General features: G+C 62.3%; 112 protein-coding genes and 1 pseudogene (1 of these 113 only partly in view). 57 read left to right on the top strand and 56 right to left on the bottom strand.

What is annotated here, in order from left to right; all coding sequences use genetic code 11:
* The 3 genes in view from purM to NKJ06_RS00555 are tightly spaced (at most 15 nt apart) and all read left to right on the top strand, a layout consistent with a single transcriptional unit that may run on beyond the window.
* On the top strand, positions 1 to 1,006 hold the 3' portion of the coding sequence (purM, locus tag NKJ06_RS00565; protein ID WP_352627126.1) for a phosphoribosylformylglycinamidine cyclo-ligase. 119 nt of this gene lie to the left of the window's left edge; the window shows 1,006 of its 1,125 coding nt (coding positions 120-1,125); its start codon lies beyond the left edge, outside the window; it ends in the stop codon at positions 1,004 to 1,006.
* Entirely contained in the window at positions 1,003 to 1,716 is a 714-nt protein-coding gene (purN, locus tag NKJ06_RS00560) for a phosphoribosylglycinamide formyltransferase (protein WP_352627124.1), read from the top strand. The genes purM and purN overlap by 4 nt, the downstream gene beginning before the upstream one ends.
* Positions 1,717 to 1,731: 15 nt before the next feature.
* On the top strand, positions 1,732 to 2,241 hold the full coding sequence (locus NKJ06_RS00555; RefSeq protein ID WP_352627122.1) for a SixA phosphatase family protein: 510 nt from the start codon (positions 1,732 to 1,734) through the stop codon (positions 2,239 to 2,241).
* 47 nt (positions 2,242 to 2,288) lie between these two features.
* On the opposite strand, the gene NKJ06_RS00550 is transcribed toward NKJ06_RS00555, so the two are convergent.
* From NKJ06_RS00550 to NKJ06_RS00515, 8 genes are all read right to left on the bottom strand, one after another.
* Positions 2,289 to 2,513, bottom strand: coding sequence for a DUF680 domain-containing protein (locus NKJ06_RS00550; RefSeq protein ID WP_352627120.1), 225 nt, complete (start codon positions 2,511 to 2,513; stop codon positions 2,289 to 2,291).
* A gap of 237 nt (positions 2,514 to 2,750) precedes the next feature.
* The gene (locus NKJ06_RS00545) at positions 2,751 to 3,008 is read right to left on the bottom strand and encodes a DUF680 domain-containing protein (RefSeq protein WP_352627119.1); all 258 of its coding nucleotides are present in this window, start codon (positions 3,006 to 3,008) and stop codon (positions 2,751 to 2,753) included.
* Between the two features lie 394 nt (positions 3,009 to 3,402).
* Positions 3,403 to 4,227 (bottom strand): 4-hydroxy-tetrahydrodipicolinate reductase, encoded by an 825-nt coding sequence (gene dapB, locus NKJ06_RS00540; protein WP_352627118.1) that lies wholly within the window; start codon positions 4,225 to 4,227, stop codon positions 3,403 to 3,405.
* 11 nt (positions 4,228 to 4,238) lie between these two features.
* The gene (locus NKJ06_RS00535; RefSeq protein ID WP_352627117.1) at positions 4,239 to 6,332 is read right to left on the bottom strand and encodes an ATP-dependent helicase; all 2,094 of its coding nucleotides are present in this window, start codon (positions 6,330 to 6,332) and stop codon (positions 4,239 to 4,241) included.
* A gap of 83 nt (positions 6,333 to 6,415) precedes the next feature.
* Entirely contained in the window at positions 6,416 to 6,589 is a 174-nt protein-coding gene (locus NKJ06_RS00530) for a hypothetical protein (protein ID WP_352627115.1), read from the bottom strand.
* A 434-nt stretch (positions 6,590 to 7,023) separates the two neighbouring features.
* The gene (locus NKJ06_RS00525; protein WP_352627113.1) at positions 7,024 to 8,196 is read right to left on the bottom strand and encodes a M20 aminoacylase family protein; all 1,173 of its coding nucleotides are present in this window, start codon (positions 8,194 to 8,196) and stop codon (positions 7,024 to 7,026) included.
* A gap of 18 nt (positions 8,197 to 8,214) precedes the next feature.
* The gene (locus tag NKJ06_RS00520) at positions 8,215 to 9,429 is read right to left on the bottom strand and encodes a Zn-dependent hydrolase (protein WP_352808514.1); all 1,215 of its coding nucleotides are present in this window, start codon (positions 9,427 to 9,429) and stop codon (positions 8,215 to 8,217) included.
* Positions 9,426 to 10,634: a diaminopropionate ammonia-lyase gene (locus tag NKJ06_RS00515; protein ID WP_352627110.1), complete on the bottom strand. Its 1,209-nt coding sequence runs from the start codon at positions 10,632 to 10,634 to the stop codon at positions 9,426 to 9,428. Before NKJ06_RS00515 ends, NKJ06_RS00520 begins: the two co-directional genes overlap by 4 nt.
* A 104-nt stretch (positions 10,635 to 10,738) precedes the next feature.
* On the opposite strand from NKJ06_RS00515, the gene NKJ06_RS00510 reads away from it, so the two are divergent.
* Both NKJ06_RS00510 and NKJ06_RS00505 read left to right on the top strand, forming a co-directional pair.
* Positions 10,739 to 11,218: an Lrp/AsnC family transcriptional regulator gene (locus NKJ06_RS00510; protein ID WP_352627109.1), complete on the top strand. Its 480-nt coding sequence runs from the start codon at positions 10,739 to 10,741 to the stop codon at positions 11,216 to 11,218.
* 76 nt (positions 11,219 to 11,294) lie between these two features.
* The gene (locus NKJ06_RS00505; protein ID WP_352627107.1) at positions 11,295 to 12,437 is read left to right on the top strand and encodes a flavin-containing monooxygenase; all 1,143 of its coding nucleotides are present in this window, start codon (positions 11,295 to 11,297) and stop codon (positions 12,435 to 12,437) included.
* A gap of 24 nt (positions 12,438 to 12,461) precedes the next feature.
* Here NKJ06_RS00505 and NKJ06_RS00500 read toward each other — a convergent pair whose 3' ends face one another.
* The 6 genes from NKJ06_RS00500 to NKJ06_RS00475 all read right to left on the bottom strand — a co-directional run bounded on the left by NKJ06_RS00500 (position 12,462) and on the right by NKJ06_RS00475 (position 19,278).
* A complete protein-coding gene (locus tag NKJ06_RS00500; protein WP_352627106.1) occupies positions 12,462 to 14,570 on the bottom strand; it encodes a molybdopterin-containing oxidoreductase family protein in 2,109 nt (702 codons plus the stop codon).
* Positions 14,571 to 14,653: 83 nt separating this feature from the next.
* A complete protein-coding gene (locus NKJ06_RS00495; RefSeq protein WP_352627104.1) occupies positions 14,654 to 16,531 on the bottom strand; it encodes an ABC-F family ATP-binding cassette domain-containing protein in 1,878 nt (625 codons plus the stop codon).
* A 136-nt stretch (positions 16,532 to 16,667) separates the two neighbouring features.
* Positions 16,668 to 17,114, bottom strand: coding sequence for a Ros/MucR family transcriptional regulator (locus NKJ06_RS00490; protein WP_352627102.1), 447 nt, complete (start codon positions 17,112 to 17,114; stop codon positions 16,668 to 16,670).
* A 162-nt stretch (positions 17,115 to 17,276) separates the two neighbouring features.
* On the bottom strand, positions 17,277 to 17,480 hold the full coding sequence (locus tag NKJ06_RS00485) for a hypothetical protein (RefSeq protein WP_352627101.1): 204 nt from the start codon (positions 17,478 to 17,480) through the stop codon (positions 17,277 to 17,279).
* A complete protein-coding gene (locus NKJ06_RS00480; protein ID WP_352627099.1) occupies positions 17,473 to 18,399 on the bottom strand; it encodes a DMT family transporter in 927 nt (308 codons plus the stop codon). Before NKJ06_RS00480 ends, NKJ06_RS00485 begins: the two co-directional genes overlap by 8 nt.
* A gap of 45 nt (positions 18,400 to 18,444) precedes the next feature.
* Positions 18,445 to 19,278: a hypothetical protein gene (locus NKJ06_RS00475; RefSeq protein WP_352627098.1), complete on the bottom strand. Its 834-nt coding sequence runs from the start codon at positions 19,276 to 19,278 to the stop codon at positions 18,445 to 18,447.
* A gap of 110 nt (positions 19,279 to 19,388) precedes the next feature.
* Here NKJ06_RS00475 and NKJ06_RS00470 point away from each other — a divergent pair, with 110 nt between their 5' ends.
* Together NKJ06_RS00470 and NKJ06_RS00465 are read left to right on the top strand one after the other, a co-directional pair.
* Positions 19,389 to 20,348, top strand: coding sequence for a LysR substrate-binding domain-containing protein (locus NKJ06_RS00470; protein ID WP_352627096.1), 960 nt, complete (start codon positions 19,389 to 19,391; stop codon positions 20,346 to 20,348).
* Between the two features lie 181 nt (positions 20,349 to 20,529).
* Positions 20,530 to 21,018, top strand: a complete 489-nt coding sequence (locus NKJ06_RS00465; RefSeq protein WP_352808508.1) for a GNAT family N-acetyltransferase — start codon at positions 20,530 to 20,532, stop codon at positions 21,016 to 21,018.
* Positions 21,019 to 21,068: 50 nt separating this feature from the next.
* On the opposite strand, the gene NKJ06_RS00460 is transcribed toward NKJ06_RS00465, so the two are convergent.
* Positions 21,069 to 21,581, bottom strand: coding sequence for a DinB family protein (locus tag NKJ06_RS00460; RefSeq protein ID WP_352627093.1), 513 nt, complete (start codon positions 21,579 to 21,581; stop codon positions 21,069 to 21,071).
* Between the two features lie 60 nt (positions 21,582 to 21,641).
* Here NKJ06_RS00460 and NKJ06_RS00455 point away from each other — a divergent pair, with 60 nt between their 5' ends.
* Positions 21,642 to 22,334, top strand: coding sequence for a glutathione S-transferase family protein (locus NKJ06_RS00455; protein ID WP_352627091.1), 693 nt, complete (start codon positions 21,642 to 21,644; stop codon positions 22,332 to 22,334).
* 87 nt (positions 22,335 to 22,421) lie between these two features.
* Here the strand turns inward: NKJ06_RS00455 and NKJ06_RS00450 are convergent, their stop codons facing one another.
* Positions 22,422 to 22,676, bottom strand: coding sequence for a DUF2934 domain-containing protein (locus NKJ06_RS00450; RefSeq protein WP_352627089.1), 255 nt, complete (start codon positions 22,674 to 22,676; stop codon positions 22,422 to 22,424).
* Between the two features lie 398 nt (positions 22,677 to 23,074).
* Here NKJ06_RS00450 and ndk point away from each other — a divergent pair, with 398 nt between their 5' ends.
* Positions 23,075 to 23,497: a nucleoside-diphosphate kinase gene (gene ndk, locus NKJ06_RS00445; RefSeq protein WP_352627087.1), complete on the top strand. Its 423-nt coding sequence runs from the start codon at positions 23,075 to 23,077 to the stop codon at positions 23,495 to 23,497.
* A gap of 147 nt (positions 23,498 to 23,644) precedes the next feature.
* Complete coding sequence (locus NKJ06_RS00440) at positions 23,645 to 24,241, top strand: class I SAM-dependent methyltransferase (protein WP_352808504.1); 597 nt, start codon at positions 23,645 to 23,647, stop codon at positions 24,239 to 24,241.
* A 44-nt stretch (positions 24,242 to 24,285) separates the two neighbouring features.
* Here the strand turns inward: NKJ06_RS00440 and NKJ06_RS00435 are convergent, their stop codons facing one another.
* The 7 genes from NKJ06_RS00435 to NKJ06_RS00405 form a co-directional block, all read right to left on the bottom strand.
* Entirely contained in the window at positions 24,286 to 24,555 is a 270-nt protein-coding gene (locus NKJ06_RS00435; RefSeq protein ID WP_352627083.1) for a hypothetical protein, read from the bottom strand.
* Positions 24,556 to 24,843: 288 nt separating this feature from the next.
* Positions 24,844 to 25,608: a YbaY family lipoprotein gene (locus NKJ06_RS00430; protein ID WP_352627082.1), complete on the bottom strand. Its 765-nt coding sequence runs from the start codon at positions 25,606 to 25,608 to the stop codon at positions 24,844 to 24,846.
* Positions 25,609 to 25,704: 96 nt separating this feature from the next.
* The gene (locus NKJ06_RS00425; RefSeq protein WP_352627080.1) at positions 25,705 to 26,181 is read right to left on the bottom strand and encodes a molybdenum cofactor biosynthesis protein MoaE; all 477 of its coding nucleotides are present in this window, start codon (positions 26,179 to 26,181) and stop codon (positions 25,705 to 25,707) included.
* A gap of 1 nt (position 26,182) precedes the next feature.
* The gene (gene moaD / locus NKJ06_RS00420) at positions 26,183 to 26,440 is read right to left on the bottom strand and encodes a molybdopterin converting factor subunit 1 (protein WP_013532479.1); all 258 of its coding nucleotides are present in this window, start codon (positions 26,438 to 26,440) and stop codon (positions 26,183 to 26,185) included.
* A gap of 1 nt (position 26,441) precedes the next feature.
* Complete coding sequence (gene pgsA, locus NKJ06_RS00415) at positions 26,442 to 27,038, bottom strand: CDP-diacylglycerol--glycerol-3-phosphate 3-phosphatidyltransferase (RefSeq protein ID WP_352627078.1); 597 nt, start codon at positions 27,036 to 27,038, stop codon at positions 26,442 to 26,444.
* A gap of 101 nt (positions 27,039 to 27,139) precedes the next feature.
* Entirely contained in the window at positions 27,140 to 29,224 is a 2,085-nt protein-coding gene (gene uvrC, locus NKJ06_RS00410; protein ID WP_352627077.1) for an excinuclease ABC subunit UvrC, read from the bottom strand.
* Positions 29,221 to 29,985, bottom strand: a complete 765-nt coding sequence (locus NKJ06_RS00405) for an SDR family oxidoreductase (protein ID WP_352627075.1) — start codon at positions 29,983 to 29,985, stop codon at positions 29,221 to 29,223. The genes uvrC and NKJ06_RS00405 overlap by 4 nt, the downstream gene beginning before the upstream one ends.
* A 412-nt stretch (positions 29,986 to 30,397) precedes the next feature.
* Between NKJ06_RS00405 and NKJ06_RS00400 the strand changes: the two genes are divergently transcribed.
* Positions 30,398 to 31,054 carry an outer membrane protein gene (locus tag NKJ06_RS00400; RefSeq protein ID WP_352808501.1) on the top strand — a complete coding sequence of 219 codons (657 nt, stop codon included), beginning with the start codon at positions 30,398 to 30,400 and terminating at the stop codon, positions 31,052 to 31,054.
* Between the two features lie 105 nt (positions 31,055 to 31,159).
* On the opposite strand, the gene NKJ06_RS00395 is transcribed toward NKJ06_RS00400, so the two are convergent.
* From NKJ06_RS00395 to NKJ06_RS00385, 3 genes are all read right to left on the bottom strand, one after another.
* Positions 31,160 to 31,756 (bottom strand): glutathione S-transferase family protein, encoded by a 597-nt coding sequence (locus NKJ06_RS00395; protein WP_352627072.1) that lies wholly within the window; start codon positions 31,754 to 31,756, stop codon positions 31,160 to 31,162.
* Positions 31,757 to 32,000: 244 nt separating this feature from the next.
* Positions 32,001 to 32,606 (bottom strand): GNAT family N-acetyltransferase, encoded by a 606-nt coding sequence (locus NKJ06_RS00390; RefSeq protein WP_352627070.1) that lies wholly within the window; start codon positions 32,604 to 32,606, stop codon positions 32,001 to 32,003.
* 163 nt (positions 32,607 to 32,769) lie between these two features.
* The gene (locus tag NKJ06_RS00385; RefSeq protein WP_352627068.1) at positions 32,770 to 33,237 is read right to left on the bottom strand and encodes a hypothetical protein; all 468 of its coding nucleotides are present in this window, start codon (positions 33,235 to 33,237) and stop codon (positions 32,770 to 32,772) included.
* Positions 33,238 to 33,359: 122 nt separating this feature from the next.
* On the opposite strand from NKJ06_RS00385, the gene NKJ06_RS00380 reads away from it, so the two are divergent.
* Positions 33,360 to 33,587, top strand: a complete 228-nt coding sequence (locus NKJ06_RS00380) for a hypothetical protein (protein WP_352627066.1) — start codon at positions 33,360 to 33,362, stop codon at positions 33,585 to 33,587.
* Between the two features lie 222 nt (positions 33,588 to 33,809).
* A complete protein-coding gene (locus NKJ06_RS00375) occupies positions 33,810 to 34,121 on the top strand; it encodes a transcriptional regulator (protein WP_352627065.1) in 312 nt (103 codons plus the stop codon).
* A 97-nt stretch (positions 34,122 to 34,218) separates the two neighbouring features.
* Here NKJ06_RS00375 and NKJ06_RS00370 read toward each other — a convergent pair.
* From NKJ06_RS00370 to NKJ06_RS00345, 6 genes and pseudogenes are all read right to left on the bottom strand, one after another.
* Positions 34,219 to 34,894, bottom strand: a pseudogene (locus NKJ06_RS00370) (LysE family translocator).
* Positions 34,895 to 34,928: 34 nt separating this feature from the next.
* Entirely contained in the window at positions 34,929 to 35,765 is an 837-nt protein-coding gene (locus NKJ06_RS00365) for an EamA family transporter (RefSeq protein WP_352627063.1), read from the bottom strand.
* The gene (locus NKJ06_RS00360) at positions 35,762 to 36,343 is read right to left on the bottom strand and encodes a TetR/AcrR family transcriptional regulator (protein ID WP_352627061.1); all 582 of its coding nucleotides are present in this window, start codon (positions 36,341 to 36,343) and stop codon (positions 35,762 to 35,764) included. The genes NKJ06_RS00365 and NKJ06_RS00360 overlap by 4 nt, the downstream gene beginning before the upstream one ends.
* Before the next feature lie 136 nt (positions 36,344 to 36,479).
* The gene (locus tag NKJ06_RS00355; protein WP_352627060.1) at positions 36,480 to 36,932 is read right to left on the bottom strand and encodes a hypothetical protein; all 453 of its coding nucleotides are present in this window, start codon (positions 36,930 to 36,932) and stop codon (positions 36,480 to 36,482) included.
* A 215-nt stretch (positions 36,933 to 37,147) separates the two neighbouring features.
* Complete coding sequence (locus NKJ06_RS00350; protein ID WP_352627058.1) at positions 37,148 to 38,002, bottom strand: 23S rRNA (adenine(2030)-N(6))-methyltransferase RlmJ; 855 nt, start codon at positions 38,000 to 38,002, stop codon at positions 37,148 to 37,150.
* Positions 38,003 to 38,064: 62 nt separating this feature from the next.
* On the bottom strand, positions 38,065 to 38,670 hold the full coding sequence (locus NKJ06_RS00345; RefSeq protein WP_352627057.1) for a hypothetical protein: 606 nt from the start codon (positions 38,668 to 38,670) through the stop codon (positions 38,065 to 38,067).
* A 1,120-nt stretch (positions 38,671 to 39,790) separates the two neighbouring features.
* On the opposite strand from NKJ06_RS00345, the gene NKJ06_RS00340 reads away from it, so the two are divergent.
* Together NKJ06_RS00340 and galE are read left to right on the top strand one after the other, a co-directional pair.
* Positions 39,791 to 40,828: a UDP-glucuronic acid decarboxylase family protein gene (locus NKJ06_RS00340; protein ID WP_352627318.1), complete on the top strand. Its 1,038-nt coding sequence runs from the start codon at positions 39,791 to 39,793 to the stop codon at positions 40,826 to 40,828.
* A complete protein-coding gene (gene galE / locus NKJ06_RS00335; RefSeq protein WP_352627056.1) occupies positions 40,825 to 41,856 on the top strand; it encodes a UDP-glucose 4-epimerase GalE in 1,032 nt (343 codons plus the stop codon). The genes NKJ06_RS00340 and galE overlap by 4 nt, the downstream gene beginning before the upstream one ends.
* A 1-nt stretch (position 41,857) precedes the next feature.
* On the opposite strand, the gene NKJ06_RS00330 is transcribed toward galE, so the two are convergent.
* Positions 41,858 to 42,283 (bottom strand): hypothetical protein, encoded by a 426-nt coding sequence (locus NKJ06_RS00330; protein WP_352627054.1) that lies wholly within the window; start codon positions 42,281 to 42,283, stop codon positions 41,858 to 41,860.
* A gap of 348 nt (positions 42,284 to 42,631) precedes the next feature.
* Positions 42,632 to 43,360 carry a DUF995 domain-containing protein gene (locus tag NKJ06_RS00325; protein ID WP_352627052.1) on the bottom strand — a complete coding sequence of 243 codons (729 nt, stop codon included), beginning with the start codon at positions 43,358 to 43,360 and terminating at the stop codon, positions 42,632 to 42,634.
* Positions 43,361 to 43,464: 104 nt separating this feature from the next.
* Between NKJ06_RS00325 and NKJ06_RS00320 the strand changes: the two genes are divergently transcribed.
* From NKJ06_RS00320 to NKJ06_RS00310, 3 genes are all read left to right on the top strand, one after another.
* Complete coding sequence (locus NKJ06_RS00320; RefSeq protein ID WP_352808497.1) at positions 43,465 to 45,090, top strand: ArnT family glycosyltransferase; 1,626 nt, start codon at positions 43,465 to 43,467, stop codon at positions 45,088 to 45,090.
* Positions 45,091 to 45,281: 191 nt separating this feature from the next.
* Entirely contained in the window at positions 45,282 to 46,208 is a 927-nt protein-coding gene (locus NKJ06_RS00315; RefSeq protein WP_352627049.1) for a lysylphosphatidylglycerol synthase transmembrane domain-containing protein, read from the top strand.
* 44 nt (positions 46,209 to 46,252) lie between these two features.
* Complete coding sequence (locus NKJ06_RS00310; protein ID WP_352627316.1) at positions 46,253 to 47,257, top strand: glycosyltransferase family 2 protein; 1,005 nt, start codon at positions 46,253 to 46,255, stop codon at positions 47,255 to 47,257.
* A 206-nt stretch (positions 47,258 to 47,463) separates the two neighbouring features.
* On the opposite strand, the gene NKJ06_RS00305 is transcribed toward NKJ06_RS00310, so the two are convergent.
* Positions 47,464 to 47,871 (bottom strand): hypothetical protein, encoded by a 408-nt coding sequence (locus NKJ06_RS00305; protein WP_352627048.1) that lies wholly within the window; start codon positions 47,869 to 47,871, stop codon positions 47,464 to 47,466.
* Between the two features lie 291 nt (positions 47,872 to 48,162).
* On the bottom strand, positions 48,163 to 50,043 hold the full coding sequence (locus NKJ06_RS00300) for a glycosyltransferase family 2 protein (protein WP_352627046.1): 1,881 nt from the start codon (positions 50,041 to 50,043) through the stop codon (positions 48,163 to 48,165).
* Positions 50,044 to 50,651: 608 nt separating this feature from the next.
* On the opposite strand from NKJ06_RS00300, the gene NKJ06_RS00295 reads away from it, so the two are divergent.
* Both NKJ06_RS00295 and NKJ06_RS00290 read left to right on the top strand, forming a co-directional pair.
* Positions 50,652 to 51,575, top strand: coding sequence for a glycoside hydrolase family 26 protein (locus NKJ06_RS00295; protein ID WP_352627044.1), 924 nt, complete (start codon positions 50,652 to 50,654; stop codon positions 51,573 to 51,575).
* Between the two features lie 131 nt (positions 51,576 to 51,706).
* Positions 51,707 to 52,225, top strand: a complete 519-nt coding sequence (locus NKJ06_RS00290) for a DUF995 domain-containing protein (RefSeq protein ID WP_352627042.1) — start codon at positions 51,707 to 51,709, stop codon at positions 52,223 to 52,225.
* Between the two features lie 128 nt (positions 52,226 to 52,353).
* Here the strand turns inward: NKJ06_RS00290 and NKJ06_RS00285 are convergent, their stop codons facing one another.
* Both NKJ06_RS00285 and NKJ06_RS00280 read right to left on the bottom strand, forming a co-directional pair.
* The gene (locus tag NKJ06_RS00285) at positions 52,354 to 52,803 is read right to left on the bottom strand and encodes a DNA polymerase III subunit chi (protein WP_352627040.1); all 450 of its coding nucleotides are present in this window, start codon (positions 52,801 to 52,803) and stop codon (positions 52,354 to 52,356) included.
* A gap of 28 nt (positions 52,804 to 52,831) precedes the next feature.
* Entirely contained in the window at positions 52,832 to 54,343 is a 1,512-nt protein-coding gene (locus NKJ06_RS00280) for a leucyl aminopeptidase (RefSeq protein WP_352627314.1), read from the bottom strand.
* Positions 54,344 to 54,697: 354 nt separating this feature from the next.
* Here NKJ06_RS00280 and lptF point away from each other — a divergent pair, with 354 nt between their 5' ends.
* From lptF to NKJ06_RS00245, 7 genes are all read left to right on the top strand, one after another.
* Positions 54,698 to 55,900 (top strand): LPS export ABC transporter permease LptF, encoded by a 1,203-nt coding sequence (lptF, locus tag NKJ06_RS00275; RefSeq protein ID WP_352627038.1) that lies wholly within the window; start codon positions 54,698 to 54,700, stop codon positions 55,898 to 55,900.
* Entirely contained in the window at positions 55,897 to 56,982 is a 1,086-nt protein-coding gene (lptG, locus tag NKJ06_RS00270; RefSeq protein ID WP_352627312.1) for an LPS export ABC transporter permease LptG, read from the top strand. The genes lptF and lptG overlap by 4 nt, the downstream gene beginning before the upstream one ends.
* Positions 56,982 to 59,426: an LPS-assembly protein LptD gene (locus NKJ06_RS00265; protein ID WP_352627036.1), complete on the top strand. Its 2,445-nt coding sequence runs from the start codon at positions 56,982 to 56,984 to the stop codon at positions 59,424 to 59,426. The genes lptG and NKJ06_RS00265 overlap by 1 nt, the downstream gene beginning before the upstream one ends.
* A gap of 99 nt (positions 59,427 to 59,525) precedes the next feature.
* Entirely contained in the window at positions 59,526 to 60,452 is a 927-nt protein-coding gene (locus NKJ06_RS00260; protein ID WP_352627034.1) for a SurA N-terminal domain-containing protein, read from the top strand.
* 13 nt (positions 60,453 to 60,465) lie between these two features.
* On the top strand, positions 60,466 to 61,482 hold the full coding sequence (gene pdxA, locus NKJ06_RS00255; protein ID WP_352627032.1) for a 4-hydroxythreonine-4-phosphate dehydrogenase PdxA: 1,017 nt from the start codon (positions 60,466 to 60,468) through the stop codon (positions 61,480 to 61,482).
* Positions 61,483 to 61,492: 10 nt separating this feature from the next.
* A complete protein-coding gene (gene rsmA / locus NKJ06_RS00250; RefSeq protein WP_352627031.1) occupies positions 61,493 to 62,332 on the top strand; it encodes a 16S rRNA (adenine(1518)-N(6)/adenine(1519)-N(6))-dimethyltransferase RsmA in 840 nt (279 codons plus the stop codon).
* A gap of 8 nt (positions 62,333 to 62,340) precedes the next feature.
* Positions 62,341 to 62,691, top strand: a complete 351-nt coding sequence (locus NKJ06_RS00245) for an ASCH domain-containing protein (RefSeq protein ID WP_352627029.1) — start codon at positions 62,341 to 62,343, stop codon at positions 62,689 to 62,691.
* 5 nt (positions 62,692 to 62,696) lie between these two features.
* On the opposite strand, the gene gmk is transcribed toward NKJ06_RS00245, so the two are convergent.
* The 5 genes from gmk to NKJ06_RS00220 form a co-directional block, all read right to left on the bottom strand.
* The gene (gene gmk, locus NKJ06_RS00240; protein WP_352627028.1) at positions 62,697 to 63,353 is read right to left on the bottom strand and encodes a guanylate kinase; all 657 of its coding nucleotides are present in this window, start codon (positions 63,351 to 63,353) and stop codon (positions 62,697 to 62,699) included.
* Positions 63,354 to 63,356: 3 nt separating this feature from the next.
* The gene (locus NKJ06_RS00235; protein ID WP_352627027.1) at positions 63,357 to 64,247 is read right to left on the bottom strand and encodes a YicC/YloC family endoribonuclease; all 891 of its coding nucleotides are present in this window, start codon (positions 64,245 to 64,247) and stop codon (positions 63,357 to 63,359) included.
* A 158-nt stretch (positions 64,248 to 64,405) separates the two neighbouring features.
* Positions 64,406 to 65,665, bottom strand: coding sequence for an endolytic transglycosylase MltG (gene mltG / locus NKJ06_RS00230; RefSeq protein ID WP_352627026.1), 1,260 nt, complete (start codon positions 65,663 to 65,665; stop codon positions 64,406 to 64,408).
* A 102-nt stretch (positions 65,666 to 65,767) separates the two neighbouring features.
* On the bottom strand, positions 65,768 to 67,030 hold the full coding sequence (gene fabF, locus NKJ06_RS00225) for a beta-ketoacyl-ACP synthase II (RefSeq protein ID WP_352627025.1): 1,263 nt from the start codon (positions 67,028 to 67,030) through the stop codon (positions 65,768 to 65,770).
* Between the two features lie 35 nt (positions 67,031 to 67,065).
* Positions 67,066 to 67,302 (bottom strand): acyl carrier protein, encoded by a 237-nt coding sequence (locus tag NKJ06_RS00220; RefSeq protein ID WP_006203723.1) that lies wholly within the window; start codon positions 67,300 to 67,302, stop codon positions 67,066 to 67,068.
* Between the two features lie 498 nt (positions 67,303 to 67,800).
* On the opposite strand from NKJ06_RS00220, the gene NKJ06_RS00215 reads away from it, so the two are divergent.
* Positions 67,801 to 68,331: a putative pterin-binding protein gene (locus NKJ06_RS00215; protein ID WP_352627023.1), complete on the top strand. Its 531-nt coding sequence runs from the start codon at positions 67,801 to 67,803 to the stop codon at positions 68,329 to 68,331.
* Between the two features lie 132 nt (positions 68,332 to 68,463).
* On the top strand, positions 68,464 to 70,344 hold the full coding sequence (locus NKJ06_RS00210; RefSeq protein WP_352627311.1) for a putative bifunctional diguanylate cyclase/phosphodiesterase: 1,881 nt from the start codon (positions 68,464 to 68,466) through the stop codon (positions 70,342 to 70,344).
* 79 nt (positions 70,345 to 70,423) lie between these two features.
* Here NKJ06_RS00210 and fabG read toward each other — a convergent pair whose 3' ends face one another.
* The 3 genes from fabG to fabD form a co-directional block, all read right to left on the bottom strand.
* Entirely contained in the window at positions 70,424 to 71,161 is a 738-nt protein-coding gene (gene fabG / locus NKJ06_RS00205) for a 3-oxoacyl-[acyl-carrier-protein] reductase (RefSeq protein ID WP_352627021.1), read from the bottom strand.
* 30 nt (positions 71,162 to 71,191) lie between these two features.
* Positions 71,192 to 71,416, bottom strand: coding sequence for a type II toxin-antitoxin system RelB family antitoxin (gene relB / locus NKJ06_RS00200; protein WP_352627019.1), 225 nt, complete (start codon positions 71,414 to 71,416; stop codon positions 71,192 to 71,194).
* A 65-nt stretch (positions 71,417 to 71,481) separates the two neighbouring features.
* Positions 71,482 to 72,435 (bottom strand): ACP S-malonyltransferase, encoded by a 954-nt coding sequence (gene fabD, locus NKJ06_RS00195; protein ID WP_352627018.1) that lies wholly within the window; start codon positions 72,433 to 72,435, stop codon positions 71,482 to 71,484.
* A gap of 253 nt (positions 72,436 to 72,688) precedes the next feature.
* Here fabD and NKJ06_RS00190 point away from each other — a divergent pair, with 253 nt between their 5' ends.
* On the top strand, positions 72,689 to 74,641 hold the full coding sequence (locus NKJ06_RS00190) for an LTA synthase family protein (RefSeq protein WP_502905576.1): 1,953 nt from the start codon (positions 72,689 to 72,691) through the stop codon (positions 74,639 to 74,641).
* 47 nt (positions 74,642 to 74,688) lie between these two features.
* On the opposite strand, the gene NKJ06_RS00185 is transcribed toward NKJ06_RS00190, so the two are convergent.
* Positions 74,689 to 76,344, bottom strand: coding sequence for a pilus assembly protein TadG-related protein (locus NKJ06_RS00185; RefSeq protein WP_352627015.1), 1,656 nt, complete (start codon positions 76,342 to 76,344; stop codon positions 74,689 to 74,691).
* Positions 76,345 to 76,806: 462 nt separating this feature from the next.
* Between NKJ06_RS00185 and rpsF the strand changes: the two genes are divergently transcribed.
* From rpsF to NKJ06_RS00105, 16 genes are all read left to right on the top strand, one after another.
* Positions 76,807 to 77,307 carry a 30S ribosomal protein S6 gene (gene rpsF / locus NKJ06_RS00180; protein ID WP_352627013.1) on the top strand — a complete coding sequence of 167 codons (501 nt, stop codon included), beginning with the start codon at positions 76,807 to 76,809 and terminating at the stop codon, positions 77,305 to 77,307.
* Complete coding sequence (gene rpsR / locus NKJ06_RS00175) at positions 77,307 to 77,555, top strand: 30S ribosomal protein S18 (protein WP_006203718.1); 249 nt, start codon at positions 77,307 to 77,309, stop codon at positions 77,553 to 77,555. Before rpsF ends, rpsR begins: the two co-directional genes overlap by 1 nt.
* A 237-nt stretch (positions 77,556 to 77,792) precedes the next feature.
* Complete coding sequence (gene rplI, locus NKJ06_RS00170) at positions 77,793 to 78,377, top strand: 50S ribosomal protein L9 (protein WP_352627012.1); 585 nt, start codon at positions 77,793 to 77,795, stop codon at positions 78,375 to 78,377.
* A 300-nt stretch (positions 78,378 to 78,677) separates the two neighbouring features.
* Positions 78,678 to 79,982 (top strand): cyclopropane fatty acid synthase, encoded by a 1,305-nt coding sequence (locus tag NKJ06_RS00165; protein ID WP_352627010.1) that lies wholly within the window; start codon positions 78,678 to 78,680, stop codon positions 79,980 to 79,982.
* 67 nt (positions 79,983 to 80,049) lie between these two features.
* The gene (locus tag NKJ06_RS00160; RefSeq protein ID WP_352627008.1) at positions 80,050 to 80,373 is read left to right on the top strand and encodes a YnfA family protein; all 324 of its coding nucleotides are present in this window, start codon (positions 80,050 to 80,052) and stop codon (positions 80,371 to 80,373) included.
* A 1-nt stretch (position 80,374) separates the two neighbouring features.
* Positions 80,375 to 81,346: a small ribosomal subunit Rsm22 family protein gene (locus NKJ06_RS00155; RefSeq protein WP_352627007.1), complete on the top strand. Its 972-nt coding sequence runs from the start codon at positions 80,375 to 80,377 to the stop codon at positions 81,344 to 81,346.
* 142 nt (positions 81,347 to 81,488) lie between these two features.
* Positions 81,489 to 82,202: a DUF1428 domain-containing protein gene (locus NKJ06_RS00150; protein ID WP_352627006.1), complete on the top strand. Its 714-nt coding sequence runs from the start codon at positions 81,489 to 81,491 to the stop codon at positions 82,200 to 82,202.
* 48 nt (positions 82,203 to 82,250) lie between these two features.
* Entirely contained in the window at positions 82,251 to 82,616 is a 366-nt protein-coding gene (locus NKJ06_RS00145) for a YciI family protein (protein WP_352808491.1), read from the top strand.
* Complete coding sequence (locus tag NKJ06_RS00140; RefSeq protein WP_352627003.1) at positions 82,613 to 83,842, top strand: RNA polymerase sigma factor; 1,230 nt, start codon at positions 82,613 to 82,615, stop codon at positions 83,840 to 83,842. The genes NKJ06_RS00145 and NKJ06_RS00140 overlap by 4 nt, the downstream gene beginning before the upstream one ends.
* Before the next feature lie 229 nt (positions 83,843 to 84,071).
* Positions 84,072 to 85,562, top strand: a complete 1,491-nt coding sequence (locus tag NKJ06_RS00135; RefSeq protein ID WP_126068580.1) for a replicative DNA helicase — start codon at positions 84,072 to 84,074, stop codon at positions 85,560 to 85,562.
* 222 nt (positions 85,563 to 85,784) lie between these two features.
* On the top strand, positions 85,785 to 87,188 hold the full coding sequence (radA, locus tag NKJ06_RS00130; protein ID WP_352627002.1) for a DNA repair protein RadA: 1,404 nt from the start codon (positions 85,785 to 85,787) through the stop codon (positions 87,186 to 87,188).
* A gap of 65 nt (positions 87,189 to 87,253) precedes the next feature.
* Positions 87,254 to 87,922, top strand: a complete 669-nt coding sequence (locus NKJ06_RS00125; RefSeq protein WP_352627000.1) for a CvpA family protein — start codon at positions 87,254 to 87,256, stop codon at positions 87,920 to 87,922.
* Positions 87,923 to 88,027: 105 nt separating this feature from the next.
* A complete protein-coding gene (purF, locus tag NKJ06_RS00120) occupies positions 88,028 to 89,497 on the top strand; it encodes an amidophosphoribosyltransferase (protein WP_352626998.1) in 1,470 nt (489 codons plus the stop codon).
* Between the two features lie 350 nt (positions 89,498 to 89,847).
* On the top strand, positions 89,848 to 90,594 hold the full coding sequence (locus NKJ06_RS00115; RefSeq protein ID WP_352808488.1) for an SDR family NAD(P)-dependent oxidoreductase: 747 nt from the start codon (positions 89,848 to 89,850) through the stop codon (positions 90,592 to 90,594).
* 76 nt (positions 90,595 to 90,670) lie between these two features.
* Positions 90,671 to 91,300, top strand: a complete 630-nt coding sequence (locus NKJ06_RS00110) for a hypothetical protein (RefSeq protein ID WP_352626994.1) — start codon at positions 90,671 to 90,673, stop codon at positions 91,298 to 91,300.
* 164 nt (positions 91,301 to 91,464) lie between these two features.
* On the top strand, positions 91,465 to 91,686 hold the full coding sequence (locus NKJ06_RS00105) for a hypothetical protein (RefSeq protein ID WP_013532531.1): 222 nt from the start codon (positions 91,465 to 91,467) through the stop codon (positions 91,684 to 91,686).
* A gap of 3 nt (positions 91,687 to 91,689) precedes the next feature.
* Here NKJ06_RS00105 and NKJ06_RS00100 read toward each other — a convergent pair whose 3' ends face one another.
* Positions 91,690 to 92,196, bottom strand: coding sequence for an OsmC family protein (locus tag NKJ06_RS00100; RefSeq protein WP_352626992.1), 507 nt, complete (start codon positions 92,194 to 92,196; stop codon positions 91,690 to 91,692).
* Between the two features lie 211 nt (positions 92,197 to 92,407).
* Here NKJ06_RS00100 and aguA point away from each other — a divergent pair, with 211 nt between their 5' ends.
* Both aguA and NKJ06_RS00090 read left to right on the top strand, forming a co-directional pair.
* Positions 92,408 to 93,514 (top strand): agmatine deiminase, encoded by a 1,107-nt coding sequence (aguA, locus tag NKJ06_RS00095; protein WP_352626991.1) that lies wholly within the window; start codon positions 92,408 to 92,410, stop codon positions 93,512 to 93,514.
* A gap of 43 nt (positions 93,515 to 93,557) precedes the next feature.
* The gene (locus NKJ06_RS00090) at positions 93,558 to 94,664 is read left to right on the top strand and encodes a polyamine ABC transporter substrate-binding protein (protein WP_352626990.1); all 1,107 of its coding nucleotides are present in this window, start codon (positions 93,558 to 93,560) and stop codon (positions 94,662 to 94,664) included.
* Between the two features lie 77 nt (positions 94,665 to 94,741).
* Here the strand turns inward: NKJ06_RS00090 and NKJ06_RS00085 are convergent, their stop codons facing one another.
* Positions 94,742 to 95,449, bottom strand: coding sequence for a response regulator transcription factor (locus NKJ06_RS00085; protein WP_352626988.1), 708 nt, complete (start codon positions 95,447 to 95,449; stop codon positions 94,742 to 94,744).
* Positions 95,450 to 95,602: 153 nt separating this feature from the next.
* Between NKJ06_RS00085 and NKJ06_RS00080 the strand changes: the two genes are divergently transcribed.
* From NKJ06_RS00080 to NKJ06_RS00070, 3 genes are all read left to right on the top strand, one after another.
* On the top strand, positions 95,603 to 97,120 hold the full coding sequence (locus NKJ06_RS00080; protein ID WP_352626987.1) for a S10 family peptidase: 1,518 nt from the start codon (positions 95,603 to 95,605) through the stop codon (positions 97,118 to 97,120).
* 178 nt (positions 97,121 to 97,298) lie between these two features.
* Entirely contained in the window at positions 97,299 to 98,186 is an 888-nt protein-coding gene (locus tag NKJ06_RS00075; RefSeq protein WP_352626985.1) for a DMT family transporter, read from the top strand.
* 60 nt (positions 98,187 to 98,246) lie between these two features.
* Positions 98,247 to 99,155, top strand: a complete 909-nt coding sequence (locus NKJ06_RS00070; RefSeq protein ID WP_352626984.1) for a DMT family transporter — start codon at positions 98,247 to 98,249, stop codon at positions 99,153 to 99,155.
* Positions 99,156 to 99,288: 133 nt separating this feature from the next.
* Here NKJ06_RS00070 and NKJ06_RS00065 read toward each other — a convergent pair whose 3' ends face one another.
* A complete protein-coding gene (locus tag NKJ06_RS00065; protein ID WP_352626983.1) occupies positions 99,289 to 100,146 on the bottom strand; it encodes a LysR substrate-binding domain-containing protein in 858 nt (285 codons plus the stop codon).
* A gap of 114 nt (positions 100,147 to 100,260) precedes the next feature.
* Here NKJ06_RS00065 and NKJ06_RS00060 point away from each other — a divergent pair, with 114 nt between their 5' ends.
* The 3 genes from NKJ06_RS00060 (at position 100,261) to NKJ06_RS00050 (ending at position 103,971) form a co-directional block, all read left to right on the top strand.
* Positions 100,261 to 100,668 carry a tautomerase family protein gene (locus NKJ06_RS00060; protein WP_352626981.1) on the top strand — a complete coding sequence of 136 codons (408 nt, stop codon included), beginning with the start codon at positions 100,261 to 100,263 and terminating at the stop codon, positions 100,666 to 100,668.
* A gap of 132 nt (positions 100,669 to 100,800) precedes the next feature.
* The gene (locus tag NKJ06_RS00055; RefSeq protein WP_352626979.1) at positions 100,801 to 103,023 is read left to right on the top strand and encodes an AMP-binding protein; all 2,223 of its coding nucleotides are present in this window, start codon (positions 100,801 to 100,803) and stop codon (positions 103,021 to 103,023) included.
* A 132-nt stretch (positions 103,024 to 103,155) separates the two neighbouring features.
* Positions 103,156 to 103,971, top strand: a complete 816-nt coding sequence (locus NKJ06_RS00050; protein ID WP_352626977.1) for an SDR family oxidoreductase — start codon at positions 103,156 to 103,158, stop codon at positions 103,969 to 103,971.
* Positions 103,972 to 104,114: 143 nt separating this feature from the next.
* Here NKJ06_RS00050 and NKJ06_RS00045 read toward each other — a convergent pair whose 3' ends face one another.
* Positions 104,115 to 104,933, bottom strand: a complete 819-nt coding sequence (locus tag NKJ06_RS00045) for a CDP-alcohol phosphatidyltransferase family protein (RefSeq protein ID WP_502905575.1) — start codon at positions 104,931 to 104,933, stop codon at positions 104,115 to 104,117.
* Between the two features lie 3 nt (positions 104,934 to 104,936).
* Positions 104,937 to 105,635: a phosphatidylserine decarboxylase gene (locus NKJ06_RS00040; protein WP_352626976.1), complete on the bottom strand. Its 699-nt coding sequence runs from the start codon at positions 105,633 to 105,635 to the stop codon at positions 104,937 to 104,939.
* A 272-nt stretch (positions 105,636 to 105,907) separates the two neighbouring features.
* On the opposite strand from NKJ06_RS00040, the gene NKJ06_RS00035 reads away from it, so the two are divergent.
* The gene (locus tag NKJ06_RS00035) at positions 105,908 to 106,780 is read left to right on the top strand and encodes an SMP-30/gluconolactonase/LRE family protein (RefSeq protein ID WP_352626974.1); all 873 of its coding nucleotides are present in this window, start codon (positions 105,908 to 105,910) and stop codon (positions 106,778 to 106,780) included.
* On the opposite strand, the gene NKJ06_RS00030 is transcribed toward NKJ06_RS00035, so the two are convergent.
* From NKJ06_RS00030 to NKJ06_RS00015, 4 genes are all read right to left on the bottom strand, one after another.
* Positions 106,777 to 107,124, bottom strand: a complete 348-nt coding sequence (locus tag NKJ06_RS00030; RefSeq protein ID WP_352626972.1) for an antibiotic biosynthesis monooxygenase — start codon at positions 107,122 to 107,124, stop codon at positions 106,777 to 106,779. The genes NKJ06_RS00035 and NKJ06_RS00030 overlap by 4 nt on opposite strands.
* Positions 107,125 to 107,222: 98 nt before the next feature.
* The gene (locus tag NKJ06_RS00025; RefSeq protein WP_352626971.1) at positions 107,223 to 109,103 is read right to left on the bottom strand and encodes an ABCB family ABC transporter ATP-binding protein/permease; all 1,881 of its coding nucleotides are present in this window, start codon (positions 109,101 to 109,103) and stop codon (positions 107,223 to 107,225) included.
* Positions 109,104 to 109,179: 76 nt separating this feature from the next.
* On the bottom strand, positions 109,180 to 109,521 hold the full coding sequence (locus NKJ06_RS00020; RefSeq protein WP_352808482.1) for an ArsR/SmtB family transcription factor: 342 nt from the start codon (positions 109,519 to 109,521) through the stop codon (positions 109,180 to 109,182).
* Between the two features lie 67 nt (positions 109,522 to 109,588).
* Positions 109,589 to 110,521 (bottom strand): LysR family transcriptional regulator, encoded by a 933-nt coding sequence (locus NKJ06_RS00015; RefSeq protein WP_352626967.1) that lies wholly within the window; start codon positions 110,519 to 110,521, stop codon positions 109,589 to 109,591.
* A 95-nt stretch (positions 110,522 to 110,616) separates the two neighbouring features.
* Between NKJ06_RS00015 and NKJ06_RS00010 the strand changes: the two genes are divergently transcribed.
* Complete coding sequence (locus NKJ06_RS00010) at positions 110,617 to 111,543, top strand: NAD(P)H-dependent oxidoreductase (RefSeq protein ID WP_352808480.1); 927 nt, start codon at positions 110,617 to 110,619, stop codon at positions 111,541 to 111,543.
* Positions 111,476 to 111,819, top strand: a 344-nt coding sequence (locus NKJ06_RS00005) for a leucine zipper domain-containing protein (RefSeq protein ID WP_352808478.1), incomplete at its 3' end; no start/stop codon positions are given. The genes NKJ06_RS00010 and NKJ06_RS00005, both read left to right, overlap by 68 nt.

The raw sequence follows: 111,819 nt of genomic DNA, 5'->3' as shown, positions 1-111,819 counted from the left end.
CAATCTCATGGTCGAGAAGATCAAGCCGTTGGTGCGCGCGACGCGCCGGCCGGGCGCCGATGGCGAGATCGGCGGTTTCGGCGGCCTGTTCGACCTCAAGGCCGCCGGCTTCACCGATCCGGTGCTGGTGGCGGCCAATGACGGCGTCGGCACCAAGCTCAAGATCGCCATCGATGCCGGCAAGCACGACACGATCGGTATCGACCTCGTCGCCATGTGCGTCAACGACATCGTCGTGCAAGGTGCCGAACCCCTATTCTTCCTCGACTATTTCGCCACCGGCAAGCTCGATCCCGATCAGGGCGCCGCGATCGTCGGCGGCATTGCCGAGGGCTGCCGCCAGGCCGGCTGCGCGCTGATCGGCGGCGAGACAGCCGAGATGCCCGGCATGTACCATGGCAACGACTACGACCTTGCCGGCTTTGCGGTGGGCGCGGCAGAACGCGGCCAGCTTTTGCCGACCGACGACATCGTCGAAGGCGACGTGCTGTTGGGCCTGGCCTCCTCGGGCCTGCATTCGAACGGATATTCTCTGGTGCGCCGCATCGTCGCCGTCAGCGGCCTGGCGTGGGGCGACCCGGCGCCATTCAACGATGAGGCCACGCTTGCAGAGGCGCTGCTTGAGCCGACCCGCATCTACGTCAAGTCGATCCTCAAGGCTATCCGCAACACGCATGGCATCAAGGCGCTGGCCCACATCACCGGCGGCGGCTTCCCCGAGAACATTCCGCGCGTGCTGCCCAAGGATTTTTCGGCCGAACTCGATCTCGAGGCGATCGACGTCCCTCCAGTGTTCTCGTGGCTGGCCAAGACCGGCGGTGTGGCGCCGGAAGAGATGATGCGCACCTTCAATTGCGGCATCGGCATGATTTTGGCGGTCGCGTCCGGCCAGGCGGCGCAGGTCGCCGCCGTGCTGCAGGAGGCCGGCGAGACGGTGACGCCGATCGGCCGCATCGTGCCGCGCCGAGATGCCGGCGTCATCTATCGGGGCTCGATCGGCCTATGAGCGCGCAGAGGAAACGCACCGTTGTCCTGATCTCGGGGCGCGGCTCCAACATGACCGCGCTGATCGCGGCGGCCAGCGACCCGGCCTTCCCGGCCGAGATCGTCGGCGTCATTTCCGACAAGGCCGACGCCGCCGGCCTCGGCATCGCCAAGGCGCGCGGTATCGCCACGCAAGTCATCTCGCGTGCCGACCATGGCAGCAAGCAGGCGCATGACGCCGCCATCGACGCAGCGCTCACGGCATTCAATGCCGATATCGTGGCGCTGGCCGGCTACATGCGCATCCTCACCCCCGGCTTCGTCCAGAAATGGCAGGGCCGCATGATCAACATCCACCCTGCCCTGCTGCCTGCTTTCAAGGGGCTCGACACCCATGCGCGCGCACTCGCCGCCGGCATGCGCATCCATGGCTGCACGGTGCATTTCGTTACCTCCGAGATGGATGACGGCCCGATCATCGCCCAGGCGGCCGTGCCGGTGATGGTCGGCGACAATGCGGATACATTGGCTGCCCGCGTGCTGAAGACCGAGCACCGGCTCTATCCGCTGGCGCTGGGGCTGGTCGCCGAGGGCAAGGCACGCATGGAGGCCGGCCGTACCGTGCTAGCCCACTTTGCCGACGATGCCGACAACAGCACTTCGGTGGTGATGGCGCCCGACCCGCTGCGCGAGGAAGCCGACCTCGAGCATCTGGCGCGCATCACGCCGTGAGTCGAGGGCGTGGTGATGAAACAGCTTCTCCTGCTTCGCCACGCCAAATCGAGTGGGGACGATCCGGCACTCGATGATTTCGACCGTCCGCTCGCCGACCGTGGATTGAAGGCGGCACAATCGATGGGGCGCGAGCTTGTAGCGCGCGACTGGCTGCCGGACCTGGCGCTGGTGTCGCCGGCACTGCGCACCCGCGACACGTGGCGGCTGGTGGCGGCGGAACTGCCTGCGCATCCCAAGGTCGCATTCGCCAAGGCGCTCTACGATGCTTCGGCGGCGGATATTCTAAGCCAGATTCGTCAGGTCGATCCGTCGGACGGCAGCGTGCTTGTGGTGGGGCACAATCCGGGTCTGGAAGATCTGGCCAACCAGCTTGCCGGGCCAAGGTCGGAGGCCAAGGCGCGCAAGAAGCTCGCTGAAAAATTCCCGACAGCAGCCCTCGTGCGCTTCGTTTTCGAGGGCGACTGGTCGGCCCTGTCCAGCGCCCGGCTGACACATTTTCTGCGGCCGAAGGATCTGGGCTAGAGTGCAAGACAGGTAGCGGGCAGCCTGCCGCGCACCCGCTCGAGCCATCAGTTGCCCCAGATGCCCTGACCGGATTCGGGCCAGTTGGTCCTCATCTTGGCATCGGTCGCCTTGTGCTTGGCCATATCCATGGTCCTGACCGAGCCGGTGACGGCATGATCGACGCTGACAGCAGGCTGGTTGGCAGTGCCGGATCCGTAGTGATCGCTGCCGGCAAAGGCGCTGCCCGTGGCAACGAGGATGACGGCGGCAATGAAAGCAATTCTGTTCATTTCAAGTCTCCTGGTTCTTGCGTTAGGCGGCGCCTTGGGAGGACGGTCCCGCTAAGAACAAGACCCTGGGCAGTCCGGTTTTATTCCCGGATGTGGAATGTTTTGGGACGCGGAATGTTTTTGCCGACTGCGAAGATCGCTGCTCAAGCCGGCGCCGCGGGCTGCGAGTCCCCGAAGCACAAAAAACAAGAGCGGCGGGCCAAGCCCACCGCTCTTTGTAGTCAAGACTTGCCTGGATTAACGGCCCCAGATGCCCCGGCCAGATTCAGCCGGCACCTTGGCGTTGGCGTCGCCCTGTGCTTTCGAGAGCTTCAGGATCGAGCCGGTGTGCGAGGTGTCGATGTTGAAAGTCGACTGGCCCGAAATCGACTGGCTCGAAGTCGACTGATTGGGAACCGGCTGGTTGGCATTGTAGGAGCCGTAATTGTCGCTGCCGGCGAAAGCGGTGCCCGTGGCAACGAGAATGGCGGCGGCGGTGAGTGCGATCTTGGTCATTTTATTTACTCCAACGGTTCTCTGTTCTGTCCGTCTAGTGCGTGCCCTTGGGAGGAATTTCGCGTCGCTCGGACCACCCCGAGATGGGTTTGCCCTGCCGCGGATTCCAATCACGAAGATGTTCCACGGATTGTGAGATTTCGGCCCTTGAAATTCGACAAATAGCCTTGGCAGTCATAATTTTACGCTCAAAATCAAGTTGTTAACATACGTCATCACCGTGGGCGCGACCGTGCACCGAGCCGGTCGTTCACTCTACGCTGCACGGTCCGTCAACAGAAAACGAACCGATCGGTTCGATTTGAACCTATTTGGCCGCTCCGGAGTTCTTTTTTGCGATGCCGACGCGGGCGAGGTACGGATCCGAACAACCAACCGGGACGACAAACCGGCCCTATCGGCGGTCATGCGGTGATACGCCACCCTGTCGTGGCACACCCAACGGGTCGCTCAGTCCCAGCACGTCGCGCATGTCATATTCGCCGGGCGGGCGTCCCGCCACCCAGAGTGCGGCGGCGATGGCGCCGCGGGCGAACATGATGCGGTCGCCGGCCGAATGCGACAGGGTCACGGTCTCGCCCTCGGCGCAGAAGATGGCGCTATGTTCGCCGATGATGCTGCCGCCACGCATCACCGCAAAGCCGATCTCGCCGGCTGGACGCGGGCCGGTGACGCCGTCGCGGACCCGCCTTGCGACCGTCTCCAGGTCGATGCCGCGCCCGCCGGCTGCGGCTTGCCCCAGCATCAGCGCCGTCCCCGATGGCGCATCGATCTTGTGGCGATGATGCGCCTCGACAATCTCGACATCCCAGTCGTCGGGATCGAGCGCCTTCGCCGCCCGCTCGACCAATCCGACCAGCATGTTGAGCCCGAGCGAAAAGCTGCCGGAGCGCACGATTGCAATGGTTTTCGCGGCAGCGACGATGGTCGCCAACTCAGCGGTGCTGAATCCTGTCGAGCCAATGACCAGGGCCGGCCCGCCGCGCTCGGCGCAAATCCTGGCCAGCTCGGCCGACGCAGCCGGCGTGGTGAAATCGATCACGATTTCGGCCATGGCAAGCGCCTCGTCGCGGCTCACCAGACCTTCGCCGACGATCCCCGGCCGGTGAAAGCGGGCGGTGAGCGCCAGCCGCGCATCGGCCTGCACGGCATCCGCCATCTGACGGCCCATGCGGCCCAGCGCGCCCGCGAGGGCTATCCTGGTCGGTGGTTGGGGCATGGCGCCAGAGACTATTTCCACATGCCGCGCATGCGCGCGCCGATGTCGACGCGCACCTCAGGCCGGGCCGCCCTGCCCTGTGCCGCCTGCGCGCTCGGCCATGATACCTGTTGGAATGCCGCAAGGATCGAAGCCGGGATGAAGCGCGTGCGCGAGGCATAGAGATGGCGGTCGCCGCGCGCCGCCTGGCCGTGCGGAAAGAAGCGCTGCGGCATGACGAGGTTGAGATTGTCCTTGGCCCGCGTCATCGCCACGTAAAGCAACCGGCGCTCCTCGTCGATATCTTCCTTGGTGCCGACGCCGAGATCGGCCGGGATGCAGCCATCGACCGTGTTGAGCACGAAGACGTTCTTCCATTCCTGGCCCTTGGCCGAATGGATGGTCGACAGGATCAGATAGTCCTCGTCGCGATGCGGCGGGCCGGCCTGGTCGCTGGTCGCGTCCGGCGGGTCGAGCGTCAGTTCGGTCAGGAAGCGTTCACGCGACGCATAGCCCGACCCGATCTGCTCGAGCTGCAACAGGTCGGCCCGGCGCGTCGTCGCATCCTCGTGGATGCGTTCCAGATGTGGCTCATACCACAGCCTGATCTGTTCGAGGTCGGCCGGCCATTTGGAGCCCGCCCGCAGGCCGGAATAGAGCGAGACGAAGCCCGGCCAGTCATCGGCCGCGCGTTGCGGTGGGCGCCAGCCGGCCAGGCCCATCGCTTCATCGAGCGCCGTCGTCATGGTCTCGACGATCTGCGCGGCGGCCGAAGGGCCGATACCCGGCATCAATTGCAGCACGCGGAAACCTGCAACGCGGTCGCGCGGGTTTTCGGCAAAGCGCAGCACCGCCAGCACGTCCTTGACGTGAGCGGCATCGAGGAATTTCAGGCCGCCGAATTTCACGAAGGGGATGTTGCGCCGCGTCAGCTCGATCTCCAGCGGCCCGCTGTGGTGAGAGGCGCGAAATAGCACCGCCTGGGATTTCAGCACTGTCCCGGCTTCTCGCTCGGCCAGGATCGTATCGCAGACGAAATTAGCCTGCTCGACCTCGTCGCGCACGGTCACCAGCCTCGGTCTGTCGGTCGACTTGCGCTCCGACCACAGGTTTTTGGTGAAGCGTTCCGAGGCCTCGCCGATCACGGCATTGGCGGCGGCGAGAATGGTTTCGGTCGAGCGGTAATTGCGCTCCAGCATCACCACATCGGCGGCCTGCGCGAACTGGTTGGGGAAGTCGAGGATGTTGCGCACCTCGGCGGCGCGGAACGAATAGATCGACTGTGCATCGTCACCGACGACAGTTAGCCCGGCGCCGTCGGGTTTCAGCGCCAGCAGGATCGAGGACTGCAAGCGGTTGGTGTCCTGGTATTCATCGACCAGCACATGGTCGAAACGTCCTCCCAGATGGGCCGCTATTTCAGGTTCGGCCGTCATCTGCGCCCAGTAGAGCAGCAAATCGTCGTAATCGAGCACGTTCTGCGCCTGCTTGGCCTCCACATAACCAGCGAACAGAAGTTTCAGCTGCTCCGCCCAGCCGACACACCAGGGAAAGGCAGATCCCAATACCTCGTTAAGCGGCGCCTGCGCATTGACGGCGCGCGAATAGATGGCAAGGCAGGTGCCCTTGGTGGGGAAACGCGCTTCCGTTTTCGAGAAGCCGAGCTCATGCCGCACCAGGTTCATCAGGTCGGCGGAGTCCTCGCGATCATGGATGGTGAAGGCCGGGTCGAGGCCAATCTCCAGCGCATAGTCGCGCAGCAGCCGCGCTCCAATGCCGTGAAAGGTGCCGGCCCAGGTCAGTGCGTCGGTGATGACAGCTGCATCACGGCCGAGCACTTCGCCGGCGATGCGCTCGACACGCTTGGCCATTTCGGATGCCGCGCGGCGCGAGAACGTCATCAGCAGGATGCGGCGCGGGTCGGCCCCCTTGACGATAAGATGAGCGACGCGATGCGCCAACGTGTTGGTCTTGCCCGAACCGGCGCCGGCAATGACCAGCAACGGACCGGCGATCTTGCCGTCGCCATGCTCAACGGCCTGGCGTTGGGCGTCGTTCAGCCGCGCGAGATAGGCAGGCTGGATGGTCGGTTCCCGAAAGGTCGAATCAGCGGCGGCGAGGTTCATCGCCCATCAAGCATCGTTTCTGCTTTGTTCGCAACGTCGATGCGAAGCAGATCGGCCCCCCGGACCGAGGAAACGGATCGCGCCTAGCGTTGCGGATCGACACTCATGGCGGCTGATTGCCGACGCAAGGTCTCGCGATCATATTTCGACGGCGGCAACAGCAGCGGGTCGACTGTATCGGGCACGTCTTCGACCATCTTCCTGGCGATACGATAGGCGACATAGACCAAAGCGCCGGCGACAAGCAGACGGAACATGGCTGCAACACTCCATTGGAGCAGGACCAACCGAGGAGACGGCATTTGGTTCCCTTTGCCGATGTTCAGGCGCGGTAAGAAAATCGAGGGGCGGCGACAGCTTCCGCCAACGCGCACGTTCGGTGATGCATTCCTTGAGACGCGTCAGCAAAGAGGGCGTTTGGGAGAAGAAGGCCGGCGCCGCTTGGGAGGAAGAATGAAGCGCCGGCCAAGCGGATAATTAGGTCCGCCGCACCAAAGAGGTTAGCTGAGTCTTTCCCTTGCGTCATCGGTCGATTGTTTACGTTAAAAGCGTACCGACCCGCACAAGCGGTCTATCGCCGGCCAAGCGTGTCTTGACCATCATCCCTGCAATTCCTTGAGGAGTTTAAAACCGCGAGCTGGCTGGCAATACCCATGGTGTTTGGGCCAGCGGCGAGCGCGGCAACCCGCGATCATCTCCCGGCTTCGCCACCGAGCCTTTGCCTGACCACGGCGACGTGGAAATTCGTGCCGAACAACAGCCCGTCATCGTTAAAGTCGTAGCTGGAATTGTGCAGCGGCGCGGAAGCCTCGCCATTGCCGAGGAAAACGAAGCAGCCCGGCACATGGTCGAGAAAGCGGGCGAAATCCTCGGAGGCGGTCATCGGCTCGCGGGCGACAGCGATATTGCCGGGCTCGAAGACGTCTCTTGCGGCCGCGAACGCGGCATCGACCAGTTCAGCATCATTGCGCAGCGGCACGAACTCGCGGCTGTACTCAACCTCGGCGGTGACGTTGTAGGCGGCGGCGGTGCCCTCGGCGACGATGCGCATCTGCCGCTCGATCTCGGCGCTGACCTCGGGGCGGAAGCTGCGCGCATCACCGAGAATGCGGGCAAGGCCGGGTAGAGCGTTGCGGGTGCCGTCGGTGATCAGCTCGGTCACCGAAACCACCGCTATGTCGGCCGGGCTCAGCCGGCGTGAGATGATGGTCTGCAGATTGGTGACCAGCGCGCAGGCGGCGACCAGCGTTTCGTTTCCCGCATGCGGTCGCGCGGCGTGGCCACCAAGCCCTTTCAGCACGATCTCGAAGATATCCTCGGCCGACATGATGGGACCGGCTCGGGTCTCGAAATACCCGATGGGCAGGCCGGGCATGTTGTGCAGGCCAAAGATCTCGTCAAAGGGAAAGCGCTGCATCAGGCCATCGTCGAGCATGGCGAGTGCGCCCTTGCCCCATTCCTCGGCCGGCTGGAAGACGAAGCGCACGGTGCCGTCGAAACCGCCCTCGCTGGCCAGCAGCTTTGCCGCGCTGAGCAGCATGGTGGTGTGGCCATCATGGCCGCAGGCATGCATGAAGCCGGGATTGCCGGAACGGTAGGGCGCGTCCGACTGCTCGGTGATGCGTAGCGCATCCATGTCGGCCCTCAGCGCAATCGCCCGGTTGCCGCTGCCGCGCTTCAGCGTGCCGACGACGCCGGTGCCGCCGACGCCTTCGGTGACATCGTCGAGGCCGAACTCACGCAGTTTGGCGGCGACGAAGGCTGCGGTACGCTTCTCCTCGAAGCCGAACTCCGGATGCGCATGCAGGTCACGCCGCCAGGAAATCATCTCCTGCTTCAGCGCGTCACGATCGAGTTCAGACATTCTTCTGCCTTCCCTGAGCTACTTTGCCAGTTGCGCGGCCACATCAAGCAGGATGTTGGCGCCGGCAACAAGCTCTGCATCTCCGGTGTGCTCGTGCGGACTATGGCTGATGCCACCGGCGCTCGGCACGAAGATCATCGCTGCCGGGGCGATGCGCGCCATCATCTGTGAGTCGTGACCGGCGCCGGACGTCATCCGCTTGACGCCAAGGCCGCGGTCTTTCGCGGCGGTCTCGATCCGCTCGACGATGCTGATATCAAAGATCACCGGCTCGAAGCGGGCCAGTTGCTCCACCGAGACCGTCACCTTCTCGGTGAGGGCAAGCTGCTCGAGATAGGCCGCAAGTGCCGCCTCCTCCGCCTGCAGGCGCTGTTCGTCGGGGTCGCGCAGATCGATGGTGAAGACGGCGCGCGAGGGAATGACATTGATGGCATTCGGTTCGAAGCGGATCGTACCGACGGTAGCCACCGTCGGCGCATTCGAGGCTTGGACCCGATCGAGCAGGAAGGTGATGACACGGACGGCGGCGTGGCCGGCATCGCTGCGCATCGACATCGGCGTGGTGCCGGCATGATTGGCGACGCCGTCGATGGTGACGCGTTGCCAGGAGATGCCTTGCAGATTCTCCACCGCACCGATCGGCACGCCTTCCCGCTCCAGCACCGGCCCCTGCTCGATATGCAGTTCGAGATAGGCGTGCGGCTTGAGGAAGCCGGGTTCCCGGTCGCCGGCGTAGCCGATGCGGGCGAGTTCCTGCCCAAGCACTCTGCCGTCGGTGCCGACGGCCGCCAGCACCGTTTCGGCATCGATGCCGCCGGCATGGACCAGCGAACCCATCATGTCGGGGGTGTAGCGCACGCCCTCCTCATTGGTGAAAGCGGCGACCGCGATCGGGCGCGACGGCGAAAAGACTGATGCCTTGAGCGTCTCGATCACCTCCAGTCCGGCAAGCACGCCGTAGCAGCCGTCATAAATGCCGGCATCGATATGCGAGCCGATGAGCAGCGGCGCCTGCCCGGCATTTTCCAGGCTTTGCCAGATACCGAAAATGTTGCCGACCCGGTCGACAGCGATATCGAGCCCGGCCTGCCGCAGCCAGCCGACAAAGAGGTCGCGGCCCTGCTTGTCGGTGTCGGAGGCGGCCAGCCGGATCAGCCTGCCCTCACTGTCGCGGCCGACGGCACCGAGTTCGTGGATATGGCCAAGCAGACGCTGTGCATCGATTGCGATCATGACGTTGCCTCGGCTGTCATCTTGCCGGCCAGCACATCGGCCGGGCTCATGCCGACCAGCTCGGCATAGCGATGCGGGTCGGTGGCGCCTTCGGTGTTGATCACCAGCACCCGCGATTTGCCGTCAAGCCCAAGATCAGCATGGTTGTCGGCCACCGCCCGGATCAGTCCGGCAAGGCCGACGCCGCCGCTTTCGCCAGCAACGATCACCGGATCGCCAGCGCTCGGCCGCGCCAGCCGCCGCATCACCGCGATGGCGTCGTCTTCACCGACCGTCATGAAAGCGTCGGCGACGCGTGCCAGCACCCGCCAGGCGACCGGCGAGGCCTCGTAGCATTCAAGCATGGCCATCACCGTCGGCCGGCCGTGCGCGATCTTGACCGGGCGCCCGACCTGGGCGGCCGCAAAAACACAGGCGGCACGCGCCGGCTCGACCACGATGAGGGTCGGCCTGGCATCACCAAGCACGATGGCGAGATGGCCGGCCAGCGCTGCGGCAATGCCACCGACACCGGCTTGCACGAAGACATGAGTTGGCGCCCGAGGGAGCTGGCGTAGCGCCTCGCGCACGATCGCCGTATAGCCCTGCATGACGAGGCCTGGAATGTGCTCGTAGCCCGGCCAAGAGGTGTCGGAGACCACGGTCCAGCCCTTCTCGGCCGAAACCTGGGCTGCTTGCCTGACCGAGTCGTCATAATTGCCGTCGACGCGGATCATCTCGGCGCCATAGCGGGCGATTGCCGCGATGCGCTCCTCGCTGACGCCGGCGTGGACGAAGATAGCCGCTCGCGCACCGACGAGTTGCGCGCCTTGCGCGACCGAGCGGCCATGATTGCCGTCGGTCGCACAGGCAAATGTTATCGTCGCGGCGATGGCCCGCACATCCGGCCGATCGAGATCGGCCACATCGACGGGCCGGCCAAGCCTGGTGCTTGCCTCCTCCAGCACCAGGCGGAAGACGGCATAGGCGCCGCCCAGCGCCTTGAAGCTGCCGAGGCCGAGGCGAAAGCCCTCGTCCTTGATATGGATGGCGCCCAGCCCGAGTTCGGCGGCGAGCGCCGGCAGCGCATGCAGCGGCGTCACCAGGTGATTGTCGCGATGGGCAAGAAAACGCTCGACAGTATTGGCGCCGGCAACGCCGAGGGTTTCGGCATCGACCGGATCGAGTGGCAGGTGATGCAAAGCATTGCCGTTGAGCAGGAACACTGGCGGCCTCCTTGGCGTTCAATGAGAATATATTGCAGGATTGGCGCAAGGAGCGCTGTAATACGGCCTTCTAAATGCAAATTTGTTTCGCCGGGATATCTCCATTGCCTGTATCGCCACCCTCGCTCGACAGTTTCGATCTCGCCATCCTTGCCATCCTGCAACGCGACAACACGACGCCGCAGCGGCTGATCGGCGAAGCGGTCAACCTCTCGGCGCCGGCGGTGCAGCGCCGCATCAAGCGTATGGAGCAAACCGGCGTCATTGCCGGCAATGTCGCGGTCATCGAGCCGGCGGCGGTCGGCCAGCCCATCACCATCTTCGTCGAGGTGGAACTCGAGAGCGAACGCGCCGAACTGATCGACGCGGCCAAGCAGCAATTCTCGGCGACCCCTGAAATCCAGCAATGCTACTACGTCACCGGCGAGGCCGATTTCATCCTGGTCATCACGGTGGCCGACATGGGCGCCTATGAGGCGCTGACGCGAAAACTGTTCTTCGACAGCAACAATGTCCGGAAGTTCCGCACTTTCGTTGCCATGGACCGGGTTAAGGTCGGGCTGACGGTGCCCTTGCCCGGCTGAAAATTGCTGGCGTGGCAGGCTCCGGCTGCCACGCTTTTGCCATTCTCCGGAAGCGAATTTGTTGGCGGAGGCGCGCTTGGACGACACCACCCCAGTTGCGATCATCGGTGCCGGGCCGGCGGGCCTGGCTATTGCCGCGTGCCTGCGACAGGCCGGGCAGGACTTCGTCCTCCTCGAAAAAGAGCAGCAATCCGCGCCCGCCTGGCGACGCCACTATGAGCGCGTCCACCTGCACACGACCAAACGCTATTCTTCGCTGCCCTTCGTGCCCTTTCCGAAGGACTATCCGCGCTATGTACCGCGCGATCTCTTCACCGCATATCTCGATGCCTATGCGCAACGTTTCGATCTGCGGCCCCGATTTGGAGAAGCGGTGCGGGCGATCACCCGGCAAGGCAGAAGCTGGCTCGTGGACACGACAACAGGCCCCTTGCACGCTTCAAACGTCGTGATCGCGTCGGGTAACAACGCAGAGCCGCTGATGCCCGGATTTGCCGGCGCCGATGCCTTTAGGGGCAAAAGCCTGCATAGCGCTGACTATCGCAACGCCATGCCTTTTGCCGGCCAGTCGGTGCTGATCGTCGGCATGGGCAATACCGGCGCCGAGATTGCACTCGATCTTGTGGAAGGCGGTGCGCGACCGACGATTTCGGTGCGCGGCGGCGTTCATATCGTGCCGCGCGAGTTGCTCGGCGTGCCCATCCAGATGATCGGCATGGCGGCGCGCCTGATGCCGCAACGCATCAACGATGCCTTGTTCCCCATCATCCTCGATCTGGCATTGGGCAGGCTGGAGACATACGGGCTCAGGCGGCCACAGCAAGGAATGCTGCAGCAGATCGCGCTCTCGTCGCGCATTCCGACGATCGATGTCGGCACCATCCGCAAGATCCGCGAAGGCGCGATCAAGGTCGCACCCGACATTGCCGAGATCACTGAACAAGGCGCCCGTTTTGTCGACGGCAAGCATGGCGAGTTCGACGCGATCATCTTCGCCACCGGCTTCCGGCCGGGCTATACCAAGCTGCTGGAGCCCGGCGTCCAGCCGGGCCGCAGCGGCGTCAATGCGAGGGCTTCGGATCTCGGCCTTTATCTCATCGGCTTTCACAATCCGGTCACCGGATTGCTGCGCGAAATCTCGATCGAGGCAGAGCAGATCGCCGACGACATCCGCCTGCGACGAGACCGAAAGAAGACGGCTGAAATCCTGCCGGTATGATTGGGCGCGAGGGGAGCTGAATTCTCAGCCTGCCGCGCGCAGCCAGACCTTGTTGTCGTGGAAGGCAGCACCGCCATAGGGCGCGGGCGCATCGGCGCCGGTCAGCACGTTGATGCCTTCGCCGCGCTCATGCGCGCTGTTTGGCCAGATGCCTTCGGCGATGACGACGCCGCGCTTGAGACCGTCGAAGAGTTTTGCGTGCAGCACGACCTCGCCACGCTGATTGCCGACCTCGACGCGGTCTCCGTCGGCCAGCCCATGCGCCGCGGCATCGTCGGGGTGCAGGAGGAGTTCCGGGCGACCTTCCCTGGCCTTCGACACCGGTGTCTCCGAAAAGGTCGAATTGAGGAAGTTGCGTGCCGGCGACGTCGTCAGCCGGAACGGATGTGCTTCGTCGGCGACCTCGATCAGGTCGACATGGTCGGGGAATTCCGGCAGCAGCGCCACCGGGCCGAACAGGCCCATGCTTTTCGGTGGCCGGTTGGGCGCCGCCTGCCCGGTCCAGTCGGCGCGGAAGCGGAATTTTCCGTCCGTATGGCCAAATCCCTTGATGAAATGCGCGGTGTCGAAATCCGGCTGCAGGTCGACCCACTTGTCTTCCTTCAAGCTGTCGAAGCTGCCCAGCCCGCGCTTGCCAAGGATGATGTCGATATGCTGCTGCTCGGTGAGACCAAAACCCGGACGGTCGGCGACGCCGAGGCGCTCAGCCAATTCCTCGATGACGAAATGGTTGGTGCGCGGCCCTTCCGGCGGCTCGATCAGCTTGGGGCCGAGCGTTATGTGCTGGTTGCCGCCACCCTTGTAGACGTCGTCATGTTCAAGGAACATCGTCGCCGGCAGCACGACATCGGCAAGCTTGGCCGTGTCGGTCATGAATTGCTCATGCACGCAGGTGAATAGATCGTCGCGCATAAAACCTTGCTTCACCAGCCGTTGTTCTGGCGCCACATTCACCGGGTTGGTGTTCTGGATCAGCATCGCCGTCAACGGCGGGCCGCCATAAAGCGCGTCGCTGGCGCCGGTCAGCACCGGGCCGATGCGCGAATGGTCGAGATGACGGATCGAGGGATCGCGCATCCTGGTGCCTTCCAGCACATCCTGGTTGAGCTTGAAGATGCCGGAATTGGAATGGAAGGCGCCGCCGCCCTCATATCGCCAGCTGCCGGTGACAGCCGCGATGCACGACGCGGCATGCATGTTGACGGCGCCATTGCGCTGGCGCGCGAAACCATAGCCGAGGCGGAAATAGGTTTTCTTGGTCGTGCCGACGAGGCGGGCGAAGGCCTCGATCTCGGCGACCGTCAAGCCGGTGATACCAGCCGCCCACTCCGGCGTGCGCGTCTTGAGATGCTCTTCCAGCCCTTTCGGGTCGTCGGTGTATTTTTCGAGATAGGCGCGGTCAGCGAGGCCGTCGCGAAACAGCACATGCATGACAGCACACGCCAGCGCGCCATCGGTGCCTGGCTTCAACACCAGGCCGAGATCCGCCTGCTTCATCGTCGCGTTCTCGTAGACATCAATGACAACGATCTTCGCGCCGCGCTCCTTGCGCGCCTTGACGGCGTGGGTCATGACGTTGACTTGGGTGACCACGGCGTTGGTGCCCCAGATCACCACGCAGTCGGATTTCGCCATCTCGCGGGGATCGGGGCCACGCAGCGCGCCGGCCCCCATCATCCAGCCGGTCCAGGCCAGGTTGGTGCAGATCGAACCGAAGAAGCCGGAATACTTTTTCGCGTGGCGTAGCCGGTCGATGCCGTCACGCTGCACCAGCCCCATCGTGCCGGCATAATAGTAGGGCCAGACTGTCTCCGAGCCGTATTTTTCCTCGGCCGCGATGAATTTCTCGGCGACGAGGTCGAGTGCTGCCTCCCAGCTCGCTTCCTTCCAGGCGCCGTCGCCCTTGGCGCCGGCGCGGATCAGCGGCTTCAGCAAACGGTCGGGATGATGGACGCGGTCAGCGTAACGGGCAACCTTGGCGCAGACGACACCGGCAGTATAGCTGTTGGACTTGGCGCCATGGACGCGGCCGATGCGATTGCCGTCGAGCAGTTCGACCTCGAGCGCGCAGGTCGAGGGGCAGTCATGCGGACAGGCCGAATGGCCGATGCGGAGCTTGGCGTGCTGGTTCATGGCATTTGTCTAGCGGGTTTGGGGGGCGGCGTGTAGGGCCAGATGATTAGCTAATCTCCCCCCACGTGGGGGAGATTACGCACTCACTCCGCCGTGCCTTCCTCGTATTCGGCAGACATGCTGAGCCATTTTTCCTCGTGGCCGGCCAGCGTCTGGGCCAGTTGCGAGCGCTCCTTGGCCAGCCGCGTCGCCGTCGAGGGATCCTTTTCGTAGACGGCCGGATTGGACAGTTCGTCCTCGATGCCGTCGATACGCTTGCGGATGCGGTCCATCAGCGCTTCGGTGGCACGGATTTCCTTGGCCAGCGGTTCGAAGGCGGCGCGGCGCGCCGCTGCATCGCGGCGGCGATCGGCTTTTGACGCCTTGTCGGCCTCACGCTTGCCGCGGCGGTCGCCGGACACGCCGGTGACCAGCGTCTTATAGTCCTCGAGGTCGCCATCATACGGGCTGACGGCACCATCCTTGACCAGCCAAAGCCGGTCGGCGGTCGCTTCGAGCAGATGGCGGTCGTGCGAGATCAGGATGACGGCGCCAGGAAATTCGTTCAGCGCATGGATCAGCGATTCGCGGCTGTCGATGTCGAGATGGTTGGTTGGTTCGTCGAGGATGAACAGGTTGGGGCCTTCGAAGGCCGACAGCCCCATCAACAACCGCGCCTTCTCGCCGCCCGACAAATCCTTGGCGGCGGTGTTCATCTTCTCGGTAGTCAGGCCGAACTGGGCAACGCGGCCGCGCACCTTCGATTCCGGGGCCTCCGGCATCAGCCGGCGGACATGCTCATAGGCGTTCTCTTCCGGCCTGAGATCGTCGAGCTGATGCTGGGCAAAGATCGCCACCTTCAGCCCGGGCGCCACCGTCATGGTGCCGCTCTCCTGCTTGAGCCGGCCGGACAGCAATTTGGCGAAGGTCGACTTGCCGTTGCCGTTGGCGCCGAGCAGTGCGATGCGGTCGTCGGCGTCGATGCGCAATGTCATCTTCTTGAGAATCGGCTGCCCCTCGGTGTAGCCGACATTGACGTTGTTCAGGGCCACGATCGGCGAGGCCACCGTCTTCACCGGTTCGGGGAACGAGAACGGCCGCACCGAATCGTTCACGATGGCCGCGATCGGCTTCATCTTCTCCAGCGCCTTGATGCGCGACTGTGCCTGTCTCGCCTTGGAGGCCTTGGCACGGAAGCGTTCAACGAAGGATTCCATGTGCTTGCGGGCGGCTTCCTGCTTGACCCGGCCCTTCTCCTGCAACTCCTTCTGCTCGGTATACTGGCGCTCGAACTGGTCGTAGCCACCACGCCAGAAAGTCAGCTTCTTCTGGTCGAGATGGACGATGGAGTTGACGGCGCGGTTGAGCAGATCGCGATCATGCGAGATCAAAAGCACAGTGTGCGGGTATTTCGAAACATAGTTTTCCAGCCACAGCGTGCCTTCGAGATCGAGATAGTTGGTCGGTTCGTCGAGCAGCAGAAGGTCGGGTTCGGCAAACAGCACCGCGGCAAGTGCCACGCGCATGCGCCAGCCGCCGGAGAAGGACGAGGCCGGACGCCTTTGCGCTGCGTCATCGAAGCCAAGGCCGGCGAGAATGGTGGCGGCGCGGGATTCGGCTGAGTGGGCGTCGATATCGGCCAGCCGCATATGGATGTCGGCGATGCGGTGCGGATCGGTCGCCGTCTTTTCCTCTTCGAGCAGCGCCGAGCGTTCGAGATCGGCCTTGAGCACAATCTCGATCAACGGATCCTCGGTGCCCGGCGCTTCCTGCGCCACCTGGCCGATGCGGGTGCTCTTCGGCAGGCTGATCGAGCCTGTCTCGGACGGGAAATCGCCGGTGATGGCCTTGAACAGCGTCGTCTTGCCGGTGCCGTTGCGGCCGACAAGGCCGGCCTTGGTGCCGGCCGGCAAGGTCAGCGAGGCATGGTCGAGAAGCAGGCGTCCGGCCATCCGGAGCGAAAGGTCGTTGATGATCAGCATGGCCGCGCTTTTGCACCGGACATCAACGCTTCGCAAGACCTTGTGGGCCAGTTGGCCGCACAAGGCCTCGAAACGACGCCCGCGAGAACGCCGTCAAGCAGTCGATCAGTGGCTCGCCTACCGACCAGGCAGCGCTTCAGGCAGTCGCCTTGCGCTTCGCTTTGGTAACGGCGGCCGGCACTGCTGCCGGCTTGCGGCCAAGTCCTGTCGACTTTGCCAGAGCCGACCGTGTCGCCGAGTAGTTTGGCGCAACCATCGGATAGTCCGGCGGCAGGCCCCATTTGGCCCGGTAGTCGTCCGGGCTCAGGCCGTAGTCGGTCCGCAGGTGCCGCTTGAGCGACTTGAATTTCTTTCCGTCGTCAAGGCAGATGATGTAGTCGGGGAACACCGACTTCTTCGGATTGACTGCCGGAACAAGGTTTGGGGTTTCCGCGACAGCCGCACCAGCGAGCTTGCGGACCGAAGCGCTGACGCTGGCAATCAACTCGGGCAGACCGGAAGCCGGAAGCGGATTGTTGCCTACATAGGCCGAGACAATATCGGCCGTCAGCTCGATAACGGTCTTATCATCGATATTTGACAATTCTTTCACCCTATTTGCGACAATATCCTCCACCCCAGCGAAGACTTATGTCGATGTATCTCTTTACCCGCGTCCCCCAACGGACCGCCAAGTCTCAACAAGGAATCAAGAATCGGCAGAAATAGCTTTCATGCGAAATCGACGCTGTGCAAATTAGAAAATCTAATACTTCGAACCAGCAGACTTCGCGTCAGGGCTATCGGTCAATATCTCCAGAATACGCTTCCAGCGGGCGCAACGCCCGAAATCCTTCTGTTCTATCGCTTTTTCGGCCTTCATCGCGGCGTAAAGCGGCGCCTCGGCGCCAAATTCCTTGATCAGCCAATGCGCTTCCTGAATGGCCAGGCGTTCATTTTCGTCAAACATGGTTTTCGGCCTCCGAACGTTCCACACCGACCGCGACGCAACTGCCGATGACGAGGACGGCTCCGACGATGGCCGTCATCGTCAGCCGTTCACCGGACAGGGTCAGCAGCAGGGTTGAAGCGATCGGCGTGAGATAGGCCACGACCGCGACCTTGCCGCTGCCTTCGAGCTTCAAGGCGCGCGACCAGAAATAGTAACCCAACCCCATCGGACCGGCGCCGAGATAGAGGCCGAGAGCCAGGTCCGTGCCGACGGGCCAGGTGAAACCGTCGTGAACGCACCACAGAAACGTCAAGGCGACACCGATCAGCGCCGATGGCAGCAATAGGCGTTCCGGTGAGGTGACAACCCGTCCCACCATGATCGAATAGAAGGCCATGCACAGTGCGGATCCGAATGCGGTGAGATAACCGACGAGATCGCCCTGGAGCCAAGATTGGTTACGCCCTCCCGAAATCACCAATGCAACGCCAACGAAGCCCACCACCGCGGCAAGGCCCAGCAGTACCGGGCGCTGCGGATTTTCCAGGGCGATGACCGCCGCCGCGACCATCAACGGCCAGGTGTAGGCCACCAGATTGGCCTCGATAACCGGCATCGAAGCGAAGGCCATGTATTGCAGCACCATGGTGCCGACGAGGCCGATGAAGCCGACGCCGAGAGGCATGAGCGCGGCCCCGGCCGCGACCGGCGCGGCGCTTTCCCGGCTCATCAACCGGATAGCGGCGAAGACGAGTGCGGCGCCTGCAAATTGCAGGAACTGCACCTGCGACACCGGGTGGCTGGCCAGCAGGGATTTGCCGACCAGCGCGTTGGTCGACCACAGAGCCACCGCGCCGGCAGCGAAGGCCAGCGCGGATATCGAGCCTGATCCATGCCGAAAGGTCCGGCATAGGGCTCTATCTCTATGTCTGATCATGATCCCGCCCGAAAACCGGCTCCCACCTTTCGGGATCGTGGCTCGTTACCACGATTCCCTGGCTCCGCCCGGAACCGGCGCGGCGGCGGCGGCGGGCACGGGATGCTCTGCCTCGAACCGGCGATAGGCCGGCAGCTGGTTGGTCCAGACATCTTCGGCCAGTTCGTTGACCCACTCACGGTCGTGGTCGTTGTCGGCGGCGAGATAGAACATGCGGTTGTCGTCGACATAGGGTTTGGCCACCGAGCGCTGGTTGAGCACCAGCGTGACGCGCTCACCGAACCGGATCGGGGCGGTGCGATGCAGGACGCCCAGGAACTGCCCGAGCGTCGCGTAGTTCATCTTGTGATCGATGCGCATGACACGGTTGCGTGGGATCTCACGGCCGGATTCGAGGATGGCGCGGCCGGTTTCGGAGTCGTCGCAGTAGATTTCGAGGTGGCCGCCGACCAGCGGATTGCTGATCGACAGTGGAATGAGTTCGGTGACAGGAACGCCATCGCAATGCCATTCCACGGCGCCGTCCTTGGGGTTCATGAAGGTGACCGTCGAGCCGACGATCGACAGCGGATAAGGCTCCAGCTTGGTGCCCATCATGTCGGACAGCCGCTCCAGGCGCAGCTTGTCATGCAGCAATTCCTTGATCTCGGGGATGAAACGGTCTGCCCCGGTGATGAAGGTCAGATCGAGGTGCTTGTGCACGGCATGGCTGGCCTTGAGCTTCAGAGCAGCCTCCTCGATCGCGGCGAGCAGTGCCGGGTCATAGCCGTGTAGATATTGCGCGACCCCGAAACTCGACACTTTCCAGGCGGTTTCATGGCCGATGATGGCCTCGCGACTCATCGCATAACGCAGTTCGGGAATGGTATGGGCGTTCATTGTACTTCTCCAGGATGGGGGCAACACTTGGTAAACAGTCGATTAAATTAGCCCCCCCTGTAAAATTAGGAATGCTGGTGCTAGTGTAAGCCCAGCTTAAGGTCGAAACCGTGCGTCTGCTCAGTCAGGTCAACCTCAATTCGCTGAAAATCGTCGAGAGTGCTGCGCGGCACGGGAATTTCACGCGCGCCGGCGAAGAACAATTTATCACCGCTTCAGCGGTCAGCCAGCGCGTCAAAAGCCTAGAGGATCAGCTGCGATTCAAGATATTCCAGCGCGGCGGCAATGCGGTGTCGCTGACGCCGGAGGGCGAGACCTATGTCTCGCGCGTTCGCGAGGCGCTGGAGAGAATCGTCGCCGCCAGCATGGAAGCGACCGGGCAATCCCAGGAACATGTGTTGAAGATATCAGTGCTGCCGACCTTTGCGGCACGCTGGCTGTTTCCGCGCCTGCCGCTGTTCCAGCAGCGATATCCGGATATCGTGATGCGGGTCTCGACCTCCTACGCGACGCATGAGTTCACGACCTCCGAGTTCGATCTTGAAATCCGCTATGGCGACGGTCACTTTCACGGGCTGCAATCCAATCTGCTGTTTCGCGAAGACCTGACACCGGTGTGCAGCCGCAAGCTGTTTCATGAAGTTCTCGCCGACAAGCAGCTGTCGAAGGTGACGCCGGACGATCTTAGGCACTTCACGCTGCTGCATTCCGATACCTGCACCCAGAACTGGCAATCCTGGCTTGGTTTCGCCGGTGCCAGCTTCGTGCTCAGCGAGACCAAAAGCATCTATTTCGACTCGTGCATGATGTCCTACGAGGCAGCCAATTCCGGGATGGGCTTTGCGGTGGCCAACCGCGCCTATATGGCCAGCGATATCCGCGCCGAAAGGCTTGTGGCGCCATTCGCCGTCCACCATCCAAACACGGCTGGCTGGTATTTTGTCTCTCCCCCAAAGAGCCTTGCCACACGCAAGGTGCTGCTGTTCAAGCACTGGGTGATGGCGGAAGCGGCTATAACGCAGCGCCAGCTGGACAGTGAAATCAGCAGCGAGGCTGCGATGGCTGTCTGAATTTCGGGCAAGCATTGGTTGTCTGCCGACGAGATACGACCGGCAATAGGCAAGTTGAGAGCCATCGGTTAATGTACGCCCAATCCATACAGCCCGCCTTGGTCGGTGTGATTGTAGAACTCGTGCCGCTTCAGCAGGACCATTCGTCGGGGCTTCTGAGCGCGGCGGCGGATGGTGCGCTGTGGAACCTGAAGACCACCGTGATCCCCGGGCCAGATACGATCGATGGTTATGTGGCCAACGCCCTGGCTGGACGACAGGCCGGCACTGTCATGCCTTATGCAATCATGCAATCGTCAAGCGCAGCACGGGACTGATCTGCGGAAGTACGCGGTTTTGGAAGATCGATCGAGCGGATAAAAAGCTGGAGATAGGGCATAGCTGGCTCAGCAGCTCGGTTCAGCGGTCCGGGGTCAATACCGAGGCGAAGTATCTTCTCCTGATCCATGCATTCGAGGTCATGGGATATGTCCGTGTGCAATTCACCACGGACGAACTGAACCACGCGTCGAGGGCAGCCATTCTGCGAATTGGGGCCAAGCAGGAAGGGATCGTTCGCAATGAGCGGATCATGCCGGACGGACGGAAGCGCAATTCCGTCCGGTTCAGCATCATCGATTCCGAGTGGCCTGACGTAAAGACGATGCTGCAGCACAAAATGCAGCGATAAGTGAGCTGGCCCTCAACCTTCGGACTCACAACCGCCAAACATCGCGGAGATCAGGCGAAAGCCCTGCCCTCCTCGGTGCGCTGGAAGAGCATCAGATCCAACCCCAGGCTTGGCTTGCCCAGCATGGTTAGAATGGCATGCGCCTGGCCGCGATGGTGGGTCTGGTGATTGAAGACATGGTCCAGCGCCGGCGCCAGCCTTTGCGAGACCGTGCGCATGTCCGAGACGGTCATATAGGTGAAGCGGCCCGTCAACGCCTTGTCATTGAGGCCGCCGACCCAATCGATGATCCTCCTGTCCTCGGCTTCACGCGCCATCCGCAGGCCGGGCAAACCACGATGCAGGATGGCGTCCAGCGTCGTCGGCGCGTCGCCCTCTCCCGTGAAGCGCTTCATCCAGATGCGGTCGGCTGTCAGCAGGTGGTTGAGCGTGCCCATCATCGAGCCGAAAAAGGCGCCGACATTGCGATTGAATTCCTCTTCGTCGAGTTCGGCGGCGGCATCATAGATGCGGCCATTGGCCCATTGATTATAGGCCGCAAACATCATGAAATGCTGTCTCATGGCTTCCCCTCGGCTCGCGTCGATGCGGGGCCTACCTAACCCGTGAGGGGGCCGCCGCCAATGACCATTCTGCTCTATGACCTCGTCGGACGCGACACCACACGTCCGTTCAGCCCGCATTGCTGGAAGGTGGCGATGGCGCTTGCCCACAAGGGGCTCGACATATCAACCGCGTCGACGCGCTTTCTCGAAGTGCCCGCTGTCGAAGGCGGCGTTTCGAAAACCGTTCCTGTGATCCGCGACGGCGAGATGGTCGTCGCGGATTCCTTCGCCATCGCGCTCTATCTCGATGAAGCCTATCCGGATCGGCCGACGCTGTTTGGCGGTGAAGGCGGCAAGGCGATGGCGCGCTTCATCGAACGCTGGTCGCAACTGACCATCCATCCCTATGTGACCACCGCCGCGATCATCGACCTGCATGCCATGCAGGACGCGGAGAACGCCGCCTATTTCCGCCAGAGTCGGGAACAGCGCCTCGGCAAGCGGCTGGAAGACGTGATGGCAGCCCGGGAGGCCGGGCTCGGCAACTTCAGGGCCTCGCTGGAACCCTTGCGTTCAACGCTCGGCTATCAGCCTTTCATCGGCGGTGCGTCGCCGCTGTTTGCCGACTATATCGTCTTCGGCGCGCTGCAATGGGCGCGCATAGCCTCGCCCTACCAATTGCTCGACGACGGCGACGTGGTGGCGCAATGGTTCGCCCGCTGCCTCGACCTGCATGGCGGGCTGGGACGACAGGTGGCCGCGGCAGCGTGACGCCGCAACGCCTGCCCTTGCCGCAAGGCAGTAGGTGGGCCGTCAATGTCCTGCAAGAAAGCTCAGCAGCGAGGAGATAGCCAGGCTTTACTTGGCCGGCGCCTTCTTTGGCTTGCTGGCCTTCGTGGCAGCCTTTGCTTCCTTGGGGGCGGCTTTTGCCTTGCCGGCCACTGCTGCCTTCCTGGTTGGCTTTTTGGCTGCCGACTTCCCCGCGGCATCCTCCTGATCGACATCGGCTGCCGCCTGATGCCAATGGCGCTCATGATGTCCAGCCGGCTGTCCCTCTTGCAGCCAGATCTGATGCGCGCGATTGCGAATGCGTTCCTGACGATCGTCTGCCATGGTCGTGTTGTCTCCATGCGGGCCGACTTCAGCGCGGCGCCGACAGTTGACTATAGCAAGCAAAGCATTGCTGTGCAGCCATCCGATCTCGCCTCCGCCTGACCTTGTCGACACAAGCCTTGCATAGAAACACGCACCGTTTCGGCCCTTCGCTATCGCTGCCGCCCTTCGGGCGTTCAAACCCTTTGAAAGGTCCAATGGACCTTTCAATCCGCCCGAAGGCGGACCGGGCTTTCACCGTTCGTCACTCCGAAAGCCAAGTAATTGGCTTTCCGTCCGCTTCGCAGACCGCTCCTCACCCCCTTGGCCTCCCCCTTTGGCCTCACCCCTTGGCAATGGGCCGGACGGCTTGTATAGAGCCCGCCACTCTCAATTCCATTCTCAGACAAGGACGACCCATGGCGCTCGAACGCACATTTTCCATGATCAAGCCGGACGCAACCCGGCGCAACCTCACCGGCGCCATCACCAAGATGCTGGAAGAGGCCGGCCTGCGCGTCATCGCCTCGCGCCGGGTCTGGATGAGCCGCCGCGAAGCTGAAGGCTTTTATGCCGTCCACAAGGATCGCCCGTTCTTCGGCGAGCTGGTGGAGTTCATGTCGTCGGCACCGACAGTCGTGCAGGTGCTGGAAGGCGAGAACGCCATTGCCCGCAACCGCGAAGTGATGGGCGCCACCAACCCGGCCAACGCCGCCGAAGGTACCATCCGCAAGGTGCATGCGCTGTCGATCGGCGAGAATTCGGTGCACGGCTCCGATGCGCCGGAGACCGCGGCAGAAGAGATCAAGTACTGGTTCTCGGACACCCAGATCGTCGGCTGAGCCGATCGTCCAGATCTTGGATCACATGAAAAAGGCCGGCGTTTCGCCGGCCTTTTTCATGGCCGAACGGTCAGGCCTCGCGTGCGAATTGCATGTACTAGGATGAGACATGGAGCGTATATAGCCGACAATGGAGCGGACCACAGCATGACCAGTGCCATTCCGGGTTTCTTCCAAGGCACCGAGATGCCGAACAGCGGCTGGTGGGAGGCGCTTTGGCCCGACCCCGCCGCCGTGCTTTCGGCAACGGGGATCAAGCCAGGTATGGAGGTGATCGATCTGTGCTGCGGCGACGGCTGGTTCACGCTGCCGATGGCCAGGGCAGCCCGCCATGTCGTCGCCATCGATATCGACGCCGATCTGCTCGAAGCCGCCAAACACCGGTTGACCGAAAGCGGCGCGACGAATTGCGACTTTGTCGCAGGCGATGCCTATGAGCTTGCAAGGCTGGCGCCTCGACCGGCCGATTTCATCTTCCTGGCCAACGCCTTTCACGGCGTTCCGGACCGGCCGCGTCTGGCGCGCGCGGTGCGGGCAGCACTCGGTCCGGGCGGACGTTTCGCCGTTGTCAACTGGCACCAGCGTCCGCGCGAAACAACGATCGTCCAGGGCGAGCCCCGCGGACCGAGGACCGAATTGAGGCTATCGCCGGAGCAGACCGTAGCGGCCGCCGAAGCGGGTGGTCTCAGGCTTGCCGACCTGGTCGAGGTGCCTCCCTATCACTACGGCGCCGTGTTCGAATAGACTACGGCTTGAGAGGCCCGCCGGCCCCAGCGGCGGGGTTCTGGTCACTTCGCCTGACGATCTTTTACGTTCGCATGGGCGTTCGCCGCTGCCGTGTCGGTGGCTGGCGTCTGGGTATCGTCGCCGGTAAATGGACTACCCTGCCCAGGCGCGAGATCGCCGCTGTGGCCGGCCTTGTTAGTCGTGAAGGCATGGCCATCGGCACTGAGGCCATGCTGAAGGGCATTGACCAGATGGTCGTCCGCCGTCGCGAGGTCGGTAAGAGCAAGGAGCGATACGCCTGTGGCAGCAAGGATAAGCGCGTGCGTTTTCATCTCTGGACTCCCTTTGAGTTAAGCCAGAACGAGCCGCAGCAGGTCTGGCGGCTTCGATGAAGGGATATTCGAAAATATCCCTTTTGCCTCACCCGCCCTGTCTGGGAGAAACGCTTCTCTTGCCCGAATTATTCCGGAAAAGTTGTGGCGTTCCAAATACCCGCCAGAGCGGTTCACCGTTTCACGGAAACGCCGAACTGCCCTATCTCTTTGTTTTGACGCAATTCCCAAGGGAAAGCGCTATTCGCTTTTCCCGGGAAACCGTTTCACACTTTTCCTGGAATTGCGCTAACTCGCGGCGCTGAGGCGCAGGATCTCGCGGCCATCCTTGTCTGATATGACGAGCTTGCCGGCATCGACACTGTATGACGCAGCCTTGGCCAATGCATCGAACAGCGCCTTTTCCTCGGCCATCACCTCGGGAGCGCAGGCCTTGTAGGTCGAGCCGATATCGCTGATCGCGATCGCCTGGCCGTCGACCTTGGCGGTGGCGAAATAGGTGTTGCAGGGGCCGCTGCCGCCTGCCTTGCCGGCCTCGCTGACCGTGAACGTCGCTTGCGGCGCGGTGATGGCGCCGATGCCGTCGACATAGTCGACCAGCCAAACCTGACCAAAGAAGGAAGCCGTCGGCTCAGTGCTCGGCGTGACCATCTTCAGCATGACGGTCTGCGGCACGTCGGTCAGCGGATCGACCTGATGGCGCATATCGGAGATGAAGACGAGCTTGTCGTCGACGGTGATGCGGGCTTGCAACGCGTAAGTCATCCGCGGCCGGATGACGGAGGGATCGAATTTGATCTCGAAGCTGATCGGCACCTGGCCGGCCGGCTTCACTTTCTGCTCGCCGATGATCGTGGCCGGCGCATCGGCCAGCGACACGTCGGCAAGTTGGACGGAGAGCACGGCACTGGGCGGCAAGGCGATGCGCTCGCGATAGATCACCTCGCCTCTCACGACCTTTTCAGCGGCAACAGAGGGTTCCGGCACGGCCAATATGCCGACGACCAGAGGCACGAAACCGAAGACGAAGAACTCCGCGATCCTGTCCAGCATGACCATCTCCCTGCCCAGGCTGACCAACGCCTAGGGCTGATCAACCGCGGTCAATTGGCCAAAGGATTGCGGTCAATGCATGGCTGCGGCCGAATTTTATTCGGTCGGTTTCCAGCGCTGCGCGGCACTGGCGTCGGCTTCCTTGGCCTCGACCCAACCACCCTCGGAGCCATCGGTGCGATGCTCCTTCTTCCAGAACGGCGCGCGCGATTTCAAATAGTCCATGAGAAAGTTCGCCGCCTCGAATGCCGCCTGGCGATGTGCCGAGGCGGCTACCACCAGCACGATGTTGTCGCCGGGCGCTATCTTGCCGTGGCGATGGATGGCGGTGAGGCCTTGCAGGGGCCAGCGCTGAACCGCTTCAGCCGCGATGCGGGCGATCTCGGCCTCCGCCATGCCGGGATAGTGTTCGAGTTCAAGCGCCGAAAGCGCGCCCTGCTCGTCGCGGCAAAGGCCGGAGAAGGTCACCACTGCGCCGATATCGGCGCGGCCTTGCGTCAGTCTGGCGATCTCGGCGGCGACGTCGAAATCCTGCGCCTGAATTCGCACGACAGGTACGACCGTGCCGGTCATGTCAGCCCCCGGTCATCGGCGGGAACAACGCAATCTCGCGCGCGCCTGCTATCTTCTCGCGGTGCTCGACATGTTCCTGGTTGATGGCGACGCGGATCACGTCGGGATATTGCAGCGCGTGCTCGTAGCCCTCGCCGCGCGATTTCAGCCAGCGCAGGAGATCGGCGACCGTCTCGATGCCAGCAGGCAAGTCGACGTCTTCCTCAGGCATGCCGATGCGTTCGCGCACCCAGGCAAAGTAGATGAGCCGGGTCGTCATCTCACTCGTCCATGATGTGCTTGAGGCCGGCGCGGAAATAGTCGTAGCCCGTGTAGAGCGTAACCAACGCGGCGATCCACAGCAGCACCAGCCCGGTCTGGGTGGTCAGCGGGAAGATCTTGTCGCCAGCCGGCCCGGCCAGCAGGAAGGCGATGGCGACCATCTGGATCGCGGTCTTCCATTTTGCCAGCTGCGTCACTGGCACCGAGACCTTGAGCGCCGCCAGATACTCGCGCAGGCCCGAGACGAGGATTTCGCGGCACAGGATGATGATCGCCGCCCACAGCGACCAACCGGCAATGCCGGCATGGCGATCGGTGTCGGCTGCCAGCAGCAACAGGCAGGTAGCGACCAGCAATTTGTCGGCGATCGGGTCAAGCATCTTGCCGATATTGGAGGTCTGCTGCCAGGCGCGCGCCAGGTAGCCATCCAGATAATCGGTGATCGAGGCGAGCAGGAAGATGACCAGCGCCGACCAGCGGGCAAAATCGCTCGACTTCAGGTGCCCTTCGAGAAAAAAGCACAGCACCACCAGCGGCACCGCGATGATGCGGGCATAGGTGAGCATGTTGGGCAGGTTGAACGCGCGCTTGGCCATATCTCGGGGAACTCTTTTTGCCTGCGTACTCAAATCAGATGCGAATGTAGGGGGTCAACAGGCGAGAATCGATTGGCCAGATGAAAATAGCATCCTGGCTGTCAGCTCTCATGGAAATGATTGTAGACCAGTTTCGCCACCTGCTCGGAAATGCCGTCGACTTTGCGCAGATCCTCGATCGCGGCGCGGCTGACCGCCTTGGCGGTGCCGAAGGCCAGTAGCAGCGCTCGTTTGCGGCCCGGACCGATACCGCTGATCTCGTCGAGCGGACTCTTGACCATCTCCTTCTTGCGGCGCGCACGGTGCGAGCCGATGGCGAAACGGTGGACCTCGTCGCGCAGGCGCTGGACGAAATAGAGCACGGGATCGCGCACGGGGAGCGAAAAGGAGTCCCTGCCTCTGACGAAGAAACGCTCACGGCCGGCATCGCGGTCCTGGCCCTTGGCGATGCCGATCGCCACCACCCGGTCCTCGATGCCGAGATCCGATAGGATCTTGCGCACCGCTGTCATCTGGCCCTGGCCGCCGTCGATCAGGATGACATCGGGCCAGGCCGGGAAGTTGCCGGAAATATCGTCTTCGATATCATCGCCCGCTTCGGCTGCTATCGCCTCGCCTGCCACCGCATCGTCGGCAACGGCAACATCGCCATGTTCCTTGAGAAGCCGCGAAAACCGCCGCTCCATCACCTCGCGCATCATGCCAAAATCGTCGCCAGGCGTGATCTCGGTCGAGCGGATGTTGAATTTTCTGTACTGGTTCTTCACAAACCCTTCCGGCCCGGCGACCACCATGGCGCCGACCGCATTGGTGCCCATGATATGCGAATTGTCATAGACTTCGATGCGCACCGGCGGCTTGGCCAGGCCGAAGGTTTCGGCGAAACCGGCAAGCAGACGTCCTTGGGTGGAGGTTTCGGCCAGCCGCCTGCCCAGCGCCTCACGGGCATTCTGCAGCGCGTTGTCGGTCAGGTCCTTCTTCTCGCCGCGCTGCGGCACCGAGATCGCCACCTTGCGGCCGGCGCGGGTCGAGAGCGCCTCGGCCAGCAATTCCTGGTCCTCGACGCCATGCGACAGAAGAATGTTCCGCGGCGTGGGCTTGTCGTCATAGAACTGCGCCAGGAACGAGCCCAACACCTCCGCCGCTTCCAGCGTCGGGTCGGCCTTGGGGAAATAGGCGCGGTTGCCCCAGTTCTGACCGGTGCGGAAGAAGAACACCTGGATACAGACCTGGCCGCCTTCCTGATGGATGGCAAAGACATCGGCCTCGTCGACGGTCGCCGGATTGATGCCCTGGTGGCTCTGCACATGCGACAGCGCGGCCAGTCGATCACGATAGATCGCGGCGCGCTCGAAATCGAGAGCTTCAGACGCCTGCTGCATGGCGGCCGAGATTTCCGTCTTCACCTTCTGGCTGCGACCGGACAAGAAGTCCTTCGCTTCGCCGACCAGCTTGGCGTAGTCCTGGTGCGAGATCTCTCCGGTGCAGGGGCCAGCGCAGCGCTTGATCTGATAAAGCAGGCACGGCCGCGTGCGGTTCTCGTAAAAAGAGTTGGTGCAACTCCTGAGCAAAAAGGCGCGCTGCAGCGAGTTGATGGTGCGGCCGACGGCGCCGGCCGAAGCGAAGGGGCCGAAATAGTCGCCTTTGCGCGAGCGCGCGCCGCGATGTTTGTAGATGCCGGGCGAGACATGATCGCCGGTCAAAAGAATATAGGGAAACGACTTGTCGTCGCGCATCAGAACATTGAATCGCGGCCGCAAGCGCTTGATAAGATTGGCTTCGAGCAGCAGCGCTTCGATCTCGGTGCGGGTGACGACGAATTCCATCGTCGATGTCTCGCGCACCATGCGGCCGATGCGGGTGGTGTGGAAGCGGCCTTGCGCATAGTTGGTGACGCGCTTCTTCAGGCTGCGCGCCTTGCCGACATAAAGCACGTCGCCGGCAGCGTTCATCATGCGGTAGACGCCGGGCGCGTTGGGCAGCCGCTTGACCAGCGTCTGGATCACCTCGGCACCGACCATGCCTTCGGCGTCGCCTGCATGCGGCGTCCAGTCGATGGCGGTGAAGGCGACATCGGGACCGGCAGGTTCCACGACCTCCTCGGCTGCCTCGTCCTCGAGGTCGATATCGGGGGGCAGATCGTCGGCGCCGCCGCGCGGCTTGTTTTTGTGATCCAAAGGACTCATTCCGTCATGCCTGTCACATCGGGCGTCTGCCATGCAAGATGCTGGCCGCCATCGAGCGCGATCATCTGGCCGGTGACTGAGCGCGCGTTCCAGAGATAACGGATTGTGGCGCCGAATTCCGGCAATTCCGGGCCGCGCTTGAGGATCAAGCCATCGACTTGGGCGGCAAAATCGCTGTCGTCCTGGCGTGTGTTCTTCAAGGTCGGCCCCGGACCGATGGCGTTGACGCGGATGCGGGGACCGAGCGCCTGCGCCATCATCTGCGTCGCCGTCCACAGCGTCGACTTGGACAGCGCATAGGAGAAATAGCGCGGCGTCGGCCGCCAGACGCGCTGGTCGATGATGTTGATGATCAAGCCCTCCTGCCCTGCCGGCAACGCCCGGGCGAAATTCTGCGCCAGCAGCGCCGGAGCCTTCACATGCACGGCAAAGTGCCGATCCCAGGCCCGCCAGTCGAAATCCAGAACCGAATCGTCCACGAACAGCGACGCATTGTTGACCAGCAACGAGACCGGTCCGAGCGCTGCTCCCGCCTGCCCGACGAGGTCGCCGACAGCGTCCATATCGGTCAGGTCGGCGGCGATCACGGCGGCGCGGCCACCGCTGGCGATGATTGCGGCAGCCAAGGCATCGGCCTCGATGTGAGAGCGGTTGCAATGGATGGCGACGGCAAAACCATGCGCGGCGAGATCCTCGACGATTGCCCTGCCGATCCGTCTGGCCCCACCCGTCACCAGTGCCGTGGCCGTGGCTTTGCTCATAGGGTGTCAATCCTCATTTTCGGCCCAAAAAACGGTGCCGGCGAAATATGGCCCGGCATGCGTTAAATGGCGTTCGCACCTTGGGCAGCATTGTGGCGAAACGACCTTTCCGGCGTCCCGACTCGCCTTGGACTCAAAGCCGCCGGACCGGAATATAGGACGCTGGACTCCTTGTACCAAGCGGCGTGCAGCGCAGCACGGGACGGCTCCTGCCATTTCGCTGTTGCGAAGATGCAACGTCAAGGTTCTGCCTCATTCGTGCCGGGGAATGACCCAAGTTCAGGTTCGCTTCAGCCGCATTTTGACACGACATTTGGAACCGACGAACGCCAGATCCGTTTCACCCCCCGGACGGGTTGATGGCGATCGTGAGAAAAAAGCCTGTGTCCTGTGGCTTAAGGAGTAAAGAACAATGCAAGCCAATTTCAAATTCGCACGGCCGCTGGCCGTGGCGCTCGGGCTCTTCGCCCTCAGCGGAACTGCCTATGCCGCGGACGTCGTCCAGGAAGAGCCGCCGGCACCCGCGCCAATTGCTGAGCTTCCCGGCGCCTCGTGGGCCGGCCCCTATGCCGGTCTGAACGTCGGCTATGGCTTCAGCGGCCGTACGAAGGAAAAGGATTTCGGCGTTGAGACCGATACCAAGGGTTTCGTCGGCAGCGTCTTCGGCGGCTACCAGTGGCAGCAGGAGAACTTCGTTTACGGTGCTGAAGCCGAACTCGGCTACAACGGCGTGAAGGGTGACGATAACGGCATCGACTCCAAGGCCGGCTTCGAAGGCTCGCTGCGTGCCCGTCTCGGCTACGCTGTGACCCCGGAAATCCTGCTCTACGGCACCGGCGGTCTCGCCGGCAGAAGCCTGAAGGTGGAAGATAGCGTCCTTGGCGCCAGCGATACCGCAACCATGATCGGCTGGACCGCCGGCCTCGGCACCGACATCAAGCTGACCGACAATGTCTTCGGCCGTGTCGAGTACCGCTACACCGACTTCGGCAGCAAAAGCTTCGATGGTATCGGCAAGGTCAAGGCCACCGACAACCGCGTCACCTTCGGCGTCGGTATGAAGTTCTAAGTCGTTCAAGCCACGACACGAAAAAGCCGGGCCTCGCGCCCGGCTTTTTTTGTGCCGGAATGATCACCCAGGAGACCGAGGCGATCACCGGGGTGATCAAGTGGATCAGCCGGGAATGCAGGGTTTCAGTTCTGGAAACTTCTCGTCGAAGCGCGCTGCCCACCGTATCAGCCGGGCGCGGCCCTTTTCCCATTTTCCGGCGAAGCGCAGCGAGAGATAGCCAAGGCAGGCGCGCAGCGCCATCTGGCCGGCAGTGATCTTCTTCGGCAGCTTCGGCGGGTTGGCGTTGAGCAGATCGAGTGCCGCCGTGATCTTTCCCCATTGGCGGTCGAGCCAGGGCTGATAGACCATCTCCTCAGGCCGCGTGCGCCGTTCATAGACCATCGACAGCGCACAGTCGCATATGCCGTCCGCCAACGCCTCCAGCACTTCCGCCTCAAGCCGCTTGTCGGGATTGCGCGGAAAAAGCGCGTTCTTCGCCAAACGGTTGAGGTGCTGGGTGATAGCGCGGCTGTCATGGATGGAGCGGCCGTCATCGAGCACCAGAACCGGAATTTTGCCGAGCGGGTTGGCGATCATCAAGTCGGCTGGCTTCTCCTCGGTCTTGATCGGCACCAAATCGACGGCGATGCCGGCATAGGCTGCTGCCATTCGTACTTTGGAACTGTAGGGAGAAGACGACGCGTAGAGCAGCTTCGGCATGGATCGGTTTCCTGTTTTGCAGGCGGGCAGTGTTGACCGATCGGGCGCGATGGGGCAATGGCCACAACCGGAAAACCCCAGCCACCAGCGAGCGGCGGGTTCGGCAAGTCGGCGGCCTGCAGTCTTCCGTTATCACGCGATATGCATACGCCAACAGTGCAACATCGGGCTGAAGCGCGTCCGCGTCGACACGGATTCAATCCATGTCGTGGCCCCAACCGGAGCCACTTTTGAGCGACATGCGCTAGCGTCGTTGACCGGGATCGTTTAGCGAGCATTCCATGACGATGGTGCGTTCATCACCATAGTAGCTGTCTCGAACTGCCTTGAATCCAAGCCCGGCGTAAAATGGCTCTGCGGTAACCGAGGACGGCACGGTCAGCACCGTAACCCCGCCGGCGTGCGCCGCTTCCTCGACCTCCGCCATAAGTCGTTTACCGATACCACGGCCTTGCAGTTCAGGATCCACGAAGACGGATCGAACAATACTTCCATCTAGGCTGGCTGTTCCAACGATCCTGCCACGCACGACCGCGACAGAAACCCTTCGCTTCCTCAAAAGCGCCAAGACAGCGGATGGGCTGAAGCTCTGTTCCACGCGAGCGATGATGTCTTGCGAATAGTCTTTCGCATTGGTCTGTCGCAAAGCTGCCAGGATCACGCGGCTCACGGCTTCCGCATCGTCCTCGTTTGCTCTGCGAATTGTGAGTTCCAACGTCACCTCACCACCCACGCAGCCGGCCCGAATTCCCTGTGGCGCAGACACTGGCGGCACGCGGATCAGGCGGTCGACGACAAAGGCTGAGAGGCCTCGCGCCTGGATTTGATCCGCCAGCGATGACGCGGACAAAGCCCCACCGGACTTCGCCCTGTGGCGAAGTCCTGGGAACTGCGAAAAGATATCCTCCGTCCGCCTCTGTTCTCGCCTTCCGAATGCCGAAGCAACAGCGGGGCGCCTGTCAGGCACCCGCCCTTGACTGTCTCGGCACTGCCCCCGGCGAGGGAAGACGCGATTACTTCTTGCCGGCCTTCGCGGGTGCTGCCTTCGGCTTGGCCGCGTGTGCCGCTTTCTTCACCGGTGCTGAAGATTTCGCTGCCGCCGCCTTCTTTGCCGGTGCAGCTTTCGCTGCAGGCTTCTTGGCAGGCGCAGCCTTCGCAGCCGGCTTCTTGGCAGGTGCTGCTGCCTTCTTCACTGCGGGTTTTGCCGCAGCCTTGGCAGCCGGCTTCTTGGCCGGTGCCGCCTTCGCAGCCGGCTTTGCCGCTGCCTTGGCGGGTGCTGCCTTCTTCACTGCCGGTTTTGCCGCGGCCTTTGCAGCCGGCTTCTTGGCCGGCGCTGCTTTTGCCTTGGCCGCCGCGGCCTTCGGCTTGGCAGCAGGTGCTGCTTTCTTCACTGCAGCTGCGACCTTCGCCGGCGCTGCTTTTGCGGGTGCTTTCTTTGCCGGTGCCTTGGACGCCGGCGCTTTGGATGACTGCTTAGCCATGCGATGCCCCTTCCGTTGTGCCGACGGTCGTAATGACCCGGCGCGCTCATGCATATCTGACTCGCGGCTTGCTAGCCAGCGAAGCAATAGACTGATTTTCGCAGTTTAAGTTTTGGTTACGAATGGCACACGATCGCGCTGTTCATCGCAAAAATCCGCTGCTGATCTTCGATCATTGCCAGCAACGTGCCGCCGACATTTTACGCGCCTGCGAGATCGCTCCTCCTGTGAAGCTTCGAAGATCAGCGAGCAGCTTTGCGCATCGATCTTCGGCCGCTGATATCATGACCCGCTGGTTCAGCGGTGCGATCATCTCGTGCAAGCAGGCGATCTACACTGCAATCCGATAGCCGATCGCTGCATCACCTTGTCAAGCATGATCGCATCACCGGCATGTGTGCGATTTGACAGATTACTCTACATCACAGAGTATTCTGCACATACGGAGGTTTTTCAATGTCGATCTCACAGATGCAAGCGGCGCTGTCACTGTTCGAGATTGCCGAGACGGCACCCCATGACGGCGACCTCGTCGTCGGTGGTCTCCGGCGTCGCCGCATCGGAGCCGGCTGATGGGTGCCGACGAAATCATCCACCAGAGCACTCGGCTCAGGATCATGGCCGCCCTGAACATGCTGGAAAGGCGAGAAACGCTGGACTTCAGCCAGTTGAAGGCCATCATGGACGTCACCGACGGCAATCTCGGCGCACATCTCGATACGCTGGCCAGGGCCGGTTATGTCGACATCGAAAAACTGTTCGTCGGGCGCCGACCGCAGACGCGCGTCAGGGCAACGACGAGCGGACGGCGCGCGTTCCGCGGCCACGCCGCGTTCCTGCGCAAAATCCTCGATCATGCTGAGGCAGCGCCGCGCAGAAAATAGCGCGGCGACTGGCGATCTCTCCTGGAGCGCGCAATTGCCCTCTTTGTTTTGACGCAATTCCCAGGGGAAAGCGCTTCACACGTTTCCTGGAATTACTCTAACGCGTGGCGACCATGGCGACGCCGGCACCGATCATCACACCACCCGCCGCGCGGTTCACCCGGCGCACGATCTTCGGTGTGCGCAACAGGCTGCGAGCGCAACCGGCGAGGATGACATGGCCGCCGATCACCACGACCTCGACGGCCAGGATGATCATCATCAACACACCGAGATGATCAGCGTCCAGCGATGCGCCGACCACGTTCGGGAGCAGTGCCACGTAGAACAGCGGCATTTTCGGATTGCCGAAGATTGAGCGCGATGCCGATGGCAAAAATCGTCAGCAGCCCGCGCCCTCCGGAGACGGGTTGCAGTTCCGGCACGACGGGCACGGCGGTCCACAGCCTGATGCCCATCCAGATCAGATAGGCCGCTCCGCCATAACGAAGCATCGTCATGACGATCGCCATCTTGGCGGCGATGATAGACAGGCCGAAGACGGCGAGGATCAGGAAGATGAGAATGCCAACCACCGTGCCTGCGCCATAGGCGATGCCCGAGGCGGCGCCGCTTGAGATCGTGCGCGCGACGATCGTCATGTTGTCCGGTCCGGGGCTGGCAGCGAAGGCGAAGGCGAAGGCGAAGGCGAAGGCGAAGAAGGCAGCCGCGAAGGCAAGGATGGTGGCAAGGTCTCGGGCATTCAGATCAGCCGGTTTGCCTGTCGGCGACATCAGGAAAATTCAGCGTTTCGGTGATGCCCATTCGTCACGGCTGATAGCCGAGGCAGATGGCGCCGAGCGCGACAATGGCACATGCGCCGACCCGCCGCGGCGTCAGCATCTCACCGAGGAACAGGCGCCCGATGAAGGCCGCGAAGACGACGCTGGTTTCGCGGATCGCGGTGATGGGACCGGCCGGCCCGAGTGCGAAGGCCGCGACCACGACGCCATAGGCCAGAAGTGCGAACAGGCCGCCGCCCAGCGCCTTCCAGGTTTCCGGCGCCCGCGGGTCGACGATGAGCCGGCCACGGTAGGCGACGAAGGTCATCGGCAGCAAGGCGCCGTAGATCAGCAGGACCCAGGCGGTATAGGCGCCGGCATTTCCCGCCGCGCGAACGCCGATCGCATCGACTGTCGCATAGGCGGCGATGATCGCGCCCGTTGCCAGCGCATAGAGTATCGATGTCGTGGCCGCCTTGCCCCTCCCGAGCGACAGGCCCATGATGCCACCAGCGACCAGCGCGACGCCGACTGTTTGCGGCATGGTGAGCTGCTGGTTGGCCAGGAAAAATCCGCCAAGCGTGACAAGCAGTGGCACGCTGCCGCGGACGATCGGATAGACCTGCCCCAGCTCACCATTTCTGTAGGCCGCCACCAGAAACACGCTGTAGCCGACCTGAAGGCAGGCCGAGAGCACGATATAGAACCAGGCAGGCGCGGCCGGAAGGGCATGGAAGACGGCGAAGGGAATCGCGAGCGCCGTGCTGGAAAAGCTCATGACGGTGATGGTCCACAGCCTGTCGGCTCCCGTTCGCAGGAAGGCGTTCCAGGTTGCGTGCAGGATCGCGGCAAACAGCGCGAGCCCGATGACCAGCGGGCTCATTGCGGCCCGCGCGAAGCAGCGACGAAGCTCAGGGCCGCCTTGCGGGCATCGCGAATGGCGGTGTCCGCCTGCCCCATCTGCGCCAGCAAGGTCGCCCCTTCGATCAGCATCAGCAGTGTCGCTGCCACACTCTCGGCGCGGCCACGCGGCATCACCTCCTCGAGAATCGACTGCATGCGCCGCTTGAGCCCATTCTTCTGCCTGGCAGCAGCCTTGAACACCGGATGCCGGGGATCACCGAACTCGGCCAGCGCATGTGCAAACAGGCAACCATGGAAAACCGGGCTGCGGAACCAACGTTCATGCCAGCTGAAGATTTTCCCGATTTTCTGCTCTGGCGTGATGCCCTCGTGGGCGAGCCGGTCGAGCTGGCGGTCGAAACGCATGGCGCGGTAGTCGAGCACCTCGACGATCAGTTCGTCCTTGCTGGGGAAGTGACGATACATCGTCATCTTGGCCACATCGGCCTCGGCGATGATCCGGTCTATGCCGGTGGCATGGAAGCCGCCGCGCTTGAACAGCGCGTAGGCCGTTTCGACGACATGTTGACGCTTGTCGGAAGCGGGCGATGAAGTCATGGCGCCTACCAAGTGATGAGACAGGTCTGTCTACTATCTGTGCGGCGGATCGTATCTTATGTCAACACGGCACAGAAATACGCCTGCAACCGATCGGGCCGCAGGCGCGAAAAGAGATAGGAACGGAAAGCCGAGTTCAGCGCAGGACGCGGCAGCGGCCGTTGTAGACCATCCAGCGGTCGAAGCCCGAGACGCAGAATTCGACATTGTCGCCGATCGAGGCGAAGCCCTGGCCTTCCTCGATCAGGTACCAGATGGTGCGGTCACGGCCGTCGGAGAGACTGACGGTGGCGCCGCAATAACGGCGACCGATCGGCCAGGTATCGTTGGCCGGCAGATAACGGTGCTGGTGGATGCGCTGGAAGTCAGTGATCTGAACGTCCGGCAGATGCGGCACGTGATGCACCTGGTAGGAGAAGCGGCTGGTGATCTTGTTCAACACCCAGGCTTCGCCACAGACGCCACTGTCCTCATCGGAATAGACCGTAAGATCGGCCGCCTGCACGGCCTGGGTGACGCCGATAGGCCCGGCAAGCGGCGTGCAGAGCGAAATCAGGGCGGCAAGTGCGGATTTGGCGAAGCGAGTCATAGCAGCCTCTCAAGGTCGGTTGTGCGCACTGTGCGGATTCGCTTGGCGGCGGTCAAGCGGTTGCGGAAACAATGGTTTCCCAGGTTGAAACGGCGTTGGCCTAAGCCGGATTTGCGCGAGCCCTGGGTCGTCAATGAGCCCGCCTTCCTCACCTTCTGGAACACCGGCTTTTCGCGCCTGGCGCCGAACGGCGAGAGCCGAAACGTCCTCCCCCGTCAAACCTGCTCGCCGGCCAGCCATTCCAGCGACCAGTGCGCCGGCTTTTCCACGGCAAGCAGTCTGTGCAAAGCCGGCAGCAGGATCCGCAGTTCGCCCTCCAGCGTGAAAGGCGGGTTGACCAACAGCAGGCCGCTGCCGTCGAGGCTGGGTTCCGAAGAAGCCGGCCTGATCTCGAATTCTATGTCGAGCAGCTTCGGGATGCCGGATTGCTTCAGCGCCTTTCGGAAGGCGATGATCGCTTTGCGGTCCTTGATCGGATACCACAGCGCATAGATGCCGCCGGGCCACCGCTTGTGCGCCCTCATGAGCCCGTCGACGAGGCGCTCGAACTCACCCGGCTCCTCGAATGGCGGATCGATGAGAACCAGGCCGCGCTTTTCCTTCGGCGGCAGATGCGCGCCAAGCGCCAACCAGCCATCGAGCTCGATGATCCGGGCCTGGAAATCACCGGCAAAGTGCGTCCTAAGCTTCGCGACATCCTTGGGGTGCAGCTCGATCGCCGTCAGCCGGTCCTGCTTGCGCATGAGATGGCGCGCGATCAGCGGCGAGCCCGGATATTTCTGGATGCCGCCCTCGGGGTTGAGCGACCGTACCGTCTCCAGATAAGGCGCAAGCAGTGCCGCCACCGGCGCGGCAAACTGGGCATCGATCAGCCTGCCGATGCCGCCTTGCCACTCACCGGTCTTCTGCGCTTCGACCGACGACAGATCGTAGCGGCCGATGCCTGCATGGGTGTCGATGACCCGAAACGCCTTGTCCTTCTGCTTCAGATACTCGAGCAATCGCGTCAGCACGACATGCTTGACGACGTCGGCAAAATTTCCGGCGTGATAGGCGTGGCGGTAATTCATGGTTCGGTGCCGTCATGCATATCGTTGTCCCGAAACCGCTGCACACTTTTGGGCGACATGCATCAGCCCCTGCCCCAGCGCGGCGGAGGCGGCTGCGAGTTCGGATTTTCCGGCCGGCCGCCACGAGTACGAAAAGTCAGCAAGAACCCGATCAAGCCGATCGCCATCAGCGAGAAGCCGGCCGGCCGCGCACGGCTGTCGATCTCGCGGACACCGGAGCGCAGGATGAGATCGACCGCTCGCATCGGTATGTCGTCGGCATCACCCGGTCCAACGGTGAAGATATAGGGGCCTGGGCTGACGGTCTCGATCACGCCCGCCTCGTCGCGAAAGATCTTGTCTGGCAGCTGAGGGCTGGCCTGGCGCGGATTGTCGGAATGATTGAACTGGAGCGTCGAGGCGAGCACGGTGCGGCCACTGCTGGCGGCGGTCAGCGTCAGCACGGTGCGCTGCTGCGAAACGATGCGCTCGGCTCTTGCGGTCAGGTCGACCAGCACCCGCACCGGCGCGTCGCGGCTGCCGAGCGGCACCGTCAGCGGCTTGAAGCGACCCTGTTCATAGACCCGCCAGGTGCCGATCTCATGGCCGGAGAAATTGTTCATCGCCCAGGGGTAGATGACACCGATGCCGGTGCCGGCAAGGAGGATCAGGACAAACAGAAAGCGCATTCACATCACCACAGGGTATCGTGACCTTGCCAATAGCGCCCCGACGGTCAAAAGGCGATGGCCAGTTGCAGCTGCATCCGGCTTCCAGGGCTTTCGCGGCTAGCGCGCCTTGAGCAAGGCGGCAAGGTGTCTTCCGCAGTGCAGGAGCAACCGATTGGCGGCGTGGCCGCGCAACAATGCAGGCACGGTTCTACCTATGCGCTCAAAAGCCATTGCTAAAATGACCGGTATTCCACCCTGAAAAGAACGCGCCTGCGCGCTTTCCGACGAAATGGGATCATTGACTTGTGCCTCGCGAATGAGAGGCCTTGATGCACAAGGATCTTGAGCAGCACCACGAAAAGATACCAAAATCAAAATCGGCTATTGTAAACAAATTTGTTTACAAATCCTTGGCTCTGGCTTTCTATCGATGCTAGCCGGCCGCTATTCTTTTGCAGTATACCAATTCATGCCGGATAAATATTCACACCATGATATTTATATTTGAAATCCGAGCGGCTTTTGGCAACACCCTCATTGCACTCTGAAAATTTGACTTCCGCCCAGATCGTCAAATTCCATTGTTCGGCTGAACATTTCCCCCGGTCGCGTCCTGAATTGCGCCACTGGCTCGTTCTTGGCGCTCCTCGCTGCCAGGCTTTGATTCTGCCTTGAGAGCAGCTCGCCGCGTCCGACTGTATATTTTTCAGCGACCGGGCCAATACGCTGATCCAAAACGAGGATCGGCCCTAGGACGGCCATAGCCCAGCCCCGGGAAGCCGACACCGGCCTTATGGTTAACCATTCGCAAACAGATATTGTTAAGGAATTGCTAATTTAGTTGACTATGATTTCCACAGGTATATTTTCGATGCGTTGGGATGTGCAATTTGGGCGAGCAATCGACGATGATGGCACCAGACGTGTGATCGCGATTCGGGGCACAGAGAATGCTGGGCGGTAGCACGTAGATCGTGTAGCAGCACCAGCTTCGCGAACCCCAAAGAACAATTAACGCACATCAACGATGGCGATGGCGATTCCGCAGATGCGGAGGGTTTGCCGCGTTCTCATGAACGTGGCCGGGCTATGCTTTGTCCGGTCGGGCGGTAGCGTGTGCGATGCGTGTGGGGAAAGCATGAGTAAGCTTGTCAAGGTTCTGAAACTGGAATCCGGCAGTCAAAGCGGCGCCAACCAAAACCGAAGCCGCGCCCTGGTCGCCGGAGGTGCGGGATTTTTAGGATCGCATCTGTGCGAACGCCTTTTGCGGGACGGATACGACGTCGTCGCGCTGGACAATTTCCACACCGGCAAGAGATACAATCTCAATGCCCTTCTGCGTAATCCGAGATTCACGTGCATCGAGCACGATATCGTCGATGCACTGCCTTCGGGCCTTCAGTGCGATGAGATCTACAATCTCGCCTGCCCAGCCTCTCCGCCGCACTACCAGGCAGACCCGATCCATACCTTCAAGACAAGCGTGCTGGGTTCGCTGAACCTTCTGGAGCTCGCCCGTCAGAACAATGCCAAGATATTCCAAGCCTCGACGTCCGAAGTCTATGGCGATCCCTTTGTGCACCCGCAGCCCGAGAGCTACTTCGGCAACGTCAATACGCACGGACCGCGGTCCTGCTACGATGAGGGCAAGCGCTCGGCCGAAACCCTGTTCTTCGATTATTCGAGAACCTATGGCCTCGATATCCGCGTCGCCCGCGTTTTCAACACCTACGGCCGCCGCATGCAACCCGATGACGGGCGCGTGGTTTCGAACTTCATCGTCCAGGCGCTGCAGGGCAAGGACCTGACCGTCTATGGCCACGGCCTGCAGACGCGTTCCTTCTGCTATGCCGACGACCTGATCGAGGGCTTTGTCCGGCTGATGAATGCGCCAAGTGCGCCGGCGCATCCGGTCAACCTAGGCAACCCCGCCGAATTCACCATCATGGAACTGGCGACACTGGTCATTGATTACACCAACGCCCGATCGAAGATCGTGCATCGGCCACTGCCGATCGACGATCCCAGACAGCGCAAGCCGGACATTTCCTTTGCCAGGACCAATCTCGGCTGGGAGCCGAAAGTCAGCCTGCGCCAGGGGCTCGCGCGTACCGTCGAGTATTTTGACACCCTGCTCTACGGAAGCCGTATGGCCAAAGGAGCCGCGGCTTCATGACCCGACCGGCAATCCTGGTGACGGGGGGAGCCGGCTTCATCGGCAGCCACACTTGCAAGCTGCTGGCCGCCGCCGGCTATTTACCTGTGGTTTTCGACAATCTAAGCCGCGGCAATCAGAAATCCGTCGCCTGGGGTCCGCTTGTCGTCGGCGATATCCGCAACCAGAATGCGCTGCAGGCGGCGATGAAGACGCATCGGCCGACCGCGGTCATCCACTTTGCGGCACTGGCCTATGTCGGAGAGTCCGTTCACCAGCCGGCAGAATATTATTCGACCAATGTGACAGGCACCATCGCGGTGCTCGATGCGGCGCGTGCGAACTCAATCGAGAACTTCATCTTCTCCAGCAGCTGCGCAACCTACGGCGTGCCCGAAGCGTTGCCCGTTCGCGAGACCTCCGCGCAAAATCCGATCAGCCCTTACGGGCGCACAAAGCTGATGGGCGAACAGATCATCGGCGACTATGCGTCCGCATACGGAATGAAATTCGCGATCCTGCGCTATTTCAACGCTTGTGGCGCCGATCCCGACGGCGAACTTGGTGAGTGGCATTCGCCGGAAACGCACCTGGTTCCCAGGGTGCTCATGGCCGCATCGGGCATCATCGACGAGATCGAGGTTTTTGGCACGGACTACGACACGTCGGACGGCACCTGCGTACGCGATTATATCCATGTCAGCGATCTGGCCCGCGCCCATCTGAAGGCCCTCATACATCTCGAGCGCGGCGGACAAAGCCTGGCGGTCAACCTCGGCACAGGGCGGGGCGTGTCTATCAAGGAGATTGTCCAGGCGGTCGCCCGAATGACGTCAAGATCGGTTCCGGCCGTCTTCAGGAGCCGGCGCCCGGGAGATCCGGCGGAGCTCTACGCCGATCCGGGAAGCGCACGCGAACAGCTTGGCTTCGTGCCGGAGCTCTCCGACATCGACACGATTGTCAGAACGGCTGCCCCGTTTTTTGGACTGGAGACAAAGCCGATGACGCTGCCGCCAATCAAGGCGGCAGCGTCAGCCGCCTCTCGGTAGATCAGAGATAGCGGGGGCGGCAGCTCGCGCGTTGGCCAAACCCGCTAGGGCTGCAGATATAAGGCGAACCGCCCAGGAATGTGCCGCCATCGCCCGGATTGAAAGAGACTTTCACCGGCGCCGGCGTGCGGACTTTGATCCGCTGCGGCGATGCAAAAGCGAAATCTCTTTCAGTGGTCCGTATCGTGCTTGTCATCAGGATCTGAGGCTCAGCCCTGAGCGAACGCACCAAGAATCTTGCTTGGGCCGGCTGGACTGCAGGCTGACTGCGGACCGCGTGGACCACAGGCTTGATGAGGACCGAATTGGTTTCGGTCGTATCCATACTCTGACAGCCTGCAACCATAGAGCTCATCGCTACAGCCGCAACAATAGATACGATATTTTTGCTTGGGCGAAATGCGCCCATTGCGTCATTGTTCATCATGTGTCCCTTATCACCAAGTATAAGCCAAGGGCGCGTTTGCGACATACGATGCCTTCGTCGCTTTCACGCCGCATGAGCAACCACTCGCACATCACGCATGAACATTAGACATCACTAATTATTAAATTTTATGAAAACCGTATGGTGGGCCCATCGTCTCGTCGTTTTGTCAGGTGTAATTGAATGCGATCAATCGGCGGGCGGCGCGCCGACCGCTCTAGCCGAACCGCTTGATGCTTCACCATAAGCGATTCGCTAGTTTCTTGACAGGCACCCCTGGCACCAGCCGTCTGGATGGGTCGGGAAGCGGGCGAGTCACGTCGCGCTCCTGCGCAGCTGAAACATGACCTAATTCTTGGAATCGACCAGCTTGCGGGCCTCTTCGAACTGCGCGCCCTTTGTGTTGCCTGTTTCGAATTTCCGGTGTTCGTCGGAAAGATCCTCGGGAGATCGCTTGAAACTGTACCATTCCCCATCCGGATCCTTGCGTTTCTCGATGTTCCCGCCCTGGATCCGGTGGCTGTAGCAGGTGCGATTTTGCTTGCCGGTGTAGCCCTTCGACCGCCAGGCGAGCTCCATGCACACCTTGCCGTCCTTGGTGACCAGCCATCTGCCCGCCGCGAAAGATGCCATATCCTGCCCGGACGTCCAGGCCTCGAGGTGTCGATTGCCCTTTGCGAAATAGGCCGCTCCGTTTTTCCATACCCATGTGCGGTCGGCATACAGAAGCTGCAGCTCGTAGGCAGTTGGAACGATTGCGCTATCTGCTTGCGCAGGTGCGCTGTCCTTGGCGGCAGCCGCGTGCGCCGTTCCCGCAAGGGCCGTCTGGCCGCAGAGAGCCAGGAGAAACAGAAATCGCGTGCAACTTGCGAGCCGACGACGTTCCTTGTGTCGCCGACGGTCGACACCTGGCGGCGGCGACCTGGTCGGAGCTATCGGCACAATTGGCGTTCTCCTGTCTGTTTGACCCAAGGCAGCGCTATCGGCGCGACAGCCATGCGAACTATTTAACAGCCGGGAGAACCGCGATGTCAACGTTCGCGAAGCCGACGGACAGCAACTATTCGAGACACGCATAGCCCGCTGTCGTCAAAATTAAGGATTGCGTCGTATACTCCCGCACCTTTGACAACCGCGCGCAAAAGCAACATCCGCTGATGTCAGAGAGGACGCGGTTTCAAATGACGGACGACCCGGAATTGAATCAGGCCGAAGTTCAGCAATACCTGCGGCAGTCGGCCGACCGGGACAGGGCTGCTCGCAACTACCTGAGCCCCAACAAGGCAATCTTGCTGGGGATCCTGTTCATTGCGGTGGTGTTCAGGTTCCACAACATAACCTTGCCGCTGGTTGACGCCTTCAGCTGGCGCGAAACAAGCACGGCAATGATGGCCGACAATTTTCAGCAGCGCAGTTGGAATATCTTCTTCCCCGAAGTCAGCTGGACCGGGCCCGGGCCAAGTTATCAGGGCCGCGAGTTCCAGATCGTCAGCTATCTGACCGCCCTGCTCTACCAACTCTTCGGCTGGCACGACTGGTTCGGCCGCATGGTTGCGGCCTTCTTCGGCCTGCTGACGGTGTTTTCGCTGCACAGACTAACGGCACTGTTCTGGGGCGAGACGCACGCCCACGCCGCGGCACTTGCCTACGCGCTGATGCCGGCGGCGATCATGATCGACAGCTCGTTTCTTCCCGACCCCTCGATGCTGGCCCTGGTGACGCTCGGCGTCTGGCTTTTCGCGAAATACTGGGCCGGCGGCAGCGGCTGGCTGTTGCCGCTCGCCACGGTCAGCTTCTCGCTCGGCGTGCTCGCAAAGCCGCCGGGCCTCGCCGCTGGCGCCGTCATCTTCTACCTGATGGTCTGCTGGATTCTGGAAAGGAAGCGGAAGCAGGCGAAAAGGGTCTTCCTGTCGGGGCTTTTGAGCATGGCCATCATCGGCGCCTATTTCAGCTGGGCGATCTATCTCGGCCGCAGCTATCCGCCGTTTCATGTCGCGGGCAGCGGCTATATCTGGGATTCCGGCTTCTGGACATTCTTCAGGAACAGCTTCTACTTCAAATCCGTATGGAACACCTCCGTCTGGTGGTTCTACGGCTATCCGTTCATGGTGCTGATCGCGGTCGGCTTCTGGATGCCGCCCAGACCCGCCGAAGACCAGCAACGCACCCTTTCGGCCATTCCCTATGTTTGGCTGGCTGCGGCCATGGTCGTTTATCTGGCGGCGGCCCGCGAGATCACCAGCAATCCCTGGAACTACCACATCTTCCATGTGCCGTTCGCGATGTTCTGCGGCCGCGGCGCGCTTCTCCTGGCAACGCTTACATCGGGAACCGTCCTGTCGCCGGCGGTCGTGCTGCGCTCGATCTGCATCGCGGCCGTCACACTCGTGTGGTCGACCTTTCCCCTCGTCAGGACAATGAAGACGCCGATCGCCATGAACGGCAAGCTGCTTGGCGAGGAATTGGCGCGGTTGGCGCGCCCGGGCGACCTCGTCGTCGCTATCGCGCCCGAGGTCGGCGATCCCGTCGCCGTCTACTACAGCAGAGCGCGCGGCTGGGTGTTCCCGCCTGGCGGAGGCGATGCTGAATGGTCGAAGTTCGTCGCGGACGACGCCACCGCGATCGCGCAGCTCGAGGAGTTGCGCGCGCGAGGCGCAGACCTGTTCGGCACGGCCAAGAACGCCGCCGACCGGCAGGATCGGTTGTTCGTCGAGCACCATGACGGGGTCATTGACTATCTGGACAAGACCGGCACCAAGCTTGTGGATTCGGATGATTTGCTGGTCTATAGGATCACCCGCCCATGAGAGCCGCGACAGTCTGGGGCCGCGGGCCTCGGACAGGATATGGTCCCGACGGTTCAGCGGCTCCGCATTCGCCCGCGGAAGGCCGGCAAGGCGGTGGGCCAGGCGAACCGATCCGCGATGACGCCAGGGATATTCGGGCGCCACGTGATGCTGCCGCTGGAACTCGGCGGTGGAAACCGGCGGAGAATTGGTTGAAAAGAGCAATCTCGATAGTCATGACGCTGGCTTTGCTGGCCTGGCTGGCCAGCGACTCGCGCTGGCGGATGGTCGGCGACGCCTTCGACCGCATCACGCCCGGCACGTTCGCGGTGGCAACGATCGCGTTTTTCGTCACCTATGTCTTGCGTACTCTGCGCGTCTGCGACGAGTTCCGCGACGAAGTGCATGGCCGTTTCGGCGCCTGCCTGCGCGTCATCCTGATCCACAATGCAATGATCAACGTCGTCCCGTTCCGCGGCGGCGAGACGGCCTTTCCCTTGCTCCTGCGCCAGGTCTTCGGCGTACCGATCATGCGCGCCAGCGCCTCGCTGCTGTGGTTCAGGCTGCAGGATGCCTTCGTCGTCGGCGTGCTGGCCCTGGCAGTGTGGCCGGGCCTGCATCCGGCGATAAGGATCGCTGGCGTGGCTGCCTTGATCGCCGCCGCCTGGTACCTGCCGCGCTGGGCGCGCGCGCCGCATGACTGGGCCGGCCGCGGCAAGATCGTGGCGAAGCTCGGCAAGCTGCGCGATGTGTTCACCGAAGCGACCGGGCGCTCGCGCTACGGCTGGTGGTGGACGATCGCCAACTGGTCGCTGAAGCTCGCCGTACAGGGATGGCTGCTGGCAATGCTGCTGGGGACATCCTTTTCAACCGCCTTTCCAGGCGTCGTCGGGGCCGAAGGCGCCGCCATACTGCCGGTGCAAGGCGTCGCCGGCTTCGGCACCTATGAAGCGGGAGCGGCGGCAGCGCTGCTCACTTCCGGAATCGCGATGAAGGACGGCCTGCAGGCGGCGCTGGCGCTGCACCTGTTCATCTTCTGCTCGGCTATCGCCACGGGCGCGATCGCCTGGCTGTTTCCCTCGAAATCGACGCTGCCCGGGAACCCGGCTGTCGGACCTGCAAGGAAGCCATCCCAATGAACGTATTGCCCATCCCTGCTTCGGGACTGCCTGACGGCGCGGTGATGCCGGACCATACGCTGTCCATCGTCGTACCCATGTACAACGAGGCCGAGAACGTCGAGCCGCTGCTGGCACGGATTCACCAGGCGATGGAAGGCTACGACCAGCCGTGGGAGGTCGTGCTGGTCGATGACGGCAGCACCGACGCGACGGTGAGCGAGATCAGGCGCCTGGCAGCGCATTACGGCCCGCACGTGCATGCGGTCGAGCTGGTGCGTAACTACAAGCAGACCGCCGCGATGCAGGCCGGCATCGACGCGGCGCGCGGCGACGTCATCGCCACGATCGACGGCGACCTGCAAAATGATCCCTTCGACATCCCGCGCATGGTCTATCGCCTGCTGAGCGAGGATCTCGACCTGGTGGTCGGCTGGCGCAAGGACCGCCAGGAAGGTTTTTTCATGCGCAGACTGCCCTCGCGTATCGCCAACGCGCTGATCGCGCGCGTCACCGGCGTGCGCCTCAAGGACTATGGCTGCAGTCTCAAGGTCTATCGCGGCAACGTCATCCGCAGCGTCAAGCTCTATGGCGAGATGCACCGCTTCATCCCGGCCTGGCTAGCCACGGTGACCACCCCCAGACGCATCGCGCAGGAGGTGGTGACGCATCATGCCCGCATCCACGGCCAGTCCAAATACGGCATTTCGCGCACCTTCAGGGTCGTGCTCGATCTGGTGTTCATGTATTTCTTCATGCGCTACCGCACACGGCCCGGGCATTTTTTCGGTGGCATCGGCATTGTGCTTGGCGCGCTGGGTTCGCTGATCCTTGTCTACCTGCTTTGCCTGAAGCTGCTTTTCGCGGAAGACATCGGAACACGCCCGATGCTGTTCACCGGCTTCTTCCTGCTCATCGCCGGGGTGCAAATGGTGACGTCGGGCGTGCTGGCGGAAATGCTGGCACGCGTCTATCACGAGGCGAACGGAGCATCGGCCTATGTCGCGCGGCCGCGGCCGGCTTCCGGTGGCAATAACGGCTGGCACCGCCCCACCCGGCCATTGACCTGATCGGAACGCCCTGGAGTTCCATGCCGATTGTGGTGACCGGAGCCGCCGCTTTATTGGCAGCCACATCTGTCAGCGACTTCTAGAATGGCGGTCGGAGGGCAAGAGGTAAGGCGCAACGCCTGCGCCAACCTCTTGCCCTCGACTCTCGCCCCCCGGCGAAGACCAGAGCGGCCGACTCTTCAGTCAAATCGCGCCGCCACTTTTGGTTAGTAACGCGAACGGCAGCTGGCGCGCTGGCCGAAACCGCTCGGGCCGCAAATCCAAGGCGAATGACCCAGGAACGGGCCGCCATTGCCCAGGCGGTAGGAGACTTTCACCGGCGCCGGCCTGCCGATACGCTGCGGCCGCACGAAGGCCGCATAGGCCTCCTGCCTCGTGCGCGTCACGCTGGTCGTCTGTGTGAGCGGTTGGCGGTTGATCGGATGCAGCCGCTTGTTCTTGACGTAGTGCACCTTCTTGCCGAGCGTATGAACCGCCGACTTTGTGCCGATCGAACTGGTCCTGGTCGCATCCATGCTCTGGCATCCGGACACCATCGAGATCAGTGCAACAGCGGCAAATGCACAGGCATATTTCTTGCCGATCCTCGCCCCGCTTTCCATATTTTTTTTCATCGCCATCCCCTGCCACGAATATAAGCTGCTGGAGCGCGGAGATCTATTTGCTCTTGTTTGCTTTCCGCGCCACGCGAGTAGCCTATCGCCACTCACATCATGGATTGTATATTAGGGGAGACTTATTAAAGATCATGCAAACGACATGATGAGCGCGGCCTTTCGGCACTCGATCGGATATTATTAAAATTTGATCTTTTGGGATCGTGCCTGGCTCTGCCACAGGTTGCCGCCCGGCCATCAAGGCAAATGCGGTTCAGGGAGCTGTTTGCGCACGGACGCCTCTCGGCGTCAGCGTGGCGGATCCCAGCCGGGGTCAAAATGGAATGTGCGGGTTCCGATGCCGCCACGGCCGGCTCCAGAAACTGGATAGGCCACGCTGACGATGCGCACACCGCCCGCACCCTGCTGGAGCCCGTATATGCCTTCCAGGCCGCGGTCATAGAACGCAGCGCCAGGGACGGAGAGCGCGACACCGGCGAGCGAAGCCTGCAAGGCGAGTTTCGCGACATTGCGCCGCAACGAAATTCTGTTCTCCACGACGTGCCTGGTGATGATCACGACCACAAGCAACCCGTAGACGAACGCATTGAAGGCAGCGAACCAGTAGAAGCCGGTGGCGTCCGAGGCGCGGTCTACAAGAAGGACCGGCAGCGAATCTCCGATTGCAAGCGCCACATAGGGAACAATGACGCGGGCAGGCAGCAGGTTTTTCGGACCACTGCCCTTAGGGGTAACACGAAAATCGACGAACGACTTGGTCAGATAATCACGGATTGACGACAGCGTGCCCGCCAGCACCCACGGCCAACGCGCGAAGAACGAGAACAGCGTTCCTTCCCAACTGATCGTCTTGGCGGCGAGCGGGCGCGACAGGCTGAAGGACTTCAACAACATCACCAGCACAATCAGCGAAATCGAGTTCGGCGCATAGTACAAAAGGAAGTCAACATATGTCACATTGGCGAAGTTCTGCCCCGTAAGAAGCGCGTATATCGGCATGACGTACATGAGAAGTGAAAATACGGCGAAAAGCGGATACCAGAGCTGGCGAAACAGGAACTGGAATCTCAGCCGTGGCGATACCTTGGAGAGGTATGTGGGTGAGTATTCGAGCATGATCGTCATCAGGCTCCGCGACCACTGGAATTCCTGCGTGACAAGATCGGCAAAGGTTTGCGGGCCGTCGCCATGGGCAATGGCGTCTATCGCATGCACGCCGCGCCATCCAGCCGCAATGAACAGCATGGACGTCGAGTGATCTTCGGCCAGTTCCGGACCAAGGCCGCCGACTTGCTTGAGCGCGGCGGTTCGCACAGCATAGTGCGAGCCGATGCAGAGTGGCGTTCCGTCGCCCGTGTGGCCGGACTGCAAGGGTCCGTGGAACATCCCTTCCGGAAACAGCCGGCCGCGCGCCGACCAGCTTTCGGAGGCATTGTTGTCGCAAATGCTCGGTGCCGACACATAGCCAACTGCCGGGTCGGCAAAGGCGGCCAGGATTTCCCTGAGATAGGTTGGTGTCGGGACGTGGTCCGCATCCATCTGCGCGACGAAATGATAGCATTCATAACCATAGTGGTCATAGAAGAACGCCAGATTCCCCTCCTTGCAGCGCGTCCGGCGAGGCCACACCTTGCGGTGATAATCTTCCCGCCCGCGCCGCGTCGAAATCATGACGTTTCGGGCATCGCACCAGGCAACCGTTTCCTCGGAGGGATCCTCGTCGGCCAGCCAGGTATCATGCGGATAGTCCTGCGCCAGCATTGCCTCGAGGGTTCGCGCAACCACGGAAAACGGCTCTGACGGAGCCTTGGTCACCACCATCGCGACACGCGAATGCTTCGGGATCGTGTGAAGCCCGGACGGCTTTTTCATCGCATGCACGTTCAAGAGAAAATACATCGGCATGAACGTCAGCCATACGAGCGTGAGCGTTGCCAACATGTATGGAAAGACGTGTTCGAGGTGCTCGGGCTGCAGCCACCAGAACCAGAAAAATCCGAAGGTGACTGACCAGCAAGCAAGTCCCAGCCTCCAGATCCGCTGCTGGGTGGCCGACAGGACGGGTACCAAAAAAGGAGCCTTCTCCGCCGCCTTGCCCAGAGCCGCTCCATGCCGCCGTGTCGGCCTGGTCTTACCGCTGATGATCCTTCCGTCCGCGGAAACACTCATACACGTACCGCCGCACCCTAGCATCAGCCGAACGACGGCTGACAAGCCTACCCGGCCGTAGAATCTGCTCACGCCTTCTTAGAGAGTCAACTAAATTAGGAATTTGTTAATTAGGCTTCTTGAGAACTGGTTAACCTAACACCAAGGAGACAATTCCGTGGAACGGTCGCAACTCACCAACGCAGGACTGGCGATCAATTTTTAAGCGCCGGAGAATTCGTCGATGGGCCAAAGGCCGTGCGGTAAGACCGACTTGACAGCAGCGTTAACCATGTCGCGCGTGTTAAGGTTAAGCAACCGTTAATTGCACTTGACTCTTGGCCCTGTCCGGCTCTTAAATTAGCTAGGGATGATATATCGGGATATTGACGCGAATTTGTGAGTATCGCGGCGAACTTACTCTCGACCGCCCCCTATGTCGGGGCCTTGAGAGACAATTTTGGGTAGGCTCTGTGCGAAGGTTCGCACATCCGCCAATGGTCGCTCCGAAATCCCGCAGATTCCGCCAACAGGGCCGATCGGTTTTTGGGTAGTCGTGTCGAACAAGCATCGATGCGCACGGGCGAAGCCTTAACTTCCGCAAGAAGTTGAGGCCATGGGAGATCAACATGAAACACTCCGCAGCAAAGGCACTTGCAATCGCGCTGGTATTGGGCGGGAGCGCCGCGTTCCCCACTGCAGGCGTCGCCGGCTCCGTAGCCGCGACGGACCCCGTTCAGACGAGCAGCGCCGCCTCGGCATTCGGATCCTATGATCCTTATGGGGACTTCAGCGCCGACAAGAGTGCCAGCATCGAAGAGCTGTTCCTACCCTGGGAGGACGTCGATCTGGCGACGCTGCCACTGGCCGACGTCTATGCGCTGCAACGCGGCCGTTCGCTGCTGATCACGATTGAGCCGTGGACGTGGTCGAAGGACTGGCGCATCACCCCGCCCGAATTGCGCGACGGTATACTGAGCGGCAAATATGACGCCAACATGCAGGCGATCTGCGACCTAGTGGGACAGATGAAGAGCCCGGTGACCATTCGCTGGGCACAGGAAATGGAGGACAACAACGGCCGCTTCACCTGGGCCAACTGGGCTCCCAAGGACTGGATCTCCGCCTATAAGCGCGAAGTTGATCTTTGCCGGAAAGCCGCGCCGGCCGCCAAGTACATGTGGTCACCCAAAGGCGAAGAGGGTTTGGAAAAATACTATCCTGGTGACGACTACGTCGATGTCATCGGCCTGTCGGTGTTTGGTCTGCAGAAAAGGGACAATACCGAGGCCGGTCGTGACCGTACGTTCGCCGAGATGCTGAAGCCCGGCTATGACCGCGTCGCAGGATTCAACAAGCCGATCGTGGTGGCGGAACTCGGCTATGTCGGAAAGCAGGATTATGTGTCGAAGTGGCAGGAAGATACCCGCAAATCCTATGCGGAGTTCCCGGCGCTGACTTCGGTCGTCTACTTCAACCAGAAGGAAGTGTGGCCGTGGCTGGATGGCTACGGTCTGCCCGACTGGAGGGTAACCCAGCACGTCCTGCCGTAGACGCATCGTGCCGATCCATCCCGGCGCGATCGGGATGGATCTCCATCTCCCTGTTTGATCGTGATCTTCCCGAACCAGCGGTTCGGGAAGGTGGTTGAGGCATGGCATAAATCAGTCTGTGGAGGACTTTCGTGAAACGAATACTGGGAAATTGTCTCGGAGCGGCATTCGCCTGCTCCGTTCTTATTCTTGCCTTCCAGATCCCTACGACAGCCAAGGCGGCGACGAAAATCGCCGAGCAGGCACAAAAGGCCGCCGCGGTTCCTGACGAAGGCGTCTACCAGATCTATCAGAACCATACGTGGCTGTGGGCCAAGAAGGGCGCCGGATTCTTTGCCGTCAAACAGCGGCAGTTCGACGCCTGGACCCACGACAAAGGCAAATCGGGCTATGGCGATGGCATGTGGTTCATCCCCGGAGGCGGCAAGCTGTGCTACCGCGCGCAGTGGCACGGCTCCTGGGGTGTGAAGGGCTCGATGACCTGCTTCGAGCATCGCCAGGCAGGCAAGGTGATCTACAAGCGTAAATCCCCTGACGGCGAGTGGTACGTTTTCAGGAGTTCGCATCGCAACCGGTCGGACGAGTCGATGAAATTGAAATACGGCGACTACGTCACCAGGAAAATGAACCGGATCAAGGCAAAGCAGTAGATACTGTCTTCTGCGAGAAGCCACTGGTCTAAAGCGGGCCGACTGAACGGTTCAGGCGACCTGCTTTAGGTCCTTGTTTTTATGCATGCCGTTCTCGCGAAACCGAGGTCGCTTTTGGGCGACATGTATTAGGCCTTGCGCTCCCAGCGGCGGTCTGGCGTCTGCTGCCAGTAGGTGACGGCATGGCCGGCGTCCTTCATCACCTTCCAGTGTCCCCGCGCCGCTTCGACCTGGGCGGCATCGTGGCCGTCGAACAGGAACACCGCACGCTCGTAGCCGCCAAGGTCGGGCGGCGCCGCGCCGTCGACGAGGAACCTTATTTTGGCCTGGTTGGGATTGCCGTCGCCGGTGGTCAACAAGATCGGCTGTTCGCCGGGATGTGCCTCACGATCGGTTGCGTGGGCGAGGAACGAATCGTCACGGAAGGTCCAGAGATGCTGATCGAGCGCATCACGTCGTTCCTCGGTGCCGGTCTGCACCACGGCACGCCAGCCACGATCGACGCTGCGCTCCAGGAGGCCTGGCAGCGCATCCTCAAGCGTCGATTCGGTCAGGTGGTAGAACAGGACGTCGGCCATCGCTTCAGTCTATAGTGATTGAATCCGCTTACTGCTCATAATTGTCGCGCACCAGCCGGTCGAGCAACCTGACGCCGAAACCGGAACTCCAGGACTGGCTGATCTCGTTCGACGGCGAACCCATCGCCGTGCCGGCAATGTCGAGATGCGCCCAAGGCGTCTCCTTGACGAAGCGCTGCAGGAACTGCGCGGCGATGATGGCGCCGCCATAGCGGCCGCCGATGTTTTTCATGTCGGCGTTCTTGGAATCGATCAGCTTGTCATATTCGGCGCCAAGCGGCATGCGCCACAGGCGCTCCTGTGTCACCTGCCCCGCCGCCGCCAGCCTTTCGGCCAGTTCGTCGTTGTTGGAAAACAAGCCGGCATAGTGCTGGCCGAGCGCCACCATGATGGCGCCGGTCAGCGTTGCCAGATTGACCATGAATTTCGGCTGGAAGCGGTCGTTGCAGTACCACAGCGCATCGGCCAGCACGAGGCGGCCCTCGGCATCGGTGTTGAGCACCTCGATGGTCTGGCCCGACATAGAGGTGACAATGTCGCCGGGGCGCTGGGCATGGCCATCGACGGCATTTTCAACCAGACCGATGATGCCGACGACATTGGCCTTCGCTTTGCGCGCGGCCAGCGCATGCATCAGCCCGGTGACCGCGGCGGCACCGCCCATGTCGCCCTTCATGTCCTCCATGCCGGAGGCCGGCTTGATCGAATTGCCGCCGGTGTCGAAAGTGACGCCCTTGCCGACGAAGGCAACCGGACTGTCCTTTGGCTTGCCGCCATTCCACTGCATGATCGCCATGCGGGCGCCGCGCGGCGAGCCCTGTGCGACACCGAGCAGCGAGCCCATGCCGAGCTTCTTCATTTCCTTCTCGGCCAGGATCTCGACCTTGACGCCGAGCGCCTCGAGTTCCTTGGCGCGGGCGGCGAACTCGACCGGCCCGAGCACGTTTGCCGGTTCGTTGACGAGGTCGCGCGCCAGAAGGACGCCGTCGATCACCGCCTCGGCATCGGTGAAGGCCTTTTTCGCCGCGGCCGGATCGGCGGTTTGGATGGTCACCTTGACCGGCTTTTTCGGCTCGGCCTTGCCGTCGTCCTTGTCCTTCCTGGTCTTGTATTTGTCGAAGGAATAGCTGCGCAGGAGAATGCCCGCCGCAAGGCTTGCCGCATCCTTGCCAGTTGGCGACGCGCCGGCGAGATCGAGCACCACAGCCACGTCGGTCGCCTTGCGCAGCGACGCGGCAATGGTGCCGCCAAGTTTCAGCCACGCATAATCATCCAATCTCGACACCTTGCCGGCGCCTATCGCCACAAGCCTGTCGAGCGACGCTCCCTGTGGCGCCAGAACTTCCACGACGCTGGCGAACTTGCCCGTGAACTCGGCCACCGGAAAGGCCCGCTCCAGTGTCTTGCCGGGATCGCAAGCCTTGGCTGCGTCGCTCAGGCCGCCCTCATCCGCCGAGAGCACGAAGACTGTGCCCTTCTTGTTCGACGCGGTCTGGGGTGCGGAGAATTTGGCGAAGGCGATCGACGGTCTTTGATTCATCATGTCCTGCTTTCAGGGAATGCGCAGCTTTTGGGGAAAGCGGTTCGAAGCGATGCGCGACATTTGGTCGTTTTCGGGCATTTGGCAAGACTTTGCCGAATTCACATCCCATATGACCTACGGAATCGATAATGATTCTTCGCGGCACGGCCCCGCTTTTTGCCGCAACCTGTTGTTAACCATCGATGTTCTCCCTTTCTTATCCATTCCCGCCGACACTCCGGCCCGCCGGGGCGGGTGACCTGGGACGGGAACCGGATCGAGCCTCTGTTGGAGCCAGTTGTGCAGGCGCTGCCGGACAGCTACCCTTGTGCGGTGGCATGATGCCGTTCGAGAAAATCGAGAAAAGCCTTCATGAAGGTCGTTGAACGCTACATCATGCGCCGCGCTTTCGTGGTCTTCATGGCCGCGCTTGTCTGGACGCTGGCCATCGTGTGGACGACGCAGGTGCTGGCAAAGATCGACCTGGTTACCGACAGCGGCCAATCGGCGCTGACCTTCTTCGAGGTCGCCGCCCTCATTCTTCCGTCCATCATCCCGATCGTGGTGCCTTTCGCCCTGGTGGTGGCGGTCGCACAGACACTCAGTGTCATGAATTCGGATTCCGAGCTCGCCGTCGTCAACGCTGCAGGCGCCTCGCGCTGGACGATCGTGCGGCCAATCATGCTTTTAGCGCTCGCGGCGGCCGTCTTTTCCTTTGCCGTCGACAACGGCATCGACCCCTATGCACGACAGAAAAACCGGGCCCTGGTGGCGTCGTCGCGCGCGGATCTGTTGTCGCTGATCATCCAGGAGGGCACCTTCCGCAAGGTCGAGGACGGGCTGTTCCTGCAGGTCGGCGAGCGGCTTCCCGACAATCGGCTGGGCGGCATCTTCGTCGCCGATTCACGCGAGGAAGGCGTCAACCTCGTCTACTATGCCAAGACCGGCAGCATCGTCGAACGCGGCGGCGAAAAGGTGCTGATGATGAATGACGGCGTTATCCATCGCAAAACGCTGACCGGCGATCTCTCCGTCATCCGGTTCACCTCCTACGCCTTCGACATGTCGGCCTTCATGGCGGCGGCTTCGGCGGTGACACTCCTGCCGAAGGACCAGACGACCCAGTACCTGCTCAACCCGAGCGCCAACGACAAGAGTTATCAACAGACCCCCTACCAATACCAGGCCGAGGTCAACCAGCGGTTTTCGGAATGGACGTATTCCGTGGTCTTCGCGCTCATCGCGCTCGCGGTCGCCGGAGACGCGCGCTCGCACCGCGAGGCGCGCGTCAATCCGCTGATCACGGCGATTTCGATATCGCTGTTCGTGCGCTGGCTGGGCTTCTTTGCCGCCAGCAAGGCCGATGAGATCCCGCAATATGCCTACATGGTCTATGGCGTGCCGATTGTGGCTTCCGCGGTGGCGATCTGGTTTATCGTCTCCAACCGGACCATGGAACTGCCGGTGGCCTGGGCCGACTGGATGACAAACTTCGCCACCCGCATCGGTGACAGCTGGAACGCTCTCAAGCTGCGTCTGTCCAGGCGCGGCACTTCAAGGCAAGGGGTCAGCTGATGGGCTGGACGCTGGGCCGCTATTTCTTCTTCCGCTATGTGACGATCACCCTCTGGTTCTTCATCGGCCTCCTGGCGCTGGTGTTCCTGATCGATTTCACCGAACTCTCCGGTCGCACCACCGGCCTGCCCGGCTTCACCTATGGAACGGCAGTGGCCATTTCGGGGCTCCGCATGCCGATGATCATGCTGCAGACGGTGCCGTTTGTCGGTCTCTTCTCGGCGATGGCGACGCTGGTGTCGCTCAACCGGCGCTACGAATTGGTCATTGCGCGTTCCGCCGGCGTTTCCGCCTGGCAATTCCTCTTGCCGTGCTGCATCGGAGCCTTGCTGTTCGGCGTCCTGTCGGTTGGCGTCATCAATCCGCTCGCCGCTCATGCATTCTCCTGGTCCGAGCAGATCGAAACTCAGCTGCGTTCCGGCAAATCGAACACGGTTTCGGCCGATGCCGCGCCCTGGATCCGGCAGAAAACCAGTTCGGGCGACACCATCATCGGTGCGCGGGCCATCCTGAACCAGGGCCTGGAGATGGCCGATGTCGTCTTTTTCATTCTCGACCCGCAAGGCAACATCGTCGAACGCAAGGACGCCGCGCGCGCCTTCCTGCGCGACGGCTATTGGGAATTGCAGGACGTCAAGACGTTCCAGAACGGCACGATCCAGGTGTCGCCAAGCGATCGCGTGCCGACCAATCTGAAGCCCGAATTCGTGCAGGAGCGGCTGGCGCGCCCCGAAACCATCCCGTTCTATGACCTGCCCGGAAAAATCGAGGTTGCCCGCTCCTTCGGCCTCAAGGCAAATGCTTTTGCCATGCAGTTTGATTCGCTGGTGGCGTTGCCGTTCCTTCTCGTCGCCATGACGCTGATTGCGGCAACAGTTTCAATGCGATTTGCGAGGATGGGGCAGTCGGCGACGATGATTCTGGGTGGCATCATCGCTGGCTTTCTGCTTTATGTCGTTTCGGTGCTGGTGAAGGCATTCGGCGTGGCGGGGTTCGTGCCGACTGTCGTAGCAGCCTGGGTGCCGGTCGTAGTGGCTATGTTCTTCGGGGTGACTTTCCTGCTATACAAGGAAGACGGCTAGTGAGGGAGGCGTTTTTGCCCAGCAACAGGCAGGCCCGTTTGGCGCGCCTCTATGCGGCGACCGCCTTGGCGTGCGTGCTTGCCTGCGCCGTCCCAATGCCGGCGTTCGCGCAGGATGTCGGCGACATGGCGACGTCGGTTCCGTCCGGCTCGCAGATGCTGCTGGCGGCCGATACGCTGGTCTACAACAACGACAATCAGACGGTGACCGCCGTCGGTGGCGTGCAGATCGACTATGGTGGCAATCGCCTTGTCGCCCAGCGAGTCGAATACAATCGCAACACCAAGCGGATGGTCGCGAGCGGCAATGTCGAAGTCATCAACAGCGACGGCACCAAGATCAATTCGGAACATATCGACATCACCGATGATTTCGCCGACGGTTTCGTCAACGCGTTGCGCGTCGAAACCATCGACAAGGCCTATTTCGCCGCCGAAAGCGCCGAGCGCATGGGCGGCGTGCTGACCACGTTCCACAATGGCGTCTACACCGCCTGCGAACCGTGCGAGGACAAGCCCGACAAAGCGCCGACCTGGCGCGTCAAGGCCAAGAAGATCATCTGGAACGGCGAGAAGAAGACGGTTCGCTTCGAGAATGCGAATTTCGAGTTCTTTGGGTTCCCACTCGCCTATCTGCCTGCATTCGAGATTGCCGACCCGACGGTGAAGCGCAAGAGCGGCTTCCTGATTCCCGGTATCATCTTCAACGACGATCTCGGCGTCGGCGTGAAAATTCCCTATTATTTCGCACTGTCGCCGACCTATGACCTGACCGTCACCGGCACCGGCTACACCAAGCAGGGCTTCCTCGGTGAGGCCGAGTGGCGCCAGCGCTTCAACAATGGCCAGTACAGTTTGAAGATCGCCGGGATCCATCAGCAGGATCCCGATGCTTTTCTCGACACGACAGCTTTTCTCAGCACCGCCGGCCACAATGTCAACTCGGGTTCGGCGGGCGATCCCAACAAATTCCGCGGCATGATGGGAACCCAGGGCCAGTTCGCCATCAATTCGCGCTGGAATTTCGGCTGGGATGTGCTGCTGCAGACCGACAAGAACTTTTCGAACACCTACAACATCGACAAGTACAATGCTTCCGTCCACCAGTCCTCGGTCTATCTGACGGGCCTCAACGGCCGCAACTATTTCGACGTGCGTGCCATGCACTTCGATGTGCAGGAAGATACGCCGGACGACAACATATCCGCGCGAAGCGGGCAACAGCCCTGGGTGCTGCCGTCGCTCGACTACGCCTATATTCCCGACGTATCGGTGGCCGGCGGCCAGCTGTCGCTCAACGCCAACGCGCGGGTCATCCGTCGTGATGATCTCGATCAAGCCTTTTCGACCCCTTTTAACCCGCTTACGCCAACCGAGCGTGTCCGTGGCATCGAAGGCGAATCCGGCCGTGTCACCGTCGAGGCCGAGTGGAAACGCAGCTTCGTTACCGATGGCGGGCTGGTGTTGACGCCGTTGCTCGCACTGCAGGGTGACGTGGACTACCTCAACGCGTCGTCGGCTTCGCTTGCTGCCATCAAAGAGATGGCGACGAACCCTGAAATAAATACCAACGACGATATGCGCTCGTCATTTGCCCGTTACATGGCAACCGCAGGCCTTGAGATGCGTTGGCCAGTGCTGTTTTCAATGGCGAGTGGATCCAGCCACGTGATCGAGCCGATGGCGCAGGTCTTCATGCGCCCTAACGAGCAGTATGTCGGCGGTCTGGCTGTTCCCAACGAAGACGCCCAAAGCATAGTGTTCGACGCGACCACCTTGTTCGAGCGCGACAAGTTCTCCGGCTACGACCGTGTCGAAGGCGGTTCGCGCGCCAATGTCGGCTTCCGCTATTCCGGCTCGTACAACAATGGCTGGGGCACCAATGCCATTTTCGGCCAATCCTATCAGATCGGCGGCGAGAACTCCTTCGCCGCTCCGGATCTTGTCAATGTCGGCGCCTATTCAGGTCTCGACACGACCAAGTCCGACTATGTCGGCCTGTTTGGCATCAACAGCCCCAACGGCTTCGCGGCCTCGGTCAGCGGCCGTTTCGACGAACAGAGCTTTGAGATCCGCCGCGCCGAGCTGAAGGCCGCCTATTCCGGCCTGCCAGTGTCGCTGAGCGCCAAATACGCCTTCATCCAAGCCCAACCACTCTACGGTTTCACCACCGACCGCCACGAGGTCACACTCGGTGCATCGACGCATCTGGCCGAAAACTGGCGCGTCTTCGGCACCGGAACCTACGACTTGCAGCAAAGCCTGCTGGTCAAGGACGGTGTCGGCTTTGCCTACAACGACTCCTGTTTCACCTATCTGATGACCTACTCCCAGTCCCGCGACCTGAACACTAGGGAGGTGTCGCAGACCATCGGCTTCAACCTGTCGTTCCGCACCCTCGGCGATTTCGGCTCGTCGAGCAGTGCCATCGACACGATCCAGTAATCATCGGCGACATCGTTTCGCCGCATAGGGCTGGCACGGATTTCGCGCACCTGGAAACGATAAAATGGGCGGAACCGGGATAGAATTGGGATACCAACGATGAGGAAATACCTCTTTTCAGCAGGTTTCGCGTTGCTTGTAGCAGCGACGTCCGTGTCCATCACCGCGATGACGCCGCCGGCTTTCGCCAGCGAGATCAAATACGTCGTCAACGACATTCCGGTCACCACCGGCGACATCGCTCATCGCGCCGCCTTCCTGAAGCTGCAGCGCAAGAAGGGCGACGCCGGCCAGGAAATGATCGACCAGACGCTGCGCATGGCCGAGGCCAAACGGCTTGGCATCCGCATCAGCGACGCACAGGTCGAGGCGGCATATCAACGCTTTGCTTCGAGCAACAAGATGCAGCTCAGCCAGCTCGACGGCGTCATGGAGAAGTCAGGCGTCACCAAGAGTCACTTCAAGGAATTCATCCGCGCCCAGATGGCCTGGAACCAGGCCTTGAGCGCGCGTTACCGTTCCGGCGATGGCACCGGTGCCGTCAGCGAACAAGACCTTGTCAGGAAGATGCTCGAAAAAGGCGGCGCCAAGCCGAGCGCTACCGAGTACATGCTGCAGCAGGTCATCTTTGTGGTTCCGGCGGCCGAACGCAGCGCAACGCTGGCCAAGCGCAAGCGCGAGGCCGACGCCATGCGTGCCCGCTTCAGCGGCTGCAACACGACGCGCGAATTCGCCAAGGGCCTGATCGATGTCACCGTTCGCGATCTCGGCCGGGTGCTGGCGCCGCAACTGCCGCCGGACTGGGCCGAGCAGATCAAGGCTACCAAGGTCGGTGGTGCCACCGTCACGCGCGCGACCGAACGCGGCGTCGAATTCATCGGCATCTGCTCGTCGCGCGAAGTGTCCGACGACAAGGTCGCCCAGATGGTGTTCCAGAACGAGGGCTCCGGCGACAAGAACACCGATGAGCTCAGCAAAAAATATGTCGACGAGCTGAAGGCGAAAGCCCGCATCGTCAAGCGCTGACGTGGGCAGCACAATGGTTGCGCTCGCGTTGAGCGCCGGCGATCCGTCCGGCATCGGGCCGGAGATCGCCATCGCCGCTTTCATGGCGCGTGAGGCTGCCGCCCTGCCCCCCTTCTATCTGCTCGCCGATCCGGCGCTGATCGCCGCCCGGGCGCGCCTGCTCGGCATTTCGCTGCCGACCGCCGAAACGACCCCAGCACAAGCGGCGCAAGTCTTTGCCCGCGCGCTGCCGATCGTACCGCTGATTGCCCGCAGCATCGACAGCCCCGGCCGGCCGGAGCCGGCCAATGCGGCCGCCACCATCGAGGCCATCGACCGTGCCGTCGCCGACTGCCTTGCCGGCGAAGCCTTGGCCGTCGTCACCTGCCCCATCGCCAAGAAGCCGCTCTACGATGCCGGCTTCCGCTTTCCCGGCCACACCGAATACCTGGCGCATCTGGCGGCCCGGCACAGCGGCGTCGAGGCGATGCCTGTGATGATGCTGGCAGGCCCCGACCTGCGCACCGTCCCCGTCACCATCCACATTGCTCTGGCCGAAGTACCGAAGGCGCTGACCACCGAATTGATCGTCGCCACTGCGCGCATCACCGCCGCCGACCTCGCCAGCCGCTTTGGCATCGCCAGGCCACGGCTGGCCGTTGCCGGGCTCAATCCGCATGCCGGTGAAGGCGGCGCCATGGGCCTCGAGGACGAGCGTATCGTGCGCCCGGCGGTGGACATCCTGCGTGCCGAAGGCATCGATGCTTTCGGCCCTTTGCCCGCCGACACCTTGTTCCATGTCCGGGCACGGGCCGGCTATGATGTCGCACTTTGCATGTATCACGATCAGGCGCTGATCCCGGCCAAGGCGCTGGCCTTCGATGAGGCGGTCAATGTCACGCTCGGCCTGCCCTTCATCCGCACCTCGCCCGATCACGGCACCGCCTTCGACATCGCCGGCAAGGGCGTGGCGCGGCCCGACAGCCTGATGGCGGCATTGAAGCTTGCCCGGCAATTGGCCGACACGAACACGAGGCCGGTTGCCGCATGAGACCGCAGGGATGAGCATCGACGGGCTGCCGCCGCTGCGCGAGGTGATCGAACGTCATGGGCTACAAGCCAAAAAGGCGCTCGGCCAGAATTTCCTGCTCGACCTTAATCTCACCGGCAAGATCGCCCGCACCGCCGGCGACTTGTCCGACGCAACCGTAATCGAGGTCGGTCCCGGTCCCGGCGGGCTGACCCGCGCCTTGCTCTCCAACGGGGCGCGCCACGTCGTTGCCATCGAGCGTGACGAACGCTGCCTGGCAGCCCTTGCCGAAGTGTCCGATCATTATCCCGGCCGGCTGGAGATTGTCTCCGGCGATGCGCTGAAGACGGATTTCGCGGCACTCGCCAGTCGAGCAGGCGGGAGCGGCGGCCCGGTAAAGATCGTGGCCAACCTGCCCTACAATATCGGCACGGAACTCTTGGTGCGCTGGTTGACGGTCAGCGATTGGCCGCCCTTCTACACCTCGATGACATTGATGTTCCAGCGCGAGGTGGCCGAGCGCATCGTCGCTCCCGCCGGCAGCGACAGCTATGGCCGGCTCGGGGTTCTGGCCGGCTGGCGGATGGAGGCAAGAATCGCCTTCGACGTGCCTCCACAGGCATTCACGCCGCCGCCAAAGGTCACCTCCTCGGTGGTGCATCTGGTGCCGCGCCCTGCCCCCCTGGCCGCCGAGGTGAAAAAACTCGGCCGTGTCACCGAAGCCGCTTTCGGCCAACGCCGCAAGATGCTGCGGCAAAGCGTGAAAAGCCTCGGTGGCGAGGCTCTTCTCGAACGCGCCGGCATCGATCCGACACGTCGCGCCGAAACGCTCAGCGTCGAGGAATTCGTGCGGTTGACCAACGCGGTATGAGGACCGACATGCAGGAACTTGGGGTGGTGCCTCGACTTTTCCCGCTTGTGGTGGCGGGGCAAAAGACGTCCACCATACGCTGGCGCGAGACGACGATCGTGCCCGGTTACATGCGTTATGTCTGCGATGGTGACGCTACGTCGACAGCCATCGTGTGGGTTACGCGCTGTACGGAAATGCCGTTGTCGGAAGCTGCCGCCTTTGTCGGGCGGGAAAGCGAATGGCCAATGGATGTCATGCTGTCTGGAATGCGAGAGCACTATCCTGAGATCGAATGGACCGACATCGTGCAGATCGTCGAACATCTGACGCCGGCCGATAGCATGCGTCTATCCAGCTACCCGGCTGCCACGCCGTAACGGGTTCAGCCCGTCTTCTCGTCCAACAGTCCCGAGACGAAATCGAACAGGCCTGGCCGGCGATCGCGTCTTAGCCGCTCGGCGACGACGATGCCGCGCACTTCGGCGAAGGCGCGGTCGAGGTCGTCATTGATGATGACGAAATCATATTCCTTCCAGTGCTCGATCTCGTTGCGGGCGTTTTTCAGCCGCGTCTCGATCACCGCCTCCTGGTCTTCGGCCCGGCGCTTCAGCCGCGCCTTCAATTCCTTCATCGACGGCGGCAAGATGAAGATCGAGACAATGTCGGCGCGCATCTTCTCCTTGAGTTGCTGGGCACCTTGCCAGTCGATGTCGAACAGCATGTCGCGCCCTTGAGCCAACGCCAGTTCGGCCGGTTCGCGCGGGGTGGCATAGCAATTGCCGTGCACCTCGGCCCATTCGAGCAGCGCGTCGGAATCGCGCAGCCGCTCGAACTCGCGCACCGTCCGGAAATGGTAGTGGACGCCCTCGATCTCGCTGCCGCGGCGCGGCCTGGTGGTGACCGAGACCGACAGTTCGAGGCTGGAATCGCTTTCCAGAAGGTTGCGCGCGATCGTCGACTTGCCGGCGCCGGATGGCGACGACAGAACGAGCATCAGGCCCCGGCGGCGAATGCGGGACCCCAAATCCTTGGCAACCATCGGCTACTCCAGATTCTGAATCTGTTCACGAAACTGGTCGACCACCGCTTTCAGTTCCAGCCCGATCGCGGTGACGGCGGCGGCATTCGACTTCGAACACAGCGTATTCGATTCGCGGTTAAATTCCTGTGCCAGAAAATCGAGCTTGCGGCCGACCGCGCCGCCGGCTTCGAGCAGTGCCCGACCGGATGCGACGTGCGTTTTCAGCCGGTCGATCTCTTCGCGAATATCGGCTTTGGTGGCGAGGAACGCCGCCTCCATGTGCAGCCGGGTGGCGTCCAGGTTGGCGGAAGCGTCCATCAGCAGCCTGACCTGCTCGGCGATGCGTTCGCGGATTGCCACCGTCTCGCGCGACGGATCCGCCTCGGCCCGCAGCGTCAGCGCCTCGATTGTGTCGATATGGCCCGACAGCAGCAAAGCCAGCGCAGCGCCCTCACCCTGTCGTGCCTGTTCGAGCCCAGTCAGGGCGACCTCGAGCGCGACCATGACCACGGCGTCGAGCGCGGCCCTCGCCTCTTCGGTTTCGACAGTTTCGGGAATATCGAGCACGCCGCGCAGCGACAGCAATCCGTCCGATGTTGCGGGAGCAACGCCGAATTGCTCCTGCAGCCGCTTGGCGAGCCCGGCCAGATCCTTCAGGAAGGCTTCGTTGATGACCGGCTGCGCCTGCGCGCCTGCGGCACGGCCGATGGTCAGCGTCGCCTGGAAATTGCCGCGTGCAAAGCGTTTCTGAAGTGTCTGCCTGACGGCAGGTTCCAGCCGCTCGAAGCCTTGCGGCAGTCGCAGCCGCACTTCGATGCTCTTGCCGTTGACGGACTTGACCTCCCAGGCGATCGACGTGCCTTCATGCTCGGCGACGGCACGCGCAAATCCGGTCATGCTCTGCAAATTCATATCGCCCACAAGTCCCTGGCGCATCACCCCGAGACCGGCTTTCCGGAGAGGAGCAAGTGCTGCTTGAAAATGATCGCACCGCAGGCACGTCGAAATCGGATGCGCGGCGCTCTTGCAAATGTCGGGGCGTTGCCTGGTGGGCAACGCCTTTCTTTATTCTACTGGGCAGCGCCCGCGTCACCGCCGCTGTCGTCGCCACCGTCAGCCGGCTCACCATCGGTCGGCCCCCCGTCTGTCGGCTTGCCGGCATTGATGTCGCTGACGCCGGTGGCGGCCTTGGCGGCGTCATCGGCCTGCTTCTTCTGCAACGCACGATAGCGGGCGACATTCTCATTGTGCTCTTCCAGCGTCGCGGCAAAGACGTGCCCGCCGGTGCCATCGGCGACGAAATAGAGGTCATCGGTCTTCGACGGATTGGCCACCGCCTCCAGCGCCGCACGACCCGGATTGGCGATCGGCGTCGGTGGCAAACCGCTGATCACATAGGTGTTGTAGGGCGTCTGCTTCTGGATGTCCGATTGGTAGATCGGCCGGTCCGCCGGCTTGCCCTTGCCGCCGAACAGACCGTAGATGATGGTTGGGTCGGACTGCAGGCGCATGCCCTTGGCAAGCCGGTTCAGGAAGACGGCGGCAACCCGTGATCGCTCGTCACCCTTGCCGGTCTCCTTCTCTACGATCGAGGCCAGCGTAACAAACTCTTCGACATTGGCCAGCGGCAGGTCCGGCGCGCGCCGCTGCCAGACGTCGTCAACCAGCTTCTTCTGATCCGCCAGCAGCTTGTCGACCATCTGCTGGCGCGTCGCGCCGCGCGTGAAGCGCAGTGTGTCAGTGGCGAGACTACCTTCTGGAGGCGTGGTCGCCGGCATATCGCCGCTCAAGGCAGCGTCGTCGGTGATGCGCTGAAGCGCCTGCGCGACCGTCAGCCCTTCTGGAATGGTCAGCGAATACATCACCGACTTGCCGCTCTTCAAAAGCTCCATGATGTCGCGCATGGAGGCTCTGGGCTTGATCTCGTACTCGCCGGCCTTCAGCGCGGAATCATTGCCGAAGGCGCGCACGCCAAGGCGGAAGACCCGGGCGTCGCTGACCAGTCCGCGGCGTTCGAGCTGGTCGGCGATATCCTGAACGCCGGTGTTCGGCTTGACCAGGAAGGTGTCGCCATTGGCCGAGGGGCCGGGTTCGGTGAATTCCTGCTTGCCGAAATAGACCGCAACGCCGGCCGCCAGAACCATCAGCATCACCGAGGAGATGACGAAGTTCATGAACACGACGACCTGGCTGCGTGATGCACGCGAGCGCTTCGGCGGCGGCGTGCCGGCCTCAGGCCGCAACGCCTCGCTGGCCGTTTTCGGCACGATCGGTCCGGATGTCGCCGGCCGCTGCCCGAATTCTCCGTTGCCTGCCGGATTTGTGTTCATTTCGCCCTACCGTTTGATCGCCCAACGAATCCCCAACGGCAGAGTAGGGGCGAATATGGCAAAATTGACGGCACGCCAAAGCGGCGCCCGGCAGCCGGACGATCAGCCATTGTAGCGCTGGAAGACCAGCGACGCGTTGGTACCGCCAAAGCCGAAGGAATTGGAAAGCGCCACGTCAATCTGGCGGGCACGCGGCTTGTTCGGAACCAGGTCGATCGCGGTTTCTCGCTCCGGGTTGTCGAGGTTGATGGTCGGCGGCGCGACATTGTCTCTGATGGCAAGGATCGAAAAGATCGCTTCGGCGGCACCGGCCGCCCCAAGCAGATGGCCGATCGACGACTTGGTCGACGACATCGAAATCTTCGACGCGGCATTGCCGACAAGCCGCTCGACGGCGCCGAGTTCAATCGTGTCGGCCATGGTCGAGGTGCCGTGAGCGTTGATGTAGTCGACATCGGCAGGCGTCAGCTTGGCCCGGTTCAGCGCCGCCGTCATGCAGCGGAAGGCACCGTCGCCATCCTCGGCGGGCGCGGTGATGTGATGCGCGTCGCCGGTGAGACCATAACCGGTTACCTCGGCATAGATCTTGGCGCCGCGCGCCTTGGCATGCTCGAGCTCCTCCAGCACGACAACGCCGGCACCCTCACCCATGACGAAGCCGTCGCGGTCGCGATCATAGGGACGCGACGCCGTTTGAGGCGCATCGTTGCGATCGGTCGACAGCGCCCGGCACGCGGCGAAGCCGGCGATCGACAGCCGCGTCACCGGCGCTTCGGCGCCACCTGCGAGCATCACATCGGCATCGCCCCACATGATCAACCGGGCGGCATCGCCAATGGCGTGCGCGCCAGTCGAACAGGCCGTGACGACGGCATGGTTCGGGCCTTTCAGCCCGTGCCGGATCGAAACCTGCCCGGAGACGAGATTGATGATCTGGCCTGGGATGAAGAAAGGGCTGATGCGGCGCGGGCCGCGTTCCCTGAGGATCATCGCGTTCTCGGCGATGCCCTCGATGCCGCCAATGCCGGAGCCGATCAGGACGCCGGTGGCGCATTGCTCGGCATGTGTCTTCGGCTCCCAGCCGGAATCCTTCAGCGCTTCGTCGGCGGCGGCAATCCCGTACAGGATGAAGTCGCCGATCTTGCGCAATTCCTTCGGCTCGAGCACGGCCTCGGGATTGAAGGTGGCATTGCTGCCGTCGCCACGCGGAATGACGTGGGCGATCTTGCAGGCAAGATCCTCCACCTCGAACTCGGTGACGCGCTTGGCAGCGCTGCGGCCGGTCAGAAGTTCCTTCCAGCTGTGCTCGAAGCCCATGCCGAACGGCGACAGCAACCCAAGGCCCGTGACGACGACACGCCTCATCGCAGGTTCCTCCCCGGTGATGACTGCGGAAAGTGTCAGGCCGAAGCCTTGTCGATGTACTTCACCGCATCGCCGACGGTGAGGATGGTCTCGGCTGCGTCGTCGGGAATCTCGACGCCGAATTCTTCTTCGAACGCCATGACGAGTTCGACCGTGTCGAGGCTGTCGGCGCCCAGATCATCGATGAAGCTCGCCTGCTCCGTCACTTTGTCGGCATCGACGCCAAGGTGCTCGATGACAATCTTCTTGACGCGCTCTGCGGTGTCACTCATTTGGGCATCCTCGTCTTTTGTTTGTCTGTCTTCGTTAGCGGGCAGAATGCCGCTAATCAAGCTGAAAGATGGTCCTGCCGGAAACGCAACGGCTACGACCGGTTTTTGCCCGAACCGCCGGGTTGCGGGCCGCATTACACGAAAATCAGCTGAGGTCCAAGCCGAAATGGGCCTTCTCCGATGACTTTGAGCGGGTTCTGTCGCGACCCCGCTCCATCCCTCCGTCGCATGCGTGCCTGGCGTCCCGCAAAAGAAATTCCGCGAGAATGGTCCAGCAGGATGACCGATGCGGGTCGATTAGAGTCATTGTTCTAGACGCGAACCAGCGACAAGACGGGCATCTTGGGCATGCCGACGACAGCCAGACGAAAATCGAAAATGGAGATAGCCTGCTAACTGAAAAGTTACTCCATCATGGTACCGTTAATGATTCTGTCAAGAAATGGTGCCCCGATGACGGTCGCGCTGGCTTGCGGGAATAAGAAAAGGAGTGGACGTATGTCATCCTTGCTCAACAAAAGACGCCTGACGACCAAGCGCTGCCTAGTCATACTGGCGATTTTCGCATTTGGCATTCTGCCTGCGCGGGCATTGGAATCCATAAAGCTCCCAGAACCGCCGGACACGGTTGCTTTCAATATCCAGAAGAACGGTGAATCGACTCCGATCACCTTGAGGCAACTGGAGAAGCTCGGCCTCTATAGGATCACTACCCCAAGTCCTTTCGAAAGCGGCCAGCTTACATTTGAAGGCGTCCTGTTCAGCGATGTGCTCAAGCTGGTTGGATTGGAGGGCAAGGATTCCGTTGTTCTGCGAGCAGTCGACGACTATGTGCAGATAATTCCGAGAGAGGACTGGACCGACGGTCCTCTCCTGCTTGCCACGCGACAGGACGGAAAGTTGCTGACCCGACGCACCCAGGGTCCTACCCGGCTCGTCTATCCCCTCAATGACTATCCTGGCTTTGATACGCCGATTCGCAAACCACGATGGGTCTGGCTGATCAAGGCGATCGAGTCCGGCAGCTAGTTGAGCTTCCGCGTGACCTTGATGGCAAGGCTTAGAAAGAGGGGCTGGCGAGGAAAGAGGGGCTGGCGAGTTCCGGTTACATACGGGACAGCCATAGCTGCAGCCGTGGCCTGTTCAAGCATCTTGATCACGGTGTTGTTTCTCAGCATCAGCAAGATAGAGTCATCGCTGCCCCGGTTCGGGTTTTTCGCCATTCGCGAATTCCACATCGCCATACGCGACGTGACGCACTTGCGGGATATGATTTCGCTCGCTCAGGCTGCGCCCACGTCCACAACAGGCCTCGATCAGCTACTGGCGGCAAATGATCTGGTTTATGTCCGCTTCGAGCGGGTCGACGGCAGTGGAACGAGTCGTGAAATTCCTGCCTACGCGGGGATCGTGCCGCGCGTCAACGACCTGGTGACGCGGACTGATGCGCTGATTGCCGCCGGGCTACCTCTCGATGCAGACAGATTGAAGGAAATGGGGCTGGAACTCGATCAGATCGTAGCCCGAATGAATGAGGAGTATTATAAATTCGGTGAACAGGTAAACGCCGATCTCTACGCCTCAGAAATCAGCCTGAATAGATTTAATTATCAGATTTCCTTCGCGTTGGCGATTTTGTCACTACTTGCAATCGGGACTGCCGTATTGCTTATCGGCCGCCGTGAGACCATAAAGAAACTGGAATTTCTGGCTTGGCGTGACGCGACCACTGGTTTGAAGAACCGTGCCTGGATGTCAGCCAATAGAGACGATTTGCTGGATCGCGCAAAGCTAGCTGGCAAGCAACTCCATCTTTACCTGATCGACCTCGATCATTTCAAGAATGTGAATGATACGTTCGGCCATCACGTTGGCGATCTTCTGCTGAAAGCCGTCGCCGAAATCCTGCAGTTGATCGAACGCCCCGATGACGTATTTGCGGTTCGATTGGGTGGAGACGAGTTCGCCGTCATCGAGGTTGGAATGACGCATTCGGCCGAAAAAGGTCTCGGCAATCGTCTTCGGGAGCAATTGAATGGGTTTGCCGAGCTGGAAGGCCATCAAGTTCGAGTTGGCGCAAGCATCGGCATGGCCAGTTTTCCGCAGCACGGTGCGGACATTTCAACATTGATGCGCAACGCGGATAGCGCTCTCTATGCCGCAAAAGCCCAGGGGCGGGCCGGCCTGGTGACGTTTTCGCCTGCAATCCTCAGTCAAATCGATGTGCAGCTTGGCGAAGAGGCCGCAATCAAGCGAGCGCTTAATTGCGACGAATTCTTCCTGGTCTGGCAACCACAATTTGAGTTGGCAACCGGCCGCATGACCGGGGCCGAGGCCTTGGTCCGTTGGCGTGACCCGATCTCAGGGGCGATTCGGCCGCCGATATCGTTTATTCCAACAGCCGAGCGAAGTGACCTGATATTGGAACTCGACAAATTGGTCTTGAGCAAGGCTTGCCGGCAGGCAGCACAGTGGCTGCCCATTTGCTCGGAGGACTTTGTCTGCTCGGTAAATGTTTCAGGAAAGAGTCTTCAGAACGACGTGTACTTCACCCATCTGGTTGAAGTGTTGCGACAAACGGGACTGCCGACGTCACGTCTGCAACTGGAAATCACTGAAGGGGTGTTTGTCCAGAACAGCCGAAGCGCTTTGGATATCCTGACCGAAATTCGAAACATCGGAGTCAGTTTGGCACTCGACGATTTTGGCTCTGGCTATGCAAGTTTCGGCTATCTCGCCGATTTCAACCTGGATCAATTGAAGATCGACCGGTCCTTCTTGAGCGATTTGGCATCGTCCCCGAAAAAGCAGAATGTCGTGCGAGGGATCATAGCGCTGGCCAATTCGCTCAGCCTGACGGTTGTGGCGGAGGGGGTGGAAAACGAAGCGCAGCTAGATTTTCTGATCGCTGAACAATGTCACCGCGCTCAAGGGTTCTTTATGTCGAAGCCCATCGAAGAAACCTTGCTGACAAACCATATGATTGCCCGGCGAGGCAGGACGAGAAGCGCAGGAAAATTCAAGCTGAGCCTCTCTGCCTAGTCATCGTTCGACTGGCCTCATTCCGAACAACTGGCCTCATCCCGAACAAAGCGGATGCGCGGGGAAGTGCCACGTCCGGTCAAATCATCGCCATGCCGCCATTTACATGGATGGTCTGGCCGGTGATGTAGGCGGCTTCGTTGGAGGCGAGATAGGCGACGGCGGACGCGACTTCAACGCTGGTGCCCATGCGGCGCGTCGGGATCGCCGCCATGATCGCCTCTTTCTGCTTGTCGTTGAGCTTGCCGGTCATCGCCGATTCGATGAAGCCTGGGGCGACGCAGTTGACGGTGATGTTGCGGGTGGCGATCTCCTGCGCCAGCGACTTGGAAAAGCCGATCATGCCGGCCTTGGAGGCGCAGTAGTTGGTCTGGCCGGGATTGCCGGTGACGCCGACGACCGAGGTGATGTTGATGATGCGGCCGTAGCGGCGGCGCATCATCGGATGGGTGAGTTCGCGGGTCAGCCGGAACACGGCGGTCAGATTGACTTCGAGCACGGTGTCCCAGTCGGCATCCGACATGCGCACGAACAGCCCGTCCTTGGTGATGCCGGCATTGTTGACCAGGATGTCGACGCCTTCGAGATCGGCCTCCGCCTTCTGGCCGAGCGCCTTGACCTCATCGCGGTTCGACAGATTGGCCGGAAAGAGCTTGACCCGGTCGCCAAGCTCGGCGGCCAGCGCTTCCAGTTTCTCGACGCGGGTGCCGTGCAGGCCGACGATCGCGCCTTGCGCATGCAGCACCCTGGCGATCGCCTCGCCGATGCCCCCGGATGCACCGGTGACGAGCGCCTTGCGGCCAGTCAATTCGAACATGTCTTTTCCTTCTCTGAAACCGGATAACGATTATCTGTAGACATCACTGCCCCAGAAGTCGTCGGCTTTCATAATACCTTCCTCACCGATCCTGATCCGCACCAGCACCTCGGCGGCAAGACAGTAGTCTTCCAGGTCCTCAAGGCCGCGCTCAATGAACTCGCGCATGTAATAAGCCCTGGCGCGACCGGTCTTGGACGCGAGAGCATCCAGGCGCAGCCTGATCTCTGGAGAAAGACGGATCGATGTGGACATGCCGCACCTTGGTTGCGATGCGCGTATTCATGTGGCCGCGCGTCTGTGAATTCAAGTCAGGCCGTTCAACCAAGCGCCGCTAGCGCTGCCTCGACTTCGACCGACGTGCCGACAGCTGATGTGGCGATGTCGCGGTTGATGCGGCGCGCCAATCCCGAAAGCACCTTGCCGGCGCCAATCTCGTAAAGTGTGGTGACGCCGTTTGCGCCGAACCATTCCACCGTCTCGCGCCAGCGCACGCGGGAGACCACCTGCTCGACCAGACGCCGCGCGATCTCGTCGGGGTCATTGGTCGGGGTGACGGTAACGTTGGAGACGATGGGCACCACCGGCGCGGCCTTCGTCACGCTGGCCAGCGCCTCGCGCATGATCTCGGCCGCAGGCGTCATCAGGGCGGAGTGGAAGGGCGCAGACACCTGCAGCATCAGCGCGCGCTTGGCACCCTTTTCCGTGCACAGTTTTGCCGCCAGTTCGACCGCGGCCTTGACGCCGGAAATGACGAGTTGGCCACCGCCATTGTCGTTCGCCACCTGGCAAACAGAACCCTTCCCGGCCGCTTGGGCGGCCTCGGCGCAGGCAGCTTCGACATCGGCCTGTTCCAGTCCGATGATCGCCGCCATCGCGCCCTCGCCGGCCGGCACCGCCGCCTGCATGGCGTTGCCACGTATGCGCAGCAGCCGGGCGGCATCGGCAACCGAAACGAAGCCCGCGGCCGCGAGCGCCGAATATTCGCCCAGCGAATGGCCGGCGACATAGGCGACCTTGCCTTTCAGCGAGAAACCACGCGATTCCAGCGCCTGGATCGCGGCCAGCGACACCGCCATCAGCGCCGGTTGCGCGTTGGCGGTCAGCGTCAACGTCTCTTCCGGACCTTCCCAGATCAGCTTTGACAGGTTTTCGTCGAGCGCATCATCGACTTCCTGGAAGATCCGGCGCGCCTCCGGAAAGGCGTCGGCGAGATCCTTGCCCATGCCGACGGCCTGGCTGCCTTGTCCAGGAAAGGTGAATGCAACGGCCATGCGAGGACTCCCAAGAGGTTGGTTTTGCTTGCCTGGCAGACAAGTTTTTCTTGCGTGTGACGCAAGGCAGGCCGCCAAGTCAAGCCCGGTTCGACCCTGCCCGGCGGCAACTTTGTGCACCGAGTGCCTGTTCCGAAAGGCTTTTTGGCGATCACTCCTGATGAAAACCGCTCACGATTCGTTTGCTGGCTCTTCTTATTTTGGCCACAGGCGCTAGCTTTGCGTGACAATTCTATGACAATCGAGTGACGTGCTGTCGCCGGGTGGGGAAGTTAAAGTGGCAAAGAGTTCGAAACGCGCCGCCAAGGCCGCGCCACAGTTCCTGGAAGACGACCCCTCCACCGGCTACCTGCCGGGCAGGAGATGGCCGGTCGTGCGCTATGGGCTGATCAGCCTGGCGATCGCTGCCGTCCTGGTGTTCGCCATCGAACTGATCGTACGCGGCGACTTTGCCGGCACGGTCTCCTTCTTCCTGCAGCCGCTCAAGCCGGGCTGGACCACCATTGTCGTGTTTGCGCTGATCCTGATCGGCCTCGATGCGGTGCTCGGCCGCAGCCACCAGAGCCTGATGATCGTCGCGCCGCTGACGCTTTCCCTTGCTTTCGTCGGTCACCAGAAGTCGCACTATCTCGGCGATCCGCTCTATCCGACCGATTTCCTCTATGCCCGCCAGATCTTCGCGCTGCTGCCACTCCTGGTGCGCGACCGGCCGATGACCGCGCTCGCCATGGTCGCCGGCATCGTCGCCGGCCTGTCGCTGCTCGTCTACGGCTGGCGGCTATGGCGCCGCAAGGTTCCGGCGCTCAGCCGCAAGGGACGCCTTGCCCGGCTGACGCTGGCAGTGCCGCTGCTTGCCTTCTTCGTTTCGATCATGGACTACGCCACCTTCTCCTGGACCAGGGACCGGCTGCAGATCATCCCGATCATGTGGGACCAGAAGGAAAACTATGCCTCCAACGGCTTTGCGCTGGCCTTCGCGCTCAATGTGCCGATGGCGCATGTCTCGGCGCCGCCGGGGTATTCCGACAAAGCGATCGCGGCGATCGGCAAGCCTGATGTAACCGTCTCGGTACCGGCCGAGAAGCCCGATATCATCATCGTCATGAGCGAATCCTTCTGGGATCCGACCAAGCTACCCGGCGTCACCATCACGCCCGATCCGATCCCCAACGTGCGCGCGCTGCGCTCGGGTTCGATGTTCTCGCCGGAATTCGGCGGCATGACCGCCAACATCGAGTTCGAGGCGCTGACCGGCTTTTCCAATGCGTTCCTGCCGGCCGGCAGCATCCCCTATCAACAATATGTGCGCACGCCGACGCCTTCGCTCGCAACCTTCCTCAAGAGCCAGGGTTACCGGGCGCGCGCCATCCATCCCGGCACCAACTGGTTCTGGAACCGTGGCGCGGTCTACGCCGATTTCGGCTTCAACGACTTCAAGTCGGAAGAGACGCTGCCGCCCATGCAAAAGCGCGGGCCGCTGGCATCGGACGCCGCGATGACCGACGAGATCATCAGCGAGGCCGACGCCAGCGACGCGCCGGTGTTCTTCTTTGCCGTCAGCCTGCAAAACCACGGTCCCTACGAGCCGAACCGCTATTACAATCCGACGCATACGGTGCAGGCGCCGATCAGCCAGTGGGCGCGCGAATCGCTGCTCAGCTACGCCGAGGGTTCAGCCGATGCGGATCGCGGTCTTGAACGCCTCGTCGAATGGGCGAAGAAACGCTCCCGCCCCACCGTGATCGCCTTCTTCGGCGACCATCTGCCGCCGCTGGGGCCAGTCTACGTCGAAACGGGTTTCCTCAAGGACAATGTCGCGCCGCGCAAGGAAGCGTCGCCCGAGGCCGCCCTCGAACACCACGAGACGCCGCTGGTCATCTGGTCGAACCGCACCGGGCCGGCTGAAGACGTGGGCGCCGTCAGCCCGGCCTTCCTGCCCTATCATATCCTGAAGGCGGCCGGCATCACTCATCCCTACTACACCGGCTTCCTGGGCGAGATGAGCGAGCGCTATCGTGTCGTCGACCGCAACCTGTTGCTGACGCCGGCTGGCGAGGCCACGCCCGACTGGGCGCGGCAGAAAGAGATCGACCCGGCGATCCGCGATTTCCGCCTGTTGCAGTACGATATGATGTTCGGCAAACGCAATGCGGCGCCCGACTTCTTCCCCGAAACGGTCGACAAGGTTGTCGCCCATACGAGTTGAACCGATCGATCCCGTCAGGAGCCGGATCGACTCTCTCCGGTGAGTATTCAATTCGTCAATTGCAACTTCGAGAACTTGTTGGCGATCTGCTGGAAAACGTCCGGCAATTTGGTCGGATCGCTGACTGCATAATAATTGGCCGGATCCGATGCGCAGGCGCTGTAGAGCGCGCGGTTGGCGGCGGTGTCGGATTGCAGCACCATGGTGTAGATTTGCACGCCCTCGTCCTTCAATTGCGTGCAAACGCTTTTGGTCCAACCATCGACATTGCGCGCCGCGGTCGTCTGGTTGTCCGATCCGAAACGGCCGCCGGCCAGGTAGCCATAAGATGTATAGTCGGACTTCGTCGGCTGGCTGCTGGCCCCGTAAACGACGTTCTCGCCGTCGGTGAGCAACAGCACGATCTTGCTGATGCCGGGTGTCTTCCACGGCGCTCCATCGGTGTACGGCGCGGTGGGTGACAGTACCCGCATGCCCCATGACAGGCCTTCCGAAACATTGGTGCCTGAACCGTTCCATTCGGTCATCTCGCTGGCCGCCTTGCGCAGCTTGTCGAAATCGTCGGTCAGGGGAACGACGGGAGTCGGGCAGGAACGATTTGGGCCAACGGTGATGGCGGTGCCGGTCTCCGTGATCAGCTTGTTGGCGGGCGCGACATATTTGGCGATCTTTTCGAGGTCTGCCCTAAGCAGCAGGTTGACGACCGGTCCAAGCAGCCTGCTCAGGTCAATGCCGAGAATATTAACGCCCGACTGGGCAAGTTTGGTCTTGTCGCTGATGTCGTCGAGATAGGAATTGTTGTAGCCGGTGGCAGAGTTGCCGTAGGAGCCCGACGGCTTCGTGGCGTTCGCCGGATCGTCGGGCGCGAAGTATGGAACGAACAGCGTGTCGGGCCTGGTCGGATCGGGCGGCGTGTCCGAAATGTTGTAGGTGCCCGGCCGCGCTTCCACGCAGCCTTTCCATCCAGTGCTATTCCAGCCTGTCCGTTTGCCGACGGGCACATCCTGCTGAAGCTGCTTGAACAGCGCCATGTGGTCCGGCCGCTTGCCGTCGATGACCGGGAAATTGACGCCGTTGGTGGAGGACTTGCCGTCCATGTCGATCCAGGACGGGTCGAATCCATCGCCATCGACGTTGACGGCCGTGACGAATGGAACCAGCGAGGCGCGGATCTTGCGCGTCGGCGATTTCGATGCCTCGAGAGTGTCGAGCAATGATTTGGTCGCCGTCCTCAGCGCCGTCATGCGGGCGCCGGCCATGGAGCCGGTGTTGTCCAGCACCAGCACGACTTCGAGCTGATTGTTCGATTCGACGGCGGAGGCATCGACCGCGATGTGCTTGCTGTCGCCGAACAGGAAGGCGAAGTTCAGATTGACGTCCGCCGTGGCAACCGCCTTTGTCTTGACGAAATTGACGCCCTTGTCGACGGTCAACGTCGCCTGCGCATTGCCGAGTTCGCCGTGCCCGACGATGTTGGCCTGGAAATAGCGGTTGAAGGCATCGTTGCGGGTGATGTCGAGATCGCCAAGATGCGAAGAGGCAAGGTTTGCCGCATCGAGGGCATTCTGCAGATTGCTCTTGGCCCGCATCAGGGTGGAGACATCGGTTGCAAAAGCGACAGCCGTCAGGATGACCGGCAAGCCCAGTCCCAGCACAAGCGTGAAATTGCCGCTCGTCGAGCGCCAGAATTTGTTGAGAAGCATCCTTACCCCCGGAAATGCTTGCCGCGCTTTTTGTGCACGGGTTATCTGGCTTCTGCGCCTCCCATGATGAATCGACCGTTGACGGCGAGGTTTCAACTCCGCACAACCTGACATTGTGGTTAAGACGCGGTTGCCGGAAACCACAAACTCCGGCCACTGTTGCTGCTCGTTTTTCCTCCTGCGACACAGGAGAATGCCCGCTTGCCCTTGCGTTGTGGCCGGATTGCTATATAGACGCCCGCAATCTGCCGGTCCTTGCTGGGGGCTGAACGGAGGGCCGGAGGTTTTTTCGAAAACCTTCGTGTGAAGCCAGAAGTGCTTCCGCCTCCCGTGTCTCCGCTCTCGACCGTCTCGTGATGCTCCTTTCTTCCCCGTGCCCTTGCAGGGTTTGCGGGTCAGAGAAGTTGCAGAGGCTTTTGCCGCCGGGAACCGGGAGAGAAACGAAGAAAGGCATAAGACATAATGGCTCTTTACGAACATGTGTTTCTTGCCCGGCAGGACCTCTCGCAGCAGCAGGTCGATGCGCTTGTCGAACAGTACAAGAGTGTCATCTCCGCGAATGGCGGGTCCGTCGGCCGGGTCGAGAACTGGGGACTGAAGTCCCTCACCTACCGGGTCAACAAGAACCGGAAGGCTTACTACACGCTGATGGACCTGAATTGCCCGGCGGCCGCGCTCAACGAGATGGAGCGCCAGATGGGCCTGTCCGAAGACGTGCTGCGTTTCCTGACCATCAAGGTCGAGGCGCATGAGGAAGGCCCGTCGGCCATGATGCAGAAGCGCGAAGAGCGCTCGGAACGCGGCGGCTTCGGCGACCGCGACCGTGGCGATCGTGGTCCGCGCTCGTTCGGCGACCGTGATCGCGGCGACCGTGGCGATCGTCCGCCGCGCTCGTTCGGCGACGCCGGTGCCGATCGTGGTCCGCGCCGTCCGCGCGAAGGCTTTGAAGGGGGTGCAGAATAATGGTCGACATCAATCAGATCCCGACCCGGCGCCCGTTCCATCGCCGCCGCAAGACCTGCCCGTTCTCCGGCGCCAACGCGCCCAAGATCGACTACAAGGACGTGCGTCTCCTGCAGCGCTACATTTCCGAGCGCGGCAAGATCGTGCCGTCGCGCATCACTGCCGTCAGCCAGAAGAAGCAGCGCGAACTCGCCAAGGCGATCAAGCGCGCCCGCTTCCTCGGCCTGCTGCCCTACGTGGTTCGCTAAGACTTTTAGTTTGACCATGATCTAACATGCGGGCGGTTCGCCGCCCGCTCTTCTCCCACGGCGACGGGCGCCGCAGGGTTGAACAACAAATCCCGGGTTGAGGTCAAAAACCTCTAACTGCCGCGACAGGCAGGACAGCGACACCAGCGCCCCGGGCGCTCAAGCTTCCTGACCTGTTCCGAGACATTCGGCGTCGATCTCATCGATCGATTGGCGCCCAACCAAAGGAACAAAACCATGGAAGTCATTCTTCTCGAACGCGTTTCCCGCCTCGGCCAGATGGGCGATACCGTCAAGGTCAAGGACGGCTTTGCCCGTAACTTCCTGCTGCCGCAGGGCAAGGCGCTGCGCGCCAACGAAGCCAACAAGAAAAAGTTCGAAGGCCAGCGCGCCCAGCTCGAAGCCCGCAACCTCGAGCGCAAATCGGAAGCCAGCCAAGTCGCCGAAAAGCTCGACGGCAAGAGCTTCGTCGCCGTTCGCTCCGCCGGTGAAACCGGGCAGCTTTACGGCTCCGTTTCGACCCGCGACATCGCCGATCTGCTGACGGCGGAAGGTTTTTCGATCAACCGCAACCAGATCCTGCTCAACCAGCCGATCAAGACCATCGGCGTCACCAATGTGGCGATCGCGCTGCATCCGGAAGTTGAGGTCACCGTCACGCTCAACATCGCCCGCACGGCTGACGAAGCCGAGCGCCAGGCCAAGGGCGAGACGCTGACCACCGCCGAAGCCATCTATGGCGACGACATCAACGACAATGCCCGGCCGGAAAACTTCTTCGACCCGAACACCGAGTTCGAGGGCGGCGAAGACAACGCCTGATCATACGTCGCAAGACCATTGGAGCTGTGCTCTGATCCCGATCGGAGCTACGCTCCGATCACTTTGCCGGCATCCAGCCATACTGGACCAACGCCCGGGCCTCGCGCCCGGGCTTTTTTATGCCAAATGGAACTTTTCGAACCCCTATATATTGTTGCAGACTATAGCGTCGCGCGTCCTTTGGCCGCGCAAATGACGCTGTGCAGCTTTGGTTCGGCGCAAGATCCCCGATGAAAATCGATTCCGATTTTCGGGTCACGCGCCAAGACAGCCTGTCTGGCCGAGAGGGGACATTTGGTCATGAATATTCTGTTGAAGCGCGTTCTCGACCGCCTGGTGCGCACCGGCAACCTCAGGGTAACCGGCCCCAAGGGCGCGACGGTGGTTTTCGGCGACGGCAGCGGCGAACCGGTGCACATGCACATCAAGACCGCGCATGCCGAGCGCGCCATCACCTTCGATCCGATGTTGGCGGTGCCTGAAGCCTACATGGACGGCGAACTCGACATCCTCGAAGGCGGCGTGCTGGGTGTGATGCGCATCGCCTTTCAGAACATGGGCAGCGGCGGCATCGACGCCACCTGGTCGAAGGCCATCGAAGGCCTGCGCCACGCCTTCCGCCGCCTGCAGCAGATCAACACCGCCTCGCGCTCGCGCCGCAACGTGCAGCGCCACTACGATCTGTCGGGCGATCTCTACCGGCTCTTCCTCGACGAGGACATGCAGTACTCCTGCGCCTATTTCGAGCAGCCGGACATGACGCTCGACGAAGCGCAGTCCGCCAAGAAGCGCCACATCGCCGCCAAGCTCCGGCTGAAGGCCGGCCAGACGGTGCTCGACATCGGCTCCGGCTGGGGCGGACTCGGCCTCTACCTCGCCAAGGCGTTCGACGTCGACGTGCAAGGCGTGACGCTGTCGACCGAGCAGCATGGTGTCGCCACCGACCGGGCGCACGCGCAAGGGTTGGAAAGCCGCGTGCATTTCGAACTCAAGGACTACCGCGAGCTCAACGAGCGCTTCGACCGTATCGTCTCGGTCGGCATGTTCGAGCACGTCGGCGTCAACCACTACCGCACCTTCTTCGACAAGAGCGCGACGCTGCTCAAGCCGGATGGCGTCATGCTGTTGCACACGATCGGCCGTTCCGGCGTGCCGTGGGCGACCAGTGCCTTCATCCGCAAATACATCTTCCCGGGCGGCTACATCCCCGCGCTTTCGGAAGTCATGCCGGCGATCGAGAAGTCGGGCCTTGTCGTCACCGACGTCGAGATCCTGCGGCTCCACTATGCCGACACGCTGAAGCACTGGGGCCAGCGCTTCGCCGCCAACCGCGACAAGGCCAAGGCAATCTATGACGAGCGCTTCTGTCGCATGTGGGAGTTCTACCTGGCCGCCTCGGAAGCCGCTTTCCGCTGGCAGGACCTCGTGATCTTCCAGATTCAGATCGCCAAGAAGAACGACACGCTGCCAGTGTCGCGCGACTACATGGCCAAGTGCGAGAAAGCGCTTGAGATGCGCGATATGGGGCATCGCGAAACGGTACCGGTCAAAAAGAACCCTGCAGCCAGGCCAGTTCGGCGCCGCAAGGTTGCGGACCAGGAATAGCATTGTCGCTTGCCATTGCCGGCGCCTGCACTGAAAAAGGTCCCGTGATCGTCTCGGGACCTTTTTCATGACGTATGTCTTCTATGCCGCCGCCGCTCTGGCCGAGATCGCCGGCTGCTTTTCGTTCTGGGCCTGGTGGCGGTTGGAAAAGTCGCCGCTGTGGCTGCTGCCCGGTCTCGCCTCGCTCGCTCTGTTCGGTTTCCTGCTGGCGCTAGTCGACACGTCAGCAGCCGGCCGTGCCTATGCAGCCTATGGCGGCATCTACATTGCGGCGTCGCTTGCCTGGTTGTGGCTGGTGGAGGGCATGCGCCCCGACCGCTGGGATTTTGCCGGAGCAGCGCTCTGTATTGCCGGCGCTTCGGTGATCCTTCTCGCCCCTCGGGGCGCGTGAGATGGAACTGCCGGCCCAACTTCGCCAGGGTGTCGAGCGTCTGCTCGAAAACATTCCGCTGGCGACACTGAAGCAAGCGGCAAAAACGCTTTCCGACCGTTATCGTGCCGAATTGCGCGACGGTCGTCTGCACATGGCGGAAGATCTGGCGGTGAAGGCCTATCTGGCGACGCGGTTGCCGGCGACCTATGCCGCGATCCGCGCCAGCCTCGACGCGCTGAGCGACGCCAAGCCCGACTTTCAACCCAAGAGTCTGCTCGATGTCGGGGCCGGCCCTGGTACGGTGCTTTGGGCCACGGCCGATCAGTGGCCGGATCTCGAACAGGCGGTGTTGTTCGAAGCCAGTGCCACAGTGCGCAAGGTCGGCGAGGCACTTGCCGCCGACGCGATCACCGCCCAGACCAGTTGGCTGGCCGGCGACGCCACCGTCGACCTCGCCGGCCTCAAGCCAGCCGATCTGGTGACGTGCGCCTATGTGTTGGACGAAATTGTTCCGGCATCGCTACCGAAACTCATCGACCGGCTCTGGCAGCTCACCGCCGACACGCTGCTCATCGTCGAGCCGGGTACGCCAGCCGGATGGCAGCGCATCCTTGCCGTGCGCCGGCAGCTGATCGAGGCGGGCGCGCATGTGATTGCCCCTTGCCCGCATCAGGCGCCCTGCCCGCTCGCCCAGCCCGACTGGTGCCATTTCTCCCGCCGAGTCGCCCGCTCGCGCCTGCACCGGCTGGCCAAGGATGCCGATGTGCCATGGGAGGACGAGAAATTCATCTATGTCGCGGCTTCCCGCTATGGACCCACCTCGAACCGGGCACGGGTTCTTGCGCCGCCGAAATCCGGCTCCGGCAAGGTTCTGCTCAAGCTCTGTCAGGAGGATGGTACCGCCGCCGAGCGCTTGTTCACCAAGCGCGACGGCGCCGATTTCAAGCTCGCCCGGCGGCTGGACTGGGGCGACAGGCTGGCTTCCGAATAGGCGGCAGTGGCGTTTGGGACCACGCCGAAGAAAAATTTCGGAGCGATGTCGAATCCGGGCCGTGCCGTTCGACCATTGGCGTTCTCGGACCTTTCGAGACGCCAAGAGTGTCAAACGGCATCAGCCAACAGGAGAAAACGCAATGAGCTATATCGCAGGATTTGTCGCCGCGGTGCCTGCCGCCAACAAGGAAGCCTATCGCAACTTTGTTGCCAAGGCGGCATCGGTGCTGAAGGAGTTCGGCACCACCCGCATGGTCGAAGGATGGGGCGATGACGTGCCCGGCGGCAAGATCACCGACTTCAGAGGTGCCGTGAAGGCAAAGTCGGATGAGGTCATCACCTTTTCATGGCACGAATATGCGGACAAGGCGGCCGCGGACGCGGCCTATCACGCGATGATGAGCGATCCGCGCATGGCGGAGATCGGTGCGCCCATGCCCTTTGACGGCCAGCGCATGATCATCGGCGGCTTCACGCCGTTCATCGACCTGAACACGACCAGCAAGACCGGCTACATCGATGGCTCGCTGGTGCCGGTGTCGGCCGCCAACAAGCAAGCTTACTTTGCAGTGGCGGCGAAGCAGGCCGCGGTGATCAAGGAACATGGCGCAACCCGCGTCGTCGAAGCCTGGGGCGACGATGTTCCCGACGGCAAGATCACGGATTACCGTGGCGCCGTGAAAGCGACGGGCGACGAGGTGGTCGTCTATGCCTGGGTCGAATGGCCGTCGAAGCAGGTGCGCGACGAAGCCTGGAAGAAGGTGATTGCCGATCCGCGCATGTATGCCGACGCCATGCCCTACGACAACCAGCGACGGGTCCATGGCGGCTTCGCCACGATCCTCGACGCCTGAACCCAAGAATGACGCCTGAGCCCAGGTATCAAGATAAGGAAACCCACCATGCGTTACGCCTGTCTCATCTACTTCCACCCCAAGACGCTGTTCGGCGGTAGCCCGCAAGCCAATGCCGCGCTCGCCGAATGCGCCGGATATGACGACGTGCTCAAGGCCAGCGGCCATTTCGTTACCGGCGAGGCCCTTGTGCTGCCCGAAGAGGCAATGACCGTGCAGGTCCGCGACGGCAAGATGTCGTCTGTCGACGGCCCGTTCATGGAGACCAAGGAGATACTGGGCGGCATCATCGTCATCGAAGCCCGCGACCTCAACGAAGCCGTGCGGGTGGCGAGCGGTCATCCGCTGGCAACGATCGGCTTCGTCGAAGTCCGCCCGGTCGTCGACTTCAGCCAGCCGCCGCCGGTGCTGTGAGCACCGCCAGCCCGCGCGACGCCCTGGAGGCGGCCTACCGCACCGAGGCACGGCGTGTGCTGGCGACCTTGATCCGCCTGCTCGGCGGTTTCGACGCGGCGGAGGAGGCCTTGCATGAGGCCTTCACTGCTGCCGCCGAACAATGGCCGCGCCAGGGCGTGCCAGCCAATCCCTATTCCTGGCTGGTCTCGGCAGGCCGCTTCCGAACCATCGACCGCTGGCGCCGGGAAGCGCGGCTGGCAGGGGCTCTACCGGAGCTCACGGCCCTGGCCGAGCCGACACCTGAGCCGGCCCTTGCGGAAGACATCCAGGACGACGAATTGCGGCTCATTTTCGTCTGCTGCCATCCGGCGCTGACACCGGATGCACGCATCGCCCTGACACTGCGCGAAGTGGGTGGCTTGACCACAGAAGAGATCGCCCGCGCCTATCTGACGCCCGCACCGACCATCGCCCAGCGCATCGTGCGGGCCAAGGCCAAGATCCGTGACGAGGCGATCCCCTACGAAGTGCCCGACCGCGGTGAATTGCCGGCGCGGCTCGAGAGCGCGCTGCAGGTGATCTATCTGATCTTCAACGAGGGCTACGCGGCAACCGAGGGGCCGAACCTGACACGGGCCGATCTCTGCGCCGAGGCGATCCGGCTCGGCCGGCTGATGGTTGAACTGCTCGACCAACCGGAGGCGCAAGGCCTGCTCGCCCTGATGCTGCTGCATGAGGCGCGGCGCGCAACGCGGGTCGACCCTGCCGGCGATCTCGTGCTGCTGGAGGACCAGGACCGCACGCTGTGGGACCGTGCGCTGATCGCCGAGGCCGACGGCCTGATCGGCCAGGCGATCGCCTCGCGCCGCATCGGACCTTATATCCTGCAGGCAGCGATTGCTTCCGTGCATGCCGACGCGGCAGGTACGACCGAGACCGACTGGGTACAGATCGTCGCGCTTTACGACGTGCTGAGTCGCGTCGACCCCTCGCCTATTGTGGCACTCAACCGCGCTGCGGCCATAGGCATGCGCGACGGCCCGCAGGCCGGACTGGCGGCAATCGAGACGGTCATGGGACAAGGCGGCCTCGACGGCTACCATCTCGCGCATGCCGCACGGGCAGACATGCAGCGCAGGCTTGGCTTGGGTGATGCGGCAAAAACCTCCTATCGGCGGGCGCTTGAGTTGACCCGGCAACCGGCGGAACGCCGTTTCATCGAGAGGCGACTCAGTCGGCTTTGAGCCCAGTGGCTGCATAGGCCACCGTTGCTTGTTTTCCCGTTTTGTTCTCCCTGTAAATGCGCTACGATCGTTCTTTCGATTCGAGTCAATCGTGATTCTTTCCACCGAAAAAACTCGGCTGTGAATCGCGGGTATCAAAGCTGATTGGACAGGCACTGGTGCAGATAAGTCAGCATGGGACTTGTCACGTTCTGATATCGAAAAGCCGGGATTTTTAATCGGGGACATCATGGCAGAAGCAGCGCGAAAATTCGGCGTCGCGGAAACACCGCTTTATCGTGAAGCGCCAAACAACATCGAGGCCGAGCAGGCGCTGCTCGGCGCCATCCTCGTCAACAACGATGCCTTCTACCGCGTCTCGGACTTCCTCAAAGCCAGCCATTTCTATGAGCCGCTGCACCGCAAGATCTTTGAGGTGGCGTCCGAGTTCATCCGCATGGGCAAGGTCGCGACGCCGATCACGCTGAAAACCTTCCTGCCGGCCGACGAGAAGGTCGGCGACATGACAATGGCGCAATATGTCGTGCGGCTGGCGGTCGAGGCCGTCACCGTCGTCAACGCCACCGATTATGGCCGCGCCATCTATGATCTTGCCACGCGCCGCGCGCTGATCACCGTCGGCGAGGACATGGTCAACATCGCTTACGACGCGCCGGTCGACATGGCACCCGGCGAACAGATCGAGGACGCCGAGCGCCGCCTGTTCGAACTGGCCGAAAACGGCCGCTACGATGGCGGGTTTGAAAGTTTTTCCGATGCGTTGAAGAACGCCGTCGACATGGCCAGTGCCGCCTATATGCGCGATGGCCACCTGTCCGGCATTGCCACCGGCCTGCGCGATCTCGACCACCGCATGGGCGGCCTGCAGCCATCGGATTTGATCATCATCGCCGGCCGTCCGGGCATGGGCAAGACGTCGCTGGCCACCAACATCGCCTATAACATCGCTGCCGCCTACGAGCCCGCACAGCAGGCGGACGGCTCCGTCAAGGCGGCCAATGGCGGCGTCGTCGGCTTCTTCTCGCTCGAAATGTCGTCGGAGCAGCTGGCCACCCGCATCATCTCCGAGCAGACCGAGATCCCGTCATCGAAAATCAGGCGCGGCGACCTGACGGAAGCCGATTTCGGCAAGCTTGTCGCCTACACGCAGGAGAACCACAAGCGCCCGCTCTACATCGACCAAACGGGCGGCATTTCGATTGCTCAGCTTGCAGCTCGCGCCCGCCGCCTCAAGCGACAGCGCGGGCTGGATCTGATGGTCATCGACTATATCCAGCTGATGCAGGGCTCATCCGCGAAGGCATCTCAGAACCGCGTCCAGGAAATCACCGAGATCACCACCGGGCTGAAGGCGCTGGGCAAGGAGCTCGGCGTGCCGATCATCGCCCTCTCACAGCTCTCGCGTCAGGTCGAAAGCCGCGACGACAAGCATCCGCAGCTGTCCGACTTGCGCGAATCAGGTTCCATCGAGCAGGACGCCGACGTCGTGCTGTTCGTGTACCGCGAGGAATATTACATCAAGAACAAGGAGCCGGAGAAAGGCACGCCCGAGCACCTCGCCTGGGAAACGAAGATGGTCGAGGTCCAGGGCAAGGCCGAAGTGATCATCGCCAAGCAGCGCCATGGACCGACCGGCACCGTCAGCCTTGCCTTCCAAGGCGAGTTCACCCGCTTCTCCGACCTTGCCGAGGAGCATCATCTGCCCGAAAGGTTCGAGTGACCGATTGAGAAAGGTCTCGTTCCTTCGCGCCCCCCTCTGTCCTGCCGGACATCTCCCCCTCCAGGGGGGAGATCGGATGTCATCGACACTTTCGCCAATTTTTGACGCTGAAAAGAAGGCGCAAGCGCCGAAGCTGCAAATCTCCCCCCTTGAGGGAGAGATGGCCGGCAGGCCAGAGGGGGGCGCTGTCCCGCTAACCTGTCACCACCCGGCACCCCTCTGATGGCCAAATCGCGCGTGCAATTCATCTGCCAGAGTTGCGGATCGGTGCATCAGCGCTGGGCCGGCAAATGCGATGCCTGCGGCGAGTGGAACACGCTGGTCGAGGAAGGCACGGCCGGCGGCATCGGCTCCGGTCCGGCCAACACGCGCAACGCCCGCAAGGGGCGCGCCGTGGTGCTAACCACGCTGTCCGGCGATATCGAGGATGCGCCGCGTATCATTTCGGGCATCGGCGAACTCGATCGCGCCACCGGCGGTGGTTTCGTGCGCGGCTCGGCGCTGCTGGTCGGCGGCGATCCTGGCATCGGCAAATCGACGCTGCTCACCCAGGCGGCCGCCGCACTGGCGTCAAAGGGCCACCGCATCGTCTATGTCTCGGGCGAAGAGGCGGTCGCGCAGATCAGGCTGCGGGCGCAACGGCTTGGTGTCGCCTCCTCTCCGGTGGAGCTTGCCGCCGAGACCAATGTCGAAGACATCCTCGCCACGATAGCCGACGGCAAGCGGCCCGACCTCGTCATCCTCGATTCGATCCAGACGCTGTGGACCGACCTCGCCGATTCGGCGCCGGGCACCGTCACCCAGGTGCGCGCCGCCGCGCAGGCGATGATCCGCTATGCGAAATCCACGGGGGCGGCGATCGTGCTGGTCGGCCATGTCACCAAGGAAGGCCAGATCGCCGGGCCGCGTGTCGTCGAGCATATGGTCGACGCCGTGCTCTACTTCGAAGGCGAAGGCGGCCATCACTATCGTATCCTGCGCACGGTGAAGAACCGTTTTGGACCGACCGACGAGATCGGCGTCTTCGAAATGTCGGACAAGGGCCTGCGCGAGGTCGCCAACCCGTCCGAGCTTTTTCTTGGCGAACGCCATGCGAAATCGCCGGGCGCCGCGGTTTTCGCCGGCATGGAGGGGACAAGGCCGGTGCTGGTCGAGATCCAGGCGCTGGTGGCGCCCTCCTCACTCGGCACGCCGCGCCGCGCCGTCGTCGGCTGGGATGGCGCCCGGCTGTCGATGACCCTGGCGGTTCTCGAAGCCCATTGCGGCGTGCGCTTCGGCAGCCACGATGTCTACCTCAACGTCGCCGGCGGCTATCGCATTTCGGAGCCCGCAGCGGATTTGGCAGTGGCGGCGGCCTTGGTTTCCTCGCTCACCGGCCTTGCCCTTCCCGCCGATTGCGTCTATTTCGGCGAAATCAGCCTTTCGGGCGCCGTGAGGCCGGTTGCGCATGCGCAACAGCGCCTCAAGGAAGCCGAAAAGCTGGGTTTTGGAAGCGCGGTTCTGCCCTCGGGCAGCGGGGAACTGGCCGGGGGGATCGGGGCCGGTTCTTTCCAGCCGACCGAGCTTGCCGACCTCGTGGCACGCATAGCCGGCTCACGCCGAAGCCGCGTGGACGAGGAAGACTAGAGCATCGGACCCAAAAAAACCGATGCTCCGCGCTATAATGCGGCTCATGGAGTGGGGCGAAAGACATGCCGATTACGCTGCTTGACGGAATTCTCGTCGGCTTCACTCTGGTCTCGGCGATGCTCGCCATGGTTCGCGGCTTCTCGCGCGAAATCCTGTCCGTCGTCTCCTGGGCAGCAGCGGCAGCGGCGGCATTCTTCTTTTACAAGCCGGTTGTGCCTTACCTCGCGCCCTACATCGAGAATGAAAAGGTCGCCATGGCGGCCGCCGCGGGCGTGGTCTTCATCATCGCGCTGATCGTCGTGTCGGTCATCACCATGAAGCTCGCCGACTGGATCATCGATTCCCGGATCGGCGCGCTCGACCGTACGCTGGGTTTCCTTTACGGCGCCGCGCGCGGCATCCTGGTCGTTGCCGTCGCGCTGCTGTTTTTCAACTGGCTGGCCGGCGCCAAGGCACCGGCCTGGGTCACGGAGGCCAAGTCGCGGCCGCTGCTCGAGCAGATCGGCGCCAAGCTCGAAAGCCTGCTGCCCGAAGACCCGGAAAACGCCATCCTGAAAAAGCTCAATCCGAATCAGCCGGCCGTCGAGACGCCCGCGGCTCCGGACGCACCGGCGGCGGATGCGCCATCAGGTGGCGACGATGCCAACACGCCGGCACCCGACGACAATGACGCAACACCGCCGGCGGACAACGCCCCGGCCAATCCAGCACCGGCTGCACCGGCAAACTGACGCCGGAAATGCGCGCTGGGAATTGACGATGGTGTGAACGGCTGCACGGCGCGCGTTGCTTTCGACGCGAACCCGCATTATATGGCGATTTTAGCGGAGCTTAAGATGGCAGACGCAGACGACGTGCTTTCCGCCGAGGCCGACGACCATTTCCACGACGAATGCGGCGTGTTCGGCATTTTCGGCCGGCAGGATGCCGCGGCCATCGTCACATTGGGCCTGCATGCGCTCCAGCATCGCGGCCAGGAAGCGGCCGGCATCGTTTCCTATGACGGCAGCCAGTTCCATGTCGAACGCCATGTCGGCCTGATCGGCGACACCTTCACCAAGCAGCGCGTCATCGACAGCCTGCAAGGCAACCGCGCCATCGGCCACACGCGCTACGCCACCACCGGCGGCGCCGGCATGCGCAACATCCAGCCCTTCTTCGCCGAATTGGGCGACGGCGGCTTCGCCGTCGCCCACAACGGCAATCTGACCAACGCGATGACCGTGCAGCGGGCGCTGCAGAAGCAAGGCGCGATCTTCTCCTCCACCTCCGACACCGAGACGCTTTTGCACCTCGTCGCCACCAGCAAGGAGCGCGACTTGAACTCGCGTTTCATCGATGCTGTGCGCCAGGTCGAGGGCGCCTTCTCGCTGGTCGCCATGACGGCCAAGAAGATGATCGGCTGCCGCGACCCGCTCGGCATCCGCCCGCTGGTGCTGGGCGATCTCGACGGCGCCTGGATCCTGGCTTCCGAAACCTGCGCTCTCGACATCATCGGTGCGCGTTTCGTGCGCGACCTGAAGCCCGGCGAGATGGTCGTCGTCACGTCCAAGGGCATTGAAAGCCTGTTCCCGTTCGAACCGCAGAAGACCCGCTTCTGCATCTTCGAATATGTCTATTTCGCGCGGCCGGATTCCTCGGTCGAAGGCCGCAATGTCTATGAGGTGCGCAAGCGCATCGGCGCCGAGCTGGCGCTCGAAAGCCCGGTCGAGGCCGACATTGTCGTGCCGGTGCCGGATTCGGGCACGCCGGCGGCGATCGGCTTTAGCCAGGCGGCCGGCATTCCCTTCGAACTCGGCATCATCCGCAACCACTATGTCGGCCGCACCTTCATCCAGCCCGGTGATTCGATCCGTCATATGGGCGTCAAGCTGAAGCATAACGCCAATCGCCGTATGATCGAGGGCAAGCGCGTGGTGCTGGTCGACGACAGTATCGTGCGCGGCACCACCAGCCAAAAGATCGTGCAGATGGTGCGCGACGCTGGTGCCAAGGAAGTGCATATGCGCATCGCCTCGCCGCCGACACGCGCCTCCTGCTTCTACGGCGTCGACACGCCGGAGAAGTCGAAGCTTCTGGCATCGCGCATGTCTGTGGAAGAAATGGCCGAGTTCATCCGTGTTGACTCGCTTGGGTTCCTGACCATCGACGGACTTTACCGCGCCGTCGGCGAAGCCAGCCGCGACAACGACCAGCCGCAATTCTGCGACGCCTGCTTCACCGGCCAGTACCCGACCCGCCTGCTCGACTTCGAAGGCCACGACAATGTGCGCACGCTGTCGCTGCTGGCGACGAGCGGGACGTAGGGCGTTGCTGCAACCGTGAATTTCGCCGGCTTGCAAATTTCGCCGCGATCACTTTGTTGCGGCCTCCTCGAAGCAGCCGATCTCCCCCCTTGCGGGGGAGATGCCCGGCAGGGCAGAGGGGGGTGCTGTCCCTCCATCCTGTCCATCAATTCCAGCCGCGCGCTTGGCCGAGTTCTCTCTCGGGGTCGGATCATTTCGAAAATTGGCGATCCTTCACACCCGCCTCTGTCCTGCCGGACATCTCCCCCGCAAGGGGGGAGATTGCGCTCCCACCTCCGCTTTCGCCAAATATGCAGGCTGACGAGGCAGAGCCAAGTCCGAGTTAGAACGCTAACCCTCGGAGTTGCCCTTTGACCCCTGCCCTCGACCTTACCGGCCGCGTTGCGGTCATCACCGGCGCCTCGCGCGGCATCGGCTACTTCATCGCCAAGGAATTGGCTGCCGCCGGCGCGCATGTCGTCGCTGTGGCGCGCACTGTCGGCGGCCTGGAAGAGCTTGACGATCAGATCAAGGCAGCCGGCGGCCAGGCGACACTGGTGCCGCTCGACCTCGCCGACATGGCCGGCATCGACCGGCTGGGCGGCGCCATCCATGAACGCTGGGGCAAGCTCGACATTCTCGTCGCCAATGCGGGCGTGCTCGGGGTCATCTCGCCAATCGGCCATGTCGAAGCAAAAACCTTCGAGAAGGTGATGACCATCAACGTCACTTCGACATGGCGGCTGATCCGCTCGGTCGACCCGCTGCTGCGGCTCTCCGACGCCGGACGAGCGATCATCCTGTCCTCTAATGCGGCGCACTCGGCCCGCGCGTTCTGGGCGCCCTACGCGGCATCCAAGGCGGCGGTCGAGACGATGATGCGCTCCTGGGCGCATGAGACACAGAGCCTGCCGCTCAGGGTCAACGCCGCCGACCCCGGCGCCACCCGCACCGCCATGCGGGCGCAGGCGGTGCCTGGCGAGGATCCCGAGACGCTGCCGCACCCCTCGGAGATCGCCAAACGCATCGTGCCGCTGGCCAGCCCGGATTTGAAAGAGACAGGTTTGATCTTCCAGGCCAAGCACAATCGCTTCGTCGCCTATCGCCAGCCGGAATAAAACTTGACTGCGAGATGGATTAAATAAGCCTCCGGCAACGTTTCTTCTGACGTAACCGGTCGAAACGGAGGACACCATGCGCAGACTGCTTCTCGCCACCGCCGCTACCCTGATCGCAGCCGCGGGCTCCGCCTATTCGCAAGACGCAACGATGAGCTTCTTCGTCACCAGCGTCGGGTCCGGCAAAGGTGCCGATCTCGGCGGCCTCAAAGGCGCCGACGCGCATTGCGCTTCGCTGGCGGAAGCCGCCGGCGTCACTGGCAAGACCTGGGCCGCCTATCTGTCGACCAGCGACACCGATGCGCGCGACCGCATCGGCAAGGGGCCGTGGGTAAACGCCAAGGGCGTCAAGATCGCCGACGACGTCACCTCGCTGCACAGCGACGCCAACGGCATCACCAAGCAGACGGCGCTGAACGAGAAGGGCGAAGTGGTCAACGGCCGCGGCGACACGCCAAACCGCCACGACATGCTGACCGGCTCCAAACCCGACGGCACCAAGATCGCCGACCAGACCTGTGGCGACTGGACGATGAGCGGTGCCGAGGGGGCCGCGATGATGGGTCATCACGACCGTACCGGCCTTGACGATTCGGCGGTCGCCAAATCCTGGAATTCCTCGCACGCCTCGCGCGGCGGCTGCAGCCAGGAGGCGCTGAATGGCACCGGTGGCGACGGCCTTTTCTATTGTTTTGCCACCAATTGAGCCGATTGGGCGTCAAAAATTGAGGCTGGAACCCGTCACCCCATCACGCGGCTGTGATGTGGCGATGGAAGGCTGCGCCGCGGTCATGCTTTCGTCATTTCCGTGGAGTTGGTAGGATCGCATCGACTCCCACAACAAGTGCCCAACTGGCAGAGGAAATCCCCATGGCTACGACCGCAGCAGCGTTGGTCTGGTATCTGGTAATCGCCGGCCCGCAGGGAGGCATGGTCGTGCTGCCCAGCACCTTCGACAAGCGCGAACAGTGTACCGCCGCCATCACCGAATATCAGAAGCAGCCGACACCGGCCGGCTGGTCGGTGCAATGCGTGCCGAGCGCCTCGCCCTTCACCGACGAGGGTGACGCCGAAGAACCGTCAGCCCAGTAAGCATCAGCGCTGCGCTGAAACCGTCAGCTCGGGCTTCTGGCTGATGGTCTGGAACACCACGCAATAGCGCTCGGTCAGCTTCAGCAGCGAGTCTATCCGCTCCTGCGGTTCATCGGTGCCGAGGTTGAAATTGAGCCGGATGGCGCGAAAGCCGACCGGCGCATCTTTTGCCACACCGAGCGTGCCGCGAAAATCGAGATCGCCTTCGGCTTCCACCGTGGCGGCGCCGAGTTTGAACTCAAGCGCTGTCGCCACTGCCTTCAGCGTCACCCCGGCGCAGGCCACCAAGGCCTCCAGCAGCATGTCGCCCGAGCAGAGTTCAAGGCCTGAGCCGCCGGTTGCCGGATGCAGACCGGCGATGGCGAGCGCCCTGCCCGTCTCGACCTTGCAGGCGACTGACTGGTCGTCGATCGAGCCCTTGGCGCGAAGCGTGATCAGGGCCTGCGAAGCGTCGTCGCGATAGGCCTGCTTCAGCGGCGCCTGCATGGCCTTCAGTTCGGTCGCATCCATCCGCTCTCCCTTTCGTCGAGTGTTACCACCACCGGCATAACGCCGTCCGGCCGAGATTTGCGCCGATCACCATGGGAAGGCAATGCCATTCATCCTTGCCGCAATGGGCCGGCCGCCGCCGCACAATATCCCAAATGGGACATTGACGGACAAGGCTCCAAAAACGTCTGATCCGGGCAAGTCGTCACTCCATTTTTCCGGCGGTTCCCAGATGCCCCGTACCCTCTCGACAAAGCCTAAGCAGGATGGGTTTCGCGCGCCCGGCGAATTCGAGCCCAAGTCAAGCTGCTGGCTGATCTGGCCGGAGCGGCCGGACACCTGGCGCCTTGGCGCCAAGCCGGCGCAAAAGCTGTTCGTCGATGTCGCTGCGGCGATCGCGCAAAGCGAGCCGGTGACCGTGGCGGCGTCCGCTCGCCAATGGCAGAACGCCCGGGCGCGATTGCCAGGCCATGTGCGCGTCGTGGAGATGTCCACCAACGATTCCTGGCTGCGCGACAGCGGTCCCAATTTCGTCGTCAACGACCATGGCGATGTGCGTGGCGTCGATTGGATCTTCAACGCCTATGGCGGTTTTGACGGCGGCCTCTACGCGCCATGGGACCTGGATGACCTGGCGGCGCAAAAGGTGCTCGAGATCGAGAACATGGATCGGTATCGGGCGCCGCTGATCGCCGAGGGTGGCGGATTACAGTGCGACGGCCAGCGCACTCTCATCACGACGGAGCAATGCCTGCTCAACCGAAATCGCAACGCCCATCTCGGCAAGGCCGAGGTGGAGCGGCAGCTTGGCGACTATCTCGGTGTCGACACCATCATCTGGCTGCCACGCGGCTTAGCCTTCGACGAGACCGACGGCCATGTCGACGACGTCTGCTGCTTCGTGCGTCCCGGCGTCGTCGTACTAACCTGGACCGACAATCGGGACGACCCGCAATATGAGATCGTGCGGGAAGCCGAGGAGGTGTTGCGTTCGGCCCGTGACGCGCGCGGTCGTGCGCTCGAGGTCCATCGGCTGCCGCATCCCTTGCCGATCGAGATGACGCCGGAAGAAAGCGAAAGCGTGGACCGGCTCGATTCGACCTGGGCGCGACCGGCCGGAAACCGGATCGCGGCGAGCTACATCAACTACTATCCGGGCAACAGCGTCGTCGTCGCGCCGCAGTTCGGCAGCGATCTCGACGTGACTGCCAAGCAAAAGCTGGCCACGCTGTTTCCCGACCACAGAATAGTCGGCATCGAAAACTCCCGCGAGATCTTGCTGGGCGGAGGGAATGTCGCCTGCATCACCTTGCCGATCTATGCCCCACAACGACGTTGACGGACGACGCATGCCGAAACCGGCAGCGAAAAGGAGAACACTGATGCGCGCTCTGATCTTCTCAACCCTGCTTGCCGGGCTTGCTTGCGGCATCTGCGCCGGTACGGCCTCGGCGGACGAGGAAAAAATCGTCAACGTCTATAACTGGTCCGACTACATCGCGCCGGACACAGCCGAGAAATTCGAGAAGGAGACGGGCATCAAGGTTCGCTACGATGTCTATGACGGCAACGAGGTCCTCGAAACAAAGCTGCTCACCGGCGGCTCCGGGTATGACGTGGTCTACCCCTCAGCCTATCCGTTCCTGAAGAACCAGGTGACGGCGGGGGCTTTCCTGGAACTCGACAAAGCGAAACTTGCAAATCACTCGAAGATCGATCCGCAAGCCCTCTCGCTGATCGCGGGCGACGACCCGCGGAACCTGCATGCCGTGCCCTACATGGCCGTCACCGACGGCATTGGCTACAACGTCGCGGCGGTCAAACAGCGGCTACTACCGGACGCGCCGACGGATTCCTTCGCCATGGTTTTCGACGTCGATGTGGTCAAAAAACTCTCCGATTGCGGCGTGGCCATGATCGACGCTCCCGCCGAAGTCATCCCGATGGCGATGAACTACCTTCACATCGACCCCAAATCGACCAGCCCCGACGACCTCGCCAAGGTCGAGGAACTGATGGGCAAGGTGCGGCCCTACATCCGCTATTTCCATTCGTCGAAATACATCAACGACCTCGCCAACGGCGACATCTGCGTGGTGCTGGGCTGGTCGGGCGACATACTTCAGGCAAGGACCCGCGCCGCCGAATCCGCCAAGAAGCTGGAGATCGCCTATTCCATTCCCAGGGAAGGCACGCTCATCAACTTCGATACGATGGCGGTGCCGAAGGACGCGCCGCATCCCGACAACGCCCAGGCCTGGATCAACTTCAATTTGCGGCCCGATATCGCCGCGGCCAATTCCAGCTATGTCTCCTACGCCAATGCGATACCGGACTCGTTGCCGCTGATGGACAAGGCGATAGCCAGCGATCCCGGCGTCTTTCCGCCCGATGCCGTCAAGGCCAAGTTGTTCGTGGTGGACAACAACGACGCCAAGTGGCTGCGATCACAAAACCGCATGTGGACGCGCATCGTCACAGGACAATAGAGCAATTCCAGGAAAAGTGCGTAGCGGTTTTCCGTCCGGAATTGCGTCAAAAGAAGATAGGGCCGGCGCGGAAGTCGTCAGCCCTGGACGATTTCGCGTATGGTCGCCAGCAGCTCGACCTGGGAGTGCACGCCGAGCTTGCGATAGATCTGCTTGATGTGGTTGCGGACGGTGCCGGGCGAGATAGCGAGGCTTCGCGAAATGGTCTTGGCATTGCCGCCACCGATCAAGTGCCGTGCGATCTCGCTCTCGCGCCGGCTCAGCCGCGAGCGGGCGTCATCGATTGCAGCGTCCCTGTCCCGGGAGCGGCACAGATGAAGCAGCCTTCGCAGAATGAGCCTCGTCGCGCTGCTTGCCGCGCAAGCCATCGCCAGATCCTGCTCGCCAAAGGCCGGCGCCCCGTTTCGCCTGAGAAAGGTGACATAGCCGGCGGTCAGCCTGTCAAGATTGAACACGCCGGTAATCTCGTCGAAGCTGTCGGAGGGACCATAGAATTCGCGATAGTAGGGTGTGCGCCGGAAGTCGCCATTGCGCAGAGCCGATAGCGGCAACAGGAAATCCTGCCTTGTGCTGGCGAACCTCTGGAAGAAGGGATCCTGGCGATAAATGTGGGCGTCGCAGTCGCGGTTCCAGCGATCGGGACCGGCATCGTCTATAGTCAGGGACGTGATATCGCGATGGTAGAAGCCGACATAGACGCGATCGGAGCCAACCAGCCCGCTCGCCGCCGCCGTGAAGCGAGCCGACAATTCTTCGGGCGTCGCAGCCATTGCCGCAGCGGCCACGCCGTCGCTCCAGCGTCCAAACTGATCGAGAGAAACGTTCGACTGCATTCCGGGTCACACTAGCGCAAGCCGTTGCAAGTTCAAAATAGCCATTTCCTTTGACTTCGATCATCTCGGCCATACCTATGCGGGAGTCGTTCTCGCGGAGCCATCATGCCGGTCAAGCTGAAACTGATCTTCCTTATCCTGCCAATGCTTGCCGCCCTGGCGCAGCCCGTCCTGGCTGAAACGGCGGAGCGGCCGGGCCCCTCGGGCGGCGTGCTGTCCCTGCTGCCGCCGCCGCAGACCACCAACCATTCGATCACCCTCGCCGGGCGCAAGCTGGATTATCAGGCCAAGGCCGCCACCCTGTCGTTGCTTTCCGGCAAGGGCGACGTCACGGCGGAGATCTTCTATGTCGCTTACACGCTGGAGCCACCGGCAAGCGCGACCAAAGATCCGCAGCGGCCGATTACCTTCGTCTTCAACGGCGGCCCTGGAGCAGCGTCCGCTTATCTGCATATCGGCGCACTCGGTCCGCGTATAATCGCGACGGGAGCCGACGGCGAATTTCTGCCTTCACCGCAAAGGCTTATCGACAATCCGGACAGCTGGGTCGACATGACCGATCTCGTCTTCGTCGATCCGGTCGGAACCGGATATAGCCGCGAGGCACCGGGCCAGGATACGCACGACTTCTGGGGCGTCAATCAGGATGCCAGCTCGATAGGCGCCTTCATCAGGCTCTATCTCGCGCAGAACGGCCGCACCGGATCGCCGCTGTTCCTCGCCGGCGAAAGTTATGGCGGCTTCCGCGCGGCACTGCTCGCCAGGACATTGCAGGAAGATATCGGCATCAGTCCGAACGGCATCGTGCTGATCTCGCCGGCGCTAGAGTTCACGCTGGTGCAGCCCGACGAATTCGAGCCGCTGCATTGGGCGCTCGAACTGCCTTCCCTGGCGGCGGTGCGCCTACGCGCCGAAGGCGTCAGCGGCGATGCGTTGCGGGAGAAGCTGGCCGAAGTCGAACATTATGCGCTGGGCGATTACCTTACAGCGCTCACCAGCGGACTGGAGCAAGGCAGGAGGCTGGCGAGTCAACGCGTGGCTGACATCACCGGCCTGCCGCTCGACCTCGTGCAGCGGAACTCCGCCCGCATCCCGACCGGCCTGTTCGCAAGGGAGTTCGCCCGTGCCAGCGGCAAAGTGCTCAGCCCATATGACGCCATGATCGGCACGGCCGATATCGCGCCCGAGAGCGCCCGCATCGCCGGCCCGGATCCAGTGCTCGACCGCAGCGTGCCGGCGTTGACGTCGGCTTTCGTCGGCTACGTCAGCGACGAACTGAATTTCCGCACCGATGTCAGCTATCGGCTGCTCAATGGCGAAATCAGCCACAATTGGGATTACGGGACCAGCGCCTCACGACAAGGCTATGCCGGGGTGATGGACGATCTGCAGCGGGCACGTTCGCTGAACCCTTCGCTCGGCGTCGTGATCGTCAACGGCTACACCGACCTGGTCACGCCTTACCTCGCCTCGCGCTACCTGGTGAACCAGATCCCGTCGCTCGCCAATGCCAAGCCTATCCGTCTCGATGTCGTCGAGGGCGGACACATGATGTATTTCAGGTCCGACGGCCGGCGCGCCCTGAAAGAGGCCGCTTCGGAGCTTTACCAGGCGACGCAGTAAGCTTTGCGACGGTGCGGCTCGCCATGGAACGCCTGCGCCAACACAAGCACGGGGCTGGCGTAGCGCTGCACCGACTTTCGCCCGTATAGCTTGGTGCCGAGGGAGCTGAATTCCCAGGTCCCTTGTATTGCTCCTCACAGCATCTCTGCCGCTCCGGCAATTTTGGTCCCCGCGCCTTATGGCCGATATCGCCACTCTCGAAACACGCGAGCGGGTTCTTGCCGGCATCCTGCTGACCGGTGCGGCCTATTTGCTGTTTTCGACGCAGGATGCTTCGATCAAGCTGCTGGTCGTCGGCATGAGCGTCTGGCAGATCATGTTCTTCCGCAGCATCACCATTCTGGGCGCCTGCGCGGCGATCGGCGGCCGACAGCTGTTTGCCGACACGGCGCGCTCGCCGATCGTGCGGCCGATGCTGGTGCGGAGCGCCTTCACGCTTGCCGCCTGGCTCTGCTACTACAACGCCGCGCGCAGCCTGCAGCTCGCCGAGCTGACAACCGTCTATTACGCGGCGCCAATCATCGTCACCGTGCTTTCGGTGGTGATGCTTGGCGAAAAGGTGCCGATGCTACGCTGGCTGGCGGTGCTGATCGGCTTTGCCGGCGTGTTCGTCGCTTGCGACCCAACGCATCTCGGCCTGTCCGTGCCGGTGCTGCTGGTGCTGGCGGCCGCCCTTTTGTGGGGCATCGCCATCGTGCTCTTGCGCAAGACCGCCCTTGCCGAGCGCTCGATGATCCAGCTCCTTCTCAACAATTTCTATTTCCTGGTGTTCGCAGCGGGGCCGGCGCTGGTCTGGTGGCAGACGCCCGACTGGGCTCAATTACTGCTTCTTGCCAGCGTCGGCGCGCTCGGCGGCCTTGCGCAATATCTTCTCTTCGAGGGCATGAAGCGCACACCGGCCTCGGTCCTCGCACCGCTTGAGTATACCTCGCTGTTGTGGGCATTCGCGCTCGGCTTTGCGATCTGGGGCGACGTGCCGCGCCGCGAAGTCTTCCTGGGTGCAGCCCTGATCATCGCTGCCGGCCTGCTGATCGTCGGCACCGAGCATTTTCGCAAGCGGCTATGATGTGGATCACCATCACTGCTGACGCTACGGTGTCAGGACTGAACGGCGTAGGCTGGCTGCATGACTGACATTGCAGCCACCACCGACACCGCCGCAGAGCGCACGCTCGGCATCATCCTGGTGTCATTGTCGGCCGCCGTCTTCGGCCTGACTGGTGTTCTGACAAAGTCGATTCATGCCGACCCGTTGACCATCATCTGCTGGCGCGGCTTTGTCGGTGCGATCCTGATCAGCCTCTACGTGCTGTGGCGCCGCCGCCGCTCCGGCAACCGCGAAACGCTGCGCCTTGGCTGGCGCGGCTGGCTGCTGGCGGTAGAGGGGGCGCTGGCCAGCATCGCCTTCATCTCGGCGTTCAAGTTCACCTTCGTCGCCAATGTCGCGGTCATCTATGCCACAGCGCCTTTCGTCACCGCGCTGCTGGCCTGGGTTTTGACCCGCGAGCCGTTCCGACTGCAGACGATGGTCGCCGCCGCCGTGTCGCTGTGCGGCGTGGCGATCATGGTCTGGTCCGGCTTCGGCAGCGGCAATTTGTTCGGCGACGGACTGGCGCTGCTGATGACCATCGGCAGCGGCCTCTACATGATCATGGTCCGCGCCTTCCGCGATACGCCGGTGGTGTGGGCCGGCGCGGTTTCGGCCTTCTTGCTGTTCGTGCTCGGCTGGTTCGTCACCGATCCGCTGGCGGTTTCGCCAAGGGACGCCGTTCTACTCGCCACTTTTGGTGCGTCCTTCGCGCTGTCCTCGATCCTGTGGACGGAGGGCGCACGGCTCATCCCGCCCGCCGAATCCGGGCTGCTCGGCTCGGCCGAAGTGCCGTTCGCTATCCTGTTTGCCTTCCTGTTCCTGGGCGAGATTGCGCCGGCCGCCAGCATGATCGGCGGCGCCATCGTGTTGTGCGCGGTGTTTGCCCATGCGGGGCGGGATTGGCTGATGGCCCGCTCGCAACGCATGGCGTCAAATATTTCTTAAAAAAATGACACAGTCACGGAACCATCATCGTGGTCAGGCATTAATGGTGCGACGGGCCATCCCCAAGTCCCCCCAAACCCCTCGGCCCGTCCTACTCTCAAGCCGACCGTAAGGTCGGCTTTTTCTTTGGTGTTCAGCCAGCCGACAAGGCAAGGTTGCCGCTGAGCAGTGTCGCCAGGTCGCCCGCCGGACCATCGGCGCCGGCGCGCAGCCGGATCGCGAATTCAGCCATAGGAACCTGCGGCAGGCCAAGCTCGCGCGGCGCCTCGACAATACCGGAATGGGCAAAGCGGGCTGTTCGCAGCGTCAACGCGACACCGGCGTTCACCGCCGTGCGCAGGCCGGCCAGACTGGCACTGCCGGCAGCGATGCGGTAGCGGCGGCCGGAAGCATCGAGCGCGGCAAGTGCCGCTTCTCGAAAACCGCAATAGGGATCGAGCAGCGCCAGCGGCAGTTCCTCCTGCCGCGAGGCCAGCCCTTTCTGCGAACACAGCCATATCATCGGCTCGCGCAGCACGCCGACTTCGTCAGAAGCCGCAGCCTGACGCATGACGATCGCCAGATCGAGGCCGCCAGACTGCAGCGCCTGCGCCAGTTCGGCGGAACGGCCGACCCGCAGTTCGATCCTGACGCGCGGATGACTGACGGCGAAGGCACGCAGCAGGTCCGGCAGGCCGCTGTCGGCGAAATCCTGTGTGGTGCCGATGGCGACGCGTCCGTTAGCCCGCGCGCCCTTCAGCGCCAGCCAGGCCTCGCGATGGGCGGCAAGGATGCGCCTGGCGTGGCCGACGAGGTCCTCACCAGCCGGCGTCAGGCCGCGTCCCCGCCCTTGCGGCGCCAGTAGCGGCTCGCCGACGATTTCCTCCAGCCGCTGCATCTGGGCGGTCACCGCAGAGGGCGAACGGCCGACGCTTGCAGCCGCCTGGGCCAGCGAGCCGCTGTCGACGAAAGCAAGGAAAGTCCTGAGCAGATCGGGATCGAGTGTCTCCATAATTCGATTATGTCGAATCTTCAGTTGAAAACAATTCGATTTTTTTGATCCAATGATGATGACATGATCCTTCCCAACGGCGATCAGACGCCGCTCGAACCAAGGAGAAGCAAAATGCCCATCATCACCGTCAGCGTCCCCGGCAAGCCTGACGCGGCTCTGTCCGCCCGCATCGCAAAGGAGGTTACCGAAATCACCGCCATGCAGCTGCGCAAGGATCCGACGATCACCGCGGTTGCCGTATCCTATATTGATCCGCAGCACTGGTTCGCCGGCGGCAAGTCGCTGGCCGAGCACGGCACCAATACGTTCTGGCTCGATATCAAGGTGGTCGACGGCACCAACACCAAGCTTGAGTTGGAAGCCTATCTCAAGGCGATCTTCGACGCGTTCGGCCGCCTGCTTGGCGGCGTGCACGAGGAAAGCTACGCCTTCGTGCATGAAGTGCCGGCGGCGGCCTATGGCTATGGCGGCAAGACGCAGGAGTTTCGGTTTATCAGCGGACGGTTGAAGGCGGCTTAAGCAGGCCGCCTCACCTTCCCCACAAGGGGGAACGAAAAAGGTCCGCATTGACGTTGCTCCCACATCGTCTAGGTTCTGGCCGAAGCGGCCGCAAAAGAGCCGAGATGATAAAATCGTTGGGAGAGACGCGGCATGGTCCTGACACTGGCGCTGCTTGCGGGTCTTGTTCTGGCCTGGCTACTGATCGGCGTGGTGGAAAAATTCCGCCTCGGCCTGCGCTTCACCCAGGCGCTGCTCTATGTGCCGTTCAAGCTCGCCTACCGGATTGCCGACACCCGCATCAAGATCGCCCGCAAGGCGCAGGCCCCCGTCATCTACGTCATTTCGCATCAATCGCGTTTCGAACCGGCGCTGATGCTGTCGCTGCTGCCGGACGATACACTTCACATACTCGACGAGGTCTCGGCGCGGTCGCCCTGGCTCGAACCGTGGCGCGAGCTTGGCCGCACCATCGCCTTCAATGCCGAACATGTCTTCGTCAGCCGCCGGCTGGTGCGCGTACTCAAAGGCAAAGGCCGGCTCGCCGTCTATTTGCCGGATGCGGTCGAGCCCGACGTCAAGACGTTCCGGCTGTTTCGTGCCGTCACCCGCATCGCGATGCAGGCCGACGCCAGCATTGTGCCGATCTTCGTCGGCGGCGCGCGCAGCCTGCCGGTGTCGTTGACGCCGGCGGACAAGGCACCACGGCACTGGTTTCCGCAGCTGTCGATCAGCGTGCTGGAGCCGATGACCATCGCCGAACTGGTGGCGCGCAACCCCGACCAGGCCTCGAACACCAATGCGTTGTTCGACCGTATCGCCGAAGCCCGGCTTTTCGGCACTAACCTCGATCGCAGCCTGTTCCTGGCCATGCGCGATGCCGCCGACCGGGTCGGCGCTTCGCACACGATCATCGAGGACGTCATCTCCGGCGCGATGAGCTACCGCAAGATGTTCATCGGCGCCCGCGTCCTGGGCCGCCGGTTCGAGGCGATCACGGCGCCGGGCGAAGCTGTCGGGCTGATGCTGCCGAACGCCAATGGGATCGTGCTGTCGCTCACCGGACTTCTGTCGGCCGGCCGGGTGGCGGCGATGATCAACTACACAGCCGGGCCGGCGAGCGTCACCGCTGCCGTGCGCACCGCGGTGATAAGGACCGTGATTTCCTCCCGCGCGTTCGTCGAGAAGGCCGACCTTGCCGATATCGTCGCGGCGGTCGAAAAGGGTGGCGCCAAGCTGCTCTGGCTGGAGGATGTGCGGGAGAGCGTCACCGCGCTGGACAAGCTCGCCGCCGCCTTGCTGTGGCGCTGGCCGCTGCAACGGCAGGATGCGGCCAAGCCGGCGGTGATCCTTTTCACCTCGGGTTCGGAAGGCACGCCCAAGGCGGTGATCCTTTCGCACAAAAACCTGCTGGCCAACGCCATGCAGGCCGAGGCACGCATTACCATCTCGCCCGCCGATATCCTGCTCAACGTGCTGCCGGTGTTCCACTCGTTCGGGCTGACGGGTGGCACCATCCTGCCGCTGGTCACCGGCGTAAGATTGTTCCTCTACCCCTCACCGCTGCACTACAAGATCATCCCCGAGGTCGCACGCAAGGTCAAACCGACCATCATGTTCGGCACCGACACGTTCCTCGCCAACTATGCGCGCACCGCCAAGGACGGCGATTTTTCCAGCCTGCGCTTCGTCGTCGCCGGCGCCGAGGCGGTGAAGCCAGAAACCCGCCGCGTCTATCGCGAGCGCTTCCAGGCGGAGATCATCGAAGGGTTCGGACTGACCGAGGCAGCACCCGTGGTTGCCGTCAACACCGCAATCCATGGCCGCGACGGCACCGTCGGCCGGTTGTTGCCGGCCATGCGCATGAAGCTCGAGCCGGTCGAGGGCATCTCCGACGCCGGCCAATTGTGGCTCGACGGACCGAACCTAATGATGGGCTACATGACCGCGGACCGCCCCGGCGAGCTGCAGCCGCTGACCGGCTGGCACGACACCGGCGACATCGTTGCGGTCGACCGTGAAGGTTTCATCACCATTCGCGGCCGCGCCAAACGCTTCGCCAAGATCGCCGGCGAGATGGTGTCTCTGGGTGCGGTCGAGATGCTGGTGCAATCGCTATGGCCAGAAGAACGCCATGCGGCTGTGGCCGTGCCGGACAAGCGGCGCGGCGAACGCATCGTGCTAGTCACCACCGCCGACGACGCCAATCCTGACGAGTTGCGCAAATTCGGCAAACAGGCGGGTGCCGCCGAACTGATGGTGCCTAACGATATCGTCAAGGTCGAGGAAATCCCGGTGCTGGGATCCGGTAAGACCGACTATGTGTCGACGAGAAAACTGGCGATCGACAGGCTGGGGCTCGGCGTCGCGGCGTAGCGTCCGTTCCTTCTTCCGAACCAGACCCGGCGGGCGCGAATGTGGCGTTCACCGCCACGTTTTTGTCTGATCGACAATTTATTGGTGAGAGACCATTCACCCGCCACCAGCAGCGAGGCACGGAGGTCTTGAGTGGCAAAAATACTTGTCACCGGGGGAACGGGGCATCTCGGCCGCGATCTCGTGCCGGCGCTGAACGAGGCCGGCCATATCGTCCGGCTGCTCGTCAGAAAAGCCGGGCAAGACGACTCCGTCGAATGGGCCATTGGCGATCTCGCGACCGGCGAAGGCATCGATGAGGCTCTTGGCGGCGTCGACACGGTCATCCATGCCGCGACGCTCTCGCCGATCGCCAGGCGCGGTATGAGGCCGATCGATTTCTTCTCCAGCCCGGCAAGCGTCGATATCGAGGGCACGCGGCACTTGCTTGCCGCGTCGCAGCGTGCCGGTGTCGGTCACTTTATCTTCGTTTCGATCGTCGGCCTCGAATTCAGCGGCCTGCCCTATGCCCGGGTGAAACTGGCGGGCGAACAGCTTGTGCGAGAGTCCCCGCTGCCGTGGTCAGTCATTCGCGCGACGCCGTTCTATTACCTGCTGGCGCAGATGCTGGGTGGGTTGAAATGGCTGCCGGTCTGGCCCTTGCCAACCTCGCCCTCAAATCCCGTCGATACGCGCGACGTAGGCTCCTATCTGGCAGAGGCGGCCGGCGACGGGAAACGTGGGGTATGGCCGGAGATCGGCGGCCCCGAAACAATGCCATTCTCAACCTTCGCGCGGCAGTATTGCCAGGCGCTTGGGATCAAGCGTTTCATCCTGCCGCTGCCGTTCAGCCGGAAGATGAGCCGCAGCATGGGGTTGGTCGAAACCGGCGAACGGCGCGGAGAACGGACGTGGAGGGCGTGGCTTTCCGAACAAAGCCAGAGCGCGCGATCCGCCAAGGCTCCCTGATCGTCTGTCGCGAATCTCATGCGATGCCCGACGGAGCCAGGAACAGCCATGAAACCGCCATGAGCGCTTCGCTTGCGCCTGGAGCGATTTGTTGCTGCAAGGGCTCAAGCCCAGGACTCGACCCCCGGACTAACCTATGTCCCCTAACCTATGTCCGAAGGCGGCACCTTCTCGCCCTCTCGCTTGGCGCGCTTGGAATAGGCGCGCACACTGAACGGCAGGAAGATCAGGTAGCCAGCGACCGAGGCGGTCAGCGTGTACCAGGGATAGGTCATCAGCAGGAGTACGTAGAGCACGACACCAAGGATAATCGGCAACACCCTGTCGCCCGGGATTCTCAGGCTCTTGCCGGAATAGACCGGCAGCCGGCTGACCAGCAGGAAGGCGACCAGGATGGTGAAGCCGGTGGCGACGAAGGCGGCTGGACGACTGGGCTCCAGCCCTGTGCGCAGGAAATAGAGATAGAGCGGCAGCATCACCAGCACGGCGCCGGCCGGCGCCGGCACGCCGACGAAATATTCGGACTGCCATAGGGGGCGATCGGCCTTGTCGTCGTCGAGCACGTTGAAACGGGCGAGCCGCAACCCGCAGGCGATGGCGAACAGAAGTGCAGCGATCCAGCCCGGCGAGCCGGCGCGGTCGAGCAGGAAGGCATAGAGCACCAGAGCAGGTGCCACGCCGAAATTGACGATGTCGGCCAGCGAATCCATCTGGGCGCCGAATTTGGAGGTCGCCTTCAGCATCCGCGCCAGGCGGCCGTCAATGCCGTCGAGGAAGGCTGCCAGCAGCACCATCACCACCGCCGGCTCGAAGCGGCCTTCGAAGCCGAAGCGGATGCCGGATAGGCCGGCGCAGATGGCAAGCACCGTGACCAGATTGGGCAGCACCATGCGCATCGGGATTTCGCGGATGCGCGGGCCGCCGCTGGCATGGGACTCGAACTTTTTGTATTGCGTGCCCACGGGTCAGGAAATCCGAACAAGAGGAGTGCCGGCGACACCGCCGAATTCGGCCAGCACCGTTTCGCCGCCGACCGCCGTCTGGCCAACGGCAACACGCGGCGTGGCGGCCAGCGGCAGGAACACATCGACACGCGAGCCGAAGCGGATCAGGCCGAAGCGCTCGCCGATGGCGATCGAGCCGCCGGCCTCGGCCCAGCAGACGATGCGGCGCGCCACCAGGCCGGCGATCTGGACGGCCGCAACCGTGCCGTTGGGACTCTCGATGACCAGGCCGTTGCGCTCGTTCTCGGTGCTGGCCTTGTCGAGTTCGGCATTGAGGAATTTTCCCGGCCGATGCTCGATCCTGGTGATGCGCCCGCGTACGGGAGCGCGGTTCACATGGCAGGAAAACACGTTCATGAACACGGAGATACGGGTCATTTCGACGTTGCCGAGACCAAGCTCGCGCGGCGGCACGGCCGGCCCGACCGCAGAGATGATGCCGTCTGCGGGGCTGACCACGAGGTGGTCGTCGACCGGCGTGACGCGCTCGGGATCGCGGAAGAAATAGACGCACCAGGCCGTCAGGATAAGGCCGATCCAGAACAGGATCGAGGAGAAATAGCCGAGGAAAAGCGTCGCCGCGCCAAAGGCCGCGATGAAGGGATAGCCTTCGCGATGGATCGGTACGAACGCGTTCTTGACCGTATCGACAAGGCTCATCGGGTAAAAACGGGCTCCGTTTCAATTGCGGCCTCAATAGCCGAAAGCCCCCCTCGCCGCAACGCAACAATCGGCAAGGCATTGATTGCAGCCGCTCCACGGCCTCAGTCGTTGTTGACAGCGCCCGACCTGACCGGGAAAAACCCATTGCCCCGGGAAACCCATTGCCATTGTCGGGGCGAGCCATCCTCGCCCGTCCTTGAAGAGATGGCGCTTGCATCGACCCAGCCAAGGGAGGCGAAGCGCCCGTGAGCCGACCCGAGGAGCCAGCAATGCCGTCGAAAAAATCAGCAGTCTCTCAAGCGTATCTCATCACTGCCGGCCTCGCCTTCGGCGAATCGCCGCGTTGGCACGACGGACGGCTCTGGCTCTGCAACTGGGGCACCGGTCAGATCATCGCCGTCGATGCCGACGGCAACCGCGAGGTCATGCTCACGATACCCGCCGTCCTGCCCTATTCCATCGACTGGCTGCCGGATGGCCGATTGCTTGTCATCTCGGGTCGTGAAGGCTTGCTGCTGCGGCGGGAAGCTGACGGCAGTCTCGTCACCCATGCCGATCTGCGCAGCCTGTCGAAAAGCCCGTGGAACGAGATCGTCGTCGATGGACGCGGCAATATCTATGTCAATGGTGGCGGACCGGCGCCGGCGCCGGGCGAGCATTTCGGCCCCGGCACCATCGTGCTGATCACGCCGGACGGCGCGGTCCGGCAAGTGGCGGAAAACATCGTCTTTGCCAATGGTATGGCGGTAACCCCGGACAACAAGACGCTCATCGTCGCCGAGTCCCATGCCAATCGACTAACCGCCTTCGACATCGCCGCCGACGGCAGTCTCTCCAACCGGCGCGTCTGGGCCGATCTCGACGGCTATCCCGACGGCATCTGCCTCGATGCCGAGGGGGCGATCTGGTACGCGGATGTGCCCAACAAGCATTGCGTGCGGGTGCTCGAAGGCGGTGAAGTGTTGCAAACGGTCGCTGTCGATCGCGGCTGCTTTGCCTGCATGCTGGGTGGCGCCGACAGGAAAATACTGTTCATTCTCGCCGCCGAATGGCGTGGCTTCGAGCACATGGTCAGTGATGCCCGCACCGGCCAGGTGCTCAGCGTGGAAGCGCCGGCACCTGGCGTCGGCTGGCCCGGCTAGAGCCCGGGAACCCGCTGATAGTTGGCGATGTCGGCCCGAACACCAAGCCGGGCGATCGTCTCCTGTGGGTTGAAGGCGATGCGCTCGTGCGCCGCCTTGACGATCGGCACGACATTGTCGACGGACGTCTGGCTCTCCCATTCGACGATAGTGACGAGGTTGAACTCGCCAGGACCCGAGAATTGCTCGAGTAGGAAATCCTGCACGAAGCCTTGCTGCAGGCGCAGCAATTCATGCGTTGTCCTGACCTTGGCCAGTATCTCTTCGCGAGCGGCGGCCGGGACGACGAATTTGTCCACCCTGAACACGCTGCCGCCGTTAACGTTCTGATTTGTCTTGCTCATTTCGATCATTCCGTTCCTGGACCATGTTTTTATTCGGCTCCAAGAACGGCCTACAATCTCAACTTAAGTTGAGGTCAAGCAGAAAATTCGCTCAACCTTCAATTCACCTCAGATGTCCGCCGGCGGACGATGACGCCAAACTCGTCGTCCTCGCGGGCGATGCGCAGCCGCTCCTCGGCTTCGGTCGCCTCGCGCTGGCGGTCCCACATCGAGGCATAGAGGCCGTGCTTGCGCATCAGCTCGGCATGGGTGCCGCGCTCGGCGATCTGGCCATCCTGCAGCACGATGATCTCATCGGCCGTAATCACCGTCGACAGACGGTGAGCGATGACGATGGTGGTGCGGCCGCGGCTGACCAGATCGAGCGCGGCCTGGATCTCCTGCTCGGTGTGGCTGTCGAGCGCCGAGGTCGCTTCGTCCAGCATCAGGATCGGCGGCGCCTTCAGGATGGTGCGGGCGATCGCCACGCGCTGCTTCTCGCCACCCGAAAGCTTCAGCCCGCGCTCGCCGACCATCGACTTGTAGCCGTCGGGCAGCCGCTCGATGAACGGGCCGATCTGGGCAAGTTCGGCAGCCTTGCGCATATCCTCCTCGCTGGCACCGATGCGGCCGTAGCGGATGTTGTAGGCGATGGTGTCGTTGAACAGCACGGTATCCTGCGGCACCATGCCGATCGCTCCGCGCAGGCTTTCCTGTGTCACGTCCCTGATATCCTGGCCGTCGATCAGCACCTGGCCGTCCTGCACGTCGTAGAAGCGGAACAGAAGCCGCGAGATGGTCGACTTGCCGGCGCCCGATGGCCCGACAATGGCGACGGTCTTGCCGGCCGGCACCTCAAAGCTGATGCCCTTCAGGATCTTGCGGTTCGGGTCATAGGAGAATTGGACGTCACGGAACTCGACCTTGCCGGCGCTGACAGTAAGTGGCTTCGCGTCCGGCTTGTCGACGATCTCCTGCGGCACATCCAAAAGGTCGAACATTTGCTCGATATCCGTCAACCCCTGGCGGATTTCGCGGTAGATGAAGCCGATGAAATTGAGCGGCACCGACAGTTGCATCAGCATGGCGTTGATGAAGACGAAGTCGCCGACCGTCTGCGTGCCGGCCTGCACTTCCAGCGCCGACATGCACATGACGATGACAGTGCCGAGGCCGAAGATGATGCCCTGGCCGAAGTTCAGCCACCCAAGCGAGGTCCAGATGCGCGTCGCCGATATCTCGTAGCGTGCCATGGAGCGGTCGAAGCGCTCGGCCTCCATGCCTTCATTGTTGAAATACTTGACCGTTTCGTAGTTGAGCAGCGAGTCGATTGCCTTGGTGTTGGCGTCGGTGTCGCTGTCGTTCATGTCGCGTCGGATCGAGATGCGCCAGTCGCTGGCGCGTACCGTGAACCAGACATAGACCCAGACGGTGACCGCGACGACCGCCACATATTTCCAGCCATAGGTGTAGGCGAAGATGCCGGTGGTCAGCGCGAATTCGAGAATGGTCGGCGCCGTGTTGAGCATGATGAAGCGCACGATCGTCTCGATGCCCTTGGTGCCGCGCTCGATGATGCGCGACAGGCCGCCGGTGCGGCGTTCCAAGTGAAAGCGCAGCGACAGTTGGTGCATATGGACGAAGGTGCGGAAGGCGAGCTGACGCACAGCGTACTGGCCGACGCGGGCAAACAGCGCGTCCCGCAATTGATTGAAGCCAAGCTGCACCAGGCGCACGACATTGTAGGCGACGACCAGCATGACGGGCGCCAGCAGAAAGCTCGGCAGCGGCGGCACCGATTTGGCGTCGCCGGCCAGCGCGTCGGTCGCCCATTTGAAGAAATAGGGACCGGCGACCAGCGTCAGCTTAGCGACGACCAGCAGAAGCGTCGCCCAGGTGACCCGTGCTCTCAGATCAGCACGATCCGCTGGCCACATGTATGGCCACAGGTTGAGCAGCGTCTTGAAAGTCGAGGAGTCGGAGACGGTTTTTTCGGCCATTCTTTGTGCCTTCTTCTTATGTCTTTTTGACCATGATCTCTTCCGAAAACCGGGCTCCGCTTTTCGGGATCATGGTCTAGCGGCCGGAGCAGCAGGAATTGACGAGGGCGATCAACGACGCCGAGACGTCGGCGAGCGCGGCGTGGTCGATAGCATATCGCGAGCGCTGGCGATCAGGCTCGAACCTGACCAGCCCGGCCTCGACCAGTATCTTCAGGTGTTGTGACACCGTGGACTGCGCCAGATCGAAACGATCGACGACTTCGCGGCAGCAGCAGGGGCTGCTCGCCGACAGGTGTTTCAGGATGTCGATCCGCGCCGGGTGCGAAAGCGCTGCCAGCCGAGCAGCGACGGTGCGGCTGTCCGGGGCCTCCGACGCGGAGCGGAGTGTATGGGTTTCGACGGGGCTGTCGCTCATCGTCCATCGGCGATAAACGATGGTTGGCGCTGCCGCAAGCTACTCTTCTGGGCAGACCAGATAGCGGCTAACGCTGTGAGATGGACTTCTCGATCCCCGGGATATCGGCTATCCGTTCAGCCAGAAAGTCGACCAGCAGGCGAACCCTTGCAACGCCCGCGCGCTCCGGGACGATCAGCATGTTCAACGGGACGGACGGCAGCGAATAATCATCCAGCAAGGTCTCGAGCAGGCCCGCCGCCAAAAGATCGCCGACAAGCCATCGATGAGCCGGTGCGATTCCTCGACCCGCGACCAAGGCCTCGCGCGCGGCAAGCCCATGGTCGACACGCAGTCGCCCCGCGAAGGGCACCATATAGCGCTCGCCTCCGGCGCCCTGCAAAGCAAGAGTTTCACTGCCCGCCACGTTCGACATCCGGATGCCCTCATGTCCAGACAGGTCCGACGGGACAGCCGGTCTCCCTCGCGCCGCCAGATAATCCGGCGATGCTACGAGCAGGCGCCGTGACAGGCCGAGGGCCCGCAGCTTCAACGAGCTGTCAGTAAGCGGTCCCAAGCGAAGCGCGATATCGACGCCTTCCCGGACCAAATCCACACGCTCATCGGTGAGGCTGAGGTCAATTCCGATGTCGGGATATCGGTCCTGAAAGGCGAAGATGAACCGGGTGACGTGCAAGACCCCGAATGCGGCCGTACAGGATATCCGGATGGTGCCGGCCGGCGCGCCACGTGCGCCCCGCGCTTCGTCGCCGGCCTGCTCGACAAGGCGCAGGATCTGGATACTGTTTGTATAGTACCGGCTACCCTCATCAGTCAGCGTGACCCGCCGGGTGGTCCTGCTGAGCAAAGGCACACCCACCGCCTCTTCAAGCTCCTGCAAATGCCGCGTAACCGTCGACTGCCCGATACCCAGTTCGCTGGCAACCAGCGACAGATTACCCCGTTCCGCGACGCGAACGAAGGTGCGCATGCGTTCGAACGTGATATCCGATTTATCCATTATTCGGCACAATCTAATGCATTATGAATACGTAGCGGATTATGTCGATATTGCGTAGCTAAGGGACCAGTTTTTTCAATCCTCGGAGTCCCCGCATGAAAATTCTACTTGTTTTCGCTCATCCCGAATCGCGCTCGCTCAACGGCGCGCTCCGCGACGTCGCCATAAGAGAACTCGAGGCACAAGGCCACGAAGTTCGGGTTACGGACCTTTACGCCCAGGGTTGGAAATCAGCGGTTGATCAGGCCGACTTTCCGGTTTTGGCATCGGACGCGCGGTTGATGCCTGCCACCGCATCAAAAAAATCCTTCGAGACCGACGCGCTGACAGAGGACGTCAAGGCCGAGATCGCAAAGCTGCTGTGGGCGGATGCCCTGATTCTCCAGTTTCCGCTCTGGTGGTTTGCCATGCCGGCGATCCTCAAGGGCTGGGTCGACAGGGTCTTTGCCTACGGCTTCGCTTACGGTGTGGGCGAACATAGTGACAAACGATGGGGCGACCGCTACGGCGAGGGAACCTTGATGGGCAAGCGCGCAATGTTGATCGTGACCGCCGGCGGCTGGGAGGAGCACTATGCCCCTCGCGGCGTCAACGGACCAATCGATGATCTGCTGTTCCCGATAAACCACGGGATTCTCTACTACCCGGGCTACGACGTCCTTCCGGCCTTCGTCGCCTATAGCGTCGACCGCTTCGGCGAAGCCGACTTCGAGCCCACTGCCGAGCGCCTGCGCGAGAGGATGAGAACGTTCGCGACCACGCAACCCATCCCCTATCGCCGGCAGAATGGCGGCGACTATTTGATTCCGAGCATGAAGCTACGCCCCGACCTGGGCGATCAGAACATGACCGGGTTCAAACTTCACCTAAGTGTGAGCTTTCAGAGGGTTGTCCATTCGGACCGGACCGAGGAGACTGGAGTTACCAAGCTGCAGCACTCACCGGAGGGTCCGAATGAACATCCACAAGAATGCCCGTCTCACGCCGCTGCGTCGAGAGGAGATGGCGCTGTCGGTCATTGAGGGGCGTCTTTCCCAAGCCGATGCGGCGCGCACCTACGGCGTGTCGGCCAAGATCGTGGCGCGCTGGGTCGAGCGCTACAAGGCCGAGGGCAGCAAAGGCATGATCGATCGTTCCTCGCGACCTGCCCGTATGCCACAGGCCACCGCCACGTCGATCGCCGAGCGTATCGTGGCGCTGCGGCGGCAGCGTTGGACCGGCAGTCACATCGCCATGGAGGTCGGCGTCTCGCCCGCCACCGTCAGCCGGGTTCTCAAGCGCGCCGGGCTGTCGCGGCT

The organism is Mesorhizobium sp. M0293, from assembly GCF_040321735.1.
GTDB lineage: Bacteria > Pseudomonadota > Alphaproteobacteria > Rhizobiales > Rhizobiaceae > Mesorhizobium.
Note: the sequence above shows the minus strand (reverse complement) of the source record. Positions and strands in the feature narration are given on the sequence as shown.

Excerpts from the sequence above, each read along its gene's own strand:
- NKJ06_RS00320 (WP_352808497.1), top strand. The coding sequence starts at position 43,465 with ATGACGGACGACCCGGAATTGAATCAGGCCGAAGTTCAGCAATACCTG.
- NKJ06_RS00340 (WP_352627318.1), top strand. The coding sequence starts at position 39,791 with ATGAGTAAGCTTGTCAAGGTTCTGAAACTGGAATCCGGCAGTCAAAGC.
- NKJ06_RS00545 (WP_352627119.1), bottom strand. The coding sequence starts at position 3,008 with ATGACCAAGATCGCACTCACCGCCGCCGCCATTCTCGTTGCCACGGGC.
- NKJ06_RS00400 (WP_352808501.1), top strand. The coding sequence starts at position 30,398 with ATGCAAGCCAATTTCAAATTCGCACGGCCGCTGGCCGTGGCGCTCGGG.
- pgsA (WP_352627078.1), bottom strand. The coding sequence starts at position 27,038 with ATGGCCAAGCGCGCGTTCAACCTGCCCAACATGCTCACCTATGCCCGC.
- fabD (WP_352627018.1), bottom strand. The coding sequence starts at position 72,435 with ATGGCCGTTGCATTCACCTTTCCTGGACAAGGCAGCCAGGCCGTCGGC.
- NKJ06_RS00125 (WP_352627000.1), top strand. The coding sequence starts at position 87,254 with ATGCCGATTACGCTGCTTGACGGAATTCTCGTCGGCTTCACTCTGGTC.
- NKJ06_RS00435 (WP_352627083.1), bottom strand. The coding sequence starts at position 24,555 with ATGAAAACGCACGCGCTTATCCTTGCTGCCACAGGCGTATCGCTCCTT.
- NKJ06_RS00500 (WP_352627106.1), bottom strand. The coding sequence starts at position 14,570 with ATGAACCAGCACGCCAAGCTCCGCATCGGCCATTCGGCCTGTCCGCAT.
- NKJ06_RS00550 (WP_352627120.1), bottom strand. The coding sequence starts at position 2,513 with ATGAACAGAATTGCTTTCATTGCCGCCGTCATCCTCGTTGCCACGGGC.
- NKJ06_RS00185 (WP_352627015.1), bottom strand. The coding sequence starts at position 76,344 with ATGCTTCTCAACAAATTCTGGCGCTCGACGAGCGGCAATTTCACGCTT.
- NKJ06_RS00035 (WP_352626974.1), top strand. The coding sequence starts at position 105,908 with ATGCCGTCGAAAAAATCAGCAGTCTCTCAAGCGTATCTCATCACTGCC.
- NKJ06_RS00535 (WP_352627117.1), bottom strand. The coding sequence starts at position 6,332 with ATGAACCTCGCCGCCGCTGATTCGACCTTTCGGGAACCGACCATCCAG.
- NKJ06_RS00100 (WP_352626992.1), bottom strand. The coding sequence starts at position 92,196 with ATGGATGCGACCGAACTGAAGGCCATGCAGGCGCCGCTGAAGCAGGCC.
- NKJ06_RS00060 (WP_352626981.1), top strand. The coding sequence starts at position 100,261 with ATGCCCATCATCACCGTCAGCGTCCCCGGCAAGCCTGACGCGGCTCTG.
- NKJ06_RS00525 (WP_352627113.1), bottom strand. The coding sequence starts at position 8,196 with ATGTCTGAACTCGATCGTGACGCGCTGAAGCAGGAGATGATTTCCTGG.
- NKJ06_RS00475 (WP_352627098.1), bottom strand. The coding sequence starts at position 19,278 with ATGAACGCCCATACCATTCCCGAACTGCGTTATGCGATGAGTCGCGAG.
- dapB (WP_352627118.1), bottom strand. The coding sequence starts at position 4,227 with ATGCCCCAACCACCGACCAGGATAGCCCTCGCGGGCGCGCTGGGCCGC.
- NKJ06_RS00075 (WP_352626985.1), top strand. The coding sequence starts at position 97,299 with ATGGCCGATATCGCCACTCTCGAAACACGCGAGCGGGTTCTTGCCGGC.
- NKJ06_RS00330 (WP_352627054.1), bottom strand. The coding sequence starts at position 42,283 with ATGATGAACAATGACGCAATGGGCGCATTTCGCCCAAGCAAAAATATC.
- NKJ06_RS00235 (WP_352627027.1), bottom strand. The coding sequence starts at position 64,247 with ATGAATTTGCAGAGCATGACCGGATTTGCGCGTGCCGTCGCCGAGCAT.
- NKJ06_RS00040 (WP_352626976.1), bottom strand. The coding sequence starts at position 105,635 with ATGAGCCTTGTCGATACGGTCAAGAACGCGTTCGTACCGATCCATCGC.
- NKJ06_RS00245 (WP_352627029.1), top strand. The coding sequence starts at position 62,341 with ATGCAGGAACTTGGGGTGGTGCCTCGACTTTTCCCGCTTGTGGTGGCG.
- NKJ06_RS00310 (WP_352627316.1), top strand. The coding sequence starts at position 46,253 with ATGCCGGACCATACGCTGTCCATCGTCGTACCCATGTACAACGAGGCC.
- NKJ06_RS00305 (WP_352627048.1), bottom strand. The coding sequence starts at position 47,871 with ATGAAAAAAAATATGGAAAGCGGGGCGAGGATCGGCAAGAAATATGCC.
- NKJ06_RS00450 (WP_352627089.1), bottom strand. The coding sequence starts at position 22,676 with ATGGCAGACGATCGTCAGGAACGCATTCGCAATCGCGCGCATCAGATC.
- NKJ06_RS00135 (WP_126068580.1), top strand. The coding sequence starts at position 84,072 with ATGGCAGAAGCAGCGCGAAAATTCGGCGTCGCGGAAACACCGCTTTAT.
- NKJ06_RS00155 (WP_352627007.1), top strand. The coding sequence starts at position 80,375 with ATGGAACTGCCGGCCCAACTTCGCCAGGGTGTCGAGCGTCTGCTCGAA.
- rpsR (WP_006203718.1), top strand. The coding sequence starts at position 77,307 with ATGGTCGACATCAATCAGATCCCGACCCGGCGCCCGTTCCATCGCCGC.
- NKJ06_RS00480 (WP_352627099.1), bottom strand. The coding sequence starts at position 18,399 with ATGATCAGACATAGAGATAGAGCCCTATGCCGGACCTTTCGGCATGGA.
- uvrC (WP_352627077.1), bottom strand. The coding sequence starts at position 29,224 with ATGAGTCCTTTGGATCACAAAAACAAGCCGCGCGGCGGCGCCGACGAT.
- NKJ06_RS00520 (WP_352808514.1), bottom strand. The coding sequence starts at position 9,429 with ATGATCGCAATCGATGCACAGCGTCTGCTTGGCCATATCCACGAACTC.
- NKJ06_RS00345 (WP_352627057.1), bottom strand. The coding sequence starts at position 38,670 with ATGCGCTTTCTGTTTGTCCTGATCCTCCTTGCCGGCACCGGCATCGGT.
- NKJ06_RS00010 (WP_352808480.1), top strand. The coding sequence starts at position 110,617 with ATGAAAATTCTACTTGTTTTCGCTCATCCCGAATCGCGCTCGCTCAAC.
- NKJ06_RS00015 (WP_352626967.1), bottom strand. The coding sequence starts at position 110,521 with ATGGATAAATCGGATATCACGTTCGAACGCATGCGCACCTTCGTTCGC.
- NKJ06_RS00440 (WP_352808504.1), top strand. The coding sequence starts at position 23,645 with ATGACCAGTGCCATTCCGGGTTTCTTCCAAGGCACCGAGATGCCGAAC.
- NKJ06_RS00355 (WP_352627060.1), bottom strand. The coding sequence starts at position 36,932 with ATGACTCGCTTCGCCAAATCCGCACTTGCCGCCCTGATTTCGCTCTGC.
- NKJ06_RS00425 (WP_352627080.1), bottom strand. The coding sequence starts at position 26,181 with ATGACCGGCACGGTCGTACCTGTCGTGCGAATTCAGGCGCAGGATTTC.
- NKJ06_RS00300 (WP_352627046.1), bottom strand. The coding sequence starts at position 50,043 with ATGAGTGTTTCCGCGGACGGAAGGATCATCAGCGGTAAGACCAGGCCG.
- NKJ06_RS00020 (WP_352808482.1), bottom strand. The coding sequence starts at position 109,521 with ATGAGCGACAGCCCCGTCGAAACCCATACACTCCGCTCCGCGTCGGAG.
- NKJ06_RS00325 (WP_352627052.1), bottom strand. The coding sequence starts at position 43,360 with ATGCGTGTCTCGAATAGTTGCTGTCCGTCGGCTTCGCGAACGTTGACA.
- fabF (WP_352627025.1), bottom strand. The coding sequence starts at position 67,030 with ATGAGGCGTGTCGTCGTCACGGGCCTTGGGTTGCTGTCGCCGTTCGGC.
- NKJ06_RS00295 (WP_352627044.1), top strand. The coding sequence starts at position 50,652 with ATGAAACACTCCGCAGCAAAGGCACTTGCAATCGCGCTGGTATTGGGC.
- NKJ06_RS00160 (WP_352627008.1), top strand. The coding sequence starts at position 80,050 with ATGACGTATGTCTTCTATGCCGCCGCCGCTCTGGCCGAGATCGCCGGC.
- rpsF (WP_352627013.1), top strand. The coding sequence starts at position 76,807 with ATGGCTCTTTACGAACATGTGTTTCTTGCCCGGCAGGACCTCTCGCAG.
- NKJ06_RS00065 (WP_352626983.1), bottom strand. The coding sequence starts at position 100,146 with ATGGAGACACTCGATCCCGATCTGCTCAGGACTTTCCTTGCTTTCGTC.
- aguA (WP_352626991.1), top strand. The coding sequence starts at position 92,408 with ATGCCCCGTACCCTCTCGACAAAGCCTAAGCAGGATGGGTTTCGCGCG.
- ndk (WP_352627087.1), top strand. The coding sequence starts at position 23,075 with ATGGCGCTCGAACGCACATTTTCCATGATCAAGCCGGACGCAACCCGG.
- NKJ06_RS00090 (WP_352626990.1), top strand. The coding sequence starts at position 93,558 with ATGCGCGCTCTGATCTTCTCAACCCTGCTTGCCGGGCTTGCTTGCGGC.
- NKJ06_RS00215 (WP_352627023.1), top strand. The coding sequence starts at position 67,801 with ATGTCATCCTTGCTCAACAAAAGACGCCTGACGACCAAGCGCTGCCTA.
- NKJ06_RS00395 (WP_352627072.1), bottom strand. The coding sequence starts at position 31,756 with ATGCCGAAGCTGCTCTACGCGTCGTCTTCTCCCTACAGTTCCAAAGTA.
- NKJ06_RS00495 (WP_352627104.1), bottom strand. The coding sequence starts at position 16,531 with ATGCTGATCATCAACGACCTTTCGCTCCGGATGGCCGGACGCCTGCTT.
- NKJ06_RS00105 (WP_013532531.1), top strand. The coding sequence starts at position 91,465 with ATGGCTACGACCGCAGCAGCGTTGGTCTGGTATCTGGTAATCGCCGGC.
- pdxA (WP_352627032.1), top strand. The coding sequence starts at position 60,466 with ATGGTTGCGCTCGCGTTGAGCGCCGGCGATCCGTCCGGCATCGGGCCG.
- gmk (WP_352627028.1), bottom strand. The coding sequence starts at position 63,353 with ATGGTTGCCAAGGATTTGGGGTCCCGCATTCGCCGCCGGGGCCTGATG.
- NKJ06_RS00430 (WP_352627082.1), bottom strand. The coding sequence starts at position 25,608 with ATGCTGGACAGGATCGCGGAGTTCTTCGTCTTCGGTTTCGTGCCTCTG.
- NKJ06_RS00260 (WP_352627034.1), top strand. The coding sequence starts at position 59,526 with ATGAGGAAATACCTCTTTTCAGCAGGTTTCGCGTTGCTTGTAGCAGCG.
- NKJ06_RS00405 (WP_352627075.1), bottom strand. The coding sequence starts at position 29,985 with ATGAGCAAAGCCACGGCCACGGCACTGGTGACGGGTGGGGCCAGACGG.
- rsmA (WP_352627031.1), top strand. The coding sequence starts at position 61,493 with ATGAGCATCGACGGGCTGCCGCCGCTGCGCGAGGTGATCGAACGTCAT.
- NKJ06_RS00460 (WP_352627093.1), bottom strand. The coding sequence starts at position 21,581 with ATGAGACAGCATTTCATGATGTTTGCGGCCTATAATCAATGGGCCAAT.
- NKJ06_RS00165 (WP_352627010.1), top strand. The coding sequence starts at position 78,678 with ATGAATATTCTGTTGAAGCGCGTTCTCGACCGCCTGGTGCGCACCGGC.
- NKJ06_RS00220 (WP_006203723.1), bottom strand. The coding sequence starts at position 67,302 with ATGAGTGACACCGCAGAGCGCGTCAAGAAGATTGTCATCGAGCACCTT.
- NKJ06_RS00150 (WP_352627006.1), top strand. The coding sequence starts at position 81,489 with ATGAGCTATATCGCAGGATTTGTCGCCGCGGTGCCTGCCGCCAACAAG.
- relB (WP_352627019.1), bottom strand. The coding sequence starts at position 71,416 with ATGTCCACATCGATCCGTCTTTCTCCAGAGATCAGGCTGCGCCTGGAT.
- NKJ06_RS00025 (WP_352626971.1), bottom strand. The coding sequence starts at position 109,103 with ATGGCCGAAAAAACCGTCTCCGACTCCTCGACTTTCAAGACGCTGCTC.
- fabG (WP_352627021.1), bottom strand. The coding sequence starts at position 71,161 with ATGTTCGAATTGACTGGCCGCAAGGCGCTCGTCACCGGTGCATCCGGG.
- NKJ06_RS00080 (WP_352626987.1), top strand. The coding sequence starts at position 95,603 with ATGCCGGTCAAGCTGAAACTGATCTTCCTTATCCTGCCAATGCTTGCC.
- NKJ06_RS00030 (WP_352626972.1), bottom strand. The coding sequence starts at position 107,124 with ATGAGCAAGACAAATCAGAACGTTAACGGCGGCAGCGTGTTCAGGGTG.
- NKJ06_RS00350 (WP_352627058.1), bottom strand. The coding sequence starts at position 38,002 with ATGAATTACCGCCACGCCTATCACGCCGGAAATTTTGCCGACGTCGTC.
- lptF (WP_352627038.1), top strand. The coding sequence starts at position 54,698 with ATGAAGGTCGTTGAACGCTACATCATGCGCCGCGCTTTCGTGGTCTTC.
- NKJ06_RS00485 (WP_352627101.1), bottom strand. The coding sequence starts at position 17,480 with ATGTTTGACGAAAATGAACGCCTGGCCATTCAGGAAGCGCATTGGCTG.
- rplI (WP_352627012.1), top strand. The coding sequence starts at position 77,793 with ATGGAAGTCATTCTTCTCGAACGCGTTTCCCGCCTCGGCCAGATGGGC.
- NKJ06_RS00380 (WP_352627066.1), top strand. The coding sequence starts at position 33,360 with ATGGCACACGATCGCGCTGTTCATCGCAAAAATCCGCTGCTGATCTTC.
- NKJ06_RS00375 (WP_352627065.1), top strand. The coding sequence starts at position 33,810 with ATGGGTGCCGACGAAATCATCCACCAGAGCACTCGGCTCAGGATCATG.
- NKJ06_RS00110 (WP_352626994.1), top strand. The coding sequence starts at position 90,671 with ATGCGCAGACTGCTTCTCGCCACCGCCGCTACCCTGATCGCAGCCGCG.
- purF (WP_352626998.1), top strand. The coding sequence starts at position 88,028 with ATGGCAGACGCAGACGACGTGCTTTCCGCCGAGGCCGACGACCATTTC.
- NKJ06_RS00455 (WP_352627091.1), top strand. The coding sequence starts at position 21,642 with ATGACCATTCTGCTCTATGACCTCGTCGGACGCGACACCACACGTCCG.
- NKJ06_RS00055 (WP_352626979.1), top strand. The coding sequence starts at position 100,801 with ATGGTCCTGACACTGGCGCTGCTTGCGGGTCTTGTTCTGGCCTGGCTA.
- NKJ06_RS00145 (WP_352808491.1), top strand. The coding sequence starts at position 82,251 with ATGCGTTACGCCTGTCTCATCTACTTCCACCCCAAGACGCTGTTCGGC.
- NKJ06_RS00555 (WP_352627122.1), top strand. The coding sequence starts at position 1,732 with ATGAAACAGCTTCTCCTGCTTCGCCACGCCAAATCGAGTGGGGACGAT.
- galE (WP_352627056.1), top strand. The coding sequence starts at position 40,825 with ATGACCCGACCGGCAATCCTGGTGACGGGGGGAGCCGGCTTCATCGGC.
- purN (WP_352627124.1), top strand. The coding sequence starts at position 1,003 with ATGAGCGCGCAGAGGAAACGCACCGTTGTCCTGATCTCGGGGCGCGGC.
- NKJ06_RS00285 (WP_352627040.1), bottom strand. The coding sequence starts at position 52,803 with ATGGCCGACGTCCTGTTCTACCACCTGACCGAATCGACGCTTGAGGAT.
- NKJ06_RS00530 (WP_352627115.1), bottom strand. The coding sequence starts at position 6,589 with ATGTTCCGTCTGCTTGTCGCCGGCGCTTTGGTCTATGTCGCCTATCGT.
- NKJ06_RS00365 (WP_352627063.1), bottom strand. The coding sequence starts at position 35,765 with ATGAGCCCGCTGGTCATCGGGCTCGCGCTGTTTGCCGCGATCCTGCAC.
- mltG (WP_352627026.1), bottom strand. The coding sequence starts at position 65,665 with ATGAACACAAATCCGGCAGGCAACGGAGAATTCGGGCAGCGGCCGGCG.
- moaD (WP_013532479.1), bottom strand. The coding sequence starts at position 26,440 with ATGACGACCCGGCTCATCTACTTTGCCTGGGTGCGCGAACGCATCGGC.
- NKJ06_RS00280 (WP_352627314.1), bottom strand. The coding sequence starts at position 54,343 with ATGAATCAAAGACCGTCGATCGCCTTCGCCAAATTCTCCGCACCCCAG.
- radA (WP_352627002.1), top strand. The coding sequence starts at position 85,785 with ATGGCCAAATCGCGCGTGCAATTCATCTGCCAGAGTTGCGGATCGGTG.
- NKJ06_RS00385 (WP_352627068.1), bottom strand. The coding sequence starts at position 33,237 with ATGGCTAAGCAGTCATCCAAAGCGCCGGCGTCCAAGGCACCGGCAAAG.
- NKJ06_RS00360 (WP_352627061.1), bottom strand. The coding sequence starts at position 36,343 with ATGACTTCATCGCCCGCTTCCGACAAGCGTCAACATGTCGTCGAAACG.
- NKJ06_RS00070 (WP_352626984.1), top strand. The coding sequence starts at position 98,247 with ATGACTGACATTGCAGCCACCACCGACACCGCCGCAGAGCGCACGCTC.